This window comes from Burkholderia sp. 22313, assembly GCF_052045245.1.
Lineage (GTDB): Bacteria > Pseudomonadota > Gammaproteobacteria > Burkholderiales > Burkholderiaceae > Burkholderia.
The window spans coordinates 1-112749 of sequence record NZ_JBQEON010000006.1 but is presented as its reverse complement, the minus strand read 5'-3'; the positions used below and the strand labels follow the sequence as shown (position 1 = coordinate 112749).

Genomic DNA, 112749 nt, shown 5'->3' with positions numbered 1-112749 from the left:
TGGCCCGGGTAGCAGCCCTTCCTGAAGTTAACGGCGCCGATCACGTCGAAGTTGACCATCTGCGGCACGAACTGTTCGACGGCCGGTTGCGTGATGCGCGGTTCGCCCGCGCGCACGTCGAGCCAGTCCCATACGGCGGGCGATACGACCGGCAGCGTGCCGGTGAGCGCGGCGACACGTGAGTCGACTTCCGCGCGCGGCCCGATCCACAGGTAGCGCTTGCGGCCGGCCGCGTCCGGTACGCGGATCAACGCCCCGGCCGGGCCGTCGACCTTCACGTGCACGCCGTCCGGCAGCGCGTCGAAGATGCCCGACAGCGCGTCGCGCACGTCGCCCGCGAAGCCGACCACGGCGAGCGTGTCGCTCGCGTCCGAGAGCTTCGCCTTCGCGCGCAGCACAAACATCGACAGCCGTTTCTGCACGGCGGCCTGGACGTCCTTCGACACCAGCAGGCGCACGCCGTGACCGGCGCGCCATGCGAGGAACGACGCGAGCAGGCGGCCTTTCGGCGAGCAATAGCCGGACAGGCGCGCGCTCGCGGCATCGAGATGCTCGATGTCGTTGGTGAGCTGGCTGTGCAGGAACGTCGCGGCGTCGTCGCCGGCCACGTCGATCACGCCGAATTGCGCAAGCGGGATGCAGGCGCCCGGCGCGTCGAAATCGGCGGCGGGCGGGCGGGGGAAAACGGGGAGCGAGGCAGATGCGGCCTGGGCAGCCGGTGAAGCGAACGGTGTGCTCATGGAATGAGGGAACAGTCAACCCTGACTTTGACGAAGGCGAGCAAGTATTATATGGGTCTTACCTGAGTCTCGTTTCCATGTCCCTACTGAAGAAATGCGCCGCGACGGTCGTGGCGCTGGCCGTCGTTGTGGCCGCTGCCGGCGCGGGCGGCGGATATTACTGGGCGACCCGGCCGCTGCTGCTGGGCGCCGCGTCGCTCGACGTCACGATCAAGCCGCGCAGCAGCGTGAAGAGCGTCGCGCTGCAGCTCAAGCGTGGCGGCGTGCCGGTCGAGCCGCTCGGCTTCGTCGCGATGACGCGCCTGCTCGGGCTGTCGAGCCGGCTCAAGTCCGGCAACTACGAATTCAAGACCGGCATCACGCCGTACGACGTGCTGCAGAAGATCGCGCGCGGCGACGTAAACGAGTACGTCGCGACCGTGATCGAGGGCTGGACCTTCAAGCGGATGCGCGCGGAACTCGACGGCAATCCCGATCTCGCGCACGCGACGGCCGGCATGAGCGACGCCGAGCTGCTGCGCGCGATCGGCGCACCGGACAGCGCGATCCAGCGCGGCAGCGGCGAGGGGCTGTTCTTCCCCGACACCTACCTGTTCGACAAGGGCACGAGCGACCTGAACATCTACCGGCGCGCGTACCATCTGATGCAGACGCGCCTCGACGAGGCATGGGCCGCGCGCGCGCCGGGGCTGCCGTACAAGTCGCCTTACGAAGCGCTGACGATCGCGTCGATCGTCGAAAAGGAAACGGGGCACGCGGCCGATCGCGCGTTCGTCGCGGCGGTGTTCGCGAACCGGCTGCGCATCGGGATGCCGCTGCAGACCGATCCGTCGGTGATCTACGGCCTCGGCGACGCCTACGACGGCCGCTTGCGCAAGCGCGACCTGCAGGCCGACACTCCTTACAATACCTATACGCGCCGCGGGCTGCCGCCGACGCCGATCGCCCTGCCGGGCGTCGCCTCGCTGCAGGCGGCGATCAATCCGGCCCCGACGAGTGCGCTGTATTTCGTCGCGAAGGGCGACGGCACGAGCGTGTTCTCGGACACGCTCGGCGATCACAACAAGGCCGTGGACAAGTACATACGAGGTCAATAATGGCGAGCGGTAAATTCATCACGTTCGAAGGCATCGACGGGGCGGGGAAGACCACCCACCTCCCGTGGTTCTGCGAACGCCTCCAGGCCAGGCTGGCCGCGAGCGGCCGGCAGGTCGTCGTCACCCGCGAGCCGGGCGGCACGCAGCTCGGCGAGAAGCTGCGCGAGATCCTGCTGAACCAGCCGATGGATCTCGAGACCGAAGCGCTGCTGATGTTCGCTGCGCGCCGCGAGCATCTCGCGCTCGTGATCGAGCCGGCGCTCGCACGCGGCGACTGGGTCGTGTCCGATCGCTTCACCGACGCGACGTTCGCGTACCAGGGCGGCGGCCGCGGGCTGCCGCGCGACAAGCTCGAGACGCTCGAGCGCTGGGTGCAGGGCGGATTCCAGCCCGACCTGACGGTGCTGTTCGACGTCGCGCCGCAGGTGGCGAGCGAGCGCCGCGGTGCCGCGCGCATGCCGGACAAGTTCGAAAGCGAGTCGGACGCGTTTTTCTCGCGCACCCGCACCGAATACCTGCGGCGCGCCGAAGAGGCGCCGCACCGCTTCGCGATCGTCGACGCGACGCAGACGATCCCCGAGATCCGCCAGCAGCTCGAACGCGTGCTCGCCGCGCTGTAACACGAAGGAACGCACCACATGATCTATCCGTGGCAGACCGACGACTGGAACCGTTTGCAGCAACTGCGTGCGCAATGGCCGCATGCGCTGCTGCTGCACGGCCAGGCCGGGATCGGCAAGCTGCAGTTCGCGCAGCATCTCGCGCAGGGCTTCCTGTGCGAAGCGCCGCGGCCGAACGGCGAGCCGTGCGGCACCTGCGCGGCCTGCACGTGGTTCGCGCAGGGCAACCACCCGGACTACCGGATCGTGCTGCCCGAGGCGCTCGCGGGTGAAGCGCCGGGCGCCGCGGACGACGCGAAGCCGGCCGATGCCGACGAAGGCGGCAAGAAAACCCGTGCGCCGAGCAAGGAAATCAAGATCGAGCAGGTGCGTGCATTGCTCGACTTCTGCGGCGTCGGTTCGCACCGTGGCGGCGCGCGCGTCGTCGTGCTGTACCCGGCCGAGGCGCTGAACGTCGCCGCGTCGAACGCGCTCCTGAAGACGCTGGAGGAGCCGCCGTCGGGCGTCGTGTTCCTGCTGGTGTCGGCACGCATCGACCGGTTGCTGCCGACCATCATCAGCCGTTGCCGGCAGTGGCCGATGACCGTGCCGGCGCCGGACGCGGCCGCGGCGTGGCTCGCGGCGCAGGGCGTCGACGATGCGCGCGCGCTGCTCGCCGAAGCCGGCGGCGCGCCGCTCGCCGCGCTGGCGCTCGCGAGCGACGAGAACCGCCCGCTGCGCGATTTCACGCTCGGCCAGCTTGCGGCCGGCGCCGCGTGCGATCCGTTCGCGTGCGGCGAGACGCTGCAGAAGCTGCCGGTGCCGCTGGTGCTCGGCTGGCTGCAGCGCTGGCTGTACGATCTGCTCGCCCAGCGGATGGCGGGCGCGCCGCGCTACTTCCCGATGCAGGCGGCCGCGCTCGCGCGTTGCGCGCAAGCCGTCGACGCGAATGCGTTCGCGCGCTTCATGAAGGCCGTGACGCGCCAGCGGACGGTCGAGAACCATCCGCTCAATGCGCGACTCGTATTCGAGGAACTGTTTCTCGGTTATCGGGAAATGTTCGCGTGAGCGCGAATCATTTCCTCCGGGTAGTGAAATGATTGCCGGCGAGCGCGTGGCGCCCGCCTTACGTATTCAGGAAGCACGATGTTCGTCGACTCTCACTGTCACATCAATTTCAAGGGCCTCGCCGACCGCTTGCCGGCCGTGCTGGAGAACATGCGCGAGCACGACGTCACGCACGCGCTGTGCGTGTCGGTCGACTTCGAGACGCTGCCCGACGTGCTCGCGATCGCGCAGGCGCACGACAACGTCTACGCGTCGGTCGGGGTGCATCCGGATCACGAGGACGCACGGGAGCCGACGCTCGCGGAACTCGTCGAGCTGGCCGCGCACCCGAAAGTCGTCGCGATCGGCGAGACGGGCCTCGACTACTACCGCCTCGAAGGCCGCTCGATCGCCGACATGGAATGGCAGCGCGAGCGCTTTCGCACGCACATCCGCGCGGCGACCGCGACGATGAAGCCGCTGATCATCCATACGCGCTCGTCGTCGGAAGATACGCTGCGGATCATGGCCGAGGAGCGCGCGGACGTGCCGGGCGGCGTGATGCATTGCTTCACCGAGCCATGGCCGGTCGCCGAGCAGGCGCTCGCGCAGAACTTCCATATTTCGCTGTCGGGCATCGTCACGTTCAAGAACGCGACCGACGTGCAGGACGTCGCGCGGCGCGTGCCGCTCGAGCGGCTGCTGATCGAAACCGACTCGCCGTACCTCGCGCCGGTGCCGTATCGCGGCAAGCCGAATGAACCTGCGTACGTCAGCCATGTCGGACGCTTTATCGCATCGGAACGCGGGATTGCCGTCGAGGCGCTCGCCGATGCGACGACCCAGAACTTTTTCCGGCTGTTCAAGATCGCGCGCTAACGACGCGCGCCCAGCCGACAACCCAGGGAAGGAGCCCACAACAATGACGAAGCCGACCACCATCCTGCCCAAACGCGCACTCGTCGCCGCCGCGCTCGTCGCGAGCGGCCTGCTTGCCGCCGCCGGCGCGCATGCCGAGTCGCTCGACGCGATCGTCAAGGCGGTCAAGTTCGACGACATCGCCGACATCGGCAAGCAGCTCAAGAGCGGCAAGCTCGATCCGAACACGCTCGCGCCGAACGGCGACCCGCTGCTCGTGATCGCCGCGCGCGAGAAGTCCGACAAGGTCGCCGCGGCGCTCGCCACGACGCCGAACGTCGACCTCGAGAAGACCGACAAGGCCGACGAGACCGCGCTGATGCTCGCGTCGCTGAACGGCGACGTCGAGCTCGTCAAGCTGCTGATCGACAAGGGCGCGGAAGTCAGCAAGAAGGGCTGGGCGCCGCTGCACTACGCGGCCACCAACGGCCAGGACGCCGTCGTCAGGATCCTGCTCGACCACGACGCATACATCGACACCGCGTCGCCGAACGGCACGACGCCGCTGATGATGGCCGCGCGCGGCAACCACGCGTCGACGGTCAACCTGCTGCTCGACCAGGGCGCCGATCCGCAGGTGAAGAACCAGCTCGGCATCACCGCGCTCGAGTTCGCGAAGCACTACAAGGCGCCGGACGCGATCGACATCCTGAGCAAGCGGACGGTGCGCGTCGGCGCATCGGCACCGGCAGATGCGCAAAAGAGTGCAAAATGACGGTTTCGGCGCGCTGGCGCAGCGCCCGGCCGGCCGCAACCCGGCCGGCAGCGGGCGTTGCGGCTGCCGCGCCGGTCAGCGCAGTGAGCGGCCTCGCGCCGCATTGACATAAGGAACACCATGTTGCGGGCTATGTTTTGTGCCGCGGCGTTTGCCGTGCCGTTGTCGGCGGCGGCTTTCACGGGCGCGGATCTCGACCGGCTGTGCGCGAAGACGGACGTCAAGTCGCGGGCGTCGTGCGCGGCCTACATCGAAGGCGCCGCCGATGGCGTCTACAACACCATCGACGCGATCGGCGGCACCACCGGGCCGCGCGTCGGGCAATATTTCTGCCTGCCGCCCGACATCCGGACGCAGCAGATGACCGACGCGGTGCGCAAGTACATCGCGGAGAACCCGAGGCTGGCCGACTACAACGCGAGCACCGCGGTGTCGCTCGGTCTAGGCAAGGCATTCCCCTGCAGGGGCGGCAGCTGATCTGACGCCGGTCCGGGCGTGTGCGCCGCCCGGACATCGCCGACGCATCCAGGACGACGCCGCCGCGCGTCATAACCGCAGCATCCCGGGCGCCGATGATTTCAATCGTGGAAGTGCGGCGCATCGCCGATGCGCCGCTGCATACGTGGCTCGGCACGCTGTGCGTGTCCGTCATCGTCGTACTCGTCGTTGCGATCGTGCATCGTCTCGGCGCACGCATCGTCAGGCGCATCGCGAAGCCGTATCCGCTGACGAGCGCGATCCTGCGCTACGTCGACAAACCGTCGCTCGTCACGCTCGCGCTGCTCGCGCTCGAATTCCTGTGGGTCCAGGCGGACGACGGCATGTCGTTCGTGCGCGGGATGCGCACCGCGGCCGCGGTCGGCTCCATCGTGGCGCTGACCTGGCTGCTGGTGCGGCTCGCGGCCGGCGTCGGCGACGCGATCGTCCAGGCCCATCCGATGGATACGGCCGACAACCTCCACGCACGGCGCGTCCATACCCAGGCCAAGGTGCTCGTGCGTACCGTGATGGTGCTGATCGTGACCATCGGCACGGGCGCCGCGCTGATGACGTTCCCGAACGTGCGCCAGATCGGCGCGAGCCTGCTGGCGTCGGCCGGCGTCGCGGGCCTGGTCGCCGGTATCGCCGCGCGGCCGGTGCTCGGCAACCTGATTGCCGGGCTGCAGATCGCGCTCACGCAGCCGATCCGGCTCGACGACGTCGTCGTGATCCAGGGCGAGTGGGGTCGCATCGAGGAAATCACCGGCTCGTTCGTGTCGGTGCGGTTGTGGGACCAGCGCCGGCTCGTCGTCCCGCTGCAGTGGATCATCGAAAACCCGTTCACGAACTGGACGCGCAGCAGCTCGCAGATCATCGGCACGGTGTACCTGTCGGTCGACTACCGCACGCCGCTCGCGCCGCTGCGCGAGGAACTCGCGCGGCTCGTCCACGCGGCGCCCGAATGGGATGGCCGCGTGCAGGTGCTGCAGGTGACCGACGCGACCGAGCGCTCGATGCAGTTGCGCGCGCTCGTCAGCGCGGTCGATTCGTCGGCGTGCTGGGATCTGCGCTGCCGCGTGCGCGAAGGGTTGATCGCGTACCTGCAGGCGCGCTTTCCGCAATGCCTGCCGCGCAGCCGGATGGAGCTGTATCCGCATGAATCGGCGCCGGACGAGCCGAATCCCGAACGCCCGCATGCGCGGCCGCCCGCTGCCAGCACGGCGGCCAACACCGCGGCCGATCCGAAGGCCACCGAAGGCCGCTGAACGCGCGCCGTTGCCCGCTGCCATTCCTGCCCATGACCGCGCTGAAGACGCTCGCCATCGCCAACTACCGCTCGCTGCGCGAGCTGATCGTGCCGCTCGCGGCGCTCACCGTCGTCACGGGGCCGAACGGCACCGGCAAGTCCAGCGTGTATCGGGCGCTGCGGCTGCTTGCCGATACCGCGCAGGGCCGCGTGATTCCATCGCTCGCACGCGAAGGCGGGCTGCCGTCGACGCTGTGGGCAGGCCCCGAGCGATTTTCGCGCGCGATGCTCGCCGGCGACACGCCGGTGACCGGCACGGTGCGCAACGGGCCCGTGAGCCTCAAGCTCGGCTTCGCGGGCGACGATTTCGGCTATGCGATCGATCTCGGCCTGCCGGTCAAGAACGACGCGTCGATGTTTCGCCTCGATCCCGTCGTGAAGCGCGAATGCATCTGGGGCGGCGCGCTGCTGCGTCCGTCGACGCTGCTGGTCGACCGGCAGGGTGCGCAGATTCGCACGCGCACCGGCTCGGGCGACTGGCACACGGTGCCGCAGCCCGTCGCGAGCTTTGACAGCATGATGACCGAGTTCGCCGATCCGGTCGGCGCGCCGGAGATGATCGCGGTGCGCGAGCGGATCCGCTCGTGGCGCTTCTACGATCATTTCCGGACCGATGCGCAGGCGCCGGCCCGGCAGTCGCACATCGGCACCCACACGCCGGTGCTCGCGGACGACGGCGCCGACCTGGCCGCCGCGCTGCAGACGATCCGCGAGATCGGCGACGGCGCCGCGCTCGACGCGGCGATCGACGACGCGTTTCCCGGCGCATCGATCGACATCGACAATCCGGGCGCGCGCGGCCGCTTCGACCTGCTGATGCGACAGCCGGGGCTGCTGCGGCCGCTCGCGGCCGCCGAACTGTCGGACGGCACGCTGCGCTACCTGCTGCTCGCCGCCGCGCTGCTGACGCCGCGGCCGCCCGCGCTGATGGTGCTGAACGAACCCGAGACGAGCCTGCACCCCGATCTGCTGCCGGCGCTCGGCCGCTTGATCGCGCAGGCCGCGCAGCGTTCGCAGGTACTGGTCGTGTCGCATGCGGCGCGGCTCATCGCGACGCTCGAACGCGAGGCCGGTTGCGAGTCGCTGGTACTCGACAAGCAGCTGGGCGCGACCGTGCTCGTCGATGCGGATTCGCGCGACCTGCCGCCGTGGAAGTGGCCATCGCGCTGACGGGCACGGCAGCGTGCATGCGGCGCGCCGGCACCGGCGTGCCGGCCGGTTCGGCTGCACCGAAGCGGTGCATGTGGCGCGTGACGGCGAATGTATCCGCTCTGTAACAACCCCCATAAAATGAAAGACCCGTGCTTGCGGGCATCGGGATCGCCAATAATATTGAGATATTTGGCCGGCGTGATGCCGGCCGTGCTCTGCACGGAGCCGGCGGATGCGCGCCAGCGCGCTCGCCAGGCGACCGAGGACACAGGAGACGTGGATCATGAGAATTGCCCAGATCGCACCGCTGACCGAATCCGTGCCGCCGAAGCTGTACGGCGGCACGGAGCGCGTCGTGTCCTACATTACCGAGGCGCTCGTCGATCTCGGCCATGACGTGACGCTGTTCGCGAGCGGCGATTCGACGACCCGGGCCAGGCTCGAACCCGTGTGGCCGCGCGCGCTGCGGCTCGACTCGTCGATCCGCGACCGCGTCGCGCCACACATGCTGCTGATGGAGACGGTCGCGCGCCGCGCGAAGGATTTCGACGTGCTCCATTTCCACATGGACTACTACTCGTTTTCGGTCTTCAACCGGCAGGACACGCCGTTCGTGACGACGCTGCACGGCCGGCTCGACCTGCCCGAGCAGCAACCGGTGTTCGACACGTTCAATACCGCGCCGGTGATCTCGATCTCGAATTCGCAGCGCCAGCCGCTGCCGCAGGCGAAATGGCTGACGACCGTGTACCACGGGCTGCCCGACACGATGTACCTGCCGCAGCCCGTCGAGCCGCGCTATCTCGCGTTTCTCGGCCGCATCTCGCCGGAGAAGCGGGTCGACACGGCGATCCGCATCGCGCGTCAGTGCGGGCTGCCGATCCGGATCGCCGCGAAGATCGACACGGCTGACCAGGAATACTTCGAGCGCGAGATCAAGCCGCTGTTCGCGCTGCCGCACGTTGAATTCATCGGCGAGATCGCCGACCACCAGAAGGCCGAATTCCTGTCGGGTGCGCATGCGCTGCTGTTTCCGATCGACTGGCCGGAGCCGTTCGGCCTGGTGATGATCGAGGCGATGTCGTGCGGCACGCCGGTGATCGCGTTCAATCGCGGCGCGGTGCCGGAAGTGGTGGACGAGGGCGTGTCGGGTTTCATCGTCGAGGACGAGATCAGCGCGGTGGCCGCGGTGAACCGGCTGCACCTGCTGCCGCGCGCCCGCGTGCGGCAGCGCTTCGAGGAGCGCTTCACGTCGCGGCGGATGGCGCAGCAGTACGTCGACGTGTATCAGTCGCTGATTCGTGCGCAGAAGCGCGCGCGCTTCAAGGTGATCGATTCGACGACCTGATGGCCTGATGCGTCGATGGGGGCGCATGCGGATAAAAAAACGGCGATGCCCGCAAGGACATCGCCGTTTGTCTGTCGCCCGCGCGCGGCGCGCACGGGCGAGGACGCCGCAGCGTCAGATCTTCAGTTTCGAGACCTTGGTGCCGTTGATCGACACGTCGCCCATCAGGCCGGCGTTGGTCAGCACGACGACCTGGATCGGTGCGGTGGCCGTGTTGGAGTCGACCGCGCCGTTCGCGCCCATCTTCACGAGCGCGACCGATGCGCCGGCGCCGGCTGCCCAGCCGTCCGAGTTGCGGAATTCGTCGAGCGCCTGTTGCGTCATGAACAGGAACACGATTGCCTTCGACTGTGCACCGGCCTGCAGGCCGACCGACAGCGACGACGTGTTGTAGTAGCCGACGGTGCTGCCGCCGACGCGCAGCGCACCGTTGCCGGACTGGCCGCCGACGATGAAGCCTGCCTGGATCACGTCCGGGAACACGAGCACGCCGCGCGATTTCGCGACGAGTTCGCGCGAACCCTTGACCGTGGAATACATGCGCGACAGCGTCGCGTCGACGCTCGAGTCGATCGCCTGACGCTTCGACGCATTGGTCGCGGCGTTATCGGGCTTGTCGGGCGTGGTGGTGCAACCGGTGAGCGCAAGGCTGCCGACGATGAGCGCAGCGGCGGCTTTCAGCACAAGGTTCCGTTTTTGCATCGTTGTTCTCCATCGGATGATGTTCGGAGTGAGTCTCGCTCAGCGAGCGGATCACGTCGGCAGTTATATCACAGCGGATTACAGTCCCTTTTCGTTCCGACGTGAAAAAGCGTCAAATCGTTTTCGGGTGTCGCGGCGTGCCAACGGCCGGACCGTCGCGGGTCCGGCCGGTGGGCAGGCGAAAAAAACGGGACAGCGCGCGTCAGTGCGTGACGGGCGGCACCGGCGGGGCGGGCGGCTTGATCGGCGGGCGCCGCAGTGCGCGGCGGATCAGCGCGATCACGACGCCGCAGGCGAACAGGAACGCGGCCGGCACGACCCAGTAGCCGACGAACGCATGCCACAGATAGCCGGCGAGCGTATTGCGGCGCACCACGTATTCGTCCTGGGCCGCCTGCTGGCGCGCTGCGTTGGCGGCGAGCACGTCGGCCGGACAGCCGGCCGCGCGTGCCGCGTCAGGATCGCCGTGGCACTTCGCGGCGGCGCCGGCCGCCTGCTGCGCGTCGGTGAGCTGCCAGGTGGTCAGCGCGAGCTGCAGGTCGGCCTTGTTGTACGCCATTTCCTCGCGGATCTCGCGCACGGCGACGATCGCGACGGGTACGGCCCAGAACACGATCACGATCAGCCAGCGGCGGAACCAGCGGTGTTGTCTCCATGCCATCCCGATGCCTCCGTTTGACGCGGTGTACGCGTCCGTCTCGAGGGCGGCCCGATGGCGCTTCTTGTACTTGGATGGGCCGCGTTGCAGCCATCATAGAAGAAATCGCGGCAAATTGCCGCACGCATGTGACGGCGTTGGCACGGCGCGCCGGACACGCGGGGCGGGAAGGCGACGGGACCCATCACGGCAGCGGGCGGCGGTGGCGGTGCGCCCGCCACGATGCGCGCACGTCGATGCGCGCGCAACGAAAACAAAAATGCCGCGCCCGCCGAAGCGGTGCGCGGCATTCGTGCGGGAGCGCCGGAACTCAGGCGGCCGGCTGGCTGCTCAGGCAGCTCTTCATGAACGTCTTGCGGTCGTCGCCCTTCTTGTCGGCAGCCTGGGTGTTGCAGGCCTTCATCTTTTCCTGCTGCGTCATCTTCTTCGCGGGCTTGGCCGACAGGCAGTCCTTCATGAACGCCTTGCGTTCGTCGCCCGACTTGCCGGCGGCCTGGGTGTTACAGGCCTTCATCTTGTCCTGCTGGCTGTTCGCCGCGAAAGCGGGGGAAGCCAGCATGCCGCCGAGCAGCACTGCGGCTACGAGCGATTGGATTTTCATTTCGACACTCCCATGGGGTGAATTGCGTTTTATATCGACGCCGTCACGAAGCCCGGCGCAACGGGAACAGGGCCGCATCGCGCCGCGCGCTCCGATTATGGCAAATCAATGTGAAAACACCAAAACGGCATTCCTATAACGCGGCGGGCGGCCTCGCCGTTGACGGCACACGCGCGCCGGCGATCGGGACAAACCATGACGGAGGGCGGCCGGCCCCGATTGCCTGCACCGGAGCTGCCGGATGCCGGCCGAGAGCCATTACAATCGCGGCCATGAATACTCCGAACCCCGCATCCCCCCCGTCCGCGCCGGCTCTGCCGCGCATTGCCGTACTCGCCACCGGCGGCACGATCGCCGGCGCCGCGCCGGACGCCGCCAGCACGGCCGGCTATCAGGCCGGCGCGCTCGGCGTCAGTTTCCTGGTCGACGCGGTGCCGGCGCTCGCGTCGGTCGCGCGCATCGACGCCGAGCAGGTCGCCAGCATCGACAGCAAGGATCTCGCGCTGCCGCTGTGGAATACGCTCGTCGCGCGCATCGACGCGCTGATGGCCGATCCGGCGATCGACGGCATCGTGATCACCCACGGCACCGACACGCTCGAGGAAACCGCGTACGCGCTGCATCTGGTCGTGACCGGCGACAAGCCGGTCGTGCTGACCGCCGCGATGCGTCCGGCGACCGCGCTGTCGTCCGACGGGCCGCTGAACCTGCTGAACGCGGTGACGGTCGCCGCTCATCCGGCCGCGCGCGGGCAGGGCGTGCTCGTCGCGTTCAACAACCGGATCCACGGCGCGCGCGACGTCGTGAAGACGAGCACCTACGCGGTCGACGCATTCCAGTCGCCGGAACTGGGCGCGCTCGGCTGGGTACAGGACGGCCGCGTCGAATTCGCGCGCCGCGTGACGCGCCCGCGCGATGCGCAACTGGCGATTGCCGCGGCATGGCCGCCCGTCGAAGTCGTCGCGAGCTATGCGGGCGTGACGCGCACGGCCGTCGACGCGCTCGTCGCGGCCGGTGTGCGCGGCCTCGTCGTCGCGGGCACCGGCAACGGGTCGATCCACGCGACGCTGCAGGCGGCACTCGCCGATGCGGTGAACGCGGGTGTCGCCGTGGTGCGTGCGTCGCGCGTCGGCTCGGGCCACGTGATGCGCAACGGCGCCGCGAGCGACGATGCGCTCGGATTCGTGAGCGCCGGCTCGCTGAACCCGTTCAAGGCGCGCGTGCTGCTGATGCTCGCGCTCGCGAACGGCATTCGAGGGCGCGACGCACTGCAACGCGCATTCGACACGCTGTGACGGATCGCCGCCGCTCGGGCGGCGCGCCGGCAGGGTTGTCGCACGCATGAAAAAGGCAGGCCGAGCGGCCTGCCTTTTGCGTCAGTGCTGCGCGGATGCTCAGGACTGCGGCGGAATCACGAGCTTCTGGCCCGGGTAGATCCGGTCCGGGCTCGACAGCATCGGCTTGTTCGCCTCGAAGATCGCCGGGTACTTGTTCGCGTCGCCGTACACTTCCTTGGCGATCGCCGACAGCGTGTCGCCCGGCTGCACGTCGTGATACTGCACTTCGGCATCGTCCGGCTGCAGATCGTCGTCATTGACGTTCGCGACGCCTTGCACGTTGCCGGCCGCGACCTTGACCTTCGCCTTCGTGTCGAGATCGGCAACGCTGCCCGTCAGCGTGACGGTGCGCGATGCGCCGTCGAACGCGACGGTCAGGTTCGACGTGTCGAGACCTTGCGAGCTGATGTAATTCTTGATGGCATCGGCCGCGGTCTGGTTCGCGGCATTCGGATCTTCCGCTGCTTGCGCGTCAGCGTGACCCAGCAGTTTTTCACCCGCCTCTTTGATAAACGAAAGAAGACCCATCGCTGCACTCCCTAGGTGGTTGAAAAGAAAACGCGCCGTGAAGTGGCGAAAAAAACACCGCGCTGGACGCGTTCACCGGAGTGAGCGCAAGCGCGGCGGATTTCTCGAAAGGCGTGGCGAAAGTGTAGGCGTTCATCGCGACGATTGCATGAAAAATCGTACGCGTGAACGTAAAGAAATGTAATACGCGAAATCCGACAGACGGACACCCGACGACGACGTCTGACCGACCAAGGCTTCCCCGGCGCCGCCGGGTGCCGCTGCGGACCCCACCACGCCGCTCTCAGCCCAGAGCGGCGTTTTTCGCCCCGTCGCGCATGCGTTCAGCGATACGCGGCGGGGCGCCCCACCGTGATGCACGCAGGTTCGTGCATCGATGCGACCGGCCGCGGCCGAGCCGCGTGTATGCGTCGCGCGCGTCCGCCGTTGCAGCGAAACGCGCGCCGTGGCATCCGCGTTACGCGGCCGGCGCCTGGCCGATTTCGAAGTTCGACATGATCTCGAGCGCGCGCACGAGTGCCGAGTGATCCCATGCCTTGCCGCCGTGCGAAGCGCACACGCTGAACAGTTGCTGCGCGCTGGCCGTGTGCGGCAGTGCGAGGCCGAGCTTGCGTGCGCCGTCGAGCGCGAGGTTCAGGTCCTTCTGGTGCAGCTCGATGCGGAAGCCCGGATCGAACGTGCGCTTCGTCATGCGCGCGCCATGGACTTCGAGAATGCGCGATGCCGCGAAACCGCCCATCAGCGCCTGGCGCACGCGCTCCGGATCGGCGCCCGAGCGTGCGGCGAACAGCAGTGCTTCGCCGACGGCTTCGATGTTCAGCGCGACGATGATCTGGTTCGCGACCTTGCAGGTCTGGCCCGCGCCGTTGTCGCCGACGAGCGTGATGTTCTTGCCCATCTTCTCGAACAGCGGCCTGGCGCGTTCGAACGCCTGCTCCGGGCCGCCGACCATGATCGTCAGCGTCGCTTCGCGAGCGCCGACTTCGCCGCCGGATACCGGCGCGTCGAGGTAGTCGCAGCCGAGCGCGTTGATCTGCTTCGCGAATTCCTGCGTGTCGAGCGGCGAGATCGAGCTCATGTCGATCACGAGCTTGCCGGCCGACAGGCCCTTCGCGACGCCGTCGTCGGCGAACAGCACGTTACGCACGTCCGGCGTGTCCGGCACCATCGAGATGATGATGTCGGCGTGCTGCGCGACTTCGGTCGAGTTCGCGACCACCTTCGCGCTGGCGCGCAGGTCGTCCGGCACCGGGAACGCACCGTTCACGACGAGCTGATGATCGCCCTTGAGCAGGTTGCGCGCCATGTGCGCGCCCATGATGCCGAGGCCGATGAAACCGATGGTTGCCATGTGAATGTCTCCTTGTAGGGGCGAAAGCGGAAAGGGGGATCTCAGGCGGCGCGACGCGCCGAGCCCGGCGCGCAGCCGGCGACGCGTTGCAGCCAGCCGAGCCCTTCCGTCGTGGTGGTGCGGGGCTTGTATTCGCAGCCGACGTAGCCGGCATAGCCGAGCCGGTCGAGCAGCGCGAACAGGAACGCGTAGTTGATCTCGCCCGTGCCCGGCTCGTTGCGGCCCGGGTTGTCCGCGAGCTGGACGTGGCCGATCGACGCGAGATTGCGTTCGATCGTCGCGGCCAGTTCGCCTTCCATGCGCTGCATGTGATAGATGTCGTACTGCAGGAACAGGTTGTCCGAGCCGACCGCGCGGATTACGTCGAGCCCTTCGGACGAGCGGTTCAGCGCGAAGCCCGGGATGTCGAAGCTGTTGCACGGCTCGACCAGCAGGCGGATGCCTTCGCGCTTCAGTGCGTCGGCGGCGAAGCGCAGGTTGTCGACGATCGTGACGAACGTCTTGTCGCGCGCCGTGCTCGCCGACGGGATGCCGACCAGGCAGTTCAGTTGCGGCACCTTCAGCGCCTTCGCATACTCGATCGCACGGCCGACGCCTTCCTGGAATTCGCCGACGCGATCGGGCAGGCACGCGATACCTCGCTCGCCCTGATCCCAGTTGCCGGCGGGCAGGTTGTGCAGCACGAGGCGCAGGCGGTGCGTCTCGAGCCGCTCGGCGAGCGCTTCTTTCGCGTACGGGTACGGGAACAGGAACTCGACGGCGTCGAAGCCCGCGTCCGCGGCCGCCTTGAAGCGGTCGAGAAACGGCACTTCGTTGAACAGCATGGTCAGGTTTGCAGCAAACTTCGGCATGAGCTAAGCCTCTTCGGTCGGTCAGTCAAAAAATGGCGTGCGGATCAGTCGAGCGTCGAGATCGCGGTCGGTGCGTGCTCGGCCTTCTCGGCGAGTTCCTCGAACTCGTTGATCGCGTCGATTTCGGTACCCATCGAGATGTTCGTCACACGCTCGAGGATCACTTCGACGACCACCGGCACGCTGAACTCTTCCGCGAGCGTTTGCGCCTGGCGCAACGCCGGCTCGATCTCTTCCGGCTTGAACACGCGCAGCGCCTTGCAGCCGAGGCCTTCGGCGACCGCCACGTGATCGACGCCATAGCCGTTCAGCTCCGGTGCGTTGACGTTGTCGAACGCGAGCTGCACGCAGTAGTCCATGTCGAACGCGCGCTGTGCCTGGCGAATCAGGCCGAGGTACGAGTTGTTCACGACGACGTGCACGTACGGCAGCTTGAATTGCGCGCCGGCGGCCAGTTCCTCGATCATGAACTGGAAGTCGTAGTCGCCCGACAGCGCGACGATCGGACGGCGCGGATCAGCCGCACGCACGCCGAGCGCGGCGGGGATCGTCCAGCCGAGCGGGCCGGCCTGGCCGCAGTTGATCCAGTTGCGGGCCTTGAACACGTGCAGGAACTGCGCGGCGGCGATCTGCGACAGGCCGATCGTGCTGACGTAGCAGGTATCGCGGCCGAACACCTTGTTCATCTCTTCGTACACGCGCTGCGGCTTGACCGGCACGTTGTCGAAGTGGGTCTTGCGCTGCAGCGTGCGCTTGCGTTGCTGGCATTCCGAGACCCATGCGCTGCGGTCCTTCAGCTTGCCGGCTGCCTTCCATTCCTGCGCAACCGCGACGAACAGCTCGAGTGCGGCCTTCGCGTCGGACACGATGCCGAGATCCGGGCCGAACACGCGGCCGATCTGTGTCGGTTCGATGTCGACGTGCACGAACTTGCGGCCCTTCGTGTAGACCTCGACGCTGCCCGTGTGGCGGTTCGCCCAGCGGTTGCCGATGCCGAGCACGAAGTCGGACGCGAGCATCGTCGCGTTGCCGTAGCGGTGCGACGTCTGCAGGCCGACCATGCCGGCCATCAGCGGGTGGTCGTCGGCAATCGCGCCCCACGACATCAGCGTCGGGATTACCGGCACGCCGATCGTTTCGGCGAACTGCACGAGCAGGTCTTCGGCTGCCGCGTTGAGCACGCCGCCGCCCGACACGATCAGCGGCTTGTCCGCGTCGTTGAGCATCGCGAGCGCCTTCTCGATCTGCGCGCGGGTGGCCGCGGGCTTGTAGACCGGCAGCGGTTCGTACGTGTCGATGTCGAATTCGATCTCGGCGAGCTGCACGTCGATCGGCAGGTCGACCAGCACCGGGCCCGGACGGCCCGAGCGCATCAGGTGGAAGGCCTGCTGGAACACGCGCGGCACGAGTGCCGGCTCGCGGACGGTAACGGCCCACTTGGTGACGGGCTTCGCGATCGACTCGATGTCGACGGCCTGGAAGTCTTCCTTGTACAGGCGTGCACGCGGTGCCTGGCCCGTGATCGCGAGGATCGGAATCGAGTCGGCCGACGCGGAGTAGAGGCCGGTGATCATGTCGGTGCCGGCGGGGCCCGACGTGCCGATGCACACGCCGATGTTGCCGGGGGCGGCACGCGTGAAGCCTTCGGCCATGTGCGACGCGCCTTCGACGTGGCGGGCCAGCACGTGGCTGATGCCGCCCGACTTGCGCATCGCGGAATAGAACGGGTTGATTGCTGCGCCCGGCACGCCGAACGCGGTCTGGATGCCTTCCTTCTCGAGCACGAGTACGGCTGCGTCGACGGCTCTCATCTTGGCCATGAATGTCTCCTTGGATAGTTGAATCTTGCGAATCGGTCTGTTGGGAACACTTTAGGGACGCAGGAAAGGTTTGATAAGATCAGCCGAAGTCGCTTATTTCGAAACTAAAAGTATGGAATGACGGCCGGACGGGGCTGCCCGCCGGTGCCGAAGCCGGGACGGAGACAGAAGATGGATCGTTTCAAGCAGATCGAGACGTTCGTGCGGGTCGCGGACGCGGGCAGCCTCGCGGCGGCGGCGCTCGAGGAGGGCGTGTCGCCGGTGGTGCTCGGGCGGCGCATCGACGCGCTCGAGAAGCGCCTCGGCGTGAAGCTGATGTACCGCTCGACGCGGCGGCTGGTGGTCAGCGAGGAGGGTGCCGCGTTCCTCGAGCGTTGCCGCGGGCTGCTGTCCGAATGGGGCCAGGCCGAGAACGAGCTGGCCGCCGGGCGGCGCGCGGTCAGCGGGCACCTGATCGTGTCCGCGCCGGCCGCGTTCGGCCGCAAGCACGTCGCGCCGCACGCGCCCGGTTTTCTCGTCGGCAAGCCGGAAATGCAGCTGTCGTTCAACCTGACCGACCGCGTCGTCGATCTCGTGCGCGAAGGCTACGATCTGTCGATCCGGATCGGCGGCTCGGTCGATCCGAACTTCGTCGCGGTGAAGCTCGCGTCGAACCGGCGCGTCGTGTGCGGCACCCCCGACTATTTCCGCAAGCACGGCCGGCCGAAGTCGCTCGACGATCTGCTCAGGCACAACTGTCTCGCGTTCAATCTGCAGGGCGGCCAGAATCGCGGCTGGTATTTCCAGCGCCACGGCAAGATCGTGACGATGCGCGTGGCCGGCAATCTCGACTGCAACGACGGCGAACTGCTGCATCGCTGGGTGGCCGAGAGCCTCGGGCTCGGCTGGCGCTCGACCTGGGAAATCGCCGCGCAGCTCGAAACCGGCGAACTCGAGACCGTGCTCGACGACTACGCGCTGCCCGACTACGACATCCTCGCGGTCTATCCGCAGCAGCGCTACGTGCCCGCGCGCGTGCGCTACTTCATCGATTACCTGCGCGAAGCGTATGCGCGCCCCGGCTACTGGAGCAGCACGCCGTAACGGCCGCGGCACGTCCCGGCTTTTTTGCGTTTCATCGGCGGTAAGCGGGAATAAACTCGACGCAGCGGCGGTAAGGTCATCGAGTGTGCACGCTGCCGGTCTGTCCGGGCGCCGTGCGCGAGATCGGACGCGACATCGCACGCGAGACGGGCGCGGCTTCGGCCGCCGGGACCAGGGAGGCCATGTGGGGCAAGCCGGACAGGCGATCGACGAGCGGGCTGGGGACGACGCGCGCGCGCGCGGCGAGCGGTTTCGCGCGCTGGTGCTGCCGCATCTCGACGCCGCGTACAACCTGGCGCGCTGGCTGAGCGGCAATGCCGGCGACGCGGACGACGTGGTCCAGGACGCGTGCATGCGCGCGCTGCGCTTCGTCGACTCGTGTCGCGGCGACAACGCGCGGCCATGGCTCCTGACGATCGTGCGCCACACCTGGTACACCGAGTGGCGCCGTCGCACCCACGCGCACGAGGTCGCGCTGCCCGACACGCTCGACGACACCGAGGTGCCCGACGACTGGCAGCCGGCGACGGAGGATCCGCTGGCGCACCTGCTGCGCGGCGAGAACGTGCGGCGGGTGAATGCGGCGCTTGCGAAGCTGCCGTCCGAATATCGCGAGGTGCTGGTGTTGCGCGAAATGGAGGATTTGAGCTACCGCGAGATCGCGGCGATCGCCGACGTGCCGGTCGGCACCGTGATGTCGCGGCTTGCGCGCGGGCGGCGCCGGCTGGCCGCGCTGCTGGGGGACACGCCGGCGCCTGCGTCCGGGACGGCCGCTGGGCGTGCGTCGACGGGCGGAACCGCATCGGAGGCGATCGATGGACTGTAACGAAGCGCGCGCATTGCTGGACGCGGACGTCGACCGCGAGCTGTCGGCGCCCGATGCGTTGCGCGTCCAGCGGCATGTCGAAGGGTGCGATGCGTGCCGTCGCGAACGCGAGCGGATCGTCGCGCTGGGGCGGGCCGTGCGGCAGGCCGACTATCACCGCGCGCCGGATGCGCTGCGCGCGAGCATCCTCGCGGGGCTGCCGGCGGCAGGCGGCGAGACGGGCCGGGAGCACGGGGCCGCCCGCGCGGAACCGGAACCGGAGCCGGACGGCGCAGCGGCTCGGCCGCGGCCTCGACCCAACGGTCGCCGCTGGTTCCCGTGGCCGGCCGGGCGCGGTGTATCGGCGCGTCCGGGCCCTGCCGGGCCGGGGCCGCGCGTCACGGCGCTGCCGGGGCTCGGTTGGGGCGTGGCGCTGGTGGTCGCGCTCGCCGCGACGGCCGGCATGGCGTTGTCCGCCCGCCACGCGGAAACCGGCCAGACGGTCGACGAACTGGTCGCGAGCCATGTGCGGGCCGGCCTGTCCGCGCGCGACATCGACGTGATTTCGACCGACCGGCATACGGTCAAGCCATGGTTCAACGGCCGGCTCGACTATGCGCCGCCGGTCGAGGACCTGTCGGCGAGCGGCTTCCCGCTTGCGGGCGGTCGCCTCGACTACGTCGGGCGGCGTCGCGTCGCGGTGCTCGTCTACCGCTACCGGCAGCACGTGATCGACGTGTACGTGCGGCCGGCAGGAGAAGGGCGGGCGGCCGCGCCGTACGCGACCGTGTCGCAGGGCTACGCGCTCGACCGCTGGGATGCGGCCGGAATGACGTGGTGGGCCGTGACCGACGCGGAGCCGTCGGCGCTTGCCGCGTTCCGGACCGCGCTCGACGCGCGGCTTGGCGGGGCGCGCAGCGAATGACGCCGGACCGGCCGCGTCGGCGCTGCGCTGCGCGCATCGCGCTCCGTCCCCGATTCTGGCCGGGCGTGCGGGGGGCGGGTGTCAGCCGGCGGCACCCGTCAAGTCGTTGAAAACATGGCCGAATCCGGTCGAAAACTGTCGATCGGTGTTGCATGCACCCTGTATCCGGGTTAGAATCTTCGGCTTCTCACTTGCCACACCGGTTCAGACGCCCGGGTGGCTTCAATCCACAAGGAGTGTGTAATGCGTCATTACGAAATCGTATTCATCGTGCACCCCGATCAGAGCGAGCAAGTGCCCGCGATGATCGAGCGTTACAAGACCACGATCACGACGCACGGCGGCCAGGTCCACCGTGTCGAAGACTGGGGCCGTCGCCAGCTGGCCTACATGATCGAGAAACTCGCGAAGGCTCACTACGTCTGCATGAACATCGAGTGCGACCAGACGACGCTCGACGAACTCGAACACGCGTTCAAGTTCAACGACGCCGTGCTGCGTCACCTCATCGTCAAGATGAAGAAGGCCGAGACCGGCCCGTCGCCGATGATGAAGGAAGTTCAGCGCGAAGAAGCCAAGAAGGCGGCTGCAGCTCAGCCGACCGAAGCGCAGGCTTAAGTTCGTCACGTATTAAGCCATCAAGGAGCGCGGCACTCACGTGAACAGATTGCAATTGACGGCGAGCGTCGTCGAACGCGCACCGGTGCGATATACGCCGGCGGGTGTTCCGATCGCAAGCGCCACATTGCATCACCGCACGGAAGTCGTCGAAGCAGGCATTCCCCGTCAGGTCGAGATGACGATCGACGCGGTGGCGGCCGGTGAGGCGAGCGGCAAGCTGGAAAGTCGTGAAATGGGCGTCGAAACGCTGTTCACGGGCTTCCTGGCAAAGAAAAGCCGCAACGCGAGAACCTTGGTGTTTCACATCACAGCATTGCAGGACATTGGAAAGGACTGAAATCATGCCCCGCCCGACTGGTAAGAAATTCGACAAGCGTCGTCAGCAACAAAACCCGCTCTTCAAGCGCAAGAAGTTCTGCCGTTTCACGGCTGCCGGCGTCGAGCAGATCGACTACAAGGACACGGAAACGCTGAAGGACTTCATCGGCGAAAACGGCAAGATCACGCCGGCTCGTCTGACGGGTACGAAGGCGCACTATCAGCGTCAGCTGGATACGGCCATCAAGCGTGCGCGTTTCCTCGCGCTGCTGCCGTACACCGATCAGCACAAGGCGTAATCAGGCGACGCAATAAGGAGAATTCGAATGCAAATCATTCTGTTGGAAAAAGTCGCCAATCTGGGCAACCTCGGCGATATCGTCAAGGTCAAGGACGGTTACGCTCGCAACTTCCTGATCCCGAACCGCAAGGCTCGCCGTGCAACGAAGGAAGCGATCGCCGAATTCGAAGTTCGCCGTGCTGAACTCGAAAAGATCGCCGCTGAAAAGCTGGCAGCATCGCAGGCAGTCGGCGAGAAGCTGAACGGCCAGTCGTTCGAAATCACGCAGAAGTCGGGCGTTGACGGCCGTCTGTTCGGCTCGGTCACGAACGGCGACGTCGCGGACCTGCTGAAGAAGGCAGGCTACGAAGTCGAGAAGCTGCAAGTTCGCATGCCGGAAGGCCCGCTGAAGATGATCGGCGAGCACGTCGTCCAGGTCGCGCTGCACACGGACGTCGTCGTCGACGTCACGATCAACGTGATCGGCGACCACGCGTAAGCGTACGCAAGCTTTCCGGGCGGCTTCCGCCGTCCGGACAAGGGCAGGCGCCCGGGCAACCGGGGCCTGCCTTTTTTATTGCCTGCTCGCCGGCGACGGCCTTTCTCTGGCGTCGTCGTAGGTTATTCGCGATAATCCCAACCCATGAACGCGCCGCAAGATCCCCAAATCGAATCGCTGAAAGTCCCTCCGCACTCGGTCGAAGCCGAGCAGTCGGTGCTCGGCGGCCTGCTGCTCGACAACGCGGCCTGGGACCGGATTGCCGACTTCCTGTCTCAGGGCGATTTCTACCGCTACGACCACCGGATCATCTACGAGCACATCGGCCGCCTGATCGCGTCGACGCGCCCGGCCGACGTCGTGACCGTGTACGAAGCGCTGACCACGTCCGGCAAGGCCGACGACGTCGGCGGGCTCGCGTACCTGAACGCCCTCGCGCAGAACACGCCGAGCGCCGCGAACATCCGCCGCTATGCGGAAATCGTCCGCGACCGTGCGGTGCTGCGCCGGCTCGTGTCGGTCGCCGATGAAATCTCCGCCGACGCGTTCAATCCGCAGGGCAAGGAAGTCCGCCAGCTGCTCGACGAGGCCGAGTCGAAGGTGTTCTCGATCGCCGAAGAGGGCGCGCGCGGCAACCAGGGCTTCCTCGAGATCGGTCCGCTGCTCACGCAGGTCGTCGAGCGCATCGACACGCTGTACCACACCGCGAACCCGAGCGACGTCACGGGCACGCCGACGGGCTTCGTCGACCTCGACCGGATGACCTCCGGGATGCACGGTGGCGAACTGATCATCGTCGCAGGGCGCCCGTCGATGGGTAAGGCGCAGCCGCTCGACGCGCGTGTCAAGACACTGGGCGGCTGGAAGCGGATGGGGGAGCTGGCGGTCGGCGATGTGCTGGCGTCAGTCGACGGCGCGCCGTCGACCGTGACCGGTATCTACCCGCAGGGCGAGCGGCAGGTTTTCCGCGTCCGCTTCTCGGACGGCCGTTCAGCCGAGGCCTGTGACGAGCATTTGTGGTGCGTCAATTATCGGGAATGGAAGAAGCCGCGCATCCTGAGTACGGCGGAAATTCGCACGCTACTGACGCGCGAGCGCTACCGGAACCGTTTATGGATCGACATGACGAGCGGTGACTTCGGCCATGCGGATGCGCTTCCTGTCGATCCGTGGGTCCTTGGCGCACTGCTCGGCGACGGCTCACTCGGTGGCACGGCGGTGCGCTTCAGCGTCAAGGCCGAGGAGACGCTGGAGCGGATGCGCGCGCGGGTCGACGCGCCGCTCGAACTCGAACATGCGGGGCAGTACGACTGGCGAATCAAGCGCCGTCCGTCCGGGTTCGCGCCCCGGCCGGCGGTCAATCCACTGAAGGCGGCGCTCGAGATGCTTGGCATCTGGGGATGCACGCGCTACGACAAGTTCATTCCGCGCGTCTATCTCGATGCGGGCAAGGATGCCCGGCTCGACCTGTTGCGCGGGCTGCTCGACACCGACGGCTGGGTCGAATCGTGGGGCACGGTGCGTTACTCGACGGCCAGCCCTCAGCTTGCGCGCGACGTCCAGGAACTGGCGCGCTCGCTCGGCGCCTGGTGCCAAATTTCCGAAAAGGCGACCAGCTTCACGTCGCACGGCCAGCGCGTTGCCGGAGTGACGGCCTACGTGTGTACGATCAGCCACCCGGACCCTCAGAGCCTGTTCCTGTTCGAAGGCAAGCGCGAGCGGCTGACGACGGGCCGGACGCGCCGCAAGATGCCGGTGATCACGGGCATCGAGCCGTCGCGCCACACGGCCACGCAATGCATCTCGGTCTCGCATCCGTCGCGCCTGTACGTGACCGACGACTATGTCGTCACCCACAATACGGCGTTCTCGATGAACATCGGCGAATACGTCGCGGTCGAGTACGGGCTGCCGGTGGCGGTGTTCTCGATGGAAATGCCGGGCACCCAGCTCGTGATGCGTATGCTCGGCTCGATCGGCCGGCTCGACCAGCACCGGATGCGCACGGGCCGCCTGACGGACGAGGACTGGCCGAAGCTGACGCACGCGGTGCAGAAGATGAGCGAGGCGCAGCTCTTCATCGACGAGACGGGCGGCCTGAACCCGATGGAATTGCGCTCGCGCGCACGGCGGCTGGCGCGCCAGTGCGGCAAGCTCGGCCTGATCATCGTCGACTACCTGCAGCTGATGTCGGGTTCGTCGCAGGGCGAGAACCGCGCGACCGAAATCTCGGAAATCTCGCGATCGCTGAAGAGTCTGGCGAAGGAGCTGGACGTGCCGGTGATCGCGCTGTCGCAGCTGAACCGCGGTCTCGAGCAGCGTCCGAACAAGCGTCCGGTGATGTCCGATTTGCGCGAATCGGGCGCAATCGAACAGGACGCGGACGTGATCCTGTTCATTTATCGAGACGAGGTTTACAATCCCGACAGCCCGGACAAGGGAACGGCCGAGATCATCATCGGCAAGCAGCGTAACGGCCCGATCGGTCCCGTTCGGCTCACGTTCCTGGGGCAATACACGAAGTTCGACAACTTCGCGGGGGCGCAGACTTTCTACGGCGAGTAACGCTTCTTCGCCGGATGTAAACCGTTATTTCACCAAGCGTTGTATCCAATCCCGGCGCGCGCACATGCGCGCGTCGCGTCGCGACCTAAAACGGTACAATATCGCCCGTTTTCGTGACAGTCGTTTGACAATCTCTCAGGAATCCCATGTTCGGTCGATTCATGCCCACCGAGGGCAAGTTCTTTGAACTCTTCAACGCGCACGCGAAGCACATCGTTTCCGGTGGCCGCGAACTCGAACTGCTGATCGACAATCTCGCCGACGCCGAGATTCACAAGCAAAACGTGCAAACCGCCGAGAAGGCCGCTGACAAGCTGACGCATGAAGCGATCGATCTGCTGCACAAGACCTTCATCACGCCGCTCGATCGCGACGAGATCCACAAGCTGATCACGACGATGGACGACATCCTCGACCTGATGGAAGACGTCGCGACGGCCGTGTCGCTGTACGACGTCCGGTCCGTCACGTCCGAGGCGAGCCAGCTCGCGCACATCGTCACGCAGTCCGCGCAACACGTGCAGCAGGCGGTCGGGCTACTGTCCGACATGAAGCAGTCGGCGCAGATCCTCAAGCAGTGCGAGGAGATCGACCGCTGGGAATCGGAAGCCGATCGCGTGCTGCGCGCGGCGATGTCGAAGCTGTTCCGCGAGGAAGACGACGTGAAGACGCTCATCAAGCTGAAGGCGATCTACGAGCTGCTCGAAGAGATCACCGACAAGTGCGAGGACGTCGCGAACATCATCGAAGGCATCGTGCTGGAAAACGCCTGAGCGGACCACGATGCATTCGATACAACTCGCCCTATGGATGGTCGCGACGCTGGTGCTCGTCGCGCTCGTATTCGACTTCATGAACGGCTTCCACGACGCGGCGAACTCGATCGCCACCGTCGTGTCCACCGGGGTACTGAAGCCTCAGCAGGCCGTGGTGTTTGCGGCCGCGTTCAACGTCATCGCGTATTTCATCTTCCACCTGAAGGTCGCGCAGACCGTCGGCAAAGGCACGATCGATCCGGAGATCGTCGACCACTACGTCGTGTTCGGCGCGCTGGTCGGCGCGATCGGCTGGAACGTGATCACCTGGTACTACGGGATCCCGTCGAGCTCGTCGCATGCGCTGATCGGTGGCCTCGTCGGCGCGGCACTCGCGAAGTCCGGCTGGAGCGCGCTGAACATCGACGGTCTGCTGAAGACGATTGCGTTCATCTTCATTTCGCCGCTGCTCGGTTTCATCCTCGGTTCGCTGTTCATGCTCGGCGTGTCGTGGCTGTATTTCCGTACCGCGCCAAGCAAGGTCGACCGGCGTTTCCGCCGGCTCCAGCTGCTGTCGGCCGGGCTGTACAGCCTGGGCCACGGCGGTAACGACGCGCAGAAGACGATCGGTATCATCTGGATGCTGCTGATCGCGAGCGGCTACGCGTCGGCAACCGCAGATGCGCCGCCCGCGTGGGTGATCGGCGCGTGCTACCTGTCGATGGGTCTCGGCACGCTGTTCGGCGGCTGGCGCATCGTGCGCACGATGGGCCAGAAGATCACGAAGCTCAAGCCGGTCGGCGGTTTCTGTGCGGAAAGCGGCGGGGCGATCACGCTGTTCATCGCGTCGTTCCTCGGCATTCCCGTGTCGACCACGCACACGATTACCGGCGCGATCGTCGGTGTCGGTGCGACGCAGAAGCTGTCGGCCGTGCGCTGGGGCGTCGCCGGCAACATCGTGTGGGCGTGGGTGCTGACGCTGCCGGCAGCCGCGCTGTTCGCGGCCGGCGGATGGTGGCTCGGACACCGGATATTCTGATCCGGACGCTGCCGGATCGATACGCAATGCGCCGCAAACCGAAAGGTTGCGGCGCATTTTTCTTTTGACGGTTGGAAAAGGTGTGGCGATTGGCGGGGGCCGCTGCCAGGGGCAAATGAAGCGGCTAGTAACTGCCGTTCGCGAAGCGGGCTATCGGATCGTCCGCGGTGCCGGTGCGCGGGCTGACGGGCGCCGCTTGCGTCGATGCACGCAGGACCTGCACGGGCTCGATGTTGCGCGGCGATGGCGCGACCGCCGCGGGCGGCGGTTCCGTATCGAACGCGGCAGCCTGGGCGGCGGTCAGTGCGGTGGTCGGAATCTGCGTGCCGGTTTCGGTCGAGCCGGCCGGTGCCGCACTCGCCGTCATGGCGGTCATGTCGCCATGCGCGAGCGTTGCCTGCTGCTGCGCGGCCTGCATGCGCGGCGGCGGTTCGTACGAATCGGCGGCGGGCGCGGCTGCCGTGGCAACCGCCGTGGTTGCTACGACCGGAGCGGGCGCCAGCGCGACGTTGGCCTGAGTCGGCGCATCAGCCGGCTGCCGCGGAGCGGCGGCAGCGACGGCGGGGGCAGGCGCCGGTGCGTTGCGCCGCGCCTCGTAGGTCGGTGCATCGAACGGTGCGGGCGTCCCGCGCGGCGGCGCGACACGGCGAATGCCGTCGAAGCGCTTGGCCCAGTAAGGGTTCGTCAGGTAATCGAGCCGCACGGTGCCGCCGGTCGACGGCGCGTTGACGAAGCGCAGCTTGCCGACGTAGATGCCGACGTGCGAATGCGGGCGTCCGGTCGTGTTGAAGAAGATCAGGTCGCCGGGCGCGACCTGGTCGGGGTCGATCGACACGCCGCGGCTGCTCATGTCGGCGGTCGTGCGCGGCAGGTTCACGTCCGCCGCGCGGCCCATCACGTAGCGCACGAGCCCGCTGCAGTCGAAGCCGCTCGTCGGCGTGTTGCCGCCCCAGCGATACGGGACGCCGACGAGGCTCATCGCCTGGATCGAAATTTCTTCCTGGCCGACGCTGTGGTCGACGAATTTCGGGAAATTGGCGGGAGGCGGGAACGCGCGCGGCGTCGTGATCTTCATCCCGGAGGTGCGCGATGCCGACTGCGGCGGCACGCTGGAGCAGGCCGCGAGCAGTGAAACGACGGCAACGGGAACCCAGATTCGAAGCATGGCAAGGCGGACGGGCGCGACGCGCGCGTGAATCGTATGACAACAGACAGCCCCGATGGTAGACGTTCCGGCGGGGCTTAGGCAACCATTCCTGAGAATTTACTTGAAGTTTCGCGCGTAAGTGCGGTGCTTGCGTCGCGAAGCATCACCTCCGTTTCCGACCCCAAAATAAAAACGGCGCCCCGAAAAACGGAGCGCCGCATGGCGTCGGAGGCCGGCGAGAAGCCGGCAGGCGCGTTACAGGATGTCCGACGCGTAGTCGGCGAGCCGCGAGCGTTCGCCGCGCGCGAGCGTCACGTGGCCGCTGTGGCCCCAGCCCTTGAAGCGGTCGACGACGTAGGTCAGGCCCGAGCTGCCTTCGGTCAGGTAAGGCGTGTCGATCTGCGCGATGTTGCCAAGGCACACGATCTTCGTGCCGGGGCCCGCGCGCGTCACGAGCGTCTTCATCTGCTTCGGCGTCAGGTTCTGCGCTTCGTCGATGATCAGGTACTTGTCGACGAACGTGCGGCCGCGCATGAAGTTCATGCTCTTCACCTTCAGGCGCGAACGGATCAGTTCCTGCGTCGCCGCACGACCCCATTCGCCGGCTGCGTCGTCGGTCTTCTGCAGCACTTCGAGGTTGTCGTCGAATGCACCCATCCACGGCTGCATCTTCTCTTCCTCGGTACCGGGAAGGAAACCGATGTCCTCGCCAACGGGCACGGTCGCGCGCGTCACGATGATCTCGTTGTAGCGCTTGTCGTCGAGCACCTGCGCGAGGCCGGCCGCGAGCGCGACGAGCGTCTTGCCGGTGCCGGCCTGGCCGAGCAGCGTGACGAAGTCGATCTCGGGGTTCATCAGCAGGTTCAGCGCGAAGTTCTGCTCGCGGTTGCGCGCGGTGATGCCCCACACGTTGTTCTTGTGGTGGCTGTAGTCGCGCAGCGTCTGCAGCAGCGCCGTCTTGCCGTTCAGCTCGCGGACGATCGCGTGGAACGTCGGTTCGCCGTTCTGCGGCTCGAGATAGACGAACTCGTTGACGAGCATCGACGCGACGAGCGGGCCCGTCACGCGGTAGTACGTGGTGCCCGTCTTCGTGTCCTGCCAGCTCTCCATCCCCTTCGCGTGCTTGGTCCAGAAGTCCTGCGGCAGTTCGCGCACGCCGGTATAGAGGAGATCCTTGTCCTCGAGTACCTGGTCGTTGAAGTAGTCTTCCGCGGGCAGGCCGAGCGCATGCGCCTTGATCCGCATGTTGATGTCTTTCGACACCAGCACGACCTGACGGTCCGGGCGGTCGCGCTGCAGCGCACGCACCACGCCGAGGATCTGGTTGTCGGCCTTGCCTTCGGGCAGGCCTTCGACCGGCGCGATGTCGGCGAGCTTCGTCTGGAAGTACAGGCGCCCGAGTGCCTCGCGGCTGCCGAGGCGCGACAACGGAATGCCGGCCGAGATCGGGCCGCCGTCGGCGACCAGCGCGTCGAGCGTGCGGCTGACCTGACGTGCGTTGCGCGCGACTTCGGACATCCCCTTCTTGTGGTTGTCGAGTTCCTCGAGCGTCATCATCGGCAGATAGACGTCGTGTTCCTCGAAACGGAAGAGGCTGCTCGGGTCGTGCATCAGCACGTTGGTGTCGAGCACGAACAGCTTCTGCAGTTCGGCGTCGGCCGGCTTGCGGCTGCGCGACTTCGTCGCGGCGCCGGCATCGCGTGCGGGCGTTGCGGCCGGTTTCCCTGCGGCGGGCTTGTCGCTGCGTGCGACGACCGGCGCGGCGGGTGCCGCGGGGGCTGCCGGTTCGGCCGGCGCCTGCAACGGTTGCAGCAGTGCGGCGGTTTGCTTGGTCTTGCGGCCGCGTGCGGGTGTGCCCGCGGCTTCCTGCGCCGATGCCGCGACGGCGCGCAGCGGCGCGGCCGTGTTCGCGGCTTCGGTCATCGGTTGGGCCACGCTGGCCGGGCCATAGTCACCGGCTGTGGATGCGTCCCCTTCGGCGGATTTCTTCGCGGCTTTCGCGGGCCGCGCTTTCGCCTTGTATTCGTCGGGCGGCAGCAGGCTGCCGAGCTTGCTGGGGGGGGTAGGCAAAGGCATGGTGTCCCTCGGGAGGAATCGTGTCGCATGAAGTGCGCCGCTGATCGCATCCTGCGTGACGTAGACGCATGCAGTTTGCGCGCGGTGGCGCACAGGAATTTCGTCGAGCCGGTTCGCCTGAGTGTCGGTCAACTCCTTGACGAGGTGAGGGCCGGACCGAGAGCCGGCGCGCAGTCCATAAAAAAAGCCGCTGCCCCGTGGACCGGGACATGCGGCTCGGCTGAGACCGTCGTGATGCGCGTCAGGTGCCGGGAAGCATCGCAACGGGCACCGGCGCAGCTACGAGAAATATGGGGCGAACTGGCATTCATTGCGGCCCAATATAGCGCGGCTCAAAGCGCTTGTACAGCACTTAGCACGTCGTCCACATGACCGGGCACCTTGATGCCGCGCCATGCGTGGCGCAGCACGCCGTCGGCGTCGATCAGGAACGTCGAGCGCTCGATTCCGCGCACTTCCTTGCCATACATTTTCTTCATCTTGATGACATCGAACAGCGCGCACAGTGCTTCGTCGGCATCGGAAATCAGCGGGAACGGCAGTTCGAGCTTGGCCTTGAAATTGTCATGCGAGCGCAGGCTGTCGCGCGACACGCCGATCACTTCGGCGCCGGCCTTCTTGAACTTCGGATAGAGATCGCGGAACTGCAGGCCTTCGGTCGTGCAGCCCGGCGTGTTGTCCTTCGGATAGAAATACAGGACGAGCTTCTTGCCCTTCAGGCCGGACAGCGAAATGTCGCCGCCCGTGGCCGGTGCGGTGAAATCGGGAACTTGACGGTCAACTTCGACGGACACGTGTTTCTCCTGTTGTTATGGAAAGGCGCCGCTCGGGCGGCGCGGTTCGGCGGGGCGTCGCGGCGGCACGCCGCAAGGGCAGGGCAGGCGGCGCGCCAGCGCACGCGAACTCAGTCGGGCTGGACGATCAGTTCGCCGGAGCGGCCGGGGATTTCGCCCCACGTGACAGGGTACGATGGCAGCGAGTCGCGGTCCAGCGTCGCGTGGTAATCGCCCATCGTCGCAAACGTATGGCCCTGTGCGCGCCAGCCGGCGAGCAGTTGCTCGAACACCGGCGCGAGCTTCTGGCCTTCCAGTTCCGCATGCAGCGTGAACACCTGGTCGTGCGGATTGGTTTCCGTGAACTTCAGGATGTGCGCGGCGACGTTGTGCGTGTCGATGCCGTCGATGCCGAGCACTTCGTCGAGCGTCGGCAGCGTGGTCGGCATCTGCACGTGCGACAGCGTGCAGCCACCGACCACGGGCAGGTACGGCGAATGGCCGCGACCGTCGGATGCGTAGCGCATCCCCCATGCGTCGATCTGCTCGAACGCTGAGTCGTTCATCTGCCAGCCGGCCGCGCCGTGCGTGACGGGCGGTGCGCCGAAGACGTCGACGAAGCGCGCGTGGCTCTTCTGCATTTCACGCGCGGTCCAGTCGCGATCGCGCACGCGCACGTTGTCCTGCCAGTACACGTGGTCCCACGTATGGATCCCGCATTCGAAGCCGGCTTCGTGGATCGCGCGCATGTCGGCGATCGCGCGGCGGCCGATGTCGGGGCCCGGCAGCAGCACGCCGTACATCAGCTGCTTCACGCCGTAATGCTCGACCACCGACGTGCGCGACACCTTCTTCAGGAAGCCCGGGCGGAACACGCGCCGCAGCGCCCAGCCCGTGTGATCGGGCCCGAGGCTGAAGAGAAAGGTCGCGCGCGCATTGAAGCGGTCGAAGATGCGCGCGAGGTTCGGCACGCCTTCGCGCGTGCCGCGCAGCGTGTCGACGTCGATCTTGAGGACGATACGAGCCAAGCGAGCGTCCCGTCAGTTCTGCTGCTCGACCAGCGCGCGCGCATCGGCGACATGGCCGCGATACGCTTCGAAGATCTTGCGCAGCGCGTCGTCGAACGTCGATTGCGGCGCCCATGCGAGCTCCTGCATCGTGTTGTCGATCTTCGGCACGCGGTTCTGCACGTCCTGGTAGCCGTTGCCGTAGTACGCGCCCGACGTCGTTTCGACGAGCTTCACGTTCTTCGCGGAGTCGGCGTATTCCGGGAATTCGGCGGCCAGTTCGAGCATCTTGTGCGCGAGCTCGCGAACCGAGAAGTTATTCTTCGGATTCCCGATGTTGTAGATCTTGCCCGACGCGACGCCGTTCTTGTTGTCGATGATCTTCATCAGCGCGCTGATGCCGTCGTCGATGTCGGTGAACGCGCGCTTCTGTGAGCCGCCGTCGACGAGGCTGATGTTCTCGCCGCGCACGATGTGGCCGAGGAACTGCGTGACGACGCGCGAGCTGCCTTCCTTCGGCGTGTAGATCGAGTCGAGGCCCGGGCCGATCCAGTTGAACGGGCGGAACAGCGTGAAGTTCAGGCCTTCCATCCCGTAGCCCCAGATCACGCGGTCCATCAGCTGCTTCGAGCACGCGTAGATCCAGCGCGGCTTGTTGATCGGGCCGTAGGTGAGCGCCGAGGCGTCCGGGTCGAACTGCTCGTCCGAGCACATGCCGTAAACCTCGGAGGTCGACGGGAACACCAGGTGCTTGCCGTACTTGACGGCCGAACGCACGATCGGCAGGTTCGCCTCGAAGTCGAGCTCGAACACGCGCAGCGGCTGCTGGACGTAGGTCGCGGGCGTCGCGATCGCGACGAGCGGCAGGATCACGTCGCACTTCTTCACGTGATACTCGACCCACTCCTTGTTGATCGTGATGTCGCCTTCGAAGAAGTGCATCCGCTCGTGGTTGACGAGGTCGCCAAGCCGATCGGTCTGCATGTCCATGCCGAACACTTCCCAATCGGTGGTTTCAAGAATGCGCTTCGACAGGTGATGGCCGATGAAGCCGTTCACACCCAGGATCAGGACTTTTTTTGCTTTCATGAATGACGGGAAGAATGAATGAACTGCGCGAATTCCGCGGGCGTCACGACGGTTTCGCTGCCGTCGCGCTGCTGCCACAGCTCGAGAATGGATAGGGCGCGGCTGTCGCCGCAGACGCCGAATAGCGCATTATCGCTTACGTGCAGGCCGGGCGGCAAATCCGCCGCGGCCGTGGCGGCGGCGCTGCCGGGCGCCGCGAGGCGCGCGCGGGCGATCACGAAACGCGCGCCGCCGGCGTCGGTGAACGCACCCGGATACGGAGGGGCGACCGCGCGCACCAGGTTGTAGACCTGCGCGGCCGGCTTCGACCAGTCGATGCGGCCGTCTTCCGGCTTGCGGCCGCCATAGTAGCTGCCGCTCGCGAGATCGTTCGGCAGATGCGGCGCATCGCCCGCGAGCAGCGCGGGCAGCACGCGCCAGAGGGTCTGTTCGGCGGCGACCGTGACCTTGTCGAACACCTGCGTGGCCGTATCGTCCGGCAGGATCGGCACCGCGGTCTGGCCGATGATTGCGCCGGCGTCCGGCTTCGCGGCCATCTCGTGCAGCGTCGCGCCGGTTTCCGTCTCGCCGTTCAGCACCGCCCAGTTGGTCGGTACCCGACCCCGGTATTTCGGCAGCAGCGAGCCGTGCATGTTGAACGCGCCGCGCGGCGCGATCGCGAGCAGGTCCACCGGCAGCATGTGGCGGTAGTAGAACGAGAAGATGAAGTCCGGCTGCGCGTCGGACACCGCGCGGCGCAGCGCCGGATCGGCGGGGTCGGCCGGCGTGACGACCGGGATTCCGTGCTCGGCGGCGACGGACGCGACGCTGCCGAACCAGATGTTCTCGTTCGGGTTGTCCTCGTGCGTGACGACGAGCGCGACGTCGACGCCGCGCGCGAGCAGCACCTGCAGGCAGCGCACGCCGACGTTGTGATACGCGAAGACGACGGCGCGCGGTTTCATTGCGCGGCCCCCGTGCGGTTGGCGCCGCCCGGCACCGCCGGCACGCCTTCGTGCTGTTCGAGCACGGCCTGGATCAGGTAGCGCGGCCGTGCACGCACCTGCTGGTAGATGCGGCCGACGTATTCGCCGAGCAGGCCGAGCGCGAAGATGATCACGCCGAGCAGGAAGAACGTGATCGCGAACAGCGTGAACACGCCTTGCACTTCCGCGCCGACGATGAAGCGGCGTACCAGCAGCAGCACGAACAGCGCGGCGGAGCCGAGCGACAGGATCACGCCGATGAACGACAGCCACTGCAGCGGCACGACCGAGAAGCCCGTCACGAGGTCGAAGTTCAGCCGGATCAGGCTGTACAGCGAGTACTTCGACTCGCCCGCGAAGCGCTCCTCGTGCGCGACCTCGATTTCGGTCGGTTTCTGCGCGAACGTGTAGGCCAGCGCGGGGATGAACGTGTTGACTTCGCCGCACACGTTGATCGTGTCGATGATGCGGCGGCTGTACGCGCGCAGCATGCAGCCCTGGTCGGTCATCTTGATCCGCGTGATGCGCTCGCGCAGCCGGTTCATCACCTGCGATGCCTTGCGCCGCCACAGGCTGTCCTGGCGCTGCTGGCGGATCGAGCCGACGTAGTCGTAGCCCTCGCGCATCTTCGTGATCAGCTTGCCGATTTCCTCGGGCGGGTTCTGCAGGTCGGCGTCGAGCGTGACGACGATTTCGCCGCGCGACTGCGCGAAGCCGGCGAGAATCGCCATGTGCTGGCCGTAGTTGCCGTTGAGCAGCACGACGCGCGTCGTGTCCGGGCGCACGTGGAACTGGTCTGCCAGCATCGCGGCCGAGCGGTCGCGGCTGCCGTCGTTGATCAGGATCACTTCGTACGACGTGCCGAGTGCGTCGAGTGCCGGGTATAGCCGCGCGAACAGCGCAGCCAGGCCGTCTTCCTCGTTGTACACGGGGATGATGACCGATACCTCCGGGTTCGCGGCGCCCGGATGCCCGGCGCGTGCTTCAAGGTGATTCATGTACGCTTATTTTCCGTATTGTTCGCAAATCTGGTTGAGGGCGTCGGCTACGCGACGCACGTCGTCTTCCGTCATCTGCGTGAAGAGCGGCAGCGTGACGGTCGATGCGCCGTACCGTTCGGCGTGGGGGAACATGCCCTCCTTGAAGCCGCGTGCACGATACAGCGTGAAGAGATGGATGGCCGGGTAGTGGACGCCGGTGCCGATGCCGCGCGCCTTCATCTGCGCCATGAAATCGGCGCGCGAGATCGACAGCCGGTCGAGCGGCAGCGTGACCTGGAACATGTGCCAGTTGCTGTTCTCGAAGTCGGCGACGGGCAGGCCGAGCCCGAGCTTCACGGCCGGGCCGCCGTCGAGCGCGGCGAAATACGCGCGCGCGAGCGCACGGCGCTGCGCGGTGAAGCGCTCGAGGTGCGGCAGCTGGCCGAGGCCGACGCGCGCGGCGACGTCGGTCAGGTTGTACTTCCCGCCGAGCACGTCGCAGTCCATCCCGTCGAAGCCGGTGCGCGTGATGCCCTGCAGCCGGTACTTCTGCGCGAGGGTCGCTTCGTCCTCGTCGTTCAGCACGAGCGCGCCGCCCTCGATCGTCGTCAGGTTCTTGTTCGCGTGGAAACTGAACGACACGATGTCGCCGAACGCGCCGATGCGCTTGCCTTTCCACGACGAGCCGAGCGCCTGCGCGGCGTCCTCGATCACGCGCAGGTTGTGCGCGCGGGCGATCGCGTACAGGCGGTCCATGTCGACCGGCAGGCCTGACAGGTAGACCGGGATGATCGCCTTCGTGCGCGGCGTGATCGCCTGCTCGAGCTTGTCGAGGTCGATGTTGCGCGTGACGGGATCGATGTCGGCGAACACGGGCGTCGCGCCGGTCTCGATGATCACGTTGCTGGTCGACACCCACGACGCCGGCGTCGTGATCACTTCGTCGCCGGGGCCGACGCCCGCGATGCGCAGGCCGATCTCGAGCGTGCAGGTGCCGGAATTGAACACCCGGACCGGGCGGCCGCCGCAATACTCGGACAGCGCGGCTTCGAACTTCTGGCTCTGCGGGCCGGTGGTGATCCAGCCCGAGCGCAGCACGTCGACGACGCCCTGGATGGTTTCCTCATCGATCTCGGGGCGGGTGAACGGCAGAAACGGAGCAGTAGTCTGGCTCATGAACGCGTTGGCCTGTAATGGCGTGTAATAAAAGGGTCGGGCGGTCCGGCCCGAAACCGGCATTAAACACCGGTTGGCGGATTCGTACCGTGATTTTTTGTAGGCGGGCACTTAATGCATGCCGGGCCCGCCACGCACGCTCAACTGCGCGCGATCACGAACACGCCGACCAGGATGATGCCGATGCCGATGAGCCGCTGGACCGACAGCACTTCGCCGAACAGATACCAGGCGGCGAACGCGTTGACCACGTAGCCGAGCGACAGCATCGGGTACGCGATCGACACGTCGACGCGCGACAGCCCGAGAATCCATACGACGACGCTCAGCACGTAGCAGCCGAGGCCGCCGATGATCGGCAGCTGGGTCGCGATCTTCAGGCCGACCGGAATGATGTTCGCACGGCTGAATTCGAAGTGTCCAACGGCGTTGACGCCGGCTTTCAGCAGAAGTTGCGCACCGGCGTTGAGCATCACGCCGGTGATGATGCAGACGAATGAAACGGGATTCATGCGGCGGGCGTCGTTACGATTGCGGTTTCTCGACGATCACGCGGCGGTTGTCGCGCGCGATCACGCGCATCGGCACGCCTTGCTTGACCAGCGTGTCGTACTGGCCGGGCGGCATGATCGCGAGCGCATGGGTTTCCTGGTTCCAGCGCACGATCCATTGGTCGACGGTCGGAATCCACTTGTCCGGCTCGACCGAGATGCCGAACGCGAGCTCGTCCTGGCGCTGGACCATGATCGTCGTGTGGCCCATATAGAACGGGAACGTGTGATCGAGCATCTCGATCGAGTAGAACGGCGTGTCGGGCGGCAGCTTCGCCAGTTCGGCGCGCACGGCGGGCGCGAGCAGGGCGCCCGAGCTGTAGCGGCCGAATTCGTCGTGACCGGTGCCGCCGATCGTGCCGAACGCGAGCCAGGCGGCGCCGAACACGGTGATCGCGGCCGCGACGCCCACGCGGCGGTTCAGCCATGCGGCCGCGAGCGTCAGCGCGACCGCCACCGCGAGGCCTGCGTACAGCCACATCTGGAACGCGCGGTACAGCGCGTTCGGCGTGCGTGCGTCGCCCAGGTACGCGAGCGAGATGAGCCCGAAGGCCGCGACGACCATGAACACGAGGTAGCCGAGCAGGTGACGGCGGAACCGGTCGGCGCTCAGCAGCGGCAGGTATGCGCCGATCATCAGCGCGAGCGCCGGCGCGACCGGCAGCACGTACGAGATCAGCTTCGAATGCGATGCGCTGAAGAACAGGAAGATGAACGCGCTCCAGATCAGCAGCACGAGCATCGGCGAGAAGCCGTTCGGCTGACGCGGCATGCGCAGCGCATGGCGGATGCTCTGCCACGCGACCGACAGCCACGGCAGGAAGCCGACCAGCAGCACCGGCACGAAGTAGTAGACCGGGCCCGGGCGGTTCTGGTCCGGGGTCAGGTAGCGGCGGAACTGCTGGACGATGAAGAAGAAGTTGAAGAACTCGGGATTGCGTTGCTGGACGAGCACGAACCACGGCGTGACGATCGCGAAGAAGATCACGAGGCCGCTTACCAGGTACAGGCGCTTCCACAGCGCCCAGTCGCGGGCGATCAGCGTATAGAGCACCAGCACGGCACCGGGCAGGATCAGGCCGACGAGGCCCTTGGACAGCACGGCGAACGCCATCGCGGCCCAGCATGTCCACATCCAGCCGCGCACCGCGCCCGCGCGCAGCCCGGGCCGCTGCGCGAGCAACAGCGCGCACAGCGACAGCGCCATCCAGAACGCGAGCCCCATGTCGAGCGCGTTGAAGTGGCCCATCAGGTTCCAGTACGGCGAGCACGCGAGCACGACGGCCGCGAGGAAGCCGGACAGCGGGTTGAACAGGCGCGCGCCGGTGAAGCCGACCAGCAGCACGCCGGCGAAGCTGGCGAGGCCCGTGTAGAGGCGCGCCTGCCATTCGCCGATGCCGAACCACGCGAACGTCAGCGCGTTCAGCCAGGTCTGCAGCGGTGGCTTCTCGAAGTACTTGTAGCCGTTGTAGCGCGGCGTGATCCAGTCGCCGGTGACGAACATTTCCCGTGCCATCTCCGCATAGCGGCCTTCGTCGCTCGGGATCAGGTGGCGCAGCCCGAGCGGCGCGAACCAGACGATCGCGAGCGCGACGAGCAGGAGGACGAGCGTGATGCGATTGAGCGGTAGCCTCGACGGCGTATCGTTCATGGATTTTCAGCCTGTTGGTTGTTGTGAGCGCCGCCGGCAGGTCGTGCCGGGGGCAGGCGGCTTGCCGGTCATCGATCCGGGGATCGACCCGGTGCGCTGGCCCGAGTTTTACCGTATCGGGGATTAACGTTCAATTAAGAGCGCGGCGGCGACTTTGCGGCCCTCGGCCATCAGGATGTTGTAGGTGCGGCACGCAGCCTGGAAATCCATCGTCTCGACGCCGATCCGCTTGGCCGTGAGTGCGGCCACGAGCCGCGGGTGCGGGAAGCGCAGCCGCGCACCGCTGCCGAAAATCACGAGTTCGGGCGCCGGGTCGAGCAGCATCGCGAAATGCTCGGGCGCGAGCGCGTCGAACGACGACACGGGCCAGTCCCGTACCGGTGCGCCGGGCAGTACGATGACGCTCCCTTCGTGGCGTTGGAGGTTGACGTCGACATAATCGGGGCCGTAGCCGGTGACGGTGTTGAGCGCGCCGCTCGCGTCCTGGTGCAGTTTCAAATCGGTATTCCGCGGTTCCGTAGGGGGAGTGTCTGGCAAGGGCCGCACGGGCCCGGGCGGCCGGTTTCGCGCCCGGCGCGCGCGGGACGCCTGACGGCGCGGGCCCGGAGCGGCTATGGTGCATTGCGAAAGTCGGCCAAAATCCGCTAAATTATAACTTTTTGGCCGCCCCCGGGCGCCACTTGCATCGTGCGTCGCCACAAGCCGCGTTCGACTGCCCGCTTTTTCCCCAGTCTAGACAGCGCGCACAGACCGGCCGCTCTCCAGTTTTGATTCCGTCCCCCGGCCGTGAGGCCAACTCAGGAACCGTGTCGTCGTGAAACCGATTCAGAAGTCGAACAAGCTGCTTAACGTCTGCTACGACATCCGTGGCCCGGTGCTCGAGCACGCGAAGCGCCTCGAGGAAGAAGGCCACCGCATCATCAAGCTGAACATCGGCAACCTCGCGCCGTTCGGTTTCGACGCGCCCGACGAGATCATCCAGGACATGATCCGCAACCTGCCGGCGTCGTCCGGCTATTCGGACTCGAAGGGCGTGTTCTCGGCGCGCAAGGCCGTGATGCACTACACGCAGCAAAAGGGCGTCGTCGGCGTCGGCCTCGACGACATCTACATCGGCAACGGCGCGTCCGAGCTGATCGTGATGGCGACCCAGGCGCTGCTGAACGACGGCGACGAAGTGCTGCTGCCGGCGCCCGACTACCCGCTGTGGACGGCCGCCGTGAGCCTGTCGGGCGGCACGCCCGTGCATTACGTGTGCGACGAGCAGAACGCGTGGATGCCCGACCTCGACGACATCCGCCGCAAGATCACGCCGAACACCAAGGCGATCGTCGTGATCAACCCGAACAACCCGACCGGCGCGCTTTATTCCGACGAATTGCTGCGCGATCTGCTCGCGATCGCGCGCGAGCACGGGCTGATCGTGTTTGCCGACGAGGTCTACGACAAGATCGTCTACGACGGGCTCGAGCACACCGCGCTGGGTTCGCTGTCGGAGGACGTGATCACCGTTACGTTCAACAGCCTGTCGAAGAGCTATCGCTCGTGCGGCTACCGCGCGGGCTGGATGGCCGTGTCGGGCCTCGGCGGCGACAACCGCCGGCGTGCGAAGGATTACCTCGAGGGGCTCGGGATCCTGTCGTCGATGCGCCTGTGCGCGAACGTGCCCGGGCAGTTCGCGATCCAGACCGCGCTCGGCGGCTACCAGAGCATCAACGAGCTGATTGTGCCGAGCGGGCGCCTGTACAAGCAGCGCGAGCTCGCCTACGACATGCTCACGTCGATTCCGGGCGTGACCTGCGTGAAGCCGCAGGCCGCGCTGTACATGTTCCCGCGCCTCGATCCGAAGCTTTACCCGATCCAGAACGACCAGCAGTTCATCCTCGACCTGTTGCTCGAGGAACGCGTGCTGCTCGTGCAGGGCACGGGCTTCAACTGGGCCGCGCCGGATCACTTCCGCGTGGTGTTCCTGCCGAACCTCGACGACCTGACCGATTCGATCAACCGGATCGCACGCTTCCTCGACGGTTACCGCAAGCGCCATTCGGTCTGAGCGATCATCCGGCATTCATTCATTCTTACTCATCGATCACACGCAGCATGGAACCGATCAAAGTTGGCCTGTTGGGCTTCGGCACCGTCGGCAGCGGCACCTTCACGGTGCTGCACCGCAACCAGGAAGAAATCAAGCGACGCGCGGGGCGCGGCATCGAGGTGGCGCGCATTGCGGTGCGCAACCCGGCCAAGGCGCAGGCCGCGCTCGGCGATCACGCCGGCAACGTGCAGATCACCGACGATTTCAACGCGGTCGTCGACGATCCGTCGATCTCGATCATCGCCGAGATGATCGGCGGCACGGGCATCGCGCGCGAGCTCGTGCTGCGCGCGATCGCGAACGGCAAGCACGTCGTGACGGCGAACAAGGCGCTGCTCGCGGTGCATGGCACCGAGATCTTCGAGGCCGCGCGCGAGCAAGGCGTGATGGTCGCGTTCGAGGCGGCCGTCGCGGGTGGCATCCCGATCATCAAGGCGCTGCGCGAAGGCCTGACCGCGAACCGCATCCAGTACATCGCGGGCATCATCAACGGCACGACGAACTACATCCTGTCGGAAATGCGCGACCGCGGCCTCGACTTCGCGACCGCGCTAAAGGCCGCGCAGGAACTCGGCTACGCGGAAGCCGATCCGACCTTCGACATCGAAGGCGTCGACGCCGCGCACAAGGCGACCATCATGAGCGCGATCGCGTTCGGCGTGCCGGTGCAGTTCGACCGCGCTTACGTCGAAGGCATCAGCAAGCTCGACGCGACCGACATCCGCTATGCGGAAGAACTCGGCTACCGGATCAAGCTGCTCGGCATCGCGCGCCGCGCCGAACATGGCATCGAGCTGCGCGTGCATCCGACGCTGATCCCCGAGAAGCGCCTGCTCGCGAACGTCGAGGGCGCGATGAACGCCGTCGTCGTGCACGGCGATGCAGTGGGCACGACGCTGTACTACGGCAAGGGCGCGGGCGCGGAACCGACCGCGTCGGCGGTCGTCGCGGATCTCGTCGACGTCACGCGCCTGCACACGGCCGACCCTGAACATCGCGTGCCGCATCTCGCGTTCCAGCCGGACAGCCTGTCGAACACGCCGATCCTGCCGATCGAGGAAGTGACGAGCGGCTACTACCTGCGCCTGCGCGTGGCCGACCAGACCGGCGTGCTCGCCGACATCACGCGCATTCTCGCCGCGACCGGCATCTCGATCGACGCGCTGCTGCAGAAGGAATCGGAGCAGGTCGACGACGCGAACGGCGAAACCGACATCATCCTGATCACGCACGAGACGCTCGAGAAGCACGTCAACGCGGCGATCGCGCAGATCGAAAGCCTCGCGACGGTGGTGTCGAAGGTGACGAAGCTGCGCATGGAAGCGCTGAACTGAGGACCAGGACCGACATGAACTACATCTCCACGCGCGGCGCCGGCATCGGCGAGCGCCACACGTTCTCCGACATCCTGCTCGGCGGCCTCGCGAAGGACGGCGGGCTGTACCTGCCGGCCGAATACCCGAAGGTGTCCGCCGACGAACTCGCGCGCTGGCGCACGCTGTCGTACGCGGATCTCGCGTTCGAGATCCTGGCGAAGTTCTGCGACGACGTGCCGGCCGACGACCTGCGCGCGATCACGCGCCGCACGTATACGGCTGCCGTATACAGCAACACGCGCCACGGCGAGAGCGCGTCCGACATCACGCCGCTGAAGACGCTCGGCACCGAGAACGGCGCGGCGCTGTCGCTGCTCGAACTGTCGAACGGCCCGACGCTCGCGTTCAAGGACATGGCGATGCAGCTGCTCGGCAACCTGTTCGAGTACACGCTCGCGAAGCACGGCGAAGCGCTGAACATCCTCGGCGCGACGTCGGGCGACACGGGCAGCGCGGCCGAATACGCGATGCGCGGCAAGGCCGGCGTGCGCGTGTTCATGCTGTCGCCGCACAAGAAGATGAGCGCGTTCCAGACGGCCCAGATGTTCAGCCTGCAGGATCCGAACATCTTCAATCTCGCGGTCGAGGGCGTGTTCGACGACTGCCAGGACATCGTGAAGGCCGTGTCCAACGATCACGCGTTCAAGGCGCAGCAGAAGATCGGCACGGTCAACTCGATCAACTGGGCGCGCGTCGTCGCGCAGGTCGTGTACTACTTCAAGGGCTATTTCGCGGCGACCAAGTCGAACGACGAGCACGTGTCGTTCACGGTGCCGTCGGGCAACTTCGGCAACGTCTGCGCGGGCCACATCGCACGGATGATGGGCCTGCCGATCGCGAAGCTCGTGGTCGCGACCAACGAGAACGACGTGCTCGACGAGTTCTTCCGCACCGGCGCATATCGCGTGCGCAGCGCCGAGAACACGTATCACACCAGCAGCCCGAGCATGGACATCTCGAAGGCGTCGAACTTCGAGCGCTTCGTGTTCGACCTGCTCGGCCGCGATCCGGCGCGCGTGATGCAGCTGTTCCGCGACGTCGAGGAGAAGGGCGGCTTCGATCTCGCGGCGAGCGGCGATTTCGCGCGTGTGGCCGAGTTCGGCTTCGTGTCGGGCCGCAGCAGCCACGCCGATCGCATCGCGACGATCCGCGACGTGTTCTCGCGCTACGACACGATGATCGATACGCACACGGCCGACGGCGTGAAGGTCGCGCGCGAGCATCTCGACGCGGGCGTGCCGATGGTCGTGCTCGAGACGGCGCAGCCGATCAAGTTCGGCGAGACGATCCGCGAAGCGCTCGATCGCGAAGCCGAGCGGCCGGCCGCATTTGACGGGCTCGAGGCGCTGCCGCAGCGTTTCGAGGTCGTGAAGGCCGACGCGCAGCAGGTGAAGGACTTCATCGTCGCGCATACGGGCGCATGACGTAGCGCCGGCCGCCGGGTGTGCAAGTCCGGCGGCGCAGGACGGCCGGAATGCCGATTCGTCGCACGAGTCGGGGTTCCGGCCGTTTCGTTTGGTGCGTCGGGTGGCGCCGTGCCGTGCACGTGCGTGTCGCCTGACGGCCGACGCCGCGCGAAACAAGTGCCAGTGCCGCGCGTTCGCGCCGATCACAGTTTTCGCATGTCGGCCATATCGCGCGTGGGCGCGACGGCGTCGCTACAATGACGTATTGACTCCAACGATCCCCGATTCCATCGATGTCGAACCCGAATCCCGCGGCGCCGCGCGCGCCGATGCTGTCGACCGCCGAAGCGCTCGCCGCGCTGCTCGATGCCGCGAAGCCGCTGCCCGGTGCCGAAACCGTCGCCACGCTCGATGCGCTCGGCCGCGTGCTGGCCGCCGACGTGAGCTCGCCGCTCGACGTGCCGCCGATGCATACGAGCGCGATGGACGGCTATGCGGTGCGCGTTGCCGACCTGCTGCATGGCGAGCGGCGCCTGCCGGTGTCGCAGCGGATTCCGGCCGGCCATCCGGCCGCGCCGCTCGCGGCGGGCACGGCCGCGCGGATTTTCACCGGCGCGACGGTGCCGCCTGGCGCCGACGCCGTCGTGATGCAGGAGCAGACGGCGGCCGACGGCGACGCGGTCGAGATCCTCCACACGCCGAAGGCCGGTGAATGGATCACCGCGCAGGGTGCGGACATCCGCCACGGCTCGGTGATCCTGCCGGCCGGCACGCGGCTCACGCCGCAGGCGCTCGGCCTCGCCGCATCGGTCGGCTGCGCGCAGCTGTCGGTCGCGCGGCGGATTCGCGTCGCGGTGTTCTTCACCGGCGACGAACTGACGATGCCGGGCGAGCCGCTGAAGCCCGGCGCGATCTACAACTCGAACCGCTTCACGCTGCGCGGGCTGCTCGAGCGGCTCGGCTGCCACGTGACCGACTACGGGATCGTGCCCGACTCGCTCGCGGCGACCCGCGACACGCTGCGCGAGGCCGCACGCGATCACGACGTGATCCTGACGAGCGGCGGCGTATCGGTCGGCGACGAGGATCACGTGAAGCCGGCCGTCGAGGCCGAGGGGCGGCTCGCGCTGTGGCAGATCGCGATGAAGCCCGGCAAGCCGCTCGCGTTTGGTGCGGTGCGGCGCGGCGGCGAGCGTCCCGACGCGCACTTCATCGGGCTGCCTGGCAACCCCGTGTCGAGCTTCGTCACGTTCCTGCTGTTCGTGCGGCCGTTCCTGCTGCGCCTGTCCGGCGTGCGCGACGTCGCGCCGCGCGCGCTGTCGCTGCGCGCGGACTTCTCGCAGAGCAAGGGCGACCGGCGCAACGAATTCCTGCGCGCGCGCGTCAACGCGGCCGGCGGCCTCGACCTGTTCCCGAACCAGAGTTCGGCGGTGCTGACGTCGACGGTCTGGGGCGACGGCCTGATCGACAATCCGCCGCAACACGCGATCAGCGCGGGCGAGACCGTGCGTTTCATTCCGTTTTCCGAACTGCTGTCGTAACGCGACGGCTTCCCGATCTATGAAGATTCAACTGAAATTCTTTGCAAGCGTGCGCGAGGCGCTGGGCGTGTCCGACGAACGGGCCGACGTGCCGGACGGCGTGACGACCGTCGGCGACGTGCGCGCGTGGCTGCGCCTGCGCGGCGGCGCGTGGGCCGAGACGCTCGCCGAAGGGCGCGCGTTGCGCATGGCGTGCAATCACGAGATGACCGGCGCCGACACGCGGCTCACCGATGGCTGCGAGGTCGCGTTTTTTCCGCCGGTGACGGGCGGCTGAGCTTTGCATGGGACCGGAGTAAGCGCTAAAGCGCTAAGTCTGGGTCGACCGCGAAGCATGGGACCGGAGTAAGCGCTAAAGCGCTAACTCCGGTCGACAGGGGCAGACAATGGCAACAGTACGAGTCCAGACCGGCGATTTCGACCTGAACACCGAAGTCGCGGCATTGCGCGCACGCAACCCGAAGATCGGCGCGGTCGCATGTTTCGTCGGCACGGTGCGCGACCTGAACGAAGGCGATGCGGTCGCCGCGATGGAGCTCGAGCACTATCCGGGGATGACCGAGAAGGCGCTTGAGAAGATCGCCGCGGAGGCTGGCCGGCGCTGGCCGGGGATCGACGTCGCGATCGTGCATCGTGTCGGCCGGCTGCAGCCGCTCGACCAGATCGTGATGGTCGCGACGGTCGCGTCGCATCGCGGCGATGCGTTCGCGTCGTGCGAGTTCGTGATGGACTATCTGAAGACCGAGGCGCCGTTCTGGAAGAAGGAAACGACACCGGACGGCGAGCGCTGGGTCGATGCCCGCAGCACCGACGATGCGGCGCTCGCGCGCTGGGGCGTCGAATCGGGCAATACGCCGCGTTGAGCGCGGCGTGCGACGCATGCGGCGATGTGCCGCACGCGTTCGATTGTCGCGAGCGTCGGCCTGTCAGGCGTCCGGATCGGTGCTGCGCCCGATGATCTTCGTCGGAAACGGCTCGCCGCGGGCGCGGGACGGCAGCGCGTGCGGATCGTCGCCCGTGTCGCGGCGGCGTGGCGCAACCGCATCGAGCAGCGCCTGCTGCTCCGGCGGAATCTGATAATCCCAGCCGAAGCGGCTCAGCTGCAGGCTCTGCGCGATCCGCAGCGCGGGCTCCATGAAGCGGATGGCCGCAGGCGGTGTGTAGCGCCCCTCGACGGTCTTCAGGAACAGCGCCAGCCAGCGGCTGAAATGCGCGGGCTCGACGCCTTCGAGCGGCTGGTGTGCCTGCTGCACGTTGCCGCGATAGCCCTTGGTGCCGAGCACGAGGCTCGACCAGAAGCTGACCATCTTCGGCAGATGGTCGTCCCAGCGGCCTTCGAGCTTCGCATCGAACACGGGCCCGAGCAGCGGATCGGCGCGTACGCGGTCGTAGAACGCATACACGAGGTCGCGAATGTTGTCCTCGGTCGGTTCGTCGTCGCGTGGGCGGGCCGGGGCGGTATCGGGCGAGGCGGGCAGGGCGGTCATGGCAAAAAGGGCCGGAAAATCGAGGCGTGGGCGGGACGTTGGCCGCACATCGGCAGACCGGTTGCGCGGGCAGTGCGCAGGACGCCGACAGAATTTTGACGCAAAATAGCGTCCACCGATGCCTGAGAAATGTGTGGATGCCATGCATCTTATTGCGTGCAGGCCGTGCCGGCAACCCGGTGCCGCCAGGCATCCCCGCCAGCCGGCCCGGCGCGCGCTCCGATCGACCCGGTCAGCATCATCGGGGCACGATCGATAATTTTCCGTATTCGCTCATGAGACTCACCGACTACACCGACTACTCGCTGCGCGTCATGCTGTATCTCGCCGTGCGCGGCGAGGGGCTCGCGACGATCCAGGAGATCTCGGACGCCTACGGCATCTCGAAGAACCATCTGATGAAGGTCGTCCAGCAGCTCGGCGAGCTCGGCTGGGTCGACACCGTTCGCGGCCGCAACGGCGGGCTGCGGCTGTTTCCCGACTCGCTGAAGCTGACGGTCGGCCAGGTGGTGCGCGCGACCGAGAGCGACTTCGCGCTGGTCGGCTGCTTTGCGGCCGACGGCGGCGAGCCGCGCGGCTGCGTGATCGAGCCGCAGTGTCGCCTGAAGGGCGTGCTGGCGGCCGCGCGCGACGCGTTCTTCGCCGAACTCGACCGTCATACGATCGGCGAACTGGCCGCGCCCGCGTCGCCGCTCGCCACGCTGCTGGGCCTTCGCCCGATCGCGCTCGTGCGTGCCGAGCCAGCCGGGGATGAAGCAGCGGCGTCCGCCGAAGCGCCGTCGAAGGCCGGCTGACACGCCGGTGCCGCACGCCGTCATCCGGCTGCAGCGCGCCCGCGGGCCGCTGTCTCGACGCATCCCGATTTTTGCGCTGAATCAACCCGAATTTCGCTTGAAACCCGCATAAGCATCCTCATCTTGGTGTTAATCGAAAATTGGAGGTCTCGACAAAATGAGAATCGACAAGCTCACCACCAAGTTCCAGGAAGCACTCGCGGACGCGCAAAGCCTTGCGGCAGGCCGCGACAATCAATACATCGAACCCGTTCACGTGCTGGCGGCGCTGGTCGCGCAGCACGACGGCTCCGCTCGCTCGCTGATGTCGCGTGCCGGCGTTCACGTGCAGGCGCTGCAAGGCGCGCTGAACGAGGCCATCTCGCGCCTGCCGCAAGTGACGGGCACGGGCGGCGACATCCAGATCGGCCGTGAACTGGCCGGGCTGCTGAACCAGGCCGACAAGGAAGCGCAGAAGCTCAACGACACGTTCATCGCGAGCGAGATGTTCCTGCTCGCCGTGTCCGACGACAAGGGCGACGCCGGCAAGCTCGCGCGCCAGCACGGCCTCACGCGCAAGGCGCTCGAAGCCGCGATCGCCGCGGTGCGCGGTGGCTCGCAGGTGCACAGCCAGGACGCCGAAAGCCAGCGCGAGGCGCTGAAGAAATACACGGTCGACCTGACCGAGCGCGCCCGCGCGGGCAAGCTCGACCCGGTGATCGGCCGCGACGACGAAATCCGCCGCTCGATCCAGATCCTGCAGCGCCGCACCAAGAACAACCCGGTGCTGATCGGCGAGCCGGGCGTCGGCAAGACGGCGATCGTCGAAGGGCTCGCGCAGCGGATCGTCAACGGCGAAGTGCCCGAGACGCTGAAGGGCAAGCGCGTGCTGTCGCTCGACATGGCCGCGCTGCTCGCCGGCGCGAAGTATCGCGGCGAGTTCGAGGAGCGCCTGAAGGCGGTGCTCAACGACATCGCGAAGGACGAAGGCCAGACGATCGTCTTCATCGACGAAATCCACACGATGGTCGGTGCCGGCAAGGCCGAAGGCGCGATGGACGCGGGCAACATGCTGAAGCCGGCGCTGTCGCGCGGCGAGCTGCACTGCATCGGCGCGACCACGCTCGACGAATACCGCAAGTACATCGAGAAGGATGCCGCGCTCGAGCGCCGCTTCCAGAAGGTGCTCGTCGACGAGCCGAGCGTCGAGGCGACGATCGCGATCCTGCGCGGGCTGCAGGAGAAGTACGAACTGCACCACGGCGTCGACATCACCGACCCGGCGATCGTCTCCGCGGCCGAGTTGTCGCATCGCTACATCACCGACCGGTTCCTGCCGGACAAGGCGATCGACCTGATCGACGAGGCCGCATCGAAGATCAAGATGGAAATCGATTCGAAGCCCGAAGAGATGGACAAGCTCGACCGCCGGCTGATCCAGCTGAAGATCGAGCGCGAAGCCGTGAAGAAGGAGCAGGACGAAGCGTCGCAGAAGCGCCTGCAACTGATCGAGGAAGAGATCGATCGTCTCGGCCGCGAGTATGCGGACCTGGAAGAGATCTGGACCGCCGAGAAGGCCGCGGTGCAGGGCAGCGCGCAGCTCAAGGAAGAGATCGAGAAGGTGCGCGCCGACATCGCGCGTCTGCAGCGCGAAGGCAAGCTGGAGAAGGTCGCCGAGCTGCAGTACGGCAAGCTGCCGCAGCTCGAGTCGCAACTGAAGCAGGTCACGCAGGCTGAAGAGCAGGAGCAGCACAACCCGACGCGTCCGCGCCTGCTGCGCACGCAGGTCGGTGCGGAAGAAATCGCGGAAGTCGTGTCGCGCGCCACCGGGATTCCCGTGTCGCGGATGATGCAGGGCGAACGCGAGAAGCTGCTGCACATCGAGGAAAAGCTGCACGAGCGCGTGGTCGGCCAGCACGAGGCGATCAGCGCGGTCGCGGATGCGATCCGTCGTTCGCGCGCGGGTCTCGCCGATCCGAACCGTCCGTACGGCTCGTTCCTGTTCCTCGGCCCGACGGGGGTCGGCAAGACCGAGCTGTGCAAGGCGCTGGCGTCGTTCCTGTTCGATTCGGAAGAGCATCTGATCCGCATCGACATGAGCGAGTTCATGGAGAAGCACAGCGTCGCGCGGCTGATCGGCGCGCCGCCGGGCTATGTCGGCTACGAGGAAGGCGGCTACCTGACGGAAGCCGTGCGCCGCAAGCCGTACAGCGTGATCCTGCTCGACGAGATCGAGAAGGCGCATCCGGACGTGTTCAACGTGCTGCTGCAGGTGCTCGACGACGGCCGCATGACGGACGGGCAGGGGCGTACGGTCGACTTCAAGAACACGGTGATCGTGATGACGTCGAACCTCGGCTCGCAGGTGATCCAGGCCATGACGGGTGCGCCGCAGGAAGACATCAAGGACGCGGTGTGGCTCGAAGTGAAGCAGCACTTCCGTCCCGAGTTCCTGAACCGGATCGACGATGTCGTCGTGTTCCATGCGCTCGATCGCAGCAACATCGAGTCGATCGCGAAGATCCAGCTCGCACGCCTGCACGACCGGCTCGCGAAGCTCGACATGGCGCTCGACGTGTCGCCGGCGGCGCTCGAACAGATCGCGAAGGTCGGCTACGATCCGGTGTTCGGTGCGCGGCCGCTGAAGCGCGCGATCCAGCAGGAGATCGAGAACCCGGTCGCGAAGCTGATCCTCGCGGGCCGTTTCGGTCCGAAGGACGTGATCCCGGTCGACGTCAACGACGGCAAGTTCGTGTTCGACCGCGTCGTGCACTGAGCGCCGGTGATCGGCCGCCCGCCCGGTTCACGCCGGGCGCGCAAAAACAAACACCCCGCTCAGGCGGGGTGTTTGCATAGGGAGCGGCCGAAACGATCGAAACGGCTGCCTGGGCTGTCAGGCGTGCGGGCTCAGGCCTTGTTGCCGCCGAACATGCCGGCGAGCTGCGTGAGCGTGCCGAGCACGTTCGACGTGTCGACCTGGCCGCCGGCCGGCACTTCGCCGTTCGGCGTCGCGCCGTTGACGACGTGCGGCAGCACCTGCGCGAGGATCGACGATGCCTGCGACGGGTCGATGCCGACCTTGCTCGCGAGCGAGCCGACGACGTCGGAGCCCAGCACGTTCTGCAGCGTGTCGGCCGAGATCGGCTGGTTTTCGCCGTTGCCGACCCACGAGCCGATCACGTCGCCGGCACCGCCGGCCTTGAACTTCTCGATCAGCCCGTTCAGGCCGCCCGGCTGGTTGTTGATGAATTCGAGCGCGGTCGTGATGAGTGCGCTTTGCGAGTTGCCGCCGGCCTGGCCGCCGATCAGACCGCCAACGATATCGAGGAGACCCATGGTTCTTCACCTTTACTGAAAAGGGCGCCGTAACGACGGCGCCCGTTGAACGAATGCCGCGCGCACGCCGTCGCGCGCGCGGCGCACATCAGGCGCCCGACGCCGCGGCGGCGGAGGCTGCCTTGTCCTTCTTGCTCTTCTTCTTCGAACCCTTCGTCGCCTTCGTGGACGACGCTGCGGCCGGTGCGCTTGCGCTCGCACCCGCACCCGCACCCGCACCCGCACCCGCACCCGCACCCGCACCCGCGGATGCCGCGGCGGCGGCCGCCGCCTTGTCCTTCTTCGACGCGCGCTTGCTCTTGGCCGGCTTGGTCGTCGCTTCCGGGGCGCTCGCGGCCGGTGCCGCCGTCGTCGTGCCGGCCGTCGCGGTCGTCGACGTGGAGGCGGTGCCGGCCGACGTCGTGGCTGACGTCGTCGTCGACGTCGTCGCGGCCGGTTTCGACAGCTTCACGCCTTTCGGCGGCGTCGCCGAGCCGCCGATCGTCAGGCCGTTTTCCTCGAGATGCCCGACCGACTTCGTACCGAGACCCTTGACGCGGTTCGCGAGATCGTCCGCATCCTTGAACGGGCCGTTCTTGGTGCGTTCGTCGATGATCGCCTTCGACTTCACGGGCCCGAGGCCCTTCACCGATTCGAGCGCGGCCTGGTCGGCCGTGTTGACTTCGACGGCCGCGGCGAGGCCGGCGGCAAGCGACAGCGATAGCGCGACGAACAGCATCAGCAGCTTTTTCAGCATGGCAAAGGCTCCGTGGTTCTGACGAATGAATGGCTGTTGCAACGGACGGCGGGGCGAGACCTGGCCGGGCGTCGCCGTTAAGCATAGGACAAATGCGTGCCCTTTTTAAGACAGGCTGACCGAATCTTGCTGAAGGCTTGCGCTGCTGTAAAGACGGAAAGCCGCGCCGGGCGGCCATTTTGACCATTCTTTACGGTGTCCGCCGCGGTGATGGCGGATGGTCGGACTTGGCTGTTCGACAACGCTTGACTTAGAGTGAACTCTAACTCCTAACCTTGTTCCTGCCATGTCGAAAACCGTATCCAAACCTTCCGCCGCCGGTCCGCTGACGATCGGGCAAGTTGCCGAACTGACCGGCGTGTCGACGCATACGCTGCGGTATTACGAGCAGGCCGGCCTGCTGCGCGCGATTTCGCGCACGGCGGCCGGGCACCGGCTCTATGCGCCGGCCGACCTTGACTGGCTGGCCTTCGTGATGCGCCTGAAGGCGACCGGCATGCCGATCGCGCAGATGCAGCAGTTCGCGGCGCTGCGCGCGGAAGGCGAGTCGACGTTCGGCGCGCGGCGGCGCTTGCTGGTCGCGCATCGCGACGCGGTGCGTTCGCATATCGCGGAGCTGCAGGCGAGTCTCGATGCGATCGGCGACAAGATCGCGTACTACGAGACGCAGGAAGGCGAGACGGAACGACGGGCGAACCCTTCTCAATCATCCCCGGAACAGGACGAACACCATGGAACGACTCGTTGAAGATCGCTACACGCGCGGCTGGAACAAACTGAAGGAAATCGACGGCGAAGTGGGCGAGCGCGTGATCGCGGCGCTTGCGCCGATCGCACCGGACTTCGGGCGGCTGCTGGTCGAATTCGGCTTCGGCGACATCTACAGCCGGCCGCAGCTCGACCTGAAGGCGCGCGAGATCGCGACGATCGCCGCGCTGGCGGCGCTCGGCAATGCCCAGCCGCAACTGAAGGTGCATGTCGAGGCCGCGCTGAACGTCGGCTGCACACGCGACGAGATCGTCGAGGTATTCATGCAGATGGCCGTCTACGCAGGCTTTCCGGCTGCGCTCAACGCGTTGTTCGCCGCGCACGAGGTGTTCGTGCGTCGCGACGAAGCGGCCGGTCAGGACGGCGGCGGCACGACCGAAGCGGTCGCGCACGCCGCTTGATGCGTGGCGTGTTGCCGGGTTCGGCACGTCAGATGCGGTGCGGCGCGACGATCCGGTGTTTCGCGATCCGCCGGTACAGCGTCGCGCGCGAGATGCCGAGGGCCTGCGCGGCCGCGTCGGGCCGCCAGCGATGCGCGGTGAGGGCCGCGACGATGCGGCCGCGTTCGTCGTCCGGCAGTGCGCCGGCGGGACCGGCACCGAGCTGCGCGGCGAGATCGGCCGGCAGGTCGCGCCGCGTCACGCACGCGGCGTCGCACACCGCGCACGCATAGCGCAGCACGTTGCGCAGCTGCCGCACGTTGCCGGGCCATGGATACGCGGCGAGCTGCTCGGCGAGCGTCGCGTCGAGCGTGAGCACGTGGCCGGTTGCCTGCGCCTCCTCGCCGAACACCGTGGCGATCACGTCGCGCACGTCCGCGCGCTCGCGCAGCGGCGGAAGCTCGAACGTCGCGCCGCTCAACCGGTAATACAGATCCTCGCGGAACGTGCCGTCGGCCACCATCCGCGCGAGATCGCGGTGCGTCGCACAGACCACGTCGAGATCGACGCGCACCGGCGTATCGCTGCCGAGCGGCACGACCTCGCCGTCGGCGAGCACGCGCAGCAGGCGTGTCTGCAACGTAAGCGGCATGTCGCCGATTTCGTCGAGGAACAGCGTGCCGCCGTCGGCAAGCGCGATCTTGCCGCGTGCGCCATGCTTGCGTGCGCCGGTGAATGCGCCGGCCGCGTAGCCGAACAGTTCGCTTTCGATCAGCGCCTCGGGCAACGCGCCGCAGTTGACCGCGACGAATGGCCGCGCGCGTCGCACGCCGGCGTCGTGGATCGCGCGGGCGAACACTTCCTTGCCGGCGCCGGTTTCACCCAGCACGAGAATCGGCAGCCGCTTGCTCGCGACACGCAGCGCGAGTTCGGCCTGCTGCGCGATGCGCGCGTCGCTGCTGTGCAGGAACGGCGTCAGCGCGCCGACTTGGCGCTGCGCGGTGCCCGGGCGGCGCGATGCCGGGGCGGCCCGGGTCGTGCCGGTGTCGCGGCCGGCTCGCCGTAGCGGCGCACGCAACCGCACATAGAGCGGGGCGCCCGTCGCGCGCAGCCGCAGCGCGACGACGGCATCGAGCCGGGCGGCGTCACGCAGCGGCATCTCGGTCGCATCGAAGATCTCGTCGATATGGCGCGGCTCGCGCAGTGCCGGCAGCGCATCGCGCGCCTGCCGGTTCGCGGCGACGATATTGCCGCATTCGTCGAACGCGATCAGCCATTCGGGCTGTGCCTCGACGTAGTGGCGGTTCGGATGCCCGAACAAGATCCAGTACTGCGCGGTGCTGTGCACGAAATAGCCGTCCTCGATCAGCGCCGCGCTCTGCCGCACGAGCTGGTACACGAGGCGCTGGCTGTCGCGGCCGTCGGGCGACTGGACGGCCGATGCATCGAGCACGCCGATCAGTTCGCCGCCCGGCGAGAAGATCGGGGCCGCGCTGCACGTGAGCGTGGTGAAGGCCGCGCGGAAATGATCGGTCTTGTGCACGGTGATCGGCGCGAGATCGGTCAGCACGCTCGCGACGCCACAGGTGCCTTCCTCGCTTTCCGACCAGCACGAGCCGATGTGCAGTCCCGCATGACGGAAGTCGTTGCGGCGTTCGCGATCGATCCGGTAGTCGATCGTCACGCCGTGCGCGTCGGTCAGCATCACGCAATAGTCGGCGACGCGAATCATGTCGTGCAGGCGCGTCAGGCACTGGCCCGACGCGCGCAGGAAAGCCTCCTCCTTGTCGCGCACCTCGCGCAGCTCGGCCGCGGTCAGCACGCGCGGGCCGATCGACGAAGCGGGGTCGAGTGCATAACGCTCGAGCGAGCGCTGCCACGACGACACGAGACGCGCGGACTCGGCCGGCGCGGGCAGGCGTCCGGCGAGCGCGCCGAGCACACGGTCGGCGTGTTGGGCCTGGGGGACGGCATAGGGCATGGTCGGCTCCGGTTCCGTACGGCGGGTATTTCGATGTTCTTGTAGCACATCCGCTTGCGCGGATCACATTGCATTGCAGCACGCGCGCGGCGTGAGACGTTCGTCTCAGCGGTATCTCAGCCGGTCTCGAGCGGCTGAGACGCGTCGGCATGGCGGACGCGACGGCGGCCCGGCGCACCGCGACGCGCATCACACCGCGCTGCGCGTCGCTGGCCGGCCAATTCGCGGCGCGAATCAAGGTGCGGAAACCGGCGCGCGAGGCGATCGACGGCGTGAGACGCGCGGGCCATTTCGCGGAGCGCTCGGCTGCCAAAGCGGCCGGCACTGATGCCACGCATGCCCGCCGAGCCAGTCAGCACGCGGGTTTCGCCTTCGTCGCACACAGGGTGGCACGCCGCTTGCAGATATCCCGGCACGTCTGGCGCATTCGCGTCGGCGACGACGATCCGCTGCGCTGGATGACGGCGGACGATACCTGCAGGGCCGGCGCGCGAGCACCGGTCCACTGGATGGAGACAAGCCCGTGACGACGCCCGTGACCGTCGGCGTGATCGCGAACCCCGCATCGGGGCGCGACATTCGCCGCCTGACGACGCATGCATCCGTGTTCCCGACCGCGGAAAAGGCCAACATGGTCGTGCGCCTGCTCGCCGGCCTCGGCGCGATGGGCGTCGAGCGCGTGCTGACGCTGCGCGACAGGACGGGCATTGCGACGTTGCTGATGCGTGCACTCGATACGCATCGCGCGGTGGCGCCGCACGAGTGCTGGCCCGACGTCGAATTCGTGGACCTGCCTATCTCGGATACGGTCGCCGACACGCAGGCCGGCGCCGCCTACATGCGCCGGATGGAAGTTGCGCTGATCGTCGTGCTGGGCGGCGACGGCACGCATCGCGCGGTCGCCGCGCATTGCGGCGCGACGCCGCTCGTCGCGCTGTCCACCGGCACCAACAACGCATTTCCCGAACATCGCGAGGCGACCGTCGCGGGCATTGCAGCAGGGCTCGCCGCGGCCGGCATCGTGCCGGCCGAGGTTGCCTTCACGCGCAACAAGCGGCTCGTCGTGCGCTGCACGGCGGGTGCGAACGCCGGGCGCGAGGAGATCGCGCTCGTCGACGTGTGCGCCGCTCGCCAGCGCTTCATCGGTGCGCGCGCGATCTCGGGGCCCGACGACATCGACTCGCTCTACCTGACCTTCGCGGAGCCGGACGGCATCGGCCTGTCCGCGCTCGGCGGCGCGTGGGCGCCGCTCGAGCGCAGTGCGCCGCACGGGCTCGCGATGCGCTTTGCCGCCGGCGGCAAGACGGCCGGCACGCCGCTCGTCGCGCCGATCGCGCCCGGCCGTGTCGATCGCGTCGTGATGCGCAGCTGCGAGCGGCTCGAACCGGACGCGTGGCAGACGATCCCGTTCGAGCACGGCACGCTCGCGTTCGACGGCGAACGCGAAATCGAGGTCGTGCGCGGCGAGCGCTACGACATCGCGCTCGACTGGCACGGGCCGCTGACGGTCGATGTCGGCCGCACGCTGCGTTACGCGTCGTCGCGGCAGTTGCTGCGCGACGCCGGCGCGTGGCGCTTCTGATCGTGGCTTCTCGGCAGCACCTCGATCCGATTCGGCATCCTGAGCAAGGAGACATCACGATGGCAGCCTGTCTCGACGAACCGGTCGCCATCGTTGCTGCCGGCCCCCGTGGCATCGCGCGCAGGCAGGCCGCGCGCGCCGACGAGCGTTTCATGTTTCACCGACGGCCACCCGCCGCCGTGCAATCCGTCGCCGGGGCCTAGCCGCGGCGGCATTCGCAGTCAGACCTATCCAGGAGACACACATGACCGTTTCGACACAGCTCAGCAGGGACACGCTGCTGGACGCCTACCGGCTGATGCGCACGATCCGCGAATTCGAGGAGCGCCTGCACGTCGAGTTCGCGACCGGCGAAATCCCCGGCTTCGTTCATCTGTATGCGGGCGAGGAGGCCTCTGCGGTCGGCACGATGCTGCACCTCGGCCTTGAAGACTACGTCGCCACCACGCACCGCGGGCATGGCCACTGCATCGCGAAAGGCGTCGACGTGCACGGGATGATGGCCGAGATCTACGGCAAGAAGACGGGCGTCTGTCACGGCAAGGGCGGCTCGATGCACATCGCCGACCTGTCGATGGGGATGCTCGGCGCGAACGGGATCGTCGGTGCCGGCGGCCCGCTCGTGTGCGGCGCGGCGCTCGCCGCCCGGCACAAGAGGACGGGTGGCGTCGGCGTGTGTTTCTTCGGCGACGGCGCGTCGAACCAGGGCGTGATCTTCGAATCGATGAACCTCGCGTCGGTGTGGCGGCTGCCGGCGATCTTCGTCGCCGAAAACAACGGCTATGCGGAAGCAACGTCGTCGAGCTGGTCGGTCGCGACCGACAACATCGCCGATCGCGCGAACGGCTTCGGGATGCCGGGCGTGATCGTCGACGGCTTCGACTTCTTCGCGGTGCACGAGGCGCTCGGCGAAGCGGTCGCGCGCGCGCGCAACGGTGGCGGCCCGACGCTCGTCGAGGTGAAGTTCACGCGCTATTTCGGCCACTTCGAGGGTGATGCGCAGACCTACCGCGCGCCGGGCGAAGTGCAGAAGCTGCGCGACGAGAAGGACTGCCTGAAGCATTTCGAAACGCGCGTGGTGCGTGCCGAAGCGCTGACGACCGCAGAACTGCGTGCCGTCGATGCGCAGGTGAAGGCGCTGATCGACGACGCGGTCGCGCAGGCGAAGGCCGCGCCGCTGCCCGACGCGGCCGACCTGCTGACCGACGTGTACGTGTCGTACCCGTGAACGCGACGTGACGCAGCAGCCGGCACGGCGAACCGAATAACCCAGGAGACAGACATGGCAAGGAAGATCACTTATTCGCAGGCGATCAATGAGGCGCTCGCGCAGGAAATGGCGCGCGACGACAGCGTGATCGTGATGGGCGAGGACAATGCAGGCGGCGCAGGCGCGCCGGGCGAGGACGACGCATGGGGCGGCGTGCTCGGCGTGACGAAGGGGCTGTTCCACAAGTTTCCGGGCCGCGTGCTCGATACGCCGCTGTCGGAGGGCGGCTACATCGGTGCGGCGGTGGGCGCGGCCGCGTGCGGGATGCGGCCCGTCGCGGAGCTGATGTTCATCGATTTCATGGGCGTGTGCTTCGACCAGATCTTCAACCAGGCCGCGAAATTCCGCTACATGTTCGGCGGCAAGGCCGTGACGCCGGTCGTGATCCGTGCGATGTACGGTGCGGGCCTGCGCGCGGCCGCGCAGCATTCGCAGATGCTCACGTCGCTGTTTACGCACATCCCGGGGCTGAAGGTCGTGTGCCCTTCGACGCCGTATGACGCGAAGGGGCTGCTGATCCAGTCCATCCGCGACAACGATCCCGTGATCTTCCTCGAGCACAAGCTGCTCTACACCCGCGAAGGCGACGTGCCCGAGGAATCCTATGCGATTCCGTTCGGCGAGGCGAACATCGTGCGCGAAGGCGACGACGCGACGATCGTCACGTACGGCCGGATGGTGCATCTCGCGACGGATGCGGCCGCGAAGCTCGCGAAGGACGGCATCCACGTCGACGTGATCGACCTGCGCACGACGTCGCCGCTCGACGAGGAAACGATCCTCGAAAGCGCGGAGCGCACCGGGCGCGTCGTGGTCGTCGACGAAGCGAACCCGCGCTGCTCGATCGCAACCGACATCGCCGCGCTGGTCGCCCGGCGGGCGTTCCATTCGCTGAAGGCGCCGATCGAGCTCGTGACCGCGCCGCATACGCCCGCGCCGTTCGCCGGCGTGCTGGAAGACCTGTACATCCCGTCCGCCGATGCGATCGCGCAGGCGGTACTCAAGACGAGGAGCTGACACGATGTCGATTCACATGATCACGATGCCCAAGTGGGGGCTGTCGATGGAGCAGGGGCAGGTCAACGGCTGGCTGAAGGCGCTCGGCGAGCGCGTGACGAAGGGCGACGAGGTGCTCGACGTCGAGACCGACAAGATCTCGTCGGGCGTCGAGTGCGCGTTCGACGGCACGCTGCGTCGCCAGGTCGCGCAGGAAGGCGAGACGCTGCCGGTCGGTGCGCTGCTCGGCGTGGTGGCGGCGGCCGACGCGAGCGATGCGGACATCGATGCGGCGATCGCCGAATTCCAGCGCGATTTCGTGCCGAGCGCGGCCAGCGACGATGCGGCGGGCCCGCAACCCGAGAAGGCGCAGATCGGCGGCCGCACTATCCGGTTCCTGAAGCTCGGCGACGGTGCGGGCACGCCCGCCGTGCTGATCCACGGGTTCGGCGGCGACCTGAACAACTGGCTGTTCAACCACGCGGAACTCGCCGCGCATCGGCCCGTGTGGGCGCTGGATTTGCCGGGGCACGGCGAGTCGGGCAAGGCGGTCGACACCGGCACCCTCGATGAACTGGCCGACACGGTGCTCGCGCTGCTCGACGCGCAGCATATCGACCGCGCGCACCTGATCGGCCATTCGATGGGCGGCGCGGTGGCGATGGCGGCGGCCGGGCGCGCGCCGGAGCGCGTGGCGTCGCTGACGCTGATCGCGAGCGCCGGGCTCGGCGCCGACATCAACCGCGATTACATCGACGGCTTCGTCGCAGGCAACAGCCGCAATACGCTGAAGCCGCACCTCGGCGCGCTGTTTGCGGACCACGCGCTCGTCACGCGGCAACTGGTCGAGGATCTCGTCAAGTACAAGCGGCTCGAAGGTGTGCAGGCCGCGCTGGAGAAGATCGCGAACGCCGCGTTCGATGGCGCGACGCAGCGGCGCGTGTTCCGCGATCGCGTCGCGTCGCTCGCGCCGCGCACGCTCGTGATCTGGGGCGAACGCGACCAGGTGATTCCCGCGCGGCATGCGCAGGGCTTGCCGGACGGCGTGCGGGTCGAGGTGATCGCCGGCAGCGGCCACATGGTGCAGATGGAGGCCGCCGCCGACGTGAACCGCCTGATCGTCGCGTTCCTCGGAGACTGACGATGGCCGCCGCGCTCGATCGACCCAGCCTCACAGCGCTCGGCCAGCCGGGCGCGAGAAGCCGCGACAAGCTCGCGCGCATTCCGGTGCGCGTCGAGCCCGCGGCCGGCGCGGCACTGCCGAAGCCGCCGTGGCTGCGGGCGCGGCCGATGATGAGCGGGGCGGTCGCCGACATGGCGGCCGTGCTGCGCGATCACCGGCTGCATTCCGTCTGCGAGGAGGCGATGTGCCCGAACATCGGCGAATGCTTCGCGCAGCGCACCGCGACCTTCATGATCATGGGGGGACTGTGTACGCGGCGCTGCTCGTTCTGCGACGTCGCGCACGGTCGTCCGGAACCGCTCGATCCGGACGAGCCCGCGCGGCTCGCCGACGCGGTCGCGGCGCTCGGGCTGCGCTACGTCGTGATCACGTCGGTCGATCGCGACGATCTCCGGGACGGCGGCGCCGCGCATTTCGCGGCGTGCATCGCGGCCGTGCGCGCGAGCGTGCCGGGCATCGGCGTCGAGGTGCTGACGCCCGATTTCCGCGGCCGCGTGCCGCGTGCGCTCGACGCGTTGTCGTCGGCGTGGCCGGACGTGCTCAACCACAACATCGAGACGGTGCCGTCGCTGTATCGGGCGGCGCGGCCGGGCGCCGACTATCGCGGCTCGCTCGAGCTGCTCGCGCAGGCGAAGGCCGCGCGGCCGACGCTCGTGACGAAATCCGGATTGATGCTCGGGCTCGGCGAGCGCGACGACGAGGTGCGGGACACGCTGCGCGACCTGCGTGCACACGAAGTCGACGTGCTGACGCTCGGCCAGTATCTGGCGCCATCCGCGCATCATCTGCCGGTGCGGCGCTACGTGAGCCCGGACGCGTTCGCCGCGTGGCGTGGCGAGGGGCTGGCGCTCGGTTTCAGGGAGGTCGTCGCCGGCCCGCTGGTGCGATCGTCGTATCACGCGGCCGACGCGCTGGGGGGCGCTCAGGCCGCGGGCTGAGTGCCTGCGCTGACGGCGCGTTGCGTGCGGCTGACGTGGCGCAGGTAGAGCGCGAGACCCGCGCCCGCGAGCATCAGGCTGATCGTGTTCGCGAACCAGAAGCCGCGCGCGCCGGTCAGCCACGCGGGCGCGATGCCGCCGACGTCGAAGCCGAGCACGTAGCCGCCGCCGAGCCCGACGCCCCACAGCGCGACCGCATAGATCACGGTCGGCACGACCGCGACCTTGTACGCGCGCAGCACGAATGCGGACGTGATCTGCAGCGCGTCGAAGAAGTGATAGCAGGCGACGATCGCGACCAGCGGCAGCGCGGCGGCGGCCACGGCCGGGTTCGGCGTGTAGCCGCTGACGATCAGCGGACGCAGCGTGAACACGAGCACGCCGTACGCGGCGGCGATCCCGCATGCGAGCATCACGCTGTGCCGGCCGAGCAGGCGTGCCTCGTCCGGATGACCGGCGCCGAGCGCGCGCGCGACCAGCGTCGACGCCGCGACGCCGATCGACAGCGGCGTCATGTACAGCACCGCGCCGATGTTGCCGGCGATCTGGTGACCGGCGAGCGTCGTCGTGCCGAACTGCGCGATGAAGAGCGCCATGCACGTATAAGACGTGACCTCGATCAGGTACGACAGGCCCATCGGCACGCCGAGCTTCAGGATCGCCTTCTGGCGATCCCACACCGGCCAGCAAAAGCGGGAGAAGATCGCGAGCGGCGCGAACACGTCGAGCTTCGCGAGCAGCGTGAAGCCGATCAGCGCGAGCGCCCAGTTGATCAGCGTGCTCGCCAGCCCGCAGCCGGGGCCGCCAAGGGCCGGCACGCCGGCCCCGCCGAAGACGAACCACACGTTGAGCGGAACCTTGAGCAGCAGCGCGCCGATTTGCAGGATCATCGCGAGGCGCGGCTTGCCGGCCGCATTGGTCAGCGCGTTGTAGATCCGGAATACGAGGCTCGCCGGCAGGCCGTACGACAGGATCCGCAGGTAATCGACGGTGCGCTCGTGCAGCGCGGGCGGCGCGTGCGCAATATGCAGCAGCGGTTCGGGAAAATGCAGCAGCAGAAAGCCGGGCACCGCGAGCAGTAGCGCGAGCCACAGCGCCTGGCGCACCTCCTCGCCGATCTCCGCATGGCGCCGTGCGCCGTACAGTTGCCCGGTGATCGGCTGCAGCGCGGACAGGATGCCCGTCATCCCGATATAGACCGACACGTAGATCGACGAACCGAGCCCGAGCGCGGCCAGGTCGATGGCCGAGTAGCGGCCGACCATCGCCGTGTCGATCACGCCGAACGCGATGATCGCGAGCTGGCCGACGAGCACCGGCCACGCGAGACCGACGACCCGGCGGATGTCGGCGAACATCGTCAATCGACGGTTCGGTGGCGCGGGCCGCGGCGCTTGACGGGTGTCGTCGGCCGTTCGATGCGCTCGTACAGGCGGAAGCGCTCGTCGCGGTCGGCCACGCGGCGGCCTTCCCACACGAGACGCCACACGTATTGCGACATTGCGCTCGGCTCGCCGAAGTCCGAGCGGTCCTGGCGCAGGATCACGTCGCAGTCGCCCGAGAATTCGAAGTGCATGTCGCCGAAATATGCGAAGGTCGCGATCTGCGCATCGCCGAGCCGCACGGGCGAGATGCACTCATAGTCTTTCGGCAGGTGCGACGCGATCTGTTGCGCGACGTCGCTGTAGGTACGGCCGTAGTTGACGATCGGCAGCCACAGCGTCATCAGCAGCACCCACATCAGCGTGGTGCCCGCGCCCGACAGCACGACGCTGCGCCACAGCACCTTCGGCTGGCGCGAGATGCGCCAGCGCGCGAGCAGGCACCAGCACCCGGTGACGATCACCGCGCAGATGAACGACAAGACCTTGAAATGCGGCTCGTAGCCCGGCACGAGGCGCGCGAGGTTGCGCGCGAGCGGATGCGGGAAGCCGGTGAGCGACGCGAGCCACACGAGCCACACGAAGGTGCCGAGGATCGTGAAGCTCAGCACCGCGAACCAGTCGAACGCGTTGATCGCGCCGCGCTTGAGCGTGGGCAGCGCGAAGGTCGCGAGCACCGCGAGCGGCGGCAGCAGCAGCATGTACATGCGGTTCGACTGCTGGCTTTGCAGGATCACGAGCGCGACGAGCGGCACCACGACCGACAGCGGAATCGCGATGTGCGCGCGGCGGCGCATGCCGGCCCAGCTCCACCACGCCCAGATCGCGAGCGGCCATGCGGGCCACGTGAAGAGCGGCAGGTTTTTCGCCGCATAGCCGAGCACGGCGGTCGGCGGGCCCGAGAAGCGCATCAGGCTGCCGTGGATCCACTGGTTGAAGAACCACGCGGCGTCGCCGGGCGCCACGTTGAACGCGGCGAGCGGCCACAGCGCGAAGATCGCGGCCGCGAGCGGCAGCCCGATCAGCGGCAGGCGCAGGTTGCGCATCTCCGGCGTCACGAGCCACAGTGCGGCCGTACCGGCGAGCAGCGCGACGACGAGCACCGGGTTGCCCGACAGCGCGACGAGGCCGATCGCGACGCCCCACCACAGCGCGCCCTGCATCGGTTTGTCGATGCCGCGCACGATCCCGTACACGAGCATCGCGATCCATGCGAATTGCGCGAGCTGAGGTGTCGTTTCATGGCCGCGCTCCGCGAGCCCGAAGCAGGCGACGAGGATCAGCAGTGCGCCGTCGGCGAGCGTGCGGCCGTAGTCGCGCGGCTCCGGCTCGCCGCCGAACGCGTACTTGAATGGCTGAACCTCGGCGCGCCGGCCGAGCAGGTAGGCGGCGTACCAGACGAACGCACAGGCGACGCAGAACAGCACGCCCGTGTCGACGCGCGACGCGTTGCTCGCGTCGACCCACGGCGCCAGCGCGCGGATCGACAGCGCGCCGAGCCAGTAGCCAAGCGGCCCGTCGGTCGTGATGAACTTGCCGACGAGATTCGGCAGCAGCCAGTCGTGCCAGCCGCCGGTCGCCATCGTCCACATCACGCCGAAGCCCGCCGCGTCCTCGTTCTTCCACGGGTCGCGGCCGAACAGGCCGAACGCCGCGTAGACGAGGCAGAGCGTGAGCAGCAGCCAGCGCGGCAGCGCGCGCGTGGCGGAGGCGGTGAGGCGAACGACAGGCTTCATGCAGATGAGCGATTTGTTATGAGCGGGCGGCCGGTGCGGTCATGCGCCGACGGCGCCGGATTCGGGCATCCGGCATTGTAGACGCGCCGGCCGCTGCGCGTCAGACGATTGCCCGGCACCGGCCGGCGGTGGCGGGCTGTCCGGCGAGCGGAGACAAAAAAGGGCAGCCTGGGCTGCCCTTTTCGTGCGGTACCGGTGCATTGAAACACCGGGACGGTGCGAAGCTTACTTCGCCTTGCCGTTGGCGCGTACGCCGAACTTGTTCTTGAACTTCTCGACGCGGCCTGCCGTGTCCATGATCTTTTGCTGACCCGTGTAGAACGAGTGCGATTCCGACGACACTTCGATCTTGGCGAGCGGGTAGGTCTTGCCATCGAGTTCGATGTTTTCACGCGTCTGGATCGTCGAGCGCGTGATGAACTTGAAGCCGTTCGACATGTCTTGGAAGACGACTTCGCGGTAATTCGGGTGGATGCCTTCTTTCATGGTCTTTCCTTGGTGAGAGCGGTAGCCAACCCGCCGCTTGCCGTGCCGGATCGCGCAATTTGCGCGGATCAGCGGACGTCAAGCCCGGCGCGAGCCACTTGCCTAAGGTCGAAAAACGGCGATTATGCCAGAAAATCAGACGGTTGACGAATAATTTTCATCATGCGTCGAGGGCGCCGGTCCCGGCCGGATCCTGCCGGTAGTAGCGGGCGAGCAGCCGGTAGAGCTCCGGAAATTCGCACTCGAACGCGCGCGGCCGCACGAACAGCGCCTCGCTGCACACCGCGAAGAACTCCGACGGGTGATCTGCCGCATAGGGATCGATCAGCGAGTCGCGCTCGAAGCGCGCCCACGCGCGATCCGGCACCGCATCGACCCGTGCGCAGAACTGGTCGTACGCGTGCTCGAACACGTCGGCCCACGCCTGCGCGTCCAGGTGCGGCGCGTGCCAGCGGCGAAAGAGGGGCGGATACCCGTCGGCCTCGCCATTGACCATGTCGATCTTGTGCGCGAACTCGTGGATCACGACGTTGTACGCGTCGCGGCCGTCCGTCATCTGCGCGTCTTCCCACGACAGGATCACCGGGCCGCCTTCCCATGCTTCGCCGCTCGCATCCTGCTCGACTTCATGCACGACACCGTCCTCGTCCTGCACCGTCTTGCGGATCACGAATTCGCCCGGATACACGACGACGCCGACCCAGCCGTCGTACAGCGACAAATCGAGATTCAGCACGGGCAGGCACGCCTGCACGGCGATCGCGACGATCATCTCGTCGGTCAGCTCGAGCCCGTGCGCGGTCGAAAACGATTTCTTCGCGATGAACAGGCTCGTCAGCTCGCGCAGCCGGCCCAGGTCGCCGGGCGGCAGCGCGTCGAGGAACGGCAGGCGCGCGACGGTGTCTTGCCACAACGCATCGGCAATCGGATGGCTGCGCAGCGCGCGGTCGCGGCGGCGGTCATCGAACCAGCGGGTCAGTTTCGAGAGCATGGAGGCGGCGCGGGAGAATCCAAAGCCTGTCTTTTAACTCAATCGATCTCTTTTTGCCATGCCGCAAAGAGGCCGCCGACCAGCGCGACGCCCGCGAGGAAATAGAAACCGTCGAGCGACGCAAGGAACGACGCCTGTTGCGCGACCATCCGCGCGATCGATGCGATCGCGAGCGCGTGCGCGTCGTTCAGTGCATGGCCGGCGGCCGCATAGCTGCGCGTGAGGGCGTCGATGGTCTGCTGGAACATCGGATCGAACACGTTCGCGCGTTCGACGAGCCGCGTCTGGTGTACGGCCAGCCGGTGCTGCTCCACGATGATCACCGACGACGTCGCGAACGAGATCGTCAGCTGGCGCACGATGTTCTTGAGCCGATAGCCGTGCGTGTATTCGTCGATCGCGAAGATGCGGAACGTGAGGTTCGCGACCGGCAGCACGATGAACAGCAGCAGTAAGCCGCGCAGCAGCAGCGGGATGATCAGCGCGGCCTCGCCGACCTGAGGCGTCATCCGTGTCATCCACAGCGCGGCCGTGATCGCGATCGCGAAACCCGGCACCACGAACCATTTCTTGTGCGCGACGAACTTCGCATAGCGCAGGTAGGCGAACAGCGCGGTGGCCGAAATCAGCGACATCGTGCCGACCAGGCGCCCGGCATTCTCGACCGGATAGCCGAGGCCGCCTTCGAGCAAGCGGGAGGTCAGGTAGCTGAAGCCGGTCGACTCATAGTAATAGAACATGTACAGCAGCAGTCCGACCTGGAACGTGCGCTCGCGAAACGCATGCAGCCGCACGAGCGGTGTCGGATGGTTCCACTGGTGATACGCGAACCACGCGAGCGCGCCGAGGCCGGCGAACGTCAGCATGATCAGCATCGGCGAGCCGCTGTAGAGCTGATAGTGCACCTGCTGCAGCACGATCTGCAGCGCGCCTTGCGCGAGCGCGAACACGACGTACGGCCAGAAATGCCCGGAGCCGCGTTCGTCGTCGGGTGTCCTGCCCGAATCGGGCAGCGTGAGGAGCGCGAGGATCGCGAACGCGATGCCCGCGGGCGCCGTGCACGCGAACAACGCGCGCCACGTCGAATGCGCGACGAGCAATCCGCCGACGATCGGCGCAAGCGCGCTGCCGAGCAGGATCATGATCAGGAACGCGCGCGTGGCGGGCGGCCGCTCCTGGGGCTTGAAGCTGATCTGGATCAGGATCCGGCACGCACCCATCATCGGGCCGATGAAGTAGCCCTGGAAGCCGCGCGCGAACGCAAGCTCGAGCGACGTGTCGGCGAGCGCGGCCGCGATCGCGCCGAACGAGAACATCAGCATGGAGCCGGCGACGTAGCGGCGATGCCCGAGCCGGTCGACCCACCATTGCTGCTGCAGGATGCCGAGCACGGCCATGACCGCATACGCACTCGACGACCACACGAGTTCGTCGGGCGACGCGTTGATGCCGCCCGCGATGTAGCTCGCGAAGAACGAGAACGCCGCGTTGTCGAAGTAGTCGATGCCGGTGACGAGCGCAAGCGCCCACGGGAACAGGTCCGCGCGCAGGTTGGCGCGGCTCCAGAGCGGCGAGCGACCGGGCGCGACGTTCATCCGCGGTCCTTGCGCGCGCGTCGTGCGCCGGCCTCGGCCTGCCGCTGCGCGATCAGCGTGTCGGGGTTTTCGCCGGCGAGGCGTCGTTCGACGTAGTCGATGTCGTGCTGCAGTTCCTTGCGCAGCGCGACGGCTTCCTTCAGTTCGCGCTGGACGGCCGCGATCCGCCGGTCGAGCGTGTCGATCTGTCCGGCCAGCCCCGTGCGGATGTCGCGCAGCGACGCGTCCGAATAGCGGCGCCGGCCGTCGCCCGTTTCTTCGAGCGGGCGCTTGAGCATCTCGGTGATACCGTGCAGCGAAAAGCCGAGCGCGCGCAGCCGCAGGATGCGCGCGAAGCGTTCGAGATCGGCGTCGTCGTAAAGGCGATAGCGGCCGCCGCTACGCGACGGCGTGACGAGCCCGCGCTCTTCGTAATACTTCAGCGTGCGCGGCGTGACGCCGAGCCGCGACGCGGCATCGCTCACGGTCAGCAGCGCGGGGGAGGTGGCGTTCGGCATCGGGATGGCTGAACCTGGGTCGGGGTGAAGGCGCAATTATAGATTAACCTGTACGTTCACGTTCAGGTTGGGGCGAAAAAACGGCCGCCGGGCGCAACGCGCGGGCGGCCATTCGTTGCGGGGCGAGGGCGATCAGCCGCCGCGGCGCATCAGGTCGAAGAACTCGGAGTTGCTCTTTGTCTGGCGGATCTTGTCGAGCAGGAATTCCATCGCCTCGACTTCGTCCATGTCGTGGATGAACTTGCGCAGCACCCAGATCTTCTGAAGGATCTCGGGCTTGATCAGCATTTCTTCGCGGCGCGTGCCCGACTTGTTCAGGTTGATCGACGGGTAGACGCGCTTTTCCGCGAGACGGCGCTCGAGGTGCACTTCCATGTTGCCGGTGCCCTTGAACTCTTCGTAGATCACGTCGTCCATGCGGCTGCCGGTTTCGATCAGCGCGGTGCCGATGATCGTCAGCGAACCGCCTTCCTCGATGTTGCGTGCGGCGCCGAAGAAGCGCTTCGGACGCTGCAGCGCGTTCGCGTCGACACCGCCCGTCAGCACCTTGCCCGACGCCGGGATCACGGTGTTGTATGCGCGCGCGAGACGCGTGATCGAGTCGAGCAGAATCACGACGTCGTGCTTCATTTCGACGAGGCGCTTGGCCTTTTCGATCACCATTTCGGCGACCTGCACGTGACGCGTGGCTGGTTCGTCGAACGTCGATGCGATCACTTCGCCGGCGACCGAGCGCTGCATTTCGGTCACTTCCTCAGGGCGTTCGTCGATCAGCAGCACGAACAGGATCACGTCCGGGTGGTTCTGCTTGATCGCGTGAGCGATGTGCTGGAGCATCACGGTCTTGCCCGACTTCGGCGACGCAACCAGCAGGCCGCGCTGGCCCTTGCCGATCGGCGCGATCATGTCGATGATGCGGCCCGTGACGTTTTCCTCGCCGCGCATTTCGCGTTCGAGCGACAGCGGCTTGTTCGGGTGCAGCGGCGTGAGGTTCTCGAACATGATCTTGTGTTTCGAGGCCTCGGGCGGCTGCCCGTTGACTTTGTCGACCTTCACCAGCGCGAAGTAGCGCTCGCCGTCCTTCGGCGTGCGGACTTCACCTTCGATGGTGTCGCCGGTGTGCAGGTTGAAGCGGCGGATCTGCGACGGGCTGATATAGATGTCGTCGGTGCTCGCGAGGTACGACATTTCCGGCGAGCGCAGGAAGCCGAAGCCGTCCGGCAGCACTTCGAGCGTACCGTCGCCGAAGATCGTCTCTCCCGTCTTGGCGCGCTTTTTGAGAATGGCGAACATCAGCTCCTGCTTGCGCAGGCGGTTCGCGTTTTCGATCTCCAGGCCATTGGCCATTTCGATCAGTTCGGAGACGTGCAGAGACTTGAGCTCGGATAAATGCATACGGAGAACCCGCCAGGGAGGAGAAGCGACGAAAAGAAATATGGGAGGAGGGCGAGCGGAAGCGCTCTGAGACTTAATGCGTCTTGTAGACGTTTTTTGATTCTAGCATAGGCCGATTCGTGCCTGAGCGGCCGATCGGTGGCTTGACGGCGGACGTGTTGTCGGTTGACAACACGTCCGCGCAACGGCCGGTATTACAGGTGGCTGTCCAGGAATGCGGTGAGCTGCGACTTCGACAGCGCGCCGACCTTCTGTGCGGCGGCCGCGCCGTTCTTGAACAGGATCAGCGTCGGGATGCCGCGCACGCCGAACTTCGCGGGCGTTGCCTGGTTGTCGTCGACGTTGATCTTCGCGATCTGCAGCTTGTCGCCGTAATCCTTCGCGACTTCGTCGAGGATCGGGGCAATCATCTTGCACGGGCCGCACCATTCGGCCCAGAAGTCGACGAGCACGGGCTTGTCGGATTTGACGACGTCCTGTTCGAACGATGCGTCGCTGATGTGTTTGATCTGTTCGCTCATTGGGTCAATACCTCTTACGGTTCGGGGACTGCCTGCTCGGCGCGTTGCGGCGCGCCGGCCGCCTGATGGCGGCCGGCCGCTGCGGCAGGTCACTCCGCTCTCCGGAAAGGATGGGCGTGAGCGCTGCGGGCGCGGCTCGCGGGTCGTTCGGGCGTCATATTAGCCTAAATTGCTATCTGCTGCGGGCGGCGATAGTAGCCGCTACGCGAGTAGGGGTACGACGCGCCGTTCGACCGTTGCGTTTCGAAGATGGAGGCCCGCTCGCGAAATGCAAGAGGCGCCGTATGAGGTACATGGGCTTGCGCCGGATTTCCGCGCGTATCCGCGCACCGGCTGGCACGATCACGTGCATTGTTGCGAACAAACGGTCGCATTCGAACGGAAGCGGTGATAGAATATGCCGTGACGGGCCTCCTCGCATGGTGGGGCGGTGAACCTGGTCAGGTCGGGAACGAAGCAGCCACAATCGTTTTCCGCCAGTGCCGAGGGTTGGGCTCGTCACCTTTCCTTTCGCCCCATTCGCCGGGCGATTTTTATTTCCGCGTCATTCTTCGTCTTACCTGCGCTTTGCCCGTGTTCCGCACCGTTTCGCGTGTCGGCGCGACGCAGCGTTACTGATACAATTTCCCGATGACCTATCAAGTTCTCGCACGCAAGTGGCGTCCGAAGGATTTCGCTTCGCTCGTCGGCCAGGAGCACGTCGTCAGGGCGCTCACGCACGCGCTCGATGGCGGGCGTCTCCATCACGCCTATCTGTTTACCGGAACCCGCGGTGTCGGCAAGACGACGCTGTCGCGGATCTTCGCGAAGGCGCTCAACTGTGAAACCGGCGTCACGTCGCAGCCGTGCGGTGTGTGCCGCGCATGCCGCGAGATCGACGAAGGCCGCTTCGTCGACTACGTCGAGATGGATGCCGCGAGCAACCGCGGCGTCGACGAGATGGCCGCGCTGCTCGAGCGCGCGGTGTACGCGCCCGTCGATGCGCGCTTCAAGGTCTACATGATCGACGAAGTGCACATGCTGACGAACCACGCGTTCAACGCGATGCTGAAGACGCTCGAGGAGCCGCCGCCGCACGTCAAGTTCATCCTCGCGACCACCGATCCGCAGAAGATTCCCGTCACCGTGCTGTCGCGCTGCCTGCAATTCAACCTGAAGCAGATGCCGGCCGGGCACATCGTGTCGCACCTCGAGCGGATCCTCGGCGAAGAGCGGATCTCGTTCGAGCAGCAGGCGCTGCGCCTGCTCGCGCGTGCCGCGCAGGGCAGCATGCGCGATGCGCTGTCGCTGACCGACCAGGCGATCGCGTATTCGGCGAACGAAGTGACCGAGTCGGCGGTGTCGGGCATGCTCGGCGCGCTCGACCAGACCTACATGGTGCGTCTGCTCGATGCGCTCGCGGCCGCCAACGGCCCGGAGATCCTCGCGATTGCCGACGAAATGTCGCTGCGCAGCCTGTCCTTTTCCACCGCGCTGCAGGATCTCGCGAGCCTGCTGCACCGGATTGCCTGGGCGCAGTTCGCGCCGGGCTCGGTACTCGACGAATGGCCGGAAGCGGCCGACCTGCGGCGCTTCGCGCAGACGCTGAGCCCCGAGCAGGTTCAACTGTTCTATCAGATCGCGACGGTCGGACGGGCGGAGCTCGGCCTTGCGCCGGACGAATACGCCGGCTTCACGATGACGTTGCTGCGCATGCTCGCGTTCGAGCCGGCCGTGGGCGCCGGCAGTGCGCCGGGCGGCCAGCCGGCCATGCCGCGTGCCGTGCCTGCACCTGCGCCGCGTGCGGCCGCTGCTGCTGCTGCTGCGTCGGCTGCGGCACCCAAGCCAGCGGCGCCGGCGCCGGTAGCCGCGGAGGAAGCACGCCCGCAAGCGACCGCGCCGGTTGCGTCCGCCGCGCGTCCGTCGCCGGCGCAGTCCGGCGATGCGGCGATCGCGTCCGCCGAAAAGCCTGTTTCGACACCGGCGCCGGTATCGGTAGCCGCCGAAGCGCCGGTTGCGCCGCCGCGGGAAGCGAATCCGGCGCCTCAAGCGGCACCGGCGAGCGATGCGCCGCCGGCCGTTCGCAAGGAACCTGAGCCGCCTGCTGCTGCAATGCGCAACGACGAGCCGGCGGCGGCCGAACTGGCGCCGCGTGCCGCACCGGTCGAGCCGGCCGCTTCCGCGGCGCCTGCCGCGCGCCCATCGACCCGCGGTGGTGGCGCGGCTGCCGCACTCGACGTGCTGCGCAATGCCGGCATGCGCGTGTCGTCCGACCGCTCACGGGCGGGCGCCGCGCCGAAACCGCCGGCGGCGGCCCAGCCGGCTGCCGAGAAGCCGGCAGTGGCACGTCCTGCCGTGCAAGTGCCGACGCCGCGCGCGGCGGCCCGCGCGCCGCAGGCTGCCGACACGCGCCAGGCGCCGCCGCCGTGGGAAGACATTCCGCCGGACGAATACGTGCCGCTCAGCGCCGACGAGATGTTCGGCGGCGTGGCCGACGACGGCTTCGTCCCGGTATTCGACAGCGGCCCCGACGACGTGCGCATTGCGCCGAAGCCGGCGGACGCGCGTGCGTCTGCGCCGGTCGACACGCGTCCGCTGCCGCCCGCGATCGCGCTCGATCCGCTCGGCTTCGACGGCGAATGGCCGGCGCTGGCTGCGCGACTGCCGCTGAAGGGCGTCGCGTACCAGCTCGCGTTCAACAGCGAACTGACGGCCGTCGACGCAACGACGTTGAAGCTGTCCGTGCCGGTGCCGCAGTATGCGGATGCCGCCCAGGTCGCGAAGCTGAAGGCCGCACTGGCCGACGCGCTCGGCAAGCCTGTCGAGGTCGCGGTCGAGGTCGGGCCCGCACGGCGCACCGCGGCGGCGCTCGACGCGGCCGCACGCGCGGCACGCCAGCGCGAGGCCGAGCAGGACATTCATGGCGATCCGTTCGTCCAGCAACTCGTGCGCGACTTCGGCGCGCGTATCGTCGAAGGCTCGGTGCGGCCGCTCGCCGATGCGGTGCCGGACGGCACGCCGCCGACGCTGCATTGAACGAATCGCACCGCGACAGGCACAATCACGCCCGCACACATTGACCGGCACGCGCCGTGTGCCGGTTTTCATACGATCAAGAAGGAGTATTCCCATGTTGAAAGGCAACCTCGCCGGACTGATGAAGCAAGCGCAGCAAATGCAGGAAAACATGAAGAAGATGCAGGAGCAGCTTGCGCTGATCGAAGTCGAAGGGCAGTCGGGCGCAGGCCTCGTCAAGGTGACGATGACCTGCCGCAACGAAGTCCGTCGCGTGGCGATCGACCCGAGCCTGCTCGCGGACGACAAGGACATGCTCGAGGATCTGGTCGCGGCCGCGTTCAACGATGCCGTGCGCAAGGCCGAAGCGACGTCGCAGGAAAAGATGAGCGGCATGACCTCGGGCCTGCCGCTGCCCCCGGGCTTCAAGCTGCCGTTCTGAGCGCGGCGTCCGTTCAGCCCGATCAGCCTGTTCACCCCTCAGCCGCCGTATGAAACAGCCGTCCGCCCTGTCCGCGCTCGTCGAAGCGCTGCGCATATTGCCCGGCGTCGGGCCGAAATCCGCGCAGCGCATGGCGTACCACCTGATGCAGCACGATCGGGAGGGCGCGGAACGGCTCGGCCGGTCGCTCTTGTTCGCGACGGAGCACCTGCAGCACTGCGAGAAGTGCAACACGTTCACCGAAGCGCAGATCTGCGAGGTGTGCAGCGACGAGGAACGTGATCCGACGCTGCTGTGCGTCGTCGAGACGCCGGCCGACCAGATCATGCTTGAGCAGACAATGACGTATCGCGGGCTGTATTTCGTGCTGATGGGGCGGCTGAGCCCCCTCGACGGGATCGGCCCGAAGGAAATCCATTTCGACCGCCTCGTGCGGCGCGCGTCCGATGGCGTCGTCAAGGAGGTCGTGCTCGCGACCAACTTCACGAACGAGGGCGAAGCCACCGCACACTACCTCGGCCAGACGCTGAAGGCGCGCGGGCTCGCGGTCACGCGCCTCGCGCGCGGCGTGCCGGTGGGCGGCGAGCTCGAATACGTCGACGCCGGCACCATCGCCCGCGCGATGCTCGACCGCCGCACGATGTAAGCCGGGCGCCGCCGGCCGGCGGCGCCGTTCCTCATGCCAGGGAGACACATGAGCACCAGCCAGGGCCCGCTCGCGGGCGTCAAAGTGCTCGAATTCGGGACGCTGATCGCGGGGCCGTTCGCGTCACGCCTGTTTGCCGAATTCGGCGCGGAAGTGATCAAGATCGAGGATCCGAACGGCGGCGACCCGCTGCGCAAGTGGCGCAAGCTGCATCCGGAGCAGGGCGGCACGTCGCTGTGGTGGTCGGTCCAGGCGCGCAACAAGAAATCGGTCACCCTCAACCTGAAATCCGATGCCGGCAAGGCGATCGCGCGGCAACTCGCGCGCGAGGCCGACATCGTGATCGAAAACTTCCGCCCGGGCCTGCTCGAGAAGCTCGGGCTCGGCTACGACGTGCTGTCGGCCGACAATCGCGGTCTCGTGATGGTGCGCCTGTCCGGCTACGGGCAGACGGGCCCATACCGCGACCGGCCCGGCTTCGGCGCGATTGCCGAATCGATGGGCGGATTGCGTCACATCACCGGCTATCCGGAGCTGCCGCCGCCGCGCATCGGCATCTCGATCGGCGACTCGATCGCCGCGTTGCATGGCGTGATCGGCGCGATGATGGCGCTCCATCACCGCAACATGAACGGCGGCACGGGGCAGGTGGTCGACGTCGCGCTGTATGAAGCGGTGTTCAACATGATGGAGAGCGTGGTGCCCGAGTACGGCGTGTACGGGATGGTGCGCGAGCGCACCGGCGCGTCGCTGCCGGGCATCGTGCCGTCCAACACCTACGCGTGCCGCGACGGCAGCATCGTGATCGGCGGCAACAGCGACCCGATCTTCAAGCGGCTGATGAAGGCGATCGAACGCGACGACCTGGCCGACGATCCGGCGCTCGCGCGCAACGACGGACGCGTGCCGCGCACGCAGGAAATCGACGACGCAATCGCCGCGTGGCTCGCACCGCGTACGATCGATGACGCGCTGACCGTGCTCAACGCGGCCGACGTGCCGGCCGGGCGCATCTACAGCGCCGCCGACATGTTCACCGATCCGCAGTTCGTCGCGCGGCAGATGATCCAGCGTTTCAAGCTGGCCGACGGCACCGACATCCCGCTGCCGAACATCACGCCGAAGCTGTCCGACACGCCAGGCGAAACGCGCTGGCTCGGGCCCGAGCTCGGCGAGCATACGGACGAGGTGCTGCGCGGCCTCGGCTACGACGCGCAGGCGATTGCCGCGCTGCGCGAGGCCGGCGCGATCTGAGCTTCCCGGAACCTGGCGCGGCGCGCCGGGCCCGCCGCAGGGGCGGCTCGCCGCGAGACGCCGTTCGCGGCGGAAAACCCGGGGCGCAGTCCGGTGTTTTCCCGAACGCGCAACGCCGCCGCGCGATGCGGCGGCGCACTGCGCACGCGTCGTGCGTGGACGCGTCCGCAGCTGCCGGACTGTCGCTCTCGCGCCATCTTTCCTCGGTTACAATCGCCGGATGCGAATCCTACTCAGCAACGACGACGGCTATCTCGCCCCCGGTCTCGCCGCGCTCAGCGACGCGCTGCTGCCGCTGGCCGACCTCACGGTGATCGCCCCCGAGCAGAACTGCAGCGGCGCATCGAATTCCCTCACGCTGTCGCGGCCGCTGTCGGTGCAGCGTGCGGCGAATACGGGTTTCTTCTACGTGAACGGCACGCCGACCGATTCGGTGCACGTTGCGTTGTCGGGGATGGCCGATGCGCGGCCGGACCTCGTCGTGTCGGGGATCAACAACGGCCAGAACATGGGCGAAGACACGCTCTATTCAGGGACAGTTGCGGCCGCGACCGAAGGCATCATGTTCGGTATGCCGGCCATCGCGTTCTCGCTGGCCGACAAGGGCTGGGCCCATCTGGCCGACGCCGCGCGCGTGGCCGCGGAAATCGTCGAGCACTATCTTGCGCATCCGCTGCCGGGCCAGCCGCTGCTGAACGTCAATATTCCGAATCTGCCGTACGACGAACTGAAAGGCTGGAAGGTCACGCGCCTCGGCAAGCGTCATCCGTCCCAGCCGGTGATTCGCCAGACCGACCCGCGCGGTGAGCCGATCTACTGGATCGGCGCGGCGGGCGAGGCGCTGGACGCGAGCGAAGGCACCGATTTTCACGCCGTCGTAAACGGCTTCGTGTCGATCACGCCGCTGCAGCTGGATCTCACGCATACGCAAATGCTGCCTGCCGCGCGCGAATGGGCGCGGGCAGGAGGACGGGCTTCATGAGCGGCGAGCGCGCGAAGCGGTTCCCGCTCGCGCTCGAAGATCTCAAGCGAGCGCCACGTAAAGCGGAGGGCCGGGCCGGCGAACGCCATGCGGCGATCGCGGTGCCGAAGGCCGTCGACAAGCCCGCTGCCGTGCTGAAGCCGGTGGCGGTGAAGTCAGGCGTCGCCCGCGCGCTGCCCGGCACGGTCGCCGCGAAGCCGGCGAGCGCGCCGAAACCGACCGTGCTGAAGCCCACGATGCCGAAGCCGGCCGCGCCGAGTGTCGCGCCGGCCGGTGCGTTCGCGCTGACCTCGGAACGTGTGCGCGAGCGCATGGTCGAACGCCTGCGCGCGAACGGCGTGACCGACGCGCGCGTGCTGGATGCGATGGCCGCGGTGCCCCGCCACATGTTCGTGGATCCGGGGCTCGCGACGCAGGCCTATGAGGATTCGGCGTTGCCGATCGGCCATCAGCAAACGATTTCAAAGCCGTCGGTCGTCGCGCGCATGATCGAGCTCGCGATGGCCGGCCGCACGCTCGAGCGCGTCCTCGAGATCGGCACCGGTTGCGGCTATCAGGCCGCCGTGCTGAGTCACGTGGCACGTGACGTGTATTCGATTGAACGCATCAAGCCGCTCTTCGAGCGCGCGAAGCTGAACCTGCGGCCGCTGCGCGTGCCGAACATCCGTCTGCATTACGGCGACGGGCGTGTCGGCCTGCCGTCCGCGGCCCCGTTCGACGCGATCGTGATCGCGGCGGCGGGGCTCGACGTGCCGCAGGCGCTGCTCGAGCAGCTCGCGATCGGCGGGCGGCTCGTCGCGCCGGTCGGCGGGCAGAGCGGGCAGCCCCAGGTACTCACGCTCGTCGAGCGTGTCGCGCACGCACAATGGCGAGAGTCCCGGCTTGATCGCGTTTTCTTTGTCCCTTTAAAATCCGGAGTGATTTGAAACCGATGAGTATGTTGCGCGCGATGCAAAACAACCGAACCAGGGAACCGCTCACGTTCGCCCAGCGCGCGATCTGTGTGGCCGCGTTCTCCACGCTACTGGCCGCCTGTGCGACGCGGCTCGACAACGCGCCCGTCGTCGATCGCTCCGGTTCGCTCGGCACGACCGCTGCAGCGCAGCCGGCGGTGCCGCTCGGCCCGCCGCCGCCCGGCTTCTACCGGGTGAAACCGGGCGATACGCTGTACCGGATCGCGCTCGAGAACGGGCAGAACTATCGCGATATCGCCAGCTGGAACAACCTGGCAAACCCGAATCAGATCGAAGTCGACCAGCTGTTGCGCGTCGCGCCGCCGGGTGGTGCCGCGGTTGCCGGCATGCCGGCCGCCGCACCGATCGCAGGTGCAGCCGTCGCGACCGCGCCGCTCAGCAGCGGCCCCGCGACGCCGGCCGCGGGCTCGTCCGCGATCACGCCACCGGCTGCGGCCGCATCGAGCGATACGGCCGCAGCACCGAGCGGCCCCGTGACGTTCGCGTGGCCCGTGCGCGGCCCGGTGCTGAACGGTTTCGACGACGCGAAGAACAAGGGCGTCAATATCGGCGGCACGTCCGGCGAGGCCGTGAAGGCGGCGGCCGATGGCCGCGTCGTCTATTCGGGCAATGGCCTGCGCGGCTACGGCAACCTCATTATCATCAAGCACGATGCAACTTACCTCACGGCGTATGCACACAATCGCGCTTTGATGGTAAAAGAGGGGGACGCGGTAACGAAGGGGCAGAAGATCGCCGAGATGGGTAATAGCGACGCCGACCGCGTGATGCTGCATTTCGAGGTTCGCCGGCAGGGTAAACCTGTCGATCCGCTGAAGTATTTGCCGCCTCAATAACCGAGACGACCATGCCGAAATCGAAGCGCCACGAGCCGCAAGCCGAGTCTGAGAAGATCAGTCGTGCCACGCAAGCATCGGTGGAGCGAGCTGGCGCTTCGACGGACGATGAAGACGACGTCGCGGAAAACGAACGTGATGCCGAGGCACGCGACGCCGAGGCGGACGGCGGCGACGACGAGCGCGAAGGCCGTACGGAAGCCGCGCCCGACGTCGACGATTTCCGCGCATTGCTGCAGGCCGAACTCACGGCCGACACCATCCAGCATTACCTGAACCGCATCAGCGTGAAGCCGCTCCTGACCGTCGAGGAGGAGCAGCGCTATTCCCGTCTCGCGAAGGCTGGCGAATTCGAGGCGCGGCAGGTGATGATCGAACGCAACCTGCGTCTCGTCGTCAGCATCGCGAAGGGTTACCTGAACCGCGGCGTGCCGCTGCTCGACCTGATCGAGGAAGGCAACCTCGGCCTGATGCACGCGATCGAGAAATTCGACCCGACGCGCGGCTTTCGCTTCTCGACCTACGCGACGTGGTGGATCCGGCAGAGCATCGAGCGGGCAATCATGAACCAGGCTCGCACCGTGCGCCTGCCCGTGCACGTGATCCGCGAACTGAACCAGGTGCTGCGCGCGAAGCGCCACCTCGAAAAGAATTCGATGTCGACGGGCGAGGCGGCCGAGCGCCGCGAAGCCAGCATCGACGACATCGCCTATCTCACCGGCAAGACCGCCGAGGAAGTCACCGACATCCTCGCGCTCAACGAGCACACCGCATCGCTCGACGCGCCGCTCGACCTCGATCCCGCGAGCAGCCTGCTCGACCTGCTGCCCGATGACCAGAGCCAGTCGCCCGACGCCGAGGTGCAGCACCGTGAGCTCGAGACGCTCACGCGCGCGTGGCTGTCGCGGCTGTCGGACAAGCACCGGCACGTGATCGAGCGCCGCTTTGGCCTGAACCACATCGAACCGGCCACGCTCGAGGAGCTGGCCGACGAGATGGGGCTCACGCGCGAGCGCGTGCGGCAGATCCAGCAGGAAGCGCTGGTGCGCCTCAAGCGGTTCTTCGCCTCCAATGGCGTGCGCAAGGACGCCGTTCTGTAACCGATGACACCGATTCTCGTTTTTGACATCGAGACCATTCCCGATGTCGACGGCATTCGCCGTCTGGAAGACCTGCCCGCGACGCTCGACGATGTCGCGGTGGCCGAACATGCGTTCGCCGCGCGCCGCGAGAAGACCGGCAGCGATTTCCTGCCGCATCACCTGCAGCGCATCGCGGCGATCTCCTGTGTGTTCCGCGACAACAACGGGTTCCGCGTGCGGTCGCTGGGCACGCCCCAGGACAACGAGGCGGCGCTGGTCCAGTCGTTCTATCGCGTGATCGAGAAATACACGCCGCAGCTCGTGTCGTGGAACGGCGGCGGCTTCGATCTGCCGGTGCTCCATTACCGTGCGCTCGTGCACGGGATCCCCGCGACCCGCTACTGGGATCTGGGCGAGGACGACCGCGACTTCAAGTGGAACAACTACATCTCGCGCTATCACTCGCGGCATACCGATCTGATGGACGTGCTCGCGATGTATCAGGCGCGCGCGAACGCGCCGCTCGACGCGCTCGCGAAGCTGTGCGGCTTTCCGGGCAAGCTCGGGATGGACGGCAGCCAGGTGTGGCCGGCATTCCGGGAAGGGCGGATCGAGGAAATCCGCAACTACTGCGAAACCGACGTCGTCAACACGTACCTGCTGTATTGCCGGTTCCAGCTGATGCGCGGCGGCCTGACGCCGAGCGAATATGCGGACGAGATCCTGCTCGTGAAGAATTCGCTCGCGCAGGAGCCGGCGTCGCACTGGGCGGAATACCTGGCCGGTTTCGACGCGTGACGCGGGCGGCCCGCGTCGTGGCCGCAATCAATCTCGATCGAGTTCAAGTATGACCGGCTGATGATCCGACGCGCGCACGTCGCCGTCGATCTCGCAGCGCGTGACGCGCGGCAGCAGCGTGTCGGTCACGAACACGAAATCGCACGCGAGCGGTCCGTCCGACCATTGCACCGTGTCGTAGATGCCGGCGGTCGGCGGCGGCGTGCGGCCGGGGTGCCGGGCGATCCACGCATCGACGAACGGCGGTGCGTCGGCGATCGGCTCCAGCAGGCGCCGGTACGCATCGCTATCGAATGCGCTGTTGAAATCCCCGCAGATGATCGCGTCGCGCGGCTGAGCGGTCGCGCTGAACGGCCCCGCGGCATTTTCCGCCGGCGCGGGCTGGTCCGCGTGCGCGCAGGCTTCGCGGTGCCGCGCGCGCAATGCGTCGACCTGCGCGAGTCGCTGGCGGGCCGAATAGTATTCGAGGTGCGTCGTGGCGACCCGCAACCGGCCGGACGGCGTTACCAGCTCGACATCGAGCGCGACGCGCGGCATCGACGGTGCACCCGCGTCGGCCGGCCACGGCAGCCACTGGCGCAGCACGCGCCCGACCGGCAGCCGGGTCGCGATCGCATTGCCGAACTGGCGGCGCGGCGCGTCGGATGCGAGCCCGGGCAGGTCGGCGCCGATCGCGTCGATGATCGTATAGCCGGGCAGCAACGTCGCCAGTTCGGCGAACTGGTCGGGGCCCGGCTGGCCGGGCAGTGCACCGAAGCCGCGCGTGACTTCCTGCAGGCACAGCACGTCGAAGTCGCCGAGCCGGCGGGCGGCGGCAATGGTGCGCGGGAGGTCGACGACGCCGTCCGCGTCCCGGCCCCATTGAATGTTCCAGTCGATCAGTCGCATGGTCGCCTCCTGATTCCTTCGCGAGCAGAATGTGTGCCGCCGGTTTGCGGGTGAGGTGCCGCGCATGCGGGCCGGTGGACGGGGCGCGTGCCCGCAGACCCGATCCGGGGTCACGCAACGCGGCGGGTAGGCCACGAGCGACGCTTGCGCGACGAAAGCGGACGATGCGGGCTTTCGTCGTCTACAATCTCGCCTTCTTCAACGTTTTGTCAGGAAAAGCTGGTGTCCGAAGCCGTCCCCACTTCTGCGCGCAAATCGAAAAATGCGCCCGTCGCGCCCGGGCCTGCCCCGGTTCTCGAGATCGAATCGCTCGACATGGAAGCGCGCGGTGTCGGCCGCACGGTGACCGAGGACGGCACGCCGGGCAAGGTCATCTTTGTCGAGGGCGCGCTGCCCGGCGAACGCGTGACTTATTCGAGCTACCGTCGCAAGCCGAGCTACGAGCAGGCGACCGTTGTGGACATTTTGCGCCCGAGCGTGCTGCGCACGGAGCCGAAGTGCAAATTCTTCGGCACTTGCGGCGGCTGCTCGATGCAGCACCTCGACATGCGCGCGCAGGTGGCGATCAAGCAGCGCGTGCTCGAGGACAACCTGTGGCACCTGTCGAAGCTGCGCGCCGAGACGATGTTCGCGCCGATCCACGGCCCGTCGTGGGGCTACCGCTACCGTGCGCGCCTGACCGTGCGCAACGTCGCGAAGAAGGGCGGCGTCCTGGTCGGGTTCCATGAAAAGAAGAGCAGCTATGTCGCCGACATGACGAGCTGCGAAGTGCTGCCGCCGCACGTGTCGGCAATGCTCGTGCCGCTGCGCCGGCTGGTCGAGGGGCTGTCGATTCGCGACCGGATGCCACAGATCGAGCTCGCGGTCGGCTCGCAGGTGACGGCGCTGGTGCTGCGCGTGCTGGAGCCGATCAATGCGGACGACGAAGCGCTGCTGCGCGCGTTCGCGGACGAGCACAAGGTGCAGTTCTGGCTGCAGCCGAAGGGCCCGGACACGGTGACGCCATTCTATCCGCTCGACGTGCCGCTCGACTACACGCTGCCCGAGTTCGGCATCCGCATGCCGTTCAAGCCGACCGACTTCACGCAGGTCAACCATCAGATCAACCGCGTGCTGGTGGGGCGCGCGCTGCGCCTGCTCGCGCCGTCGCGCGACGATCGCGTGCTCGACCTGTTCTGCGGGATCGGCAACTTCACGCTGCCGCTCGCGCGGCTGTCGCGCGAGGTGATGGGGATCGAGGGCAGCGAAACGCTGACGACGCGTGCGCTCGCGAATGCGCGCGAGAACGGCGTCGACGGCCACACGACGTTCGCGTGCCGAAACCTGTTCGAGGTGACGGGCGACGACCTCCGTGCGCTCGGCGCGTTCGACAAGTTCCTGATCGACCCGCCGCGCGAAGGCGCGCTCGCGGTATCGAAGGCGCTGGCCGAAATCGCGCAGAGCGGCGAAGGCCCGCTGCCGAAGCGCATCGTCTACGTGTCGTGCAATCCGTCGACGCTCGCGCGCGACGCAGGCCTGCTCGTGCATGAGGCTGGCTACCGGCTGAAGGGCGCCGGGGTCGTGAACATGTTCCCGAATACGTCGCACGTCGAATCGATCGCGTTGTTCGAGCGCGACTGAGCGGCCGGGCGGCGGACGTAAAAAAACCGGCCCTCGGGCCGGTTTTTTCATTGCGTGCCGTGAACGTCAGTTGCGGTTGCCGCCGAAGATGCCGAGCAGCGCGAGCAGGTTCGTGAACACGTTGTAGAGGTCGAGGTAGATCGCGAGCGTGGCCGAGATGTAGTTCGTCTCGCCGCCGTTCACGACGCGCTGGACGTCGAACAGCATGTAGGCCGAGAAGATCGCGATCGCGAGTACCGACACGGTGAGCATCAGCGCCGGCAGGTGCAGGAAGATGTTCGCGACCGAAGCCAGCAGGATCACGATCACGCCCATGAACAGCCACTTGCCGAGGCCCGAGAAATCGCGCTTGCTGACGGTGGCGATCGTCGCCATCGCGGCGAAAATGATGCCGGTGCCGCCGAACGCGAGCATGATCAGCGACGGGCCGTTCGAGAAGCCGAGGATGAAGCTCAGCAGCCGCGACAGCATCAGGCCCATGAAGAACGTGAAGCCGAGCAGCACGAACACGCCGGCCGCGCTGTTTTTCGTCCGCTCGATCGCGAACATGAAGCCGAACGCGATCGCGAAGAACGCGAGCAGGCTCATCATCGGGCTCGTGGCCGCGAACAGCGAGAAGCCCGTTGCGACGCCGACCCATGCGCCCAGCACCGTCGGAATCATCGACAGCGCAAGCAGCCAGTACGTGTTCCGCAGCACGCGATTGCGAACCTCCGCAGTGCTGACGGTGCCGCCGCGGCCGAAATTGTACGGATAGTCGTTCATGGTTTCTCCTAACATTGAACGCATGGGCGTTCGGGGCCGGTTCGGCGCGCGCGGTGTGCGGCGCAGCAAACCGGAGCAGCTATGGCTAAGATACGTTCCGCGTCGCTTGGTTTCAATGGCCGGGCGCCGCAAAAACATATGGATTCGAAACCTTTCATTCGTGTAAGGGTTCAATCGCAATGATACACGGGATCGTGCTACAATAGCGGATTCATTTGAACCTGTAACTTCTTAATTTCTTGGAGTTTTTATGGCAATCGAGCGCACCCTGTCGATCATCAAGCCGGATGCGGTGGCAAAGAACGTGATCGGCCAGATCTACAGCCGTTTCGAAGGCGCCGGCCTGAAGATCGTCGCATCGCGCATGGCGCACCTGTCGCGTGCAGACGCAGAGAAGTTCTACGCGGTTCACGCAGCACGTCCGTTCTTCAAGGATCTCGTCGATTTCATGATCTCGGGCCCGGTGATGATCCAGGTTCTGGAAGGCGAAGGCGCGATCCTGAAGAACCGCGACCTGATGGGCGCGACGGATCCGAAGAAGGCGGAAAAGGGCACGATCCGCGCCGACTTCGCAGACAGCATCGACGCGAACGCCGTGCACGGCTCGGACGCTGCCGAAACGGCTGCGGTCGAAGTTGCATTCTTCTTCCCGGAAATGAACGTCTACTCGCGCTAAGCTCTGGCTGGCAACAAGTAGGCAGGATCCAGCGCACGCGGCAAGGCAGCACATCATGACGAGCGAAACTTCCGTCAATCTTCTCGACTTCGATGCCGAGGGTCTTGTCGCGTACTGCGGCAGTCTCGGCGAGAAGCCGTTCCGCGCCAAGCAGTTGCAGCGCTGGATCCACCAGTACAACGCCGGCGATTTCGACGGCATGACCGATCTCGCGAAATCCCTGAGAGAAAAGCTCAAGGGCCGCGCGTCGATCGTGATGCCCGACATCGTCAGCGATAACGTTTCCACCGACGGCACGCGCAAGTGGCTGATCGATGTCGGAAACGGCAATGCGGTCGAAACCGTGTTCATCCCGGAAGAGACGCGCGGCACGCTGTGCGTGTCGTCGCAGGCCGGGTGTGCGGTCAACTGCCGCTTCTGCTCGACGGGCAAGCAGGGCTTCTCCCGCAATCTGTCGACAGCTGAAATCATCGGCCAGCTCCGGATGGCCGAATTTGCACTGCGTGCGTCGCTCGGTCGCGCGCCCGGTCCGAACGGCAAGGCCGAACGGGTCGTCACCAACGTGGTGATGATGGGCATGGGCGAGCCGCTGCTCAATTACAGTGCGGTCGTGCCCGCGATGCGGTTGATGCTCGACGACAACGCCTACGGCCTGTCGCGCCGCCGCGTCACGTTGTCGACGTCCGGCGTGGTGCCGATGATGGACCGCCTCGGCGCCGAATTGCCGGTCGCGCTCGCGGTGTCGCTGCACGCGCCGAACGATGCGCTGCGCGACGAGCTGGTGCCGCTCAACAAGAAGCATCCGCTTCGCGAGTTGATGGCCGCGTGCCAGCGCTATCTGAAAGTCGCGCCGCGCGACTTCATTACGTTCGAATATTGCATGCTCGACGGCGTCAACGACACCGAAGCGCATGCGCGCGAGCTGCTGGCCGTCACGCGTGACGTGCCGTGCAAGTTCAATCTGATCCCGTTCAATCCGTTTCCGGAATCGGGCCTCATCCGCTCGAAGCCGGAGCAGATCAAGCGCTTCGCGCAGGTCCTCATCGACGCGGGTGTCGTCACGACCGTGCGCAAGACGCGCGGCGACGACATCGACGCCGCGTGCGGCCAGCTGGCCGGCGCCGTGAAGGACCGCACGCGCCTGGCGGAGCGGACAGGCACAGCAGCAAAAATCATCGAAGTTCGGGCGGTTTGATGGGGATGCCCGGCCGGGAGCGCCTGGCCGGAAGCGCCTGTCCGGGGATGTCCGAATTTCCTGGCGGTACAACACGCGAATAGCGATCGGTCGCGGCGCCTCGGCGCCGCGCATGGTATGGACAGTTGCGAGTGCCGGACGGCGGGAGCCGGCGGCGTTCGCCAGTGAAGAAGAATCGACGCGAGGACAAGGATGAGTGAGCCGCAGCCGTCAAACGGCGCAGAGACGAATGCCGCGCAGCCGGCACCGGCGGGACTTGAAACGCTGGCAGCCGTCGGCAGCCGGCTGGCGCAGCTCCGGGAAGCGAAGGGCTGGACGGTCGACGACGTGTCGGCGCGGCTCAAGGTCGCTCCGCAGAAGCTGCGTGCGCTCGAGGCGGGCGATATCAGCCATTTGCCCGGCGTGACGTTCGCGCTCGGCGTCGTGCGCAGCTACGCGAAGATGCTCGGCGTCGATCCGGAGCCGTTCGCGCACGCGTTGCGCCGCGAGCGCGGGGTGCCGCAAGTCGACCTGTCGATGCCCGCTTCGTCGGGGACGGATCTGCCGCGCGGCCGCGTGTCGATTCCGCTCGGCGGCTCGTCGCGCCACCATCCGTGGCTGTGGGGGACGGCAATCGTCGTCGTCGCGGTGATCGCGGTACTCATGTGGCACACTGGCGGCGATTCGTCGAGCTGGCTCGCGCGCTTCAAGGGCGGCGGCGCCGAGCATGCAGCGGCGGCCAGCGCACCGGCGGCGTCCTCCGCCGAAGAGGCGGCCGCGGGCGGCGCGTCGACGGCGGCGGGCAATGACGCTCCGGCACAGGTCGTGGCGTCCGCCGTGGCGCCGCAGGCGGTTGCATCGGCTGCGCCGGCTCCGGCAGCCGTGGCGCCTGCGTCGCAATCCGTCGTCGCGACGGCGGCAGCGAGCAGCGCGGCCGTGCCGGTCCAGCCCGCGAGCGTCGTGGTGGCGGCAGGCCAGTCGATGGTCGAACTGAAGGTCAAGCAGGATTGCTGGTTCAGCGTGCGCGACAAGAACGGCAAGGAGCTGTTCTCGGCGCTGGTGCGGGCCGGCGAGACGAAGCAGGTCGCCGGCGACGGGCCGTTCAAGGTCACGATCGGCAACAAGGCCGGCCTCGACGCGGTCGCGTTCGACGGAAAACCTGTCGATCCGGCAAAATATTCGGCAGCGCGGGGTAACGTGGCGCGGTTCACGTTGCCCTGACGTCAAGCGCCGTGACGCGAGCCTGCCCTGGGCAGGCCGCGCGGGCACGGCGCTTTTTCAATTCATGCGCCGCGTTGCGGCGCATTCCGCGTAAATGGATCTATCGATGCAATCCGAAGCTCAATCCCCACGCAGCAGTCAGATTTGTTCAACCGAGCCGGTGTTCGGCGGGCATCAGCCGCGTCGCGTGTCGCATGCGGTGGATGTTCGTTGGGGCGGGCAGCTCGTGACGATCGGCGGCAATGCGCCGGTGCGCGTGCAGTCGATGACGAATACCGACACGGCCGATGCGATCGGCACGGCGATCCAGATCAAGGAACTCGCGAACGCGGGCTCCGAGCTGGTGCGCATCACGGTCAACACGCCGGAGGCAGCGGCTGCCGTGCCGGCGGTCCGCGAGCAGCTCGACCGGATGGGCGTGACCGTTCCGCTCGTCGGCGATTTCCACTACAACGGCCATCTGCTGCTGCGCGACTATCCGGGCTGCGCGGAGTCGCTGTCGAAGTACCGGATCAACCCGGGCAACGTCGGCCAGGGCGCGAAGCGCGACACGCAGTTCGCGCAGATGATCGAGGCGGCAGCCAAGTACGACAAGCCGGTGCGGATCGGCGTGAACTGGGGCAGTCTCGACCAGGACCTGCTCGCGCGCATGATGGACGAGAACGGCGCGCGTTCGCAGCCGTGGGATGCGCAGAGCGTGATGTACGAAGCGCTGATCCAGTCGGCGATCGGCTCGGCCGAGCGCGCGGTCGAGCTGGGCCTCGGCCGCGACCGCATCGTGTTGTCGTGCAAGGTCAGCGGCGTGCAGGACCTGATCGCCGTGTACCGTGAGCTGGGCCGCCGCTGCGGCTTCGCGCTGCACCTCGGCTTGACCGAGGCTGGCATGGGCTCGAAGGGCATCGTCGCGTCGACGGCCGCACTCGGCGTGCTGCTGCAGGAAGGGATCGGCGACACGATCCGCATTTCACTGACGCCGGAGCCGGGCGCGTCGCGCACGGGTGAGGTGATCGTCGGCCAGGAAATCCTGCAGACGATGGGCCTGCGCTCGTTCGCGCCGATGGTGATCGCGTGCCCGGGCTGCGGCCGCACGACGAGCACGCTGTTCCAGGAACTCGCGATGCAGATCCAGACCTACCTGCGCGAGCAGATGCCGGTCTGGCGCAAGGCGTATCCGGGCGTCGAGAAGATGAACGTCGCGGTGATGGGTTGCATCGTCAATGGCCCGGGCGAGTCGAAGCACGCGAACATCGGCATCAGCCTGCCGGGTTCGGGCGAGAACCCGGCCGCGCCCGTCTTCATCGACGGCGAGAAGGTCAAGACGCTGCGCGGCGAGCGGATCGCCGAGGAATTCCAGCAGATCGTCAGCGACTACGTCGCGCGCAACTACGGCCGCACCGAGGCCGTGAACTAAATTCGTCCACACACACGAACGATGACTGAACAGAAACGCAAGATCGAGAAGCTCACCGGCGTCAAGGGCATGAACGACATCCTTCCGCAGGATGCCGGCCTCTGGGAGTTCTTCGAAGCTACCGTGAAATCGCTGCTTCGCGCATACGGCTATCAGAACATCCGCACGCCGATCGTCGAGCACACCCAGCTGTTCACGCGCGGCATCGGCGAAGTCACGGACATCGTCGAGAAGGAGATGTACAGCTTCACCGACGCGCTGAACGGCGAGAACCTGACGATGCGCCCGGAGAACACCGCGGCCGTCGTGCGCGCGTCGATCGAGCACAACATGCTGTACGACGGCCCGAAGCGCCTGTGGTACATCGGCCCGATGTTCCGTCACGAGCGTCCGCAGCGCGGCCGCTACCGCCAGTTCCATCAGGTCGGCGTCGAGGCGCTCGGCTTCGCGGGCCCGGATGCGGATGCCGAGATCATCATGATGTGCCAGCGCCTGTGGGACGACCTCGGGCTGACCGGCATCAAGCTCGAGATCAACTCGCTCGGCCTCGCCGAAGAGCGCGCCGCGCACCGCGTCGAACTGATCAAGTACCTCGAGCAGTTCGCCGACGTGCTGGACGAGGACGCGAAGCGCCGCCTGTATACGAACCCGCTGCGCGTGCTCGACACGAAGAATCCCGCACTGCAGGAAATCGCGCAGAACGCGCCGAAGCTGATCGACTTCCTCGGCGACGAGTCGCGTGCCCACTTCGAAGGGCTGCAGCGCCTGCTGCTCGCGAACAACATCCCGTTCAAGATCAACCCGCGTCTCGTGCGCGGCCTCGACTACTACAACCTGACCGTGTTCGAGTGGGTGACCGACAAGCTCGGCGCGCAGGGTACCGTCGCGGCCGGCGGCCGCTACGATCCGCTGATCGAGCAGCTCGGCGGCAAGCCGACGGCCGCATGCGGCTGGGCGATGGGCATCGAGCGCATTCTCGAGCTGCTGAAGGAAGAGGATCTCGCGCCCGAGCAGGAAGGTGTCGACGTGTACGTGGTGCACCAGGGCGAGACGGCGCGCGAACAGGCGTTCATCGCGGCGGAGCGTCTGCGCGACACGGGCCTCGACGTGATTTTCCACTGCAGCGCCGACGGCGCGCCGTCGAGCTTCAAGTCGCAGATGAAACGCGCCGACGCGAGCGGTGCCGCGTTCGCGGTGATCTTCGGCGAAGAAGAGGTGGCGAACGGCACGGTGGGCGTGAAAGCGCTGCGCGGTGCGGGCCAGGAAGGGGAAAAGAACGTTCAGCAGACCGTACCGGTCGAAAGCTTGACCGAATTCCTAATCAATGCGATGGTTGCATCCGCCGAAGACGGCGACGACTGATCGCGCTGGCATTCGCTCGACAAGAAAAGCCTGAACAGGAAGGAATCGCTCGCCGATGAGTTATCACGACGAACAAGAATCGATTGAAAGTCTGAAGGCGTGGTGGGCCCGCTGGGGCAACCTCACCACGTGGATCGTGCTCGCGGCGCTTGTCGTCGCGGCCGGTTTCAATGGCTGGAATTACTGGCAGCGCCGTCAGGCTGCCGAGGCGTCCGGGTTGTACGAGCAGGTCCAGAAGGCCGCCGCCGCGAACGACAAGGCGACGATGGCCCGTGCGGCCGCCGACATGGAAGACAAGTTCGGCAGCACGCCGTATGCGCAGATGACGGCGCTCACGGCTGCGAAGACGCTGTATGCGGCCGGCGACGCGGCAGGCGCGAAGGCGCAGCTGCAATGGGCCGCCGATCACGCCAAGGACGACGAGTACAAGCAGATCGCGAAGCTGCGCCTCGCGTCGCTGCTGCTCGACGAGAAGGCATACGACGCGGGTCTCGCGCTGCTGGCCGGCACGCCGGTCGATGCATTCAAGGGCCTCGTGGCCGATCGCCGCGGCGATCTGCTGGCTGCGCAAGGCAAGACCGACGATGCGCGCGCCGCGTACAAGCTTGCGCTCGACGGCCTGTCGCAGGACGACCAGTCCGCGCGCCAGCTCGTGCAGTTCAAGCTGGACGCGCTCGGCGGCTGATCCCGGTCCCCTCAACCTCTTAACTCTGCTTCGCTAACCGATGAATTTGCTGAAACGTTACGCTGTGCCCGTTGCCTGCGCGGCGGCTGTCCTGGCATTGGCGGCCTGCTCGTCGTCGAAGGACGCGCGCCGCGTGCCGACGCCGCTCACCGAGTTCAAGCCCGTCATGGACGTGCAACAGGTCTGGAAGGCGAGCGTCGGCAAGGGCGGACGCTACCTGTTCTCGCCGGTGGCCGTGGGCGACGCCGTCTACGCGGCGGGCGAGAACGGTTCGGTCGAGAAGATCGACGCGAAGACGGGCCAGACGCTGTGGCGCGCGAAGGTCGGTTCGGACCTGTCGGCCGGTGTCGGCAGCGACGGCAACCTGACTGCGGTCGGTGCGCTGAAGGGCGGCGTGTTCGTGCTCGGTCCCGACGGCAAGCTGCTGTGGAAGACGGCCGTGCAGGGCGAGATTTTCTCGCCGCCGCTGGTTGGCAACGGTCTCGTGATCGTTCGCACGATCGACGGCCAGGTGATCGCGTTCAACGCGCAGACGGGCGAGCAGAAGTGGAACTACCGCAACCGTGCGGTGCCGCTGAATCTGCGCGTGTCGGCGGGCATGACCTTCGCGGGCGATGCGGCCGTGCTGGCCGGCTTCCCCGGCGGTGGCCTGGTCGCGATCAACCTGCAGACGGGCGAGCCGTTCTGGCAGACGCCCGTGTCGTTCCCGAAGGGCGTGACCGAAGTGGAGCGCATCAACGACGTCAGCGGTCCGCCGACGCTCGTGGGTGCCGAAGCATGCGCGGTCACGTTCCAGGGTCAGCTCGGCTGCTTCGATGCGAACTCGGGTCGTCCGCTGTGGGAAAAGGCGTTCTCGAGCCGCAGCGGCCTTGCTCAGGACGATTCGGTCGTCGCTGGCGGCGACGACTGGTCGGTCGTGACGGCCTACGACGCGGCGAGCGGCAACCAGCTCTGGCGCAACGACAAGCTGAAGAGTCGCGATGTCGGCGTGCCTTACCTGCTCGGCCATGCGGTCGTGATGGGCGACTACCAGGGCTTCGTGCACTTCCTGTCGCGCGAGGACGGCAGCTTCATCGCCCGGATGAAGACCGACGGCAGCGCGATTACGGCGGCGCCGGTCCTGGCGGGCAATACGCTCGTCGTGCAGACGAAGGACGGCGGCCTGTACGGGTTCCGTCCGCGCTGACGCGCACGAAACAGGCGCAATCGCGGTGCGGCGGGCGAATCCCGCGCGCCGCGGTCGCGCGGCATGAAGGCGGCCGGTGTCCCCGGCCGCTCGGTATTTGAAAGGCAGTTCGCAACGAAAGACGACGGCGCGCAACGCGCGCCCGGCGCGCGCATCCGGCGCGGCGCGAATTCGTGATATTTTCATTCAGCGCAGCCGCCCGCAGCAGCGGGCCTCCCGCTGCTGCGCACCACCGTAGAAAACACAGATGAAACCGGTCATTGCCCTCGTTGGGCGCCCCAATGTGGGGAAATCCACGCTGTTCAACCGGCTCACGCGCTCGCGCGATGCGCTGGTCGCCGACTTGCCGGGTCTGACGCGCGATCGCCATTACGGCGAAGGGCGGGTCGGCGCACGGCCGTACCTGGTCGTCGATACCGGCGGCTTCGAACCCGTCGCGAAGGACGGCATCCTGCACCAGATGGCGCGCCAGACGCGGCAAGCGGTCGAGGAAGCCGATGTCGTCGTGTTCATCGTCGACGGCCGTAACGGGCTCGCGCCGCAGGACAAGGCGATCGCCGACTACCTGCGCAAGACCGGCCGGCCGATCTTCCTGGTCGTCAACAAGGCCGAAGGGATGAAGTACACGGCGGTCGCGACGGACTTCTACGAGCTCGGGCTCGGCGATCCGCGCGCGATCTCGGCCGCGCACGGCGACGGCGTGACCGACATGATCAACGAGGCGCTGGAAGTCGCCTACGCGGGCCAGCCCGAGGAAGCGGACGAGGACGATCCGTCGCGCGGCATCAAGATCGCGATCGTCGGCCGGCCGAACGTCGGCAAGTCGACGCTCGTGAACGCGCTGATCGGCGAGGACCGCGTGATCGCGTTCGACATGCCGGGCACGACGCGCGATTCCATCTACGTCGACTTCGAGCGTAACGGCAAGAACTACACGCTGATCGACACCGCAGGCCTGCGGCGTCGCGGCAAGGTGTTCGAGGCGATCGAGAAGTTCTCGGTCGTGAAGACGCTGCAGTCGATCTCGGACGCGAACGTCGTCATTCTTCTGCTGGATGCGCAGCAGGACATTTCCGACCAGGACGCGCACATCGCCGGCTTCGTCGTCGAGCAGGGCCGCGCGCTCGTGATCGGCGTCAACAAGTGGGACGGTCTCGACGACCACGCGCGCGATCGCGCGAAGGCGGATCTGACCCGCAAGCTGAAATTCCTCGACTTCGCGAAATCGCACTATATTTCGGCCGCGAAGAAGACCGGCATCGGCGCGCTGATGCGCTCGGTCGACGATGCGTACGCGGCCGCGATGGCGAAGCTGCCGACGCCGAAGCTCACGCGCGCGCTGATCGAGGCCGTCGAATTCCAGCAGCCGCGTCGTCGCGGCCCGGTGCGTCCGAAGCTGCGCTACGCGCACCAGGGTGGCCAGAATCCGCCGCTGATCGTCATCCACGGCAACGCGCTCGACGCCGTGACGGAAACGTACAAGCGCTACCTCGAAAACCGCTTCCGCGAAACTTTCTCCCTGACCGGGACTCCATTGCGCATAGAGTTCCGTTCGTCGCACAACCCGTACGCGGACAAGGGCTGAAGCATGCCTGCCACGCGTGTCCCACAAGGCATAGGCCGCAAGGCCAGTGCCCGGGCGGGGCAGGCAAAATCGGCTATAGTGTAGCGATTGGCGCCGGCTCTCTTTTTCTTCGTCGCCAATCCAGTTCAACCTGCAAAAAAAGATGGAGTACGCCATGAGCAACAAAGGGCAATTGTTACAAGACCCGTTTTTGAACGCACTGCGCAAAGAGCACGTTCCCGTTTCGATCTACCTCGTCAACGGCATCAAGCTGCAAGGGAACATTGAATCGTTCGACCAGTACGTCGTGTTGCTCCGTAATACGGTGACCCAGATGGTCTACAAGCACGCCATCTCGACGGTCGTGCCGGCGCGCCCGGTGAATTTCCACCCGGACGCGGAAGCCTCGTCCTAACCCATTGCAGCGGCCGGCATCCGGTCGCCGCGAGCGACCGATGCCAGCCGCCTTATCTTGACACCCGATAATTTGATCAACGCAGCGCTCGTCGGCATCGACTTCGGCAAGACCGATTTCGAAGCCAGTCTCGAAGAACTCAGTCTTCTTGCCTCCAGTGCGGGGGCTCGTCCCGCCGTCACCCTCACGGGCCGTCGCGCCAGTCCCGATGCCAAGATGTTCATCGGCAGCGGCAAAGCCGAAGAACTACGGCTCGCCTGCGACGCGCACAACGTCGAAATCGTCATCTTCAATCACGCACTTGCACCGGCCCAGCAACGTAATCTGGAGCAGGCGCTTAACCGGCGCGTGGTCGATCGCACGAGCCTCATCCTCGATATCTTCGCGCAGCGCGCCCGCAGCCACGAAGGCAAGCTGCAGGTCGAGCTCGCGCAGCTGCAATATCTGTCGACCCGGCTGATTCGCGCGTGGACTCACCTGGAGCGGCAAAAGGGCGGTATCGGCCTGCGCGGCCCCGGCGAAACCCAGCTCGAAACCGACCGACGGCTGATCGGCGAGCGCATCAAGATGCTGAAGTCGCGGCTCGACCGGCTGCGTCGGCAGCACAGCACGCAGCGTCGCCAGCGCGCGCGCAGCGGCACGATGTCGGTATCGCTCGTCGGCTATACGAACGCGGGCAAGTCGACGCTGTTCAATGCGCTGACGAAAGCGCAGGCCTATGCGGCCGACCAGCTGTTCGCCACGCTCGATACGACATCGCGGCGCGTGTACCTGGGCGACGAAGTCGGCCAGATCGTCGTGTCCGATACGGTCGGGTTCATCCGCGAACTGCCGCACCAGCTGGTGGCCGCGTTCCGCGCGACCCTGGAGGAAACGATCCATGCGGATCTGCTGCTGCACGTGGTCGACGCATCGAGTGCGGTGCGGCTCGAGCAGATCGAGCAGGTCAACGGCGTGCTGCACGAGATCGGCGCGGACACGATCCGGCAGGTGCTGGTGTTCAACAAGATCGACGCCGTGCCCGAATTGGCGGCCCGCGGCGATGCGGTCGAGCGGGACGAGTATGGTAATATTTCGCGCGTCTTTTTGAGCGCGCGCACCGGTCAGGGTCTTGACGCGTTGCGTGCCGCCATCGCCGAAATCGCCTCCGCGGAACACCTTTCCGGCGCGACGTTGTCCAACGACGCGCTCGACGGCGCACCCGCTGAACCACACGAAGACCACACGATTTCCGAACACGGGCGCTAACCGGTCCCGGCCGGTTCGCCGGCGTCCAATCTGGTGAACAAATTCTGGTGAACGAATACAACGAGCGGAGTACCTGGCGGCGGATGCGCGCCTTGCTGTCGATCAACGATCCCCGCTGGGGGCGTGGCGACGGCAAGGGCAACGACGGATCCCGTCCGCGTGCGAACGAATCGAAGCGTCCGCCCGGCGGCGACGGTGACGGTCCACCCGATCTCGACGAGATGTGGCGCAACTTCAACCGGCGTCTGAGCGGCCTGTTCGGCGGCAAGGGCGGCAACGGCTTCCGGCCCGACAACGGCCGGGCCGCGCGCGTGGGCGTCGGCATCGTGATCGGTGTGCTGGTCGCGGTCTATGCCGGAAGCGGGCTGTTCGTCGTGCAGGACGGCCAGACGGGCGTCGTGCTGCAACTCGGCAAGCTGTCGGGCACGGTCGGCCAGGGCGTGCACTGGCGCGCGCCGTATCCGTTCGCGTCGCACGAGATCGTCGACACGTCGCAAGTCCGTTCGATCGAGATCGGCCGCAACAACGTCGTGCGTCTCGCGAACGTGAAGGAAGCCGCCATGCTGACGCACGATGCGGATATCGTCGACGTGCGTTTCGTGGTCCAGTACCGGATCCGTTCGGCTACCGACTATCTGTTCCGCAGCGTCGATCCCGAGCGCAGCGTGTCGCAGGCCGCCCAGGCCGCGGTGCGCGCGATCGTCGGCACGCGCAGCGCGGCCGACATGCTGAACCAGGACCGCGACGCACTGCGCGAGCAGCTGTCCGCCGCGATCCAGCGCGATCTCGACCGCTACCAGTCGGGGCTCGAGGTCACGGCCGTCACGATGCAGAGCGTCGCGGCGCCCGAGCAGACGCAGGCTGCGTACGCCGAAGTTGCCAAGGCGCGTGACGATCGCGAGGCCGCGAAGCGTGCCGCGCAAGCCTATGCGAACGACTTGCTGCCGAAGGCGCAGGGCGATGCCGCGAAGCTCGTCGACGAAGCGAAGGCTTATGCCGACCGCGTGGTGACCGAAGCCGAAGGCGACGCCGAGCGCTTCAAGCAGGTCTATGCGCAGTATTCGAAGGCGCCCGCGGTGATCCGCGAGCGGATGTACCTCGAGACGATGCAGGAAATCTATTCGAAAGCGACGAAGGTGTTCGTCGGCAACAAGGGCGGCAACAGCGTCGTCTACCTGCCGCTCGACAAGCTCGTCGAGCAGGGGCGGCAAAACGCCGCGACGTCCACCGGCGCATCCGCGCCCGACGCGGCGTCGGCCCCGGCTGCCGCAGCGGCGAGTGCGCCCGCGAGCGCGGCTTCGGCCGCGGCGGCGCCCGCACCGGGCAGCGACGTGCTGCGGTCGCGCGAAGCGTTCCGCAGCCGCTCGCGCGAAGACGATACGAAGTAACGGGGAGCGCACAACATGAACCGAATCATTGCGCTCGTCGTCGCAATCGTGATCGTTGCCTTTGCGGCGTCGTCGACCATCCTGACCGTCGATCCGCGCCATACGGCCGTGCTGTCGGGCCGCGACGGCGCGCAGCCCGAGCTCGCGGGCCCCGGCATCCATTTCAAGCTGCCGCCGCCGCTCCAGACGGCCACGCTGATCGACACGCGCCTGCAGTCGCTCGAATCCTCGGACCCGCTGCAACTGGCGACCGAAGACAAGCACGACCTGCTCGTCGCCTATGCGGTCAAGTACCGGATCAGCGATCCGATGAAGTACTTCACGGTGATGGGCGGCGACCCGGCGGCCGCCACCGAACGCCTGGCCGGCGCGCTGAAGAGCGCACTCGGCGACGCGTTCGCCAAGCGTGCGCTCGACGACGCGCTCGGCGGCCAGCGCGATATCGCCAATGCGGCTCGCGATGCGGCTCGCGCGAAGGCATCCGGCTTCGGCGTTGACGTGGTCGACGTGCAGCTGACGCGCGTCGATTTGCCGGCCGCGCAGACGGACGCCGTCTATCAGCGAATGATTGCCGCGCTGCGCGACCAGGCCGCACGGGTGCGCGCGGATGGCGCCGCCGATGTCGAGCAGATCAAGGCCGACGCGGAACGCGAACAGCAGGCGGTGCTCGCGAACGCGTACAAGTCCGCGCAGACGATCAAGGGCGAGGGCGACGCGAAGGCCGCGACGATTGCCGCCGATGCGTTCGGCCGCGATCCGCAGTTCTACCAGTTCTACGCGAGCCTGCAGGCTTACCGGAATACCTTCAAGCGCAACGACATCATCGTCGTCGATCCCGACAGCGAGTTCTTCCGTTTCATGCGCAGCCCGACGGGCGGTGCCGCACCGGCGGCGCCCGCTCCCCGCAAACACTGACCTTGGGGCGCCGCGTCGAGCGGCGCCGTCGCTCGCATGGATCTGGCTGGCTCGTTGTTGCTCGCGGTAGCACTGATGCTGATCATCGAGGGGGCGTTCCCCTTCGTGTTTCCCGTCGCCTGGCGCGACACGTTTCGTAGAATAGCGGAGCGTCCGCCGCATCATATCCGGATCGGCGGCCTCATCGTGATGGCGCTCGGACTCGTCCTGCTGCTGCTCGCCACCTGACCGGAGGCACGATCCAGACGGCGCACCCGCCGTTCGTTCCGCCCGCTTTCCGATTTCCGATTCATCTCGCGGCGCGCGTGTCGCGCCCTGTTTCCCGTCGTAGGACCGTACCGATGTCGACCTGGTTACTTCCCGAGAATATCGCCGACGTACTGCCGTCGGAAGCGCGCAAGATCGAGGAGCTGCGCCGCAGGCTGCTCGATCGCTTCCGTTCGTACGGCTACGAAATGGTGATGCCGCCACTGCTCGAATACCTCGAGTCGCTGTTGACGAGCGGTGGCGCCGATCTGCGCCTGCGCACCTTCAAGCTGGTCGACCAGCTGTCGGGCCGCACGCTCGGCCTGCGCGCGGACATCACGCCGCAGGTCGCGCGCATCGACGCGCACCTGCTGAACCGTCAGGGCGTGACGCGCCTCTGCTATGCGGGCCACGTGATGCATACGCGTCCGCGCGGCCTGCACGCGACGCGCGAACAGATTCAGATCGGCGCCGAAATCTACGGGCATGCAGGGCTGGAAGCCGATCTCGAGATCCAGCAATTGATGCTCGACGCGTTGCATCTCGCGGGGCTGTCGCGGATCCGCCTCGATCTGTGCCACGCGGGCGTGCTCGCGGCGCTGCTCGCGCGCGATGCGCAGGCCGCCGAGCGCGGCGAAGCGCTGTACGACGCGCTGTCGGGCAAGGACGTGCCGCTGCTGAACGAACTCACCGACGATCTCGGCGCCGACACGCGCGCGGCGCTGCGTGCGCTGCCGCAGCTGTACGGCGATGCGGGCGTGCTCGACGAGGCCCGCGCACGCCTGCCGGTGCTGCCCGAGATCACGCGCGCGCTCGACGACCTCGCACAGCTCGCGGCCCAGGCGAAGGGTGTCGAAGTGGCGATCGATCTCGCCGACCTGCGCGGCTATGCGTACCACAGCGGTGCGATGTTCACTGCGTACATCGATGGGGTGCCGAACGCGATCGCCCGCGGCGGCCGTTACGACCACGTGGGCCAGGCCTACGGTCGCGCGCGTCCGGCGACGGGTTTCTCGCTCGACCTGCGCGAGCTCGCGCGGATTTCTCCGGTCGAGGCGCGCGGCACCGCGATTCTCGCGCCGTGGGTGCAGGACGACGCGCTGCGCGCGGCCGTCGCGGCGCTGCGCGACGCGGGCGAGGTCGTGATTCAGGCATTGCCGGGGCACGACCACGTGCTCGACGAGTTCGCCTGCGACCGATCGCTCGTCGAGCGTAACGGTGCATGGGTGGTCGAGCCCCGTTAAACAGGCGTTCGCGGGCCGTCGTTCGGCGTGCATATCGTTGAAGCGAAACGGAAAAATTCGGAATCGCCCGCGAACATAGGTAGAATACGTTTTTAACCAGCTAACGAATCAACATGTCTGCCAGCGCAGTGAACGTGACTCCCGGGCGCAATGTCGTCGTCGTGGGAACGCAATGGGGTGATGAAGGCAAGGGCAAGATCGTCGACTGGCTGACGGACCACGCTCAAGGCGTCGTGCGTTTCCAGGGCGGTCACAACGCGGGTCACACCCTCATCATCGGCGGCAAGAAAACCATCTTGCGCCTCATTCCGTCGGGCATCATGCGTGAAGGCGTCGCCTGCTACATCGGCAACGGCGTCGTCCTGTCCCCCGAGGCACTGTTCAAGGAAATCGGCGAGCTGGAAGAGGCTGGCGTGAACGTGCGCGATCGCCTGTTCATTTCCGAAGCCACGACGCTGATCCTGCCGCACCACATCGCAATCGACCAGGCGCGCGAAGCGCGCAAGGGCGCGGGCAAGATCGGTACGACCGGCCGCGGCATCGGCCCGGCCTATGAAGACAAGGTTGGTCGCCGTGCGCTGCGCGTGCAAGACCTGTTCGACGCGAAGACCTTCGCCGATCGCCTGCGCGAAAACCTCGACTTCCACAACTTCGTGCTGACCCAGTACCTGGGTGGCGCGGCCGTCGATTTCCAGGCCACGCTCGACACGATGCTCGGCTATGCCGATCGCCTGAAGCCGATGGTCGCCGACGTGTCGCGCCGCCTGTACGACGCGAACAATGCCGGTCAGAACTTGCTGTTCGAAGGCGCGCAAGGCACGCTGCTCGACATCGACCACGGCACCTATCCGTTCGTCACGTCGAGCAACTGCGTCGCGGGTGCGGCATCGGCCGGCGCCGGCGTCGGTCCGCAGAAGCTCAACTACATCCTCGGCATCACGAAGGCATATTGCACGCGCGTCGGCTCGGGCCCGTTCCCGAGCGAGCTGTACGATGCGGACAACCCGCAGCGTCAGGACCAGATCGGCGTCACGCTGGCGAACGTCGGCAAGGAATTCGGCTCGGTCACCGGCCGTCCGCGCCGCACCGGCTGGCTCGACGCAGCGGCACTGCGCCGCTCGATCCAGATCAACGGCGTGTCGGGCCTGTGCATGACGAAGCTCGACGTGCTCGACGGTCTCGATGAAGTCAAGCTGTGCGTCGGCTACAAGGTCGACGGCAAGGACGTGGACATCCTGCCGCGTGGCGCGGTCGACGTCGCACGTTGCGAGCCGGTGTACGAAACGTTCGCGGGCTGGAAGGAAAGCACGGTCGGCATCAACACGTGGGACGCACTGCCGGCGAACGCGCGGGCATACCTGACCCGTGTCCAGGAAGTGGCCGGCGTGCCGGTCGACATGGTGTCGACGGGCCCGGACCGCGACGAAACGATCCTGCTCCGCCATCCGTTCAAGGTGTAATTTCCAGCATGACGCAGCAAATCACGATGACGGCGGCAGACTTGATGACCGATCCGCGCAACGACGACAAGAACCTGTGGGTAGGCTGGGACGAATACCATCGTCTGATCGAGCTGCTCGCGCTCCAGGTGCATGCATCGGGCTGGAAGTTCGACCAGATCCTGTGCCTCGCGCGCGGTGGCCTGCGCGTCGGCGATCAGCTGTCGCGTATCTATGACGTCCCGCTCGCGATCCTCGCGACGAGTTCGTACCGCGAAGCGGCCGGCACCGAGCAGGGCGAGCTCGACATCGCGCAGTACATCACGATGACGCGCGGCAACCTCGAGGGCAACGTGCTGCTGGTCGACGATCTCGTCGATTCGGGCGTGACGCTCGCGCGCGTGCAGGAGCACCTGAAGGAGCGCTATCCGTCCGTCACGGCCGTGCGTTCGGCCGTGCTCTGGTACAAGGGGTGTTCGAAGGTCAAGCCTGACTATCACACGCAGTATTTGCCGACGAATCCGTGGATTCATCAGCCGTTCGAGGAGTGGGACACGGTTCGTCCGCACAATCTCGAGGCATGGATCAAGCGCGGTCGCGCACAGCGCGACGGTTCGGGCGCGTAAGCGCCGGCCGATCGAAGGAAAGCCTTGCACGGCGCCGCTTGCGGCGCCGTTTTTTCATTGGGGCGCCGGGCCGGCCGGCAACGCGACCGGCGCGCTCGGTAGGCAGACGGCGCGGTCCCGGCTATGATGGCAGCCCTGCCACAGCTGGCGCAGGATTGCATGCGCAGCATGGCTCACGTGGTGTCAGGGCAACAGGGCAGGACGGTGTTTCAGGGGGGCGCGAGTAGAATAGCGCTCGTTTTGTCCGAACCGGACCCGATTATTACGCTTCATATGAACGACACGATCCAGGCGACCGACGCAGCACACGCGCATTCGACGCACCAACACTCGATGCGCTCGCTTGCGATAGCGGCCATCGGCGTCGTGTTCGGCGACATCGGCACGAGCCCGTTGTATTCGCTGAAGGAGGCGTTCAGCCCCGCACACGGCATCCCGCTGACCGAAGGCTCGATCCTCGGTGTGATCTCGCTGCTGTTCTGGGCAATCATCCTGGTGGTCGGCGTCAAATACCTGCTGTTCGTGATGCGGGCCGACAACAACGGCGAGGGCGGCGTGCTCGCGCTGATGGCATTGTCGCTGCGGCCGCTCGACTCGAAAACCCGCGTCGCGGGCGCGCTGATGGCGCTCGGGATCTTCGGGGCATGCATGTTCTACGGCGATGCCGTGATCACGCCGGCGATCTCCGTGATGTCGGCGGTCGAAGGTCTCGAGATCGCAACGCCGCATCTGTCCCATCTTGTCTTGCCGATCACGATCGTGATCCTGATCGCGCTGTTCTGGATCCAGCGTCACGGCACCGCGCTGGTCGGCAAGCTGTTCGGGCCGATCATGGTGCTGTGGTTCGTCGTGATTGCGGCGCTCGGCGTGTACCACATCGTGCGCGTGCCGGGCATCATCGCGGCGATCAACCCGTATTACGCGGCGTCGTTCATGGCCGATCACCTGCTGCAGGCGTACGTCGTGCTCGGCTCCGTCGTGCTGGTGCTGACCGGCGCGGAAGCGCTCTACGCGGACATGGGCCACTTCGGCGCGAAGCCGATCCGCCTCGCGGCGTACGGGCTCGTGATGCCGTCGCTCGTGCTGAACTACTTCGGCCAGGGCGCGCTGCTGATCCAGAACCCGAAGGCGATCGAGAACCCGTTCTTCCTGCTGGCGCCCGAATGGGGGCTGCTGCCGCTCGTCGTGCTGTCGACGGTCGCGACCGTGATCGCTTCGCAGGCTGTGATCTCGGGCGCGTATTCGCTGACGTCGCAGGCGATCCAGCTCGGCTACGTGCCGCGCATGAAGGTGCTGCACACGTCCGAGCTCGCGATCGGCCAGATCTACGTGCCGGTCGTGAACTGGCTGCTGCTGTTCGTGATTCTCTGCATCGTGGTCGGTTTCAAGAGCTCCGACAACCTCGCGGCCGCGTACGGCATCGCGGTGACGGCGACGATGGTGATCACGACCGTGCTCGCGGCCGTCGTGATGGTGAAGGTGTGGAACTGGAACCGGCTGCTGGTTGGCGCGATCATCGCGGTATTCCTCGTGATCGACCTCGGCTTCTTCGGCGCGAACCTGCTGAAGGTTGCGCAGGGCGGCTGGCTGCCGCTCGGCATCGGCGCGCTGCTGTTCTTCCTGCTGATGACCTGGTACAAGGGCCGGCACATCGTCAAGGAACGCACGGCGGCCGACGGTATCCCGCTCGAGCCGTTCCTGCAGGGGTTGCTCGCGCATCCGCCGCACCGCGTGTCGGGCACGGCGATCTACCTGACCGGCAACGACAAGCTCGTGCCCGTCAGCCTGCTGCACAACCTGAAGCACAACAAGGTGCTGCACGAGCGGACCATCTTCCTGACGTTCGTGACGCGCGACATTCCGTACGTGCGCGACGACAAGCGCCTGAGCTCGCGCGATGCGAGCGGCGGACTGTACATCGTCAAGGCCGAGTACGGCTTCAACGAGACACCGGACGTGAAGGCCGTGCTCGAGGAATTCGGCCGCACGCACGACATGACGTTCGAGCTGATGGATACGTCGTTCTTCCTCGCGCGCGAAACGGTCGTGCCGACGCATCTGCCCGGCATGTCGATCTGGCGTGAGCGCGTGTTTGCGTGGATGCATCAGAACGCGGCGAAGCCGACCGACTTCTTCTCGATTCCGGCGAACCGCGTCGTCGAGCTCGGCACCAAGATCGAGATCTGACCGGCGCGCGCATGGGCCGCGCATGCGGCTCATGCCGATCTGGCCGCGCTGGTCGAAGTAATAAAAAACCCGCCTTTCGGCGGGTTTTTTATTGGCGTCGACGCTGCCGCGTACTCAGCGCTTCAGCTTCGCGAACGCCGCGGCCATCGCGCCGGCCGGTTCCGGTTCGCGCGAGCGCTGCGGACGGGCGGCGCCGCCGCGGCCGGCGTTGCCGCGATCCTGAGTGCCGCGCGCTGCCATGCCGGGCGCGGCTGCTTCGTCGTCGAGGCGCATCGTCAGCGCGATGCGCTGGCGCTTCACGTCGACGTCGATCACCTTGACCTTGACGACCTGGCCGGCCTTCACGACTTCGTGCGGATCCTTGATGAACTTCGTCGACATCGCCGACACGTGGACGAGGCCGTCCTGATGCACGCCGATATCCACGAACGCGCCGAATGCCGCGACGTTCGTCACGACCCCTTCAAGCAACATGCCCGGCATCAGGTCGGACACCTTTTCGACGCCGTCGCGGAACGTGGCGGTCTTGAACTCGGGGCGCGGGTCGCGACCCGGTTTTTCGAGTTCGGACAGGATGTCGCGCACGGTCGGCAGGCCGAAACGTTCGTCAACAAATTCCGCCGGCGACAGGCCGGACAGCGCGTCGCGGCTGCCGAGCACGTCGTCGATCCGCTTGCTGATCTTCGCGAGAATCCGTTCGACGACCGGATAGGCTTCCGGGTGCACCGACGAACGATCGAGCGGATTCTCGCCGCCGTTGATGCGCAGGAAGCCGGCGGCCTGCTCGAACGTCTTGTCGCCGAGGCGCGGCACCTTGCGCAGGTGGTCGCGCGACGGGAACGGCCCGTTCGCGTCGCGGTAGTCGACGATGTTGCGCGCGAGCGTCGCGTTCAGGCCCGACACGCGTGCGAGCAGCGCGACCGATGCGGTGTTCGCGTCGACGCCGACCGCGTTCACGCAATCCTCGACGACCGCGTCGAGCGAGCGGGCGAGTTCGCGCTGGTTCACGTCGTGCTGGTATTGGCCGACGCCGATCGCCTTCGGCTCGATCTTCACGAGTTCGGCGAGCGGATCCTGCAGGCGGCGGGCGATCGACACGGCGCCGCGCAGCGACACGTCGAGCTCGGGGAATTCCTTCGCGGCCAGCTCGGACGCCGAGTAGACCGACGCACCGGCTTCCGACACGACGATCTTCTGCAGCCGCAGTTCGGGGTGCTTCGAGATCAGTTCGCTCGCGAGCTTGTCGGTTTCGCGCGATGCGGTGCCGTTGCCGATGCTGATCAGCTCGGCCTGCGTCTGCGCGGCGATGCGCGCGAGCTTCGCGAGCGAGCCGTCCCAGTCGCGACGCGGTTCGTGCGGGTAGATCGTGTCGGTGGCGAGCACCTTGCCGGTGCGGTCGACCACGGCGACCTTCACGCCCGTGCGCAGGCCGGGGTCGAGACCGATCACGGCCTTCGGGCCGGCCGGCGCGGCGAGCAGCAGATCCTTCAGGTTGCGGGCGAACACGCGGATCGCTTCGGCTTCGGCCGTTTCGCGCAGTTGCGTGAGCAGCTCGTTTTCGATGTGCGGCTGTACCTTCACGCGCCAGCACCAGCGGCACACGTCGGACAGCCATTTGTCGGCCGGGCGGCTCTGGTTCGCGATCCCGAAATGGCGCGCGATCATCGCTTCGCCCGGATGCGGGACCTGTGCGTCGAGTTCCTCGCCGAGGCCGAGCTTGACGGTCAGCACGCCGGCATTGCGGCCGCGGAACAGCGCGAGCGCGCGGTGCGACGGCACGGTCCGGATCGTTTCCGCATAGTCGTAGTAGTCGCGGAACTTCTCGCCTTCCTCGTTTTCCTTGCCTTCGACGACGGCCGACGACACGACACCCTGGCTGTGCAGATAGTCGCGCAGCTTGCCGAGCAGTTCGGCCGTTTCGCCGAATTGTTCGGACAGGATGTCGCGTGCGCCGTCGAGCGCGGCCTTCACGTCGGCGACACCCTTGTCGGCATCGACGTAGGCGGCGGCTTCCGTCTGCGGATCGAGCAGCGGATTCGCGAGCAGCGCCTGCGCGAGCGGCTCGAGGCCGGCTTCGCGGGCGATCTGCGCGCGCGTGCGGCGCTTCGGCTTGTACGGCAGATAAAGGTCTTCGAGCACCTGCTTGCTGTCGGCCGCATCGATCGCGGTGCGCAGTTCGTCGGTCAGCTTGCCTTGCTCGTCGATGCTCGACAGGATCGTCGCGCGGCGATCCTCGAGCTCGCGCAGATACAGGAGGCGTTCCTCGAGCTGGCGCAACTGCGTGTCGTCCAGGTTGCCGGTCACTTCCTTGCGGTACCGGGCAATGAACGGAACGGTCGAGCCTTCGTCGAGGAGTTGCACGGCCGCCGCGACCTGGCGCGGCTGGACGGACAGTTCGGTGGCGATGCGCTGTACGATCTTGAGTGCTACGGTTTCCGTCATGTCGTGGATGATGTGCCTGCTGAAATCGCGGCGCGGGCCGGCGGCCACGCGCGGCGGGCTGCGAGACGGGCCCGCCGGGCCAGATGCCGCGGGTGAGTGAAGCGGGGCATTTTGCCATGAAATGGCGGAGCGTCCAGCCGGGGGTGATAGAATTTGACACATGTCCCGCAGCTTTCCTACGACGTTGCCAACTTCCCGCATTTCTCTCGTCGCGCTCGGCGCAGCGCTTGCCGCGGCTTTGTCCGTCGGGTCTACCGTCGCGTATGCACAGGCATCGGGTGCAACCGCGCCGGACGCCACCGCAGCCGTGCCCGTCCCGGCTTCCGCCACGCAGGATTTTGACGCCCGTCAAAAAGTGCTCAATCAACGGTCCGCGGAAAACGATTATCGTTATGCCGTGGCGGAGCACGATTGCTACAGCAAGTTCTTCGTCAATCACTGTCTCGGCAAGGCGCGCGACCAGATGCGCGAGGAGCGGGCGAGCATCCGTCAGGAGCAGCTCGCGCTCGACGACGAACAGCGTGCGATGCGGGCGCAGCAGCGCGACCAGCAGCAGGCGCTGAAGCAGGCGCAGAATGCGGCGGAAGCGCCGCAGCGCGCGGCGAACGACGCGGCGAACGCGGCTGCATTCCGCGACAAGCAGGAGCAGAATGCACTGAAGCAGGCGCAGCGCGGTGCGCAAGCGCCGCAGCACGCCGCGAGCAAGCAGGCATACGACCAGAAGCAGGCGGACTTCCAGCGCAAGCTCGACCAGGCGCACCAGCAGGCCGCGCAGAAGGCGCAGGAGCGTTCTGACAACGCCGCGCGCTACGAGCAGAAGCAGAAGGAAGCCGCCCAGCACAAGGCCGATGTCGAGCGGCGTCAGCAGGAAGCGGCCGGCAAGGCCAAGCAGCAACAGCAGGGGCAGTAACGTGTTGGATTGATCCGGAGTCAGTCTCGTGCGTGCCGGCACGCCAGTCGGCGCGCTGCTTCGATGAGGAGGCGCAGATGCAAAACCGTCCCACGGAACAGCAGCAGGAATTGCACAACCGTTTGGCTGCATTGCAGGAGCAGCACCAGCAGCTCGCTCGGGAGATCGAGCTGAAGGAATTACACTCCGACATCGACGACATCACGCTGCACCGCCTGAAGAAGGAAAAGCTGGCGGCCAAGGACAAAATCATTTTGCTGCAATCGCAGCTGGAACCGGATAAGCGCGCCTGAGCGCGGCCTGGCAAGCGCCGGCGCCGCCCGGGCGCTGGACACAGGAACGCTTGCCTTGAATTCACCGCTTGAAGCCAATTCCGATGCCCGGCGTGACGCGTCGTCTGCCGGGCGCGTTCGTGCGCCCGAAGGCACCTTCGAGCTGAGCCGCAAGCGCGTCGACGAACTCGACACGATCTTCGGTGAAGGCGGACTGCTCGCGCGCGCGCTCGACGGCTATCACCCGCGTCTGTCGCAGATCGAGATGGCGCGTGCGGTCGCGTCCGCGATGGAGGCGTCCGCGCGCCGGATGCCCGAGCCGGAGATCTTCGAGACTCGCAAGCGGCCGGCGCGCCGCCTGGGCGAGGGCGACAAGGCGGCCGAATCCGCCGCCGACGGCGCGGCGGCCGACACCGACAGCGACACCGGCGACAACACGCTGATCGTCGAGGCCGGCACCGGTACCGGCAAGACCTATGCGTACCTGGTGCCCGCGATGCTGTGGGGCGGCAAGGTGATCGTGTCGACCGGCACGAAGCACCTGCAGGACCAGCTGTTCCAGCGCGACATCCCGACCGTGCGCAACGCGCTCGCGGTGCCGGTGACGGTCGCGATGCTCAAGGGCCGCTCGAACTACCTGTGCCATTACTATCTGCAGCGTACGGCCGACAACGGCCGCCTGCCGTCGCGGCAGGACACCGCGTATCTGCAGGAAATCGTCCGGTTCGCGAAGATCACGAAGAGCGGCGACAAGGCCGAACTCGCGAGCGTGCCGGAGACGGCGCCCGTGTGGTCGATGGTCACGTCGACGCGCGACAACTGCCTCGGCCAGGAATGCCCGCAGTACAAGGAATGCTTCGTGATGCAGGCGCGGCGCGAGGCGCAGCAGGCCGATATCGTCGTCGTCAACCATCACCTGTTCTTCGCGGACATCATGCTGCGCGACACCGGGATGGCCGAACTGCTGCCGAACGCGAACACGGTGATCTTCGACGAAGCGCACCAGTTGCCGGAGACGGCCACGCTGTTCTTCGGCGAGACGCTGTCGACCACGCAGATCCTCGAACTCGCGCGCGACACGGTCGCCGAAGGCCTGAGTCATGCGCGGGATGCGGTCGAGTGGGTGAAGCTCGGCGGCGATCTCGAGCGTGCGGCGCGCGACCTGCGTCTCGCGTTTGCGAACGACCAGATCGTGCGCATGTCGCTCGCGCAACTGGGCGACGATCATCCGATGTTCGGCGCGCTGGATGCGCTCGAGACTGCGCTCGATGCGCTCGCCTCGGCGCTGGCCGGCCAGGCCGAGCGGGCGGAATCGCTCGGCGCGTGCTTGCGGCGCGCACGCGAGCTGCAGGATCTGCTCGCGGGCTGGGTGACGCCCGGCGCAGCGGAAGAGGCTGCGAAGGCTGAAGCCGCGAAGGCCGGCGACAAGGCGGCCGCCGACGATCCGAACGAGAAGGTGCGCTGGGTCGAGGTGTTCGCCCATACCGTCCAGCTGCACGAGACGCCGCTGTCGGTCGCACCGATTTTCGCGAAGCAGCGCGCCGGCGTGCCTCGCGCGTGGGTCTTCACGTCGGCGACGCTGTCGGTGCGCGGCGACTTCACGCACTACGCGGCGCAGATGGGCCTCAGCTCGCGTCGCTCGATGACGCTCGCGAGCCCGTTCGACTATCAGGCGCAGGGCCTGCTGTACGTGCCGCGCAACCTGCCGCAGCCGTCGTCGCCCGCGTTTACGGACGCCGTGTTCGACGCCGCGTTGCCGGCGATCGAGGCGTCGGGTGGCGGCGTCTTCATGCTTTGCACGACGCTGCGCGCGGTCGACCGGATCGCGTCGAAGTTGCGCGACGTGATCGAGTCGCGCGGCTGGAACACGCCGCTGCTGGTGCAGGGCGATGCCAGCCGCACGGAACTGCTCGATCGCTTCCGTTCGTACGGCAACGCGATCCTGGTCGGCAGCCAGAGTTTCTGGGAAGGTGTCGACGTGCGCGGCGACGCGCTGTCGCTCGTCGTGATCGACAAGCTGCCGTTCGCGCCGCCCGACGATCCGGTGCTCGCCGCCCGGCTCGAGGCGCTGACCAAGAAGGGCTTGAGCCCGTTCGCGGTTCATCAGCTGCCGCAGGCCGTGATTACGCTGAAGCAGGGCGCGGGTCGCCTGATTCGCGCGGAGACGGATCGCGGCGTGCTGATGATCTGCGACACGCGACTCGTCGACAAGCCTTATGGCCGCCGGATCTGGCAGAGCCTGCCGCCGTTCAAGCGCACCCGCGAGATCGCGGTCGTGCAGGACTTCTTCGACGACCATCGCGCGGACAAACGCGCGTAACCGGACTGCCGCCTGCTACGGGCGACGCCAATAAAAAACCCGGCTCGGTGGCCGGGTTTTTTATTGCTGCAGCCGAACGGAATGCCGCTCAGAACTGCCACCACGACTTCTTCGCGCCGGGGCGCGAGTGGCCGGTGACGTACGGGCTGTCCGGGAAGGTCCCTGCCAGCACGCGCTTCGTGTCTTCCGCGAGTTGCGGCTGGTTCAGCTTGCCGTACGACAGGATCATGATGTGCAGCGCGTCCTCGATCGCCGGCGCGCCCTTGTAGTCCTTGATCGCGAGCTGTGCGCGGTTGATTGCCGCGACATAGGCGCCGCGCCGATAGTAGTAGTCGGCGGCGTGCACTTCGTGCGAGGCGAGCGCATTGACGATGTAGCGCATCCGGGCCGCGGCGTCGGGCGCGTACTTGCTCTTCGGATAGCGATCGACGACGACCTTGAACGCATCGTACGATTCGCGCAGCGCCTGCGGATCGCGTTCGCTCATGTCCTGGCCGGAGAAGCGGCCGAACAGGCCGAGATCGTCGTTGAAGTGGATCATCCCCTTCAGGTAGTACGCGTACGGGATATCCGGGTGATCCGGGTGGAGTTGGATGAAGCGGTCGACGGCCTGGTCGGCGGCGGCCGCTTCGTTGTCCTTCCAGTTGCAGTACGCGACGTTGATCTGCGCCTGTTGCGCGAAATGACCGAACGGATCGCGGCCCTGCAGCGATTCGAAATATTTCGCGCACTTGCCCCAGTCGCCGCCGGACAGTGCGTCCTGGGCCTCTGAGTATAATTTGTTGTTCGACCAGGTAGCCGTCTCGTCCTGCTTCTGCGGCAAGCCGTGGCAGCCGGCGATGAGGGCCGCGGCCGCTACCACCGCAGCTCGGGCGGCGACGGTTCTGGCCGTACGTTTGGTCGAATTCATCATGCTCGCATGTCCTAGCTTCAAGTCTCGGTGACCCAGTCTAAATGACCCGTTCAAGTTCGCAGAATGCCCCGCGGGGCAAGCCAAATCGCGAAGATTATAGCCCAAGCGATCGGCCCGCCGACGCTGCCTCGGGGGATTCCCCCGATCACGATCCGGCTGCAGCCGCGATGCAGCCGTCTGCCAGGCCCTCCGCGGCAGGCGACGACACGCCGCGCGTCGTCGAAGTGCCGCTGTCGCTGGCGGGTGAACGCCTCGACAAGGCGCTCGCCCAACTGTTCCCCGAATTCTCCCGCAGTCGCCTGCAGAGCTGGATCGAGGCGCAGCGCGTGCTGGTCGACGGCGCGCCGGCGAAGATCCGCCAGCCCGTGCCGCTCGGCGCGAAGATCGAGCTCGTGCCCGACCTGCTGCCGGAGCAGCTCGCGTTCATGCCGGAGCCGGTGCCGCTCGACGTGATCTACGAGGACGATGCGCTCGTCGTCATCAACAAGCCGGCCGGCCTCGTCGTCCATCCGGCCGCCGGCAACTGGAGCGGCACGCTCCTCAACGGGCTGCTGCACCGCTACGGCGACGCGGCGGCCGGCCTGCCGCGTGCCGGGATCGTGCACCGGCTCGACAAGGAGACGTCCGGCCTGATGGTGGTCGCGCGTACGCTCGCCGCGCAGACGGATCTCGTGCGCCAGTTGCAGGCCCGCACGGTCAAGCGGCGCTATTTCGCGCTCGTGTGGGGCACGATGCCCGAGGAAGGCACGATCGACGCGCCGATCGGCCGCGATCCGCGCGAGCGCACGCGCATGGCCGTCGTCACCGGCGCGTCGGGCAAGCCGGCGCGCACGCATTTCCGCACGGTTGACACATGCATGTGGCAACGTCAGCCGGTTTCGGCGATCCAGTGCGATCTCGAGACCGGCCGCACGCATCAGATCCGCGTGCACTGCTCGCATGCCGGGCATCCGCTGCTCGGCGATCCGGTGTACGGCCACGCGCGCGGCAAGCGCTCGGTCGCACCGCTGCCGGACGGCTTCGCGCGGCAGGCGCTGCATGCATGGCGGCTCGGCCTCGTGCATCCGGTCACGGGCAAGGCGATGCAGTGGCGTTGTCCGTTGCCGGACGACATGAATGCGCTCGTCGCGGCGCTCGGTTTCGGGCAGGGCGACGAGGAATTCGACGACGAAGACGGGGCCTACGACGATGAGGATTTCGCCGCGGACTACCAGGACGAGGATTACGATGACGCGTCGGATCCGGACGATGAGGAGGAGTGAGTGCCAATGAAGAACCTGGCGCCGTTGACGTGGCAGGACTGCGTGCAGCCCGACTGGCAGGTAGCGCCGCGCGTGCGCGCGCTGATCACGACGCGCGACGGCGGGGTGAGCGAGGGGCCGTACGGGCGCTGGCAGGGCGGCGCCGCGTTGCCGGGCGGGATGAATCTCGGGCTGCATACCGGTGACGATCCGGCCCATGTCGCCGCGAACCGCGCACGCCTGCTCGCGCTGGCGGGCCAGTCGCGCGCGGCATGGCTCGAGCAGGTTCACGGCGCGCAGATCGTGCGCGCGGACGAGGTCATCGAGACCGCGTCCGGCGCCGCCGCGCCGGTGCAGGCCGACGCGAGCGTGACGGATCGCGCGGGCGCAGTTTGTGTCGTGATGGTCGCGGATTGCCTGCCGGTGCTGCTGTGCGATGCCGGGGGCCGGGCGGTGGGCGCCGCGCATGCGGGCTGGCGCGGCCTCGCGGCCGGCATCGTCGAGCAGACGGCGGCGCGTGTCGCGGCGCTCGCCGGCGGCACGACCGACGGGCTGCGTGCGTACCTGGGGCCCGCGATCGGCCCGCAGGCGTTCGAGGTCGGTGCCGATGTGCGCGAGGCGTTTCTCGACACGGCTGCCCAGTCGGAGCATGATGGGACGCGCAAAGCGTTCGTCGCGATCGACGGCGCGTCCGGCAAATTCCTCGCCGATCTTTATACGCTCGCGCGCCTGCGGCTTGCCCGCGCCGGCGTTGCGCACGTGAGTGGCGGGACCGCCTGCACGGTCACCGAACACACGCGCTTCTATTCGTATCGGCGCGACCGCGTGACCGGCCGCATGGCTGCGGCAATCTGGCTGGCCGACTGATCCTCGACCGCGCGCTTGCGCGCGCGGGTTGTTGCGCTGCAAAATCGAGTTATCTCGATATTGACCCGGCAATGCGGTGTTGCATGGACGACCGAATGAATAATCGCGAAGTCAAGTCAATCAAAATATTTTATGTTTCGCCGGAAGCCTTGCCCCGCCTGTTGCGGGCGGATTATCTCCGGGCAGAAATGTTCAGTGGTTTGACGCGGTGCTTCACATGGGGAAAACGATAATGATAAAAATACCGCACTGCGGCAGAATCTGGAGACGCCTCTCCAGAGCATGACGGCCCGGCTCGCAACCGGCACGCCGCGCGCGAGCAGGATTTCACGATTGACGCTCACGAATCAACGGTAAGGCAGGTAATGACAGCATCGAAAAATTCGTCGACGTCCGCTCAGGCGGGCACTTCCGCAGGCAGCACCGGATTCGACCAGGCTACCCAGCCGATGCAGCAGATGTTCGAGGCATGGTTGAACGCGTGGCGCGGTTTCGCCGATCCGGCGCGTGCCGCAACGGCGGCGACCACCGCGAATCCGTTCGCCGCATTCCAGTTCCCGGCCTCGCTTCCGTTCCAGATGCCGTCGATGCCCGATCTGGGTGGTTTCGGCAACCTGGCATCGCCGTTCTCGGGGCTGAAGCTGCCGGTTGCCGCGATCCCGCCCGAACGGCTCCAGAAGTTGCAGGCCGACTATGCGCGCGATTGCGTGACGCTGATGCAGCAGGCCGCCGCCGCGAAGCTCGAGTCGCCTGAGCTGAAGGACCGCCGCTTCAGCGGGGATGCGTGGAAGGCGTCGCCCGCGCACGCGTTCGCGGCTGCCTGGTATCTGCTCAACGCGCGCTACCTTCAGGAACTGGCCGACGCGCTCGAGACCGATCCGAAGACGCGCGAACGCATCCGTTTCTCGGTTCAGCAATGGACTGCCGCCGCTGCACCGAGCAACTTCCTCGCGCTCAATCCCGATGCCCAGAAATCGATCCTAGAGACGCAGGGCGAAAGCCTGCGGCAGGGGATGATGAACCTGCTCGGCGACATGCAGCGCGGCAAGATTTCGCAGACCGACGAAACGCAGTTCGTCGTCGGCAGGAATCTCGGGTGCACCGAAGGCGCGGTCGTCTACGAGAACGACCTGATCCAGTTGATCCAGTACACGCCGAAGACGGACAAGGTGTTCGAGCGGCCGCTCCTGATCGTGCCGCCGTGCATCAACAAGTTCTACATCCTCGACCTGCAGCCCGAGAATTCGCTCGTCGCGCATGCGCTGTCGAACGGTCATCAGGTGTTTCTCGTGTCGTGGCGCAACGCCGATGCGTCGGTCGCGCACAAGACGTGGGACGACTACATGAACGAAGGGCTGCTCGCGGCGATCGACGCCGTGCAGCAGGTCAGCGGCCGCGAGCAGATCAACACGCTCGGCTTCTGCGTTGGCGGCACGATGCTCGCGACCGCGCTGTCGGTGCTCGCCGCGCGCGGCGAACACCCGGCCGCGTCGATGACGCTGCTGACCGCGATGCTCGACTTCACCGACACGGGCATCCTCGACGTGTTCGTCGACGAGGCCCATGTGCAGATGCGCGAGCAGACCATCGGCGGCAAGAATGGCGCGGCGCCGGGGCTGATGCGCGGCGTCGAGTTCGCGAACACGTTCTCGTTCCTGCGCCCGAACGACCTCGTGTGGAACTACGTCGTCGACAACTACCTGAAGGGCCGCACGCCTGCCGCGTTCGACCTGCTGTACTGGAACAGCGACTCGACGAGCCTGCCGGGTCCGATGTACGCGTGGTACCTGCGCAATACCTATCTCGAGAACAAGCTGCGCGTGCCGGGCGCGCTGACCGTGTGCGGCGAATCCGTCGACCTGTCGCGCATCGACGTGCCGACCTTCATCTACGGATCGCGCGAGGATCACATCGTGCCGTGGCAGACGGCCTACGCATCGACGTCGATCCTGACGGGCCCGCTGAAGTTCGTGCTCGGCGCGTCGGGTCACATCGCGGGCGTGATCAATCCCCCGGCGAAGAAGAAGCGCAGCTACTGGGTCAACGACAGCGACCTGCCCGAATCCGCGGACGACTGGTTTGCCGGTGCGACCGAGCAGCCGGGCAGCTGGTGGACGACCTGGGTCGAATGGCTGGATCAGTACGGCGGCCGCAAGGTGGCGCCGCCGGCCAAGCCCGGTTCCGCGCAGTTCCCGGCGATCGAGCCGGCGCCGGGCCGCTACGTGTTGCAGCGCGATTGACGAAAACCGGACAGCGGCGCACGCTGTCCGATGCACCGCAGTTTTTTAACAGGGCCGGTAGCGATGCGCCGTGTCGTGCGGGCCTGGAGGAAAGGGAAATGACGGACGTAGTGATCGTATCGGCCGCGCGGACCGCGGTCGGCAAATTCGGCGGCTCGCTCGCGAAGATCGCGGCACCCGAACTGGGCGCGACGGTGATTCGGGCGGTGCTGGAGCGCTCGGGCGTGAAGCCGGAGCAGGTGAGCGAAGTGATCATGGGCCAGGTGCTGACGGCGGGTTCGGGCCAGAACCCGGCGCGCCAGTCGCTGATCAAGGCCGGGCTGCCGGCGGCCGTGCCGGGGATGACGATCAACAAGGTGTGCGGCTCGGGCCTGAAGGCCGTGATGCTGGCGGCGAACGCGATCATGGCGGGCGACGCGGAGATCGTGGTCGCGGGCGGCCAGGAAAACATGAGCGCGTCGCCGCACGTGCTGCCGGGCTCGCGCGACGGCTTCCGGATGGGCGATGCGAAGCTGGTCGACACGATGATCGTCGACGGCCTGTGGGACGTGTACAACCAGTACCACATGGGGATCACGGCGGAGAACGTCGCGAAGGAATACGGGATCACGCGCGAAGAGCAGGACGCATTCGCGGCGCTGTCGCAGAACAAGGCGGAAGCCGCGCAGAAGGCCGGCCGCTTCGACGACGAGATCGTGCCGGTGGCGATTCCGCAACGCAAGGGCGAGCCGCTGCAGTTCGCGACCGACGAGTTCGTGCGTCACGGCGTGACGGCGGAGTCGCTCGCGGGCCTGAAGCCGGCGTTCGCGAAGGACGGTTCGGTGACGGCGGCGAACGCGTCGGGCCTGAACGACGGCGCGGCGGCGGTGCTGGTGATGTCGGCGCAGAAGGCGGCGGCACTCGGCCTGACGCCGCTTGCGCGGATCAAGGCCTACGCGAACGCGGGCGTCGATCCGAGCGTGATGGGCATGGGCCCGGTGCCGGCGTCGCGCCGTGCGCTGGAGCGCGCGGGCTGGACGCCGGGCGACCTGGACCTGATGGAAATCAACGAGGCGTTCGCGGCGCAGGCGCTGGCGGTGCACAAGCAGATGGGCTGGGACACGTCGAAGGTGAACGTGAACGGCGGGGCGATCGCGATCGGCCATCCGATCGGCGCGTCGGGCTGCCGGATCCTGGTGACGCTGCTGCACGAGATGGTCAAGCGCGACGCGAAGCGCGGGCTGGCGTCGCTGTGCATCGGTGGCGGGATGGGTGTCGCACTCGCGGTCGA

General features: G+C 67.0%; 107 protein-coding genes and 1 other RNA gene (1 of these 108 only partly in view). 73 read left to right on the top strand and 35 right to left on the bottom strand.

Translation table 11 applies throughout. The features are described from left to right. A protein-coding gene (gene ygfZ / locus ACTJKF_RS07495; RefSeq protein WP_440622937.1) for a CAF17-like 4Fe-4S cluster assembly/insertion protein YgfZ crosses the window boundary here: on the bottom strand, window positions 1-740 show its 5' portion. The gene continues 295 nt to the left of window position 1, outside the view; only the first 740 of its 1035 coding nucleotides appear in the window; its start codon is at window positions 738-740; the stop codon falls past the left edge of the window. A 77-nt stretch (window positions 741-817) separates the two neighbouring features. Here ygfZ and mltG point away from each other — a divergent pair, with 77 nt between their 5' ends. The 9 genes from mltG (at window position 818) to ACTJKF_RS07450 (ending at window position 9402) form a co-directional block, all read left to right on the top strand. Continuing rightward, window positions 818-1837 carry an endolytic transglycosylase MltG gene (gene mltG / locus ACTJKF_RS07490; protein ID WP_440622936.1) on the top strand — a complete coding sequence of 340 codons (1020 nt, stop codon included), beginning with the start codon at window positions 818-820 and terminating at the stop codon, window positions 1835-1837. Then, window positions 1837-2457, top strand: a complete 621-nt coding sequence (tmk, locus tag ACTJKF_RS07485; RefSeq protein WP_440622935.1) for a dTMP kinase — start codon at window positions 1837-1839, stop codon at window positions 2455-2457. Before mltG ends, tmk begins: the two co-directional genes overlap by 1 nt. A gap of 18 nt (window positions 2458-2475) precedes the next feature. Beyond that, window positions 2476-3504: a DNA polymerase III subunit delta' gene (locus ACTJKF_RS07480; RefSeq protein WP_440622934.1), complete on the top strand. Its 1029-nt coding sequence runs from the start codon at window positions 2476-2478 to the stop codon at window positions 3502-3504. 78 nt (window positions 3505-3582) lie between these two features. Then, entirely contained in the window at window positions 3583-4362 is a 780-nt protein-coding gene (locus ACTJKF_RS07475) for a TatD family hydrolase (protein WP_440622933.1), read from the top strand. Between the two features lie 43 nt (window positions 4363-4405). Next, entirely contained in the window at window positions 4406-5116 is a 711-nt protein-coding gene (locus ACTJKF_RS07470) for an ankyrin repeat domain-containing protein (RefSeq protein WP_440622932.1), read from the top strand. 120 nt (window positions 5117-5236) lie between these two features. Continuing rightward, complete coding sequence (locus ACTJKF_RS07465; protein ID WP_440622931.1) at window positions 5237-5593, top strand: Rap1a/Tai family immunity protein; 357 nt, start codon at window positions 5237-5239, stop codon at window positions 5591-5593. A gap of 95 nt (window positions 5594-5688) precedes the next feature. Then, the gene (locus ACTJKF_RS07460) at window positions 5689-6861 is read left to right on the top strand and encodes a mechanosensitive ion channel family protein (RefSeq protein ID WP_440622930.1); all 1173 of its coding nucleotides are present in this window, start codon (window positions 5689-5691) and stop codon (window positions 6859-6861) included. A 32-nt stretch (window positions 6862-6893) separates the two neighbouring features. Beyond that, window positions 6894-8072, top strand: a complete 1179-nt coding sequence (locus ACTJKF_RS07455) for an AAA family ATPase (protein WP_440622929.1) — start codon at window positions 6894-6896, stop codon at window positions 8070-8072. Window positions 8073-8337: 265 nt separating this feature from the next. Further along, window positions 8338-9402, top strand: a complete 1065-nt coding sequence (locus tag ACTJKF_RS07450) for a glycosyltransferase family 4 protein (protein ID WP_440622928.1) — start codon at window positions 8338-8340, stop codon at window positions 9400-9402. A gap of 114 nt (window positions 9403-9516) precedes the next feature. Here ACTJKF_RS07450 and ACTJKF_RS07445 read toward each other — a convergent pair whose 3' ends face one another. The 3 genes from ACTJKF_RS07445 to ACTJKF_RS07435 form a co-directional block, all read right to left on the bottom strand. Further along, window positions 9517-10104 carry a BPSL1445 family SYLF domain-containing lipoprotein gene (locus ACTJKF_RS07445; protein WP_440622927.1) on the bottom strand — a complete coding sequence of 196 codons (588 nt, stop codon included), beginning with the start codon at window positions 10102-10104 and terminating at the stop codon, window positions 9517-9519. A 202-nt stretch (window positions 10105-10306) separates the two neighbouring features. Next, on the bottom strand, window positions 10307-10765 hold the full coding sequence (locus tag ACTJKF_RS07440) for a hypothetical protein (protein WP_440622926.1): 459 nt from the start codon (window positions 10763-10765) through the stop codon (window positions 10307-10309). A gap of 307 nt (window positions 10766-11072) precedes the next feature. Continuing rightward, on the bottom strand, window positions 11073-11363 hold the full coding sequence (locus ACTJKF_RS07435) for a PsiF family protein (RefSeq protein WP_440622925.1): 291 nt from the start codon (window positions 11361-11363) through the stop codon (window positions 11073-11075). Window positions 11364-11635: 272 nt separating this feature from the next. Between ACTJKF_RS07435 and ACTJKF_RS07430 the strand changes: the two genes are divergently transcribed. Beyond that, entirely contained in the window at window positions 11636-12658 is a 1023-nt protein-coding gene (locus ACTJKF_RS07430; protein ID WP_440622924.1) for an asparaginase, read from the top strand. 99 nt (window positions 12659-12757) lie between these two features. On the opposite strand, the gene lysM is transcribed toward ACTJKF_RS07430, so the two are convergent. From lysM to gcl, 4 genes are all read right to left on the bottom strand, one after another. Further along, on the bottom strand, window positions 12758-13228 hold the full coding sequence (lysM, locus tag ACTJKF_RS07425; RefSeq protein WP_440622923.1) for a peptidoglycan-binding protein LysM: 471 nt from the start codon (window positions 13226-13228) through the stop codon (window positions 12758-12760). Between the two features lie 457 nt (window positions 13229-13685). Next, window positions 13686-14585 carry a 2-hydroxy-3-oxopropionate reductase gene (locus ACTJKF_RS07420; RefSeq protein WP_440623000.1) on the bottom strand — a complete coding sequence of 300 codons (900 nt, stop codon included), beginning with the start codon at window positions 14583-14585 and terminating at the stop codon, window positions 13686-13688. 35 nt (window positions 14586-14620) lie between these two features. Beyond that, on the bottom strand, window positions 14621-15430 hold the full coding sequence (gene hyi / locus ACTJKF_RS07415) for a hydroxypyruvate isomerase (protein WP_440622922.1): 810 nt from the start codon (window positions 15428-15430) through the stop codon (window positions 14621-14623). Window positions 15431-15474: 44 nt separating this feature from the next. Continuing rightward, window positions 15475-17250 (bottom strand): glyoxylate carboligase, encoded by a 1776-nt coding sequence (gene gcl / locus ACTJKF_RS07410; protein WP_440622921.1) that lies wholly within the window; start codon window positions 17248-17250, stop codon window positions 15475-15477. Between the two features lie 171 nt (window positions 17251-17421). On the opposite strand from gcl, the gene ACTJKF_RS07405 reads away from it, so the two are divergent. From ACTJKF_RS07405 to ACTJKF_RS07360, 10 genes are all read left to right on the top strand, one after another. Continuing rightward, entirely contained in the window at window positions 17422-18333 is a 912-nt protein-coding gene (locus ACTJKF_RS07405; protein WP_440622920.1) for a LysR family transcriptional regulator, read from the top strand. A gap of 184 nt (window positions 18334-18517) precedes the next feature. Beyond that, a complete protein-coding gene (locus tag ACTJKF_RS07400; RefSeq protein WP_440622919.1) occupies window positions 18518-19159 on the top strand; it encodes an RNA polymerase sigma factor in 642 nt (213 codons plus the stop codon). Next, window positions 19149-20063, top strand: a complete 915-nt coding sequence (locus ACTJKF_RS07395; protein ID WP_440622918.1) for an anti-sigma factor family protein — start codon at window positions 19149-19151, stop codon at window positions 20061-20063. Before ACTJKF_RS07400 ends, ACTJKF_RS07395 begins: the two co-directional genes overlap by 11 nt. Window positions 20064-20306: 243 nt before the next feature. Continuing rightward, the gene (gene rpsF / locus ACTJKF_RS07390) at window positions 20307-20681 is read left to right on the top strand and encodes a 30S ribosomal protein S6 (RefSeq protein ID WP_060348399.1); all 375 of its coding nucleotides are present in this window, start codon (window positions 20307-20309) and stop codon (window positions 20679-20681) included. A 40-nt stretch (window positions 20682-20721) separates the two neighbouring features. Further along, window positions 20722-21021, top strand: coding sequence for a primosomal replication protein N (priB, locus tag ACTJKF_RS07385; protein ID WP_175684470.1), 300 nt, complete (start codon window positions 20722-20724; stop codon window positions 21019-21021). Window positions 21022-21025: 4 nt separating this feature from the next. Beyond that, on the top strand, window positions 21026-21301 hold the full coding sequence (gene rpsR / locus ACTJKF_RS07380; RefSeq protein WP_006486248.1) for a 30S ribosomal protein S18: 276 nt from the start codon (window positions 21026-21028) through the stop codon (window positions 21299-21301). 27 nt (window positions 21302-21328) lie between these two features. Further along, on the top strand, window positions 21329-21781 hold the full coding sequence (rplI, locus tag ACTJKF_RS07375) for a 50S ribosomal protein L9 (RefSeq protein WP_440622917.1): 453 nt from the start codon (window positions 21329-21331) through the stop codon (window positions 21779-21781). Window positions 21782-21925: 144 nt separating this feature from the next. Continuing rightward, a complete protein-coding gene (dnaB, locus tag ACTJKF_RS07370) occupies window positions 21926-24346 on the top strand; it encodes a replicative DNA helicase (protein ID WP_440622916.1) in 2421 nt (806 codons plus the stop codon). Window positions 24347-24492: 146 nt separating this feature from the next. Further along, window positions 24493-25119 carry a DUF47 domain-containing protein gene (locus ACTJKF_RS07365; protein WP_034188683.1) on the top strand — a complete coding sequence of 209 codons (627 nt, stop codon included), beginning with the start codon at window positions 24493-24495 and terminating at the stop codon, window positions 25117-25119. A gap of 10 nt (window positions 25120-25129) precedes the next feature. Next, entirely contained in the window at window positions 25130-26140 is a 1011-nt protein-coding gene (locus ACTJKF_RS07360; RefSeq protein WP_440622915.1) for an anion permease, read from the top strand. A gap of 124 nt (window positions 26141-26264) precedes the next feature. Here the strand turns inward: ACTJKF_RS07360 and ACTJKF_RS07355 are convergent, their stop codons facing one another. The 10 genes from ACTJKF_RS07355 to ACTJKF_RS07310 form a co-directional block, all read right to left on the bottom strand. Continuing rightward, window positions 26265-27305, bottom strand: coding sequence for a C40 family peptidase (locus ACTJKF_RS07355; protein ID WP_440622914.1), 1041 nt, complete (start codon window positions 27303-27305; stop codon window positions 26265-26267). 237 nt (window positions 27306-27542) lie between these two features. Then, complete coding sequence (locus tag ACTJKF_RS07350; RefSeq protein WP_440622913.1) at window positions 27543-29363, bottom strand: PhoH family protein; 1821 nt, start codon at window positions 29361-29363, stop codon at window positions 27543-27545. Window positions 29364-29695: 332 nt separating this feature from the next. Continuing rightward, on the bottom strand, window positions 29696-30157 hold the full coding sequence (locus ACTJKF_RS07345) for a peroxiredoxin (RefSeq protein WP_060126904.1): 462 nt from the start codon (window positions 30155-30157) through the stop codon (window positions 29696-29698). Window positions 30158-30267: 110 nt separating this feature from the next. Continuing rightward, entirely contained in the window at window positions 30268-31164 is an 897-nt protein-coding gene (locus ACTJKF_RS07340) for a 4-deoxy-4-formamido-L-arabinose-phosphoundecaprenol deformylase (protein ID WP_440622910.1), read from the bottom strand. 12 nt (window positions 31165-31176) lie between these two features. Continuing rightward, on the bottom strand, window positions 31177-32232 hold the full coding sequence (locus ACTJKF_RS07335) for a bifunctional UDP-4-keto-pentose/UDP-xylose synthase (protein WP_440622909.1): 1056 nt from the start codon (window positions 32230-32232) through the stop codon (window positions 31177-31179). Then, complete coding sequence (locus tag ACTJKF_RS07330) at window positions 32229-33176, bottom strand: formyltransferase (protein ID WP_440622907.1); 948 nt, start codon at window positions 33174-33176, stop codon at window positions 32229-32231. The genes ACTJKF_RS07335 and ACTJKF_RS07330 overlap by 4 nt, the downstream gene beginning before the upstream one ends. Next, entirely contained in the window at window positions 33173-34195 is a 1023-nt protein-coding gene (locus tag ACTJKF_RS07325; protein WP_440622905.1) for a glycosyltransferase, read from the bottom strand. The genes ACTJKF_RS07330 and ACTJKF_RS07325 overlap by 4 nt, the downstream gene beginning before the upstream one ends. 6 nt (window positions 34196-34201) lie before the next feature. Further along, window positions 34202-35353 carry a DegT/DnrJ/EryC1/StrS family aminotransferase gene (locus ACTJKF_RS07320; protein ID WP_440622903.1) on the bottom strand — a complete coding sequence of 384 codons (1152 nt, stop codon included), beginning with the start codon at window positions 35351-35353 and terminating at the stop codon, window positions 34202-34204. 140 nt (window positions 35354-35493) lie between these two features. Next, complete coding sequence (locus tag ACTJKF_RS07315; protein ID WP_440622901.1) at window positions 35494-35865, bottom strand: SMR family transporter; 372 nt, start codon at window positions 35863-35865, stop codon at window positions 35494-35496. Window positions 35866-35878: 13 nt separating this feature from the next. Next, window positions 35879-37555 carry a glycosyltransferase family 39 protein gene (locus ACTJKF_RS07310; protein WP_440622899.1) on the bottom strand — a complete coding sequence of 559 codons (1677 nt, stop codon included), beginning with the start codon at window positions 37553-37555 and terminating at the stop codon, window positions 35879-35881. On the opposite strand from ACTJKF_RS07310, the gene ACTJKF_RS07305 reads away from it, so the two are divergent. Then, window positions 37554-37682: a hypothetical protein gene (locus ACTJKF_RS07305; protein WP_440622898.1), complete on the top strand. Its 129-nt coding sequence runs from the start codon at window positions 37554-37556 to the stop codon at window positions 37680-37682. The two genes, ACTJKF_RS07310 and ACTJKF_RS07305, sit on opposite strands and share 2 nt — an antisense overlap. Here the strand turns inward: ACTJKF_RS07305 and ACTJKF_RS07300 are convergent. Beyond that, window positions 37679-38053 carry an Mth938-like domain-containing protein gene (locus ACTJKF_RS07300; RefSeq protein WP_059817584.1) on the bottom strand — a complete coding sequence of 125 codons (375 nt, stop codon included), beginning with the start codon at window positions 38051-38053 and terminating at the stop codon, window positions 37679-37681. The two genes, ACTJKF_RS07305 and ACTJKF_RS07300, sit on opposite strands and share 4 nt — an antisense overlap. 316 nt (window positions 38054-38369) lie before the next feature. Here ACTJKF_RS07300 and ACTJKF_RS07295 point away from each other — a divergent pair, with 316 nt between their 5' ends. From ACTJKF_RS07295 to ACTJKF_RS07270, 6 genes are all read left to right on the top strand, one after another. Next, window positions 38370-39608 (top strand): pyridoxal phosphate-dependent aminotransferase, encoded by a 1239-nt coding sequence (locus ACTJKF_RS07295; RefSeq protein WP_440622896.1) that lies wholly within the window; start codon window positions 38370-38372, stop codon window positions 39606-39608. Window positions 39609-39655: 47 nt separating this feature from the next. Beyond that, window positions 39656-40984 (top strand): homoserine dehydrogenase, encoded by a 1329-nt coding sequence (locus ACTJKF_RS07290; protein WP_440622894.1) that lies wholly within the window; start codon window positions 39656-39658, stop codon window positions 40982-40984. 14 nt (window positions 40985-40998) lie between these two features. After that, a complete protein-coding gene (thrC, locus tag ACTJKF_RS07285) occupies window positions 40999-42450 on the top strand; it encodes a threonine synthase (RefSeq protein ID WP_440622892.1) in 1452 nt (483 codons plus the stop codon). A gap of 275 nt (window positions 42451-42725) precedes the next feature. Continuing rightward, the gene (locus ACTJKF_RS07280; RefSeq protein WP_440622891.1) at window positions 42726-43973 is read left to right on the top strand and encodes a molybdopterin molybdotransferase MoeA; all 1248 of its coding nucleotides are present in this window, start codon (window positions 42726-42728) and stop codon (window positions 43971-43973) included. A 19-nt stretch (window positions 43974-43992) separates the two neighbouring features. Further along, the gene (moaD, locus tag ACTJKF_RS07275) at window positions 43993-44250 is read left to right on the top strand and encodes a molybdopterin converting factor subunit 1 (protein ID WP_440622889.1); all 258 of its coding nucleotides are present in this window, start codon (window positions 43993-43995) and stop codon (window positions 44248-44250) included. A gap of 109 nt (window positions 44251-44359) precedes the next feature. Next, on the top strand, window positions 44360-44836 hold the full coding sequence (locus ACTJKF_RS07270; protein ID WP_440622887.1) for a molybdenum cofactor biosynthesis protein MoaE: 477 nt from the start codon (window positions 44360-44362) through the stop codon (window positions 44834-44836). Window positions 44837-44899: 63 nt separating this feature from the next. Here ACTJKF_RS07270 and ACTJKF_RS07265 read toward each other — a convergent pair whose 3' ends face one another. After that, the gene (locus ACTJKF_RS07265; protein WP_440622886.1) at window positions 44900-45460 is read right to left on the bottom strand and encodes a group III truncated hemoglobin; all 561 of its coding nucleotides are present in this window, start codon (window positions 45458-45460) and stop codon (window positions 44900-44902) included. A gap of 275 nt (window positions 45461-45735) precedes the next feature. Between ACTJKF_RS07265 and ACTJKF_RS07260 the strand changes: the two genes are divergently transcribed. Further along, window positions 45736-46254, top strand: coding sequence for an Rrf2 family transcriptional regulator (locus tag ACTJKF_RS07260; RefSeq protein ID WP_440622885.1), 519 nt, complete (start codon window positions 45736-45738; stop codon window positions 46252-46254). A gap of 157 nt (window positions 46255-46411) precedes the next feature. Further along, window positions 46412-49009, top strand: coding sequence for an ATP-dependent chaperone ClpB (clpB, locus tag ACTJKF_RS07255; RefSeq protein WP_440622884.1), 2598 nt, complete (start codon window positions 46412-46414; stop codon window positions 49007-49009). 131 nt (window positions 49010-49140) lie between these two features. Here the strand turns inward: clpB and ACTJKF_RS07250 are convergent, their stop codons facing one another. After that, the gene (locus ACTJKF_RS07250; protein ID WP_440622883.1) at window positions 49141-49569 is read right to left on the bottom strand and encodes a YidB family protein; all 429 of its coding nucleotides are present in this window, start codon (window positions 49567-49569) and stop codon (window positions 49141-49143) included. Window positions 49570-49657: 88 nt separating this feature from the next. Next, the gene (locus ACTJKF_RS07245) at window positions 49658-50305 is read right to left on the bottom strand and encodes a ComEA family DNA-binding protein (RefSeq protein WP_440622882.1); all 648 of its coding nucleotides are present in this window, start codon (window positions 50303-50305) and stop codon (window positions 49658-49660) included. A 286-nt stretch (window positions 50306-50591) separates the two neighbouring features. Here ACTJKF_RS07245 and ACTJKF_RS07240 point away from each other — a divergent pair, with 286 nt between their 5' ends. Together ACTJKF_RS07240 and ACTJKF_RS07235 are read left to right on the top strand one after the other, a co-directional pair. Continuing rightward, entirely contained in the window at window positions 50592-51053 is a 462-nt protein-coding gene (locus tag ACTJKF_RS07240; protein ID WP_440622881.1) for a MerR family transcriptional regulator, read from the top strand. Further along, entirely contained in the window at window positions 51037-51474 is a 438-nt protein-coding gene (locus ACTJKF_RS07235) for a carboxymuconolactone decarboxylase family protein (protein ID WP_440622880.1), read from the top strand. The genes ACTJKF_RS07240 and ACTJKF_RS07235 overlap by 17 nt, the downstream gene beginning before the upstream one ends. Window positions 51475-51502: 28 nt before the next feature. On the opposite strand, the gene ACTJKF_RS07230 is transcribed toward ACTJKF_RS07235, so the two are convergent. After that, window positions 51503-53434 carry a sigma-54-dependent Fis family transcriptional regulator gene (locus ACTJKF_RS07230; protein WP_440622879.1) on the bottom strand — a complete coding sequence of 644 codons (1932 nt, stop codon included), beginning with the start codon at window positions 53432-53434 and terminating at the stop codon, window positions 51503-51505. A 149-nt stretch (window positions 53435-53583) separates the two neighbouring features. Here ACTJKF_RS07230 and ACTJKF_RS07225 point away from each other — a divergent pair, with 149 nt between their 5' ends. Genes ACTJKF_RS07225 through lipA form a run of 7 tightly spaced genes read left to right on the top strand, consistent with a single transcriptional unit; the run spans window position 53584 to window position 59403 of the window. Next, entirely contained in the window at window positions 53584-53961 is a 378-nt protein-coding gene (locus tag ACTJKF_RS07225; protein WP_440622878.1) for a hypothetical protein, read from the top strand. Further along, complete coding sequence (locus ACTJKF_RS07220) at window positions 53958-55016, top strand: ATP-NAD kinase family protein (protein ID WP_440622877.1); 1059 nt, start codon at window positions 53958-53960, stop codon at window positions 55014-55016. The genes ACTJKF_RS07225 and ACTJKF_RS07220 overlap by 4 nt, the downstream gene beginning before the upstream one ends. Before the next feature lie 59 nt (window positions 55017-55075). Beyond that, complete coding sequence (locus tag ACTJKF_RS07215; RefSeq protein WP_440622876.1) at window positions 55076-55219, top strand: hypothetical protein; 144 nt, start codon at window positions 55076-55078, stop codon at window positions 55217-55219. A 41-nt stretch (window positions 55220-55260) separates the two neighbouring features. Beyond that, a complete protein-coding gene (locus ACTJKF_RS07210; protein ID WP_440622875.1) occupies window positions 55261-56244 on the top strand; it encodes a thiamine pyrophosphate-dependent dehydrogenase E1 component subunit alpha in 984 nt (327 codons plus the stop codon). A gap of 54 nt (window positions 56245-56298) precedes the next feature. Beyond that, window positions 56299-57303 (top strand): alpha-ketoacid dehydrogenase subunit beta, encoded by a 1005-nt coding sequence (locus ACTJKF_RS07205; RefSeq protein WP_440622874.1) that lies wholly within the window; start codon window positions 56299-56301, stop codon window positions 57301-57303. Between the two features lie 4 nt (window positions 57304-57307). Further along, on the top strand, window positions 57308-58423 hold the full coding sequence (locus ACTJKF_RS07200) for an acetoin dehydrogenase dihydrolipoyllysine-residue acetyltransferase subunit (protein WP_440622873.1): 1116 nt from the start codon (window positions 57308-57310) through the stop codon (window positions 58421-58423). A gap of 2 nt (window positions 58424-58425) precedes the next feature. Next, a complete protein-coding gene (lipA, locus tag ACTJKF_RS07195; protein ID WP_440622871.1) occupies window positions 58426-59403 on the top strand; it encodes a lipoyl synthase in 978 nt (325 codons plus the stop codon). Here the strand turns inward: lipA and ACTJKF_RS07190 are convergent. The 8 genes from ACTJKF_RS07190 to trxA all read right to left on the bottom strand — a co-directional run bounded on the left by ACTJKF_RS07190 (window position 59388) and on the right by trxA (window position 68006). Beyond that, the gene (locus ACTJKF_RS07190; RefSeq protein WP_440622999.1) at window positions 59388-60761 is read right to left on the bottom strand and encodes an MATE family efflux transporter; all 1374 of its coding nucleotides are present in this window, start codon (window positions 60759-60761) and stop codon (window positions 59388-59390) included. The two genes, lipA and ACTJKF_RS07190, sit on opposite strands and share 16 nt — an antisense overlap. A 2-nt stretch (window positions 60762-60763) precedes the next feature. Further along, window positions 60764-62521, bottom strand: coding sequence for an ArnT family glycosyltransferase (locus tag ACTJKF_RS07185; protein ID WP_440622870.1), 1758 nt, complete (start codon window positions 62519-62521; stop codon window positions 60764-60766). Window positions 62522-62746: 225 nt separating this feature from the next. Then, window positions 62747-63007: a type B 50S ribosomal protein L31 gene (locus ACTJKF_RS07180; RefSeq protein WP_059233999.1), complete on the bottom strand. Its 261-nt coding sequence runs from the start codon at window positions 63005-63007 to the stop codon at window positions 62747-62749. 160 nt (window positions 63008-63167) lie between these two features. Beyond that, window positions 63168-63998: a zinc-dependent peptidase gene (locus ACTJKF_RS07175; protein ID WP_440622868.1), complete on the bottom strand. Its 831-nt coding sequence runs from the start codon at window positions 63996-63998 to the stop codon at window positions 63168-63170. Between the two features lie 38 nt (window positions 63999-64036). Further along, window positions 64037-65593, bottom strand: coding sequence for an MFS transporter (locus ACTJKF_RS07170; RefSeq protein ID WP_440622867.1), 1557 nt, complete (start codon window positions 65591-65593; stop codon window positions 64037-64039). Continuing rightward, window positions 65590-66090 (bottom strand): MerR family transcriptional regulator, encoded by a 501-nt coding sequence (locus ACTJKF_RS07165; RefSeq protein ID WP_440622866.1) that lies wholly within the window; start codon window positions 66088-66090, stop codon window positions 65590-65592. Before ACTJKF_RS07165 ends, ACTJKF_RS07170 begins: the two co-directional genes overlap by 4 nt. 132 nt (window positions 66091-66222) lie before the next feature. Continuing rightward, the gene (rho, locus tag ACTJKF_RS07160; protein ID WP_006478662.1) at window positions 66223-67485 is read right to left on the bottom strand and encodes a transcription termination factor Rho; all 1263 of its coding nucleotides are present in this window, start codon (window positions 67483-67485) and stop codon (window positions 66223-66225) included. Window positions 67486-67679: 194 nt separating this feature from the next. Further along, window positions 67680-68006 (bottom strand): thioredoxin TrxA, encoded by a 327-nt coding sequence (trxA, locus tag ACTJKF_RS07155; protein WP_006402348.1) that lies wholly within the window; start codon window positions 68004-68006, stop codon window positions 67680-67682. Between the two features lie 404 nt (window positions 68007-68410). Between trxA and ffs the strand changes: the two genes are divergently transcribed. The 10 genes from ffs to ACTJKF_RS07105 all read left to right on the top strand — a co-directional run bounded on the left by ffs (window position 68411) and on the right by ACTJKF_RS07105 (window position 78014). Then, window positions 68411-68509: signal recognition particle sRNA small type (ffs, locus tag ACTJKF_RS07150), an RNA gene on the top strand. A gap of 127 nt (window positions 68510-68636) precedes the next feature. Further along, complete coding sequence (locus ACTJKF_RS07145) at window positions 68637-71021, top strand: DNA polymerase III subunit gamma/tau (protein WP_440622865.1); 2385 nt, start codon at window positions 68637-68639, stop codon at window positions 71019-71021. Between the two features lie 94 nt (window positions 71022-71115). After that, window positions 71116-71442, top strand: a complete 327-nt coding sequence (locus ACTJKF_RS07140; RefSeq protein WP_014896896.1) for a YbaB/EbfC family nucleoid-associated protein — start codon at window positions 71116-71118, stop codon at window positions 71440-71442. Between the two features lie 49 nt (window positions 71443-71491). Then, window positions 71492-72088 (top strand): recombination mediator RecR, encoded by a 597-nt coding sequence (gene recR, locus ACTJKF_RS07135; RefSeq protein WP_440622864.1) that lies wholly within the window; start codon window positions 71492-71494, stop codon window positions 72086-72088. Between the two features lie 48 nt (window positions 72089-72136). Further along, window positions 72137-73342: a CaiB/BaiF CoA transferase family protein gene (locus tag ACTJKF_RS07130; protein ID WP_440622863.1), complete on the top strand. Its 1206-nt coding sequence runs from the start codon at window positions 72137-72139 to the stop codon at window positions 73340-73342. Between the two features lie 220 nt (window positions 73343-73562). Next, window positions 73563-74324 (top strand): 5'/3'-nucleotidase SurE, encoded by a 762-nt coding sequence (gene surE / locus ACTJKF_RS07125; protein WP_440622862.1) that lies wholly within the window; start codon window positions 73563-73565, stop codon window positions 74322-74324. Beyond that, window positions 74321-75250 (top strand): protein-L-isoaspartate(D-aspartate) O-methyltransferase, encoded by a 930-nt coding sequence (locus ACTJKF_RS07120; RefSeq protein ID WP_440622861.1) that lies wholly within the window; start codon window positions 74321-74323, stop codon window positions 75248-75250. The genes surE and ACTJKF_RS07120 overlap by 4 nt, the downstream gene beginning before the upstream one ends. A 5-nt stretch (window positions 75251-75255) precedes the next feature. Then, complete coding sequence (locus ACTJKF_RS07115) at window positions 75256-76134, top strand: peptidoglycan DD-metalloendopeptidase family protein (RefSeq protein WP_440622860.1); 879 nt, start codon at window positions 75256-75258, stop codon at window positions 76132-76134. A gap of 11 nt (window positions 76135-76145) precedes the next feature. After that, window positions 76146-77234: an RNA polymerase sigma factor RpoS gene (gene rpoS, locus ACTJKF_RS07110; RefSeq protein WP_440622859.1), complete on the top strand. Its 1089-nt coding sequence runs from the start codon at window positions 76146-76148 to the stop codon at window positions 77232-77234. 3 nt (window positions 77235-77237) lie between these two features. Then, window positions 77238-78014 (top strand): 3'-5' exonuclease, encoded by a 777-nt coding sequence (locus ACTJKF_RS07105; protein ID WP_440622858.1) that lies wholly within the window; start codon window positions 77238-77240, stop codon window positions 78012-78014. A 27-nt stretch (window positions 78015-78041) separates the two neighbouring features. Here ACTJKF_RS07105 and ACTJKF_RS07100 read toward each other — a convergent pair whose 3' ends face one another. Then, a complete protein-coding gene (locus ACTJKF_RS07100; protein WP_440622857.1) occupies window positions 78042-78902 on the bottom strand; it encodes an endonuclease/exonuclease/phosphatase family protein in 861 nt (286 codons plus the stop codon). A 222-nt stretch (window positions 78903-79124) separates the two neighbouring features. Between ACTJKF_RS07100 and rlmD the strand changes: the two genes are divergently transcribed. Then, window positions 79125-80522 carry a 23S rRNA (uracil(1939)-C(5))-methyltransferase RlmD gene (rlmD, locus tag ACTJKF_RS07095; RefSeq protein WP_440622855.1) on the top strand — a complete coding sequence of 466 codons (1398 nt, stop codon included), beginning with the start codon at window positions 79125-79127 and terminating at the stop codon, window positions 80520-80522. A gap of 66 nt (window positions 80523-80588) precedes the next feature. Here rlmD and ACTJKF_RS07090 read toward each other — a convergent pair whose 3' ends face one another. After that, the gene (locus ACTJKF_RS07090; RefSeq protein WP_440622854.1) at window positions 80589-81287 is read right to left on the bottom strand and encodes a Bax inhibitor-1/YccA family protein; all 699 of its coding nucleotides are present in this window, start codon (window positions 81285-81287) and stop codon (window positions 80589-80591) included. Between the two features lie 250 nt (window positions 81288-81537). Between ACTJKF_RS07090 and ndk the strand changes: the two genes are divergently transcribed. The 17 genes from ndk to ACTJKF_RS07005 all read left to right on the top strand — a co-directional run bounded on the left by ndk (window position 81538) and on the right by ACTJKF_RS07005 (window position 100274). Then, entirely contained in the window at window positions 81538-81963 is a 426-nt protein-coding gene (gene ndk, locus ACTJKF_RS07085; RefSeq protein ID WP_011352265.1) for a nucleoside-diphosphate kinase, read from the top strand. Between the two features lie 55 nt (window positions 81964-82018). Next, a complete protein-coding gene (gene rlmN / locus ACTJKF_RS07080; RefSeq protein WP_440622853.1) occupies window positions 82019-83158 on the top strand; it encodes a 23S rRNA (adenine(2503)-C(2))-methyltransferase RlmN in 1140 nt (379 codons plus the stop codon). 192 nt (window positions 83159-83350) lie between these two features. Next, entirely contained in the window at window positions 83351-84358 is a 1008-nt protein-coding gene (locus ACTJKF_RS07075) for a helix-turn-helix domain-containing protein (RefSeq protein WP_440622851.1), read from the top strand. Window positions 84359-84464: 106 nt separating this feature from the next. After that, window positions 84465-85769, top strand: coding sequence for a flavodoxin-dependent (E)-4-hydroxy-3-methylbut-2-enyl-diphosphate synthase (gene ispG, locus ACTJKF_RS07070; RefSeq protein WP_440622849.1), 1305 nt, complete (start codon window positions 84465-84467; stop codon window positions 85767-85769). A gap of 21 nt (window positions 85770-85790) precedes the next feature. Beyond that, window positions 85791-87131, top strand: coding sequence for a histidine--tRNA ligase (hisS, locus tag ACTJKF_RS07065; RefSeq protein WP_440622848.1), 1341 nt, complete (start codon window positions 85791-85793; stop codon window positions 87129-87131). A gap of 55 nt (window positions 87132-87186) precedes the next feature. Further along, window positions 87187-87816 carry a tetratricopeptide repeat protein gene (locus ACTJKF_RS07060; RefSeq protein WP_440622847.1) on the top strand — a complete coding sequence of 210 codons (630 nt, stop codon included), beginning with the start codon at window positions 87187-87189 and terminating at the stop codon, window positions 87814-87816. A 40-nt stretch (window positions 87817-87856) separates the two neighbouring features. Further along, a complete protein-coding gene (gene bamB, locus ACTJKF_RS07055; RefSeq protein ID WP_440622846.1) occupies window positions 87857-89002 on the top strand; it encodes an outer membrane protein assembly factor BamB in 1146 nt (381 codons plus the stop codon). A gap of 247 nt (window positions 89003-89249) precedes the next feature. Next, window positions 89250-90587: a ribosome biogenesis GTPase Der gene (gene der, locus ACTJKF_RS07050; protein WP_440622845.1), complete on the top strand. Its 1338-nt coding sequence runs from the start codon at window positions 89250-89252 to the stop codon at window positions 90585-90587. A gap of 154 nt (window positions 90588-90741) precedes the next feature. Then, entirely contained in the window at window positions 90742-90981 is a 240-nt protein-coding gene (hfq, locus tag ACTJKF_RS07045) for an RNA chaperone Hfq (RefSeq protein ID WP_006399927.1), read from the top strand. Window positions 90982-91053: 72 nt separating this feature from the next. Then, complete coding sequence (gene hflX, locus ACTJKF_RS07040) at window positions 91054-92229, top strand: GTPase HflX (protein ID WP_440622998.1); 1176 nt, start codon at window positions 91054-91056, stop codon at window positions 92227-92229. Window positions 92230-92276: 47 nt separating this feature from the next. Beyond that, on the top strand, window positions 92277-93617 hold the full coding sequence (gene hflK / locus ACTJKF_RS07035; RefSeq protein WP_440622843.1) for an FtsH protease activity modulator HflK: 1341 nt from the start codon (window positions 92277-92279) through the stop codon (window positions 93615-93617). A gap of 15 nt (window positions 93618-93632) precedes the next feature. Beyond that, window positions 93633-94532: a protease modulator HflC gene (gene hflC, locus ACTJKF_RS07030; protein ID WP_440622842.1), complete on the top strand. Its 900-nt coding sequence runs from the start codon at window positions 93633-93635 to the stop codon at window positions 94530-94532. A 36-nt stretch (window positions 94533-94568) separates the two neighbouring features. Further along, a complete protein-coding gene (locus ACTJKF_RS07025) occupies window positions 94569-94760 on the top strand; it encodes a DUF2065 domain-containing protein (RefSeq protein ID WP_009687995.1) in 192 nt (63 codons plus the stop codon). A gap of 113 nt (window positions 94761-94873) precedes the next feature. Next, on the top strand, window positions 94874-96022 hold the full coding sequence (locus ACTJKF_RS07020) for an ATP phosphoribosyltransferase regulatory subunit (RefSeq protein WP_440622840.1): 1149 nt from the start codon (window positions 94874-94876) through the stop codon (window positions 96020-96022). 113 nt (window positions 96023-96135) lie between these two features. Further along, a complete protein-coding gene (locus ACTJKF_RS07015) occupies window positions 96136-97482 on the top strand; it encodes an adenylosuccinate synthase (RefSeq protein WP_440622839.1) in 1347 nt (448 codons plus the stop codon). Window positions 97483-97490: 8 nt separating this feature from the next. Continuing rightward, on the top strand, window positions 97491-98087 hold the full coding sequence (locus ACTJKF_RS07010; RefSeq protein WP_440622838.1) for a phosphoribosyltransferase: 597 nt from the start codon (window positions 97491-97493) through the stop codon (window positions 98085-98087). Between the two features lie 273 nt (window positions 98088-98360). Next, on the top strand, window positions 98361-100274 hold the full coding sequence (locus ACTJKF_RS07005) for a potassium transporter Kup (protein ID WP_440622837.1): 1914 nt from the start codon (window positions 98361-98363) through the stop codon (window positions 100272-100274). Window positions 100275-100388: 114 nt separating this feature from the next. Here the strand turns inward: ACTJKF_RS07005 and ACTJKF_RS07000 are convergent, their stop codons facing one another. Next, window positions 100389-102716 (bottom strand): Tex family protein, encoded by a 2328-nt coding sequence (locus tag ACTJKF_RS07000; protein ID WP_440622835.1) that lies wholly within the window; start codon window positions 102714-102716, stop codon window positions 100389-100391. 160 nt (window positions 102717-102876) lie between these two features. Between ACTJKF_RS07000 and ACTJKF_RS06995 the strand changes: the two genes are divergently transcribed. From ACTJKF_RS06995 to ACTJKF_RS06985, 3 genes are all read left to right on the top strand, one after another. Further along, entirely contained in the window at window positions 102877-103626 is a 750-nt protein-coding gene (locus tag ACTJKF_RS06995; RefSeq protein ID WP_440622834.1) for a hypothetical protein, read from the top strand. A gap of 77 nt (window positions 103627-103703) precedes the next feature. Next, window positions 103704-103919 carry a DUF465 domain-containing protein gene (locus ACTJKF_RS06990; RefSeq protein WP_440622833.1) on the top strand — a complete coding sequence of 72 codons (216 nt, stop codon included), beginning with the start codon at window positions 103704-103706 and terminating at the stop codon, window positions 103917-103919. Between the two features lie 55 nt (window positions 103920-103974). Continuing rightward, window positions 103975-106218 carry an ATP-dependent DNA helicase gene (locus tag ACTJKF_RS06985; RefSeq protein WP_440622832.1) on the top strand — a complete coding sequence of 748 codons (2244 nt, stop codon included), beginning with the start codon at window positions 103975-103977 and terminating at the stop codon, window positions 106216-106218. Between the two features lie 88 nt (window positions 106219-106306). On the opposite strand, the gene ACTJKF_RS06980 is transcribed toward ACTJKF_RS06985, so the two are convergent. After that, complete coding sequence (locus tag ACTJKF_RS06980; RefSeq protein ID WP_440622831.1) at window positions 106307-107131, bottom strand: outer membrane protein assembly factor BamD; 825 nt, start codon at window positions 107129-107131, stop codon at window positions 106307-106309. 41 nt (window positions 107132-107172) lie between these two features. Here ACTJKF_RS06980 and ACTJKF_RS06975 point away from each other — a divergent pair, with 41 nt between their 5' ends. The 4 genes from ACTJKF_RS06975 to ACTJKF_RS06960 form a co-directional block, all read left to right on the top strand. Then, window positions 107173-108393: an RluA family pseudouridine synthase gene (locus tag ACTJKF_RS06975; protein WP_440622830.1), complete on the top strand. Its 1221-nt coding sequence runs from the start codon at window positions 107173-107175 to the stop codon at window positions 108391-108393. 6 nt (window positions 108394-108399) lie between these two features. Beyond that, a complete protein-coding gene (gene pgeF / locus ACTJKF_RS06970) occupies window positions 108400-109239 on the top strand; it encodes a peptidoglycan editing factor PgeF (RefSeq protein WP_440622829.1) in 840 nt (279 codons plus the stop codon). 365 nt (window positions 109240-109604) lie between these two features. Further along, on the top strand, window positions 109605-111479 hold the full coding sequence (phaC, locus tag ACTJKF_RS06965; protein ID WP_440622828.1) for a class I poly(R)-hydroxyalkanoic acid synthase: 1875 nt from the start codon (window positions 109605-109607) through the stop codon (window positions 111477-111479). 98 nt (window positions 111480-111577) lie between these two features. Further along, window positions 111578-112749 (top strand): acetyl-CoA C-acetyltransferase (locus ACTJKF_RS06960; protein WP_440622827.1); only part of this gene is annotated, 1172 nt, incomplete at its 3' end.

What these genes read in the sequence shown, in the direction of transcription:
- ACTJKF_RS07475 (WP_440622933.1), top strand. Translation starts at nt 3,583, where the DNA reads ATGTTCGTCGACTCTCACTGTCACATCAATTTCAAGGGCCTCGCCGAC.
- bamB (WP_440622846.1), top strand. Translation starts at nt 87,857, where the DNA reads ATGAATTTGCTGAAACGTTACGCTGTGCCCGTTGCCTGCGCGGCGGCT.
- ACTJKF_RS07355 (WP_440622914.1), bottom strand. Translation starts at nt 27,305, where the DNA reads ATGCTTCGAATCTGGGTTCCCGTTGCCGTCGTTTCACTGCTCGCGGCC.
- ACTJKF_RS07210 (WP_440622875.1), top strand. Translation starts at nt 55,261, where the DNA reads ATGACCGTTTCGACACAGCTCAGCAGGGACACGCTGCTGGACGCCTAC.
- ACTJKF_RS07465 (WP_440622931.1), top strand. Translation starts at nt 5,237, where the DNA reads ATGTTGCGGGCTATGTTTTGTGCCGCGGCGTTTGCCGTGCCGTTGTCG.
- ACTJKF_RS07445 (WP_440622927.1), bottom strand. Translation starts at nt 10,104, where the DNA reads ATGCAAAAACGGAACCTTGTGCTGAAAGCCGCCGCTGCGCTCATCGTC.
- recR (WP_440622864.1), top strand. Translation starts at nt 71,492, where the DNA reads ATGAAACAGCCGTCCGCCCTGTCCGCGCTCGTCGAAGCGCTGCGCATA.
- pgeF (WP_440622829.1), top strand. Translation starts at nt 108,400, where the DNA reads ATGAAGAACCTGGCGCCGTTGACGTGGCAGGACTGCGTGCAGCCCGAC.
- thrC (WP_440622892.1), top strand. Translation starts at nt 40,999, where the DNA reads ATGAACTACATCTCCACGCGCGGCGCCGGCATCGGCGAGCGCCACACG.
- ACTJKF_RS07005 (WP_440622837.1), top strand. Translation starts at nt 98,361, where the DNA reads ATGAACGACACGATCCAGGCGACCGACGCAGCACACGCGCATTCGACG.
- ACTJKF_RS07250 (WP_440622883.1), bottom strand. Translation starts at nt 49,569, where the DNA reads ATGGGTCTCCTCGATATCGTTGGCGGTCTGATCGGCGGCCAGGCCGGC.
- ACTJKF_RS07090 (WP_440622854.1), bottom strand. Translation starts at nt 81,287, where the DNA reads ATGAACGACTATCCGTACAATTTCGGCCGCGGCGGCACCGTCAGCACT.
- hyi (WP_440622922.1), bottom strand. Translation starts at nt 15,430, where the DNA reads ATGCCGAAGTTTGCTGCAAACCTGACCATGCTGTTCAACGAAGTGCCG.
- ACTJKF_RS07240 (WP_440622881.1), top strand. Translation starts at nt 50,592, where the DNA reads ATGTCGAAAACCGTATCCAAACCTTCCGCCGCCGGTCCGCTGACGATC.
- ACTJKF_RS07310 (WP_440622899.1), bottom strand. Translation starts at nt 37,555, where the DNA reads ATGAACGATACGCCGTCGAGGCTACCGCTCAATCGCATCACGCTCGTC.
- ACTJKF_RS07200 (WP_440622873.1), top strand. Translation starts at nt 57,308, where the DNA reads ATGTCGATTCACATGATCACGATGCCCAAGTGGGGGCTGTCGATGGAG.
- rpsF (WP_060348399.1), top strand. Translation starts at nt 20,307, where the DNA reads ATGCGTCATTACGAAATCGTATTCATCGTGCACCCCGATCAGAGCGAG.
- ACTJKF_RS07115 (WP_440622860.1), top strand. Translation starts at nt 75,256, where the DNA reads ATGAGTATGTTGCGCGCGATGCAAAACAACCGAACCAGGGAACCGCTC.
- ACTJKF_RS07455 (WP_440622929.1), top strand. Translation starts at nt 6,894, where the DNA reads ATGACCGCGCTGAAGACGCTCGCCATCGCCAACTACCGCTCGCTGCGC.
- ACTJKF_RS06980 (WP_440622831.1), bottom strand. Translation starts at nt 107,131, where the DNA reads ATGATGAATTCGACCAAACGTACGGCCAGAACCGTCGCCGCCCGAGCT.
- ACTJKF_RS07230 (WP_440622879.1), bottom strand. Translation starts at nt 53,434, where the DNA reads ATGCCCTATGCCGTCCCCCAGGCCCAACACGCCGACCGTGTGCTCGGC.
- ACTJKF_RS07350 (WP_440622913.1), bottom strand. Translation starts at nt 29,363, where the DNA reads ATGCCTTTGCCTACCCCCCCCAGCAAGCTCGGCAGCCTGCTGCCGCCC.
- ACTJKF_RS07025 (WP_009687995.1), top strand. Translation starts at nt 94,569, where the DNA reads ATGGATCTGGCTGGCTCGTTGTTGCTCGCGGTAGCACTGATGCTGATC.
- ACTJKF_RS07280 (WP_440622891.1), top strand. Translation starts at nt 42,726, where the DNA reads ATGTCGAACCCGAATCCCGCGGCGCCGCGCGCGCCGATGCTGTCGACC.
- ACTJKF_RS07015 (WP_440622839.1), top strand. Translation starts at nt 96,136, where the DNA reads ATGTCTGCCAGCGCAGTGAACGTGACTCCCGGGCGCAATGTCGTCGTC.
- ACTJKF_RS07330 (WP_440622907.1), bottom strand. Translation starts at nt 33,176, where the DNA reads ATGAAACCGCGCGCCGTCGTCTTCGCGTATCACAACGTCGGCGTGCGC.
- ACTJKF_RS07205 (WP_440622874.1), top strand. Translation starts at nt 56,299, where the DNA reads ATGGCAAGGAAGATCACTTATTCGCAGGCGATCAATGAGGCGCTCGCG.
- ispG (WP_440622849.1), top strand. Translation starts at nt 84,465, where the DNA reads ATGCAATCCGAAGCTCAATCCCCACGCAGCAGTCAGATTTGTTCAACC.
- ACTJKF_RS07215 (WP_440622876.1), top strand. Translation starts at nt 55,076, where the DNA reads ATGGCAGCCTGTCTCGACGAACCGGTCGCCATCGTTGCTGCCGGCCCC.
- ACTJKF_RS07225 (WP_440622878.1), top strand. Translation starts at nt 53,584, where the DNA reads ATGGCGGACGCGACGGCGGCCCGGCGCACCGCGACGCGCATCACACCG.
- ACTJKF_RS07435 (WP_440622925.1), bottom strand. Translation starts at nt 11,363, where the DNA reads ATGAAAATCCAATCGCTCGTAGCCGCAGTGCTGCTCGGCGGCATGCTG.
- rlmN (WP_440622853.1), top strand. Translation starts at nt 82,019, where the DNA reads ATGACGAGCGAAACTTCCGTCAATCTTCTCGACTTCGATGCCGAGGGT.
- rplI (WP_440622917.1), top strand. Translation starts at nt 21,329, where the DNA reads ATGCAAATCATTCTGTTGGAAAAAGTCGCCAATCTGGGCAACCTCGGC.
- ACTJKF_RS07010 (WP_440622838.1), top strand. Translation starts at nt 97,491, where the DNA reads ATGACGCAGCAAATCACGATGACGGCGGCAGACTTGATGACCGATCCG.
- der (WP_440622845.1), top strand. Translation starts at nt 89,250, where the DNA reads ATGAAACCGGTCATTGCCCTCGTTGGGCGCCCCAATGTGGGGAAATCC.
- ndk (WP_011352265.1), top strand. Translation starts at nt 81,538, where the DNA reads ATGGCAATCGAGCGCACCCTGTCGATCATCAAGCCGGATGCGGTGGCA.
- ACTJKF_RS07245 (WP_440622882.1), bottom strand. Translation starts at nt 50,305, where the DNA reads ATGCTGAAAAAGCTGCTGATGCTGTTCGTCGCGCTATCGCTGTCGCTT.
- ACTJKF_RS07060 (WP_440622847.1), top strand. Translation starts at nt 87,187, where the DNA reads ATGAGTTATCACGACGAACAAGAATCGATTGAAAGTCTGAAGGCGTGG.
- ACTJKF_RS07140 (WP_014896896.1), top strand. Translation starts at nt 71,116, where the DNA reads ATGTTGAAAGGCAACCTCGCCGGACTGATGAAGCAAGCGCAGCAAATG.
- ACTJKF_RS07190 (WP_440622999.1), bottom strand. Translation starts at nt 60,761, where the DNA reads ATGTTCGCCGACATCCGCCGGGTCGTCGGTCTCGCGTGGCCGGTGCTC.
- ACTJKF_RS07440 (WP_440622926.1), bottom strand. Translation starts at nt 10,765, where the DNA reads ATGGCATGGAGACAACACCGCTGGTTCCGCCGCTGGCTGATCGTGATC.
- hfq (WP_006399927.1), top strand. Translation starts at nt 90,742, where the DNA reads ATGAGCAACAAAGGGCAATTGTTACAAGACCCGTTTTTGAACGCACTG.
- moaD (WP_440622889.1), top strand. Translation starts at nt 43,993, where the DNA reads ATGAAGATTCAACTGAAATTCTTTGCAAGCGTGCGCGAGGCGCTGGGC.
- ACTJKF_RS07405 (WP_440622920.1), top strand. Translation starts at nt 17,422, where the DNA reads ATGGATCGTTTCAAGCAGATCGAGACGTTCGTGCGGGTCGCGGACGCG.
- ACTJKF_RS07000 (WP_440622835.1), bottom strand. Translation starts at nt 102,716, where the DNA reads ATGACGGAAACCGTAGCACTCAAGATCGTACAGCGCATCGCCACCGAA.
- rpoS (WP_440622859.1), top strand. Translation starts at nt 76,146, where the DNA reads ATGCCGAAATCGAAGCGCCACGAGCCGCAAGCCGAGTCTGAGAAGATC.
- ACTJKF_RS07265 (WP_440622886.1), bottom strand. Translation starts at nt 45,460, where the DNA reads ATGACCGCCCTGCCCGCCTCGCCCGATACCGCCCCGGCCCGCCCACGC.
- ACTJKF_RS07470 (WP_440622932.1), top strand. Translation starts at nt 4,406, where the DNA reads ATGACGAAGCCGACCACCATCCTGCCCAAACGCGCACTCGTCGCCGCC.
- ACTJKF_RS07235 (WP_440622880.1), top strand. Translation starts at nt 51,037, where the DNA reads ATGGAACGACTCGTTGAAGATCGCTACACGCGCGGCTGGAACAAACTG.
- ACTJKF_RS07020 (WP_440622840.1), top strand. Translation starts at nt 94,874, where the DNA reads ATGTCGACCTGGTTACTTCCCGAGAATATCGCCGACGTACTGCCGTCG.
- mltG (WP_440622936.1), top strand. Translation starts at nt 818, where the DNA reads ATGTCCCTACTGAAGAAATGCGCCGCGACGGTCGTGGCGCTGGCCGTC.
- ACTJKF_RS07185 (WP_440622870.1), bottom strand. Translation starts at nt 62,521, where the DNA reads ATGAAGCCTGTCGTTCGCCTCACCGCCTCCGCCACGCGCGCGCTGCCG.
- ACTJKF_RS07175 (WP_440622868.1), bottom strand. Translation starts at nt 63,998, where the DNA reads ATGCTCTCGAAACTGACCCGCTGGTTCGATGACCGCCGCCGCGACCGC.
- ACTJKF_RS07320 (WP_440622903.1), bottom strand. Translation starts at nt 35,353, where the DNA reads ATGAGCCAGACTACTGCTCCGTTTCTGCCGTTCACCCGCCCCGAGATC.
- ACTJKF_RS07075 (WP_440622851.1), top strand. Translation starts at nt 83,351, where the DNA reads ATGAGTGAGCCGCAGCCGTCAAACGGCGCAGAGACGAATGCCGCGCAG.
- ACTJKF_RS07180 (WP_059233999.1), bottom strand. Translation starts at nt 63,007, where the DNA reads ATGAAAGAAGGCATCCACCCGAATTACCGCGAAGTCGTCTTCCAAGAC.
- ACTJKF_RS07395 (WP_440622918.1), top strand. Translation starts at nt 19,149, where the DNA reads ATGGACTGTAACGAAGCGCGCGCATTGCTGGACGCGGACGTCGACCGC.
- ACTJKF_RS07260 (WP_440622885.1), top strand. Translation starts at nt 45,736, where the DNA reads ATGAGACTCACCGACTACACCGACTACTCGCTGCGCGTCATGCTGTAT.
- trxA (WP_006402348.1), bottom strand. Translation starts at nt 68,006, where the DNA reads ATGAGCGAACAGATCAAACACATCAGCGACGCATCGTTCGAACAGGAC.
- clpB (WP_440622884.1), top strand. Translation starts at nt 46,412, where the DNA reads ATGAGAATCGACAAGCTCACCACCAAGTTCCAGGAAGCACTCGCGGAC.
- lipA (WP_440622871.1), top strand. Translation starts at nt 58,426, where the DNA reads ATGGCCGCCGCGCTCGATCGACCCAGCCTCACAGCGCTCGGCCAGCCG.
- ACTJKF_RS07305 (WP_440622898.1), top strand. Translation starts at nt 37,554, where the DNA reads ATGGATTTTCAGCCTGTTGGTTGTTGTGAGCGCCGCCGGCAGGTCGTG.
- ACTJKF_RS06995 (WP_440622834.1), top strand. Translation starts at nt 102,877, where the DNA reads ATGTCCCGCAGCTTTCCTACGACGTTGCCAACTTCCCGCATTTCTCTC.
- ACTJKF_RS07365 (WP_034188683.1), top strand. Translation starts at nt 24,493, where the DNA reads ATGTTCGGTCGATTCATGCCCACCGAGGGCAAGTTCTTTGAACTCTTC.
- ACTJKF_RS07130 (WP_440622863.1), top strand. Translation starts at nt 72,137, where the DNA reads ATGAGCACCAGCCAGGGCCCGCTCGCGGGCGTCAAAGTGCTCGAATTC.
- ACTJKF_RS07325 (WP_440622905.1), bottom strand. Translation starts at nt 34,195, where the DNA reads ATGAATCACCTTGAAGCACGCGCCGGGCATCCGGGCGCCGCGAACCCG.
- ACTJKF_RS07270 (WP_440622887.1), top strand. Translation starts at nt 44,360, where the DNA reads ATGGCAACAGTACGAGTCCAGACCGGCGATTTCGACCTGAACACCGAA.
- ACTJKF_RS07120 (WP_440622861.1), top strand. Translation starts at nt 74,321, where the DNA reads ATGAGCGGCGAGCGCGCGAAGCGGTTCCCGCTCGCGCTCGAAGATCTC.
- ACTJKF_RS07105 (WP_440622858.1), top strand. Translation starts at nt 77,238, where the DNA reads ATGACACCGATTCTCGTTTTTGACATCGAGACCATTCCCGATGTCGAC.
- ACTJKF_RS06990 (WP_440622833.1), top strand. Translation starts at nt 103,704, where the DNA reads ATGCAAAACCGTCCCACGGAACAGCAGCAGGAATTGCACAACCGTTTG.
- ACTJKF_RS07360 (WP_440622915.1), top strand. Translation starts at nt 25,130, where the DNA reads ATGCATTCGATACAACTCGCCCTATGGATGGTCGCGACGCTGGTGCTC.
- ACTJKF_RS07335 (WP_440622909.1), bottom strand. Translation starts at nt 32,232, where the DNA reads ATGAAAGCAAAAAAAGTCCTGATCCTGGGTGTGAACGGCTTCATCGGC.
- ACTJKF_RS07430 (WP_440622924.1), top strand. Translation starts at nt 11,636, where the DNA reads ATGAATACTCCGAACCCCGCATCCCCCCCGTCCGCGCCGGCTCTGCCG.
- lysM (WP_440622923.1), bottom strand. Translation starts at nt 13,228, where the DNA reads ATGGGTCTTCTTTCGTTTATCAAAGAGGCGGGTGAAAAACTGCTGGGT.
- gcl (WP_440622921.1), bottom strand. Translation starts at nt 17,250, where the DNA reads ATGGCCAAGATGAGAGCCGTCGACGCAGCCGTACTCGTGCTCGAGAAG.
- ACTJKF_RS07170 (WP_440622867.1), bottom strand. Translation starts at nt 65,593, where the DNA reads ATGAACGTCGCGCCCGGTCGCTCGCCGCTCTGGAGCCGCGCCAACCTG.
- phaC (WP_440622828.1), top strand. Translation starts at nt 109,605, where the DNA reads ATGACAGCATCGAAAAATTCGTCGACGTCCGCTCAGGCGGGCACTTCC.
- rpsR (WP_006486248.1), top strand. Translation starts at nt 21,026, where the DNA reads ATGCCCCGCCCGACTGGTAAGAAATTCGACAAGCGTCGTCAGCAACAA.
- rho (WP_006478662.1), bottom strand. Translation starts at nt 67,485, where the DNA reads ATGCATTTATCCGAGCTCAAGTCTCTGCACGTCTCCGAACTGATCGAA.
- ACTJKF_RS07290 (WP_440622894.1), top strand. Translation starts at nt 39,656, where the DNA reads ATGGAACCGATCAAAGTTGGCCTGTTGGGCTTCGGCACCGTCGGCAGC.
- ACTJKF_RS07100 (WP_440622857.1), bottom strand. Translation starts at nt 78,902, where the DNA reads ATGCGACTGATCGACTGGAACATTCAATGGGGCCGGGACGCGGACGGC.
- surE (WP_440622862.1), top strand. Translation starts at nt 73,563, where the DNA reads ATGCGAATCCTACTCAGCAACGACGACGGCTATCTCGCCCCCGGTCTC.
- ACTJKF_RS07450 (WP_440622928.1), top strand. Translation starts at nt 8,338, where the DNA reads ATGAGAATTGCCCAGATCGCACCGCTGACCGAATCCGTGCCGCCGAAG.
- dnaB (WP_440622916.1), top strand. Translation starts at nt 21,926, where the DNA reads ATGAACGCGCCGCAAGATCCCCAAATCGAATCGCTGAAAGTCCCTCCG.
- hflC (WP_440622842.1), top strand. Translation starts at nt 93,633, where the DNA reads ATGAACCGAATCATTGCGCTCGTCGTCGCAATCGTGATCGTTGCCTTT.
- ACTJKF_RS06975 (WP_440622830.1), top strand. Translation starts at nt 107,173, where the DNA reads ATGACCCGTTCAAGTTCGCAGAATGCCCCGCGGGGCAAGCCAAATCGC.
- tmk (WP_440622935.1), top strand. Translation starts at nt 1,837, where the DNA reads ATGGCGAGCGGTAAATTCATCACGTTCGAAGGCATCGACGGGGCGGGG.
- ACTJKF_RS07165 (WP_440622866.1), bottom strand. Translation starts at nt 66,090, where the DNA reads ATGCCGAACGCCACCTCCCCCGCGCTGCTGACCGTGAGCGATGCCGCG.
- ACTJKF_RS07145 (WP_440622865.1), top strand. Translation starts at nt 68,637, where the DNA reads ATGACCTATCAAGTTCTCGCACGCAAGTGGCGTCCGAAGGATTTCGCT.
- hisS (WP_440622848.1), top strand. Translation starts at nt 85,791, where the DNA reads ATGACTGAACAGAAACGCAAGATCGAGAAGCTCACCGGCGTCAAGGGC.
- ACTJKF_RS07480 (WP_440622934.1), top strand. Translation starts at nt 2,476, where the DNA reads ATGATCTATCCGTGGCAGACCGACGACTGGAACCGTTTGCAGCAACTG.
- ACTJKF_RS07315 (WP_440622901.1), bottom strand. Translation starts at nt 35,865, where the DNA reads ATGAATCCCGTTTCATTCGTCTGCATCATCACCGGCGTGATGCTCAAC.
- ACTJKF_RS07460 (WP_440622930.1), top strand. Translation starts at nt 5,689, where the DNA reads ATGATTTCAATCGTGGAAGTGCGGCGCATCGCCGATGCGCCGCTGCAT.